Annotated in this window: 100 protein-coding genes, 6 pseudogenes and 1 riboswitch (2 of these 107 running past the window's edge); of the genes and pseudogenes, 68 read left to right on the plus strand and 38 right to left on the minus strand. The window is 73.2% G+C overall.

Annotated elements, in window-relative coordinates:
- A protein-coding gene (locus E7744_RS00815; RefSeq protein WP_137772477.1) for an L-lactate permease crosses the window boundary here: on the minus strand, nucleotides 1-930 show its 5' portion. It extends 741 nt beyond the left edge of the window; the window shows 930 of its 1,671 coding nt (coding positions 1-930); its start codon is at nucleotides 928-930; the stop codon falls past the left edge of the window.
- A gap of 276 nt (nucleotides 931-1,206) precedes the next feature.
- Here E7744_RS00815 and E7744_RS00820 point away from each other — a divergent pair, with 276 nt between their 5' ends.
- From E7744_RS00820 to E7744_RS00835, 4 genes are all read left to right on the plus strand, one after another.
- On the plus strand, nucleotides 1,207-2,106 hold the full coding sequence (locus tag E7744_RS00820; protein ID WP_137772478.1) for a (Fe-S)-binding protein: 900 nt from the start codon (nucleotides 1,207-1,209) through the stop codon (nucleotides 2,104-2,106).
- Nucleotides 2,103-3,836, plus strand: a complete 1,734-nt coding sequence (locus E7744_RS00825; protein WP_137772479.1) for a lactate utilization protein B — start codon at nucleotides 2,103-2,105, stop codon at nucleotides 3,834-3,836. The genes E7744_RS00820 and E7744_RS00825 overlap by 4 nt, the downstream gene beginning before the upstream one ends.
- Nucleotides 3,833-4,474, plus strand: a complete 642-nt coding sequence (locus E7744_RS00830) for an LUD domain-containing protein (protein ID WP_137772480.1) — start codon at nucleotides 3,833-3,835, stop codon at nucleotides 4,472-4,474. The genes E7744_RS00825 and E7744_RS00830 overlap by 4 nt, the downstream gene beginning before the upstream one ends.
- 184 nt (nucleotides 4,475-4,658) lie before the next feature.
- The gene (locus E7744_RS00835) at nucleotides 4,659-8,111 is read left to right on the plus strand and encodes a pyruvate carboxylase (protein ID WP_137774761.1); all 3,453 of its coding nucleotides are present in this window, start codon (nucleotides 4,659-4,661) and stop codon (nucleotides 8,109-8,111) included.
- Between the two features lie 63 nt (nucleotides 8,112-8,174).
- Here E7744_RS00835 and E7744_RS00840 read toward each other — a convergent pair whose 3' ends face one another.
- Nucleotides 8,175-9,425 carry an IS256 family transposase gene (locus E7744_RS00840; protein WP_137774762.1) on the minus strand — a complete coding sequence of 417 codons (1,251 nt, stop codon included), beginning with the start codon at nucleotides 9,423-9,425 and terminating at the stop codon, nucleotides 8,175-8,177.
- A gap of 192 nt (nucleotides 9,426-9,617) precedes the next feature.
- A pseudogene (locus E7744_RS00845) lies at nucleotides 9,618-10,219 on the minus strand (recombinase family protein).
- A gap of 130 nt (nucleotides 10,220-10,349) precedes the next feature.
- On the opposite strand from E7744_RS00845, the gene E7744_RS00850 reads away from it, so the two are divergent.
- The 3 genes from E7744_RS00850 (at nucleotide 10,350) to E7744_RS00860 (ending at nucleotide 12,118) form a co-directional block, all read left to right on the plus strand.
- On the plus strand, nucleotides 10,350-10,862 hold the full coding sequence (locus E7744_RS00850; RefSeq protein ID WP_137772481.1) for a GNAT family N-acetyltransferase: 513 nt from the start codon (nucleotides 10,350-10,352) through the stop codon (nucleotides 10,860-10,862).
- On the plus strand, nucleotides 10,859-11,308 hold the full coding sequence (locus E7744_RS00855) for a hypothetical protein (RefSeq protein WP_137772482.1): 450 nt from the start codon (nucleotides 10,859-10,861) through the stop codon (nucleotides 11,306-11,308). Before E7744_RS00850 ends, E7744_RS00855 begins: the two co-directional genes overlap by 4 nt.
- Before the next feature lie 195 nt (nucleotides 11,309-11,503).
- Nucleotides 11,504-12,118, plus strand: a complete 615-nt coding sequence (locus tag E7744_RS00860) for a recombinase family protein (RefSeq protein WP_210417136.1) — start codon at nucleotides 11,504-11,506, stop codon at nucleotides 12,116-12,118.
- Between the two features lie 342 nt (nucleotides 12,119-12,460).
- On the opposite strand, the pseudogene E7744_RS00870 reads toward E7744_RS00860, so the two are convergent.
- Nucleotides 12,461-12,613: pseudogene (locus tag E7744_RS00870) on the minus strand (ribbon-helix-helix protein, CopG family); the annotation flags it as partial.
- Between the two features lie 309 nt (nucleotides 12,614-12,922).
- Between E7744_RS00870 and E7744_RS00875 the strand changes: the two are divergent.
- The 3 genes from E7744_RS00875 (at nucleotide 12,923) to E7744_RS00885 (ending at nucleotide 15,464) form a co-directional block, all read left to right on the plus strand.
- Entirely contained in the window at nucleotides 12,923-13,117 is a 195-nt protein-coding gene (locus E7744_RS00875; protein WP_137772483.1) for a hypothetical protein, read from the plus strand.
- A 217-nt stretch (nucleotides 13,118-13,334) separates the two neighbouring features.
- Nucleotides 13,335-13,961, plus strand: coding sequence for a phosphodiesterase (locus tag E7744_RS00880; RefSeq protein ID WP_137772484.1), 627 nt, complete (start codon nucleotides 13,335-13,337; stop codon nucleotides 13,959-13,961).
- 258 nt (nucleotides 13,962-14,219) lie between these two features.
- Nucleotides 14,220-15,464, plus strand: a complete 1,245-nt coding sequence (locus E7744_RS00885; protein ID WP_246858489.1) for an MBL fold metallo-hydrolase — start codon at nucleotides 14,220-14,222, stop codon at nucleotides 15,462-15,464.
- A gap of 78 nt (nucleotides 15,465-15,542) precedes the next feature.
- Here E7744_RS00885 and E7744_RS00890 read toward each other — a convergent pair whose 3' ends face one another.
- A complete protein-coding gene (locus E7744_RS00890) occupies nucleotides 15,543-16,418 on the minus strand; it encodes an SDR family oxidoreductase (protein WP_137772485.1) in 876 nt (291 codons plus the stop codon).
- A gap of 326 nt (nucleotides 16,419-16,744) precedes the next feature.
- Here E7744_RS00890 and E7744_RS00895 point away from each other — a divergent pair, with 326 nt between their 5' ends.
- The 3 genes from E7744_RS00895 to E7744_RS00905 all read left to right on the plus strand — a co-directional run bounded on the left by E7744_RS00895 (nucleotide 16,745) and on the right by E7744_RS00905 (nucleotide 18,767).
- On the plus strand, nucleotides 16,745-17,350 hold the full coding sequence (locus E7744_RS00895) for a DUF6448 family protein (RefSeq protein ID WP_137772486.1): 606 nt from the start codon (nucleotides 16,745-16,747) through the stop codon (nucleotides 17,348-17,350).
- 9 nt (nucleotides 17,351-17,359) lie between these two features.
- Nucleotides 17,360-17,854: a signal peptidase I gene (gene lepB, locus E7744_RS00900; RefSeq protein ID WP_137772487.1), complete on the plus strand. Its 495-nt coding sequence runs from the start codon at nucleotides 17,360-17,362 to the stop codon at nucleotides 17,852-17,854.
- A gap of 70 nt (nucleotides 17,855-17,924) precedes the next feature.
- On the plus strand, nucleotides 17,925-18,767 hold the full coding sequence (locus E7744_RS00905) for a hypothetical protein (protein ID WP_137772488.1): 843 nt from the start codon (nucleotides 17,925-17,927) through the stop codon (nucleotides 18,765-18,767).
- 105 nt (nucleotides 18,768-18,872) lie between these two features.
- On the opposite strand, the gene E7744_RS00910 is transcribed toward E7744_RS00905, so the two are convergent.
- From E7744_RS00910 to E7744_RS00920, 3 genes are all read right to left on the minus strand, one after another.
- The gene (locus E7744_RS00910) at nucleotides 18,873-19,145 is read right to left on the minus strand and encodes a DUF1540 domain-containing protein (RefSeq protein ID WP_137774765.1); all 273 of its coding nucleotides are present in this window, start codon (nucleotides 19,143-19,145) and stop codon (nucleotides 18,873-18,875) included.
- A 252-nt stretch (nucleotides 19,146-19,397) separates the two neighbouring features.
- On the minus strand, nucleotides 19,398-20,120 hold the full coding sequence (locus E7744_RS00915; protein ID WP_137772489.1) for an HNH endonuclease family protein: 723 nt from the start codon (nucleotides 20,118-20,120) through the stop codon (nucleotides 19,398-19,400).
- A gap of 179 nt (nucleotides 20,121-20,299) precedes the next feature.
- The gene (locus E7744_RS00920) at nucleotides 20,300-21,691 is read right to left on the minus strand and encodes a short-chain fatty acid transporter (RefSeq protein WP_168199707.1); all 1,392 of its coding nucleotides are present in this window, start codon (nucleotides 21,689-21,691) and stop codon (nucleotides 20,300-20,302) included.
- 235 nt (nucleotides 21,692-21,926) lie between these two features.
- Between E7744_RS00920 and E7744_RS15685 the strand changes: the two genes are divergently transcribed.
- Together E7744_RS15685 and E7744_RS00930 are read left to right on the plus strand one after the other, a co-directional pair.
- Nucleotides 21,927-22,361 (plus strand): SRPBCC family protein, encoded by a 435-nt coding sequence (locus E7744_RS15685; RefSeq protein ID WP_168199708.1) that lies wholly within the window; start codon nucleotides 21,927-21,929, stop codon nucleotides 22,359-22,361.
- Between the two features lie 214 nt (nucleotides 22,362-22,575).
- On the plus strand, nucleotides 22,576-23,871 hold the full coding sequence (locus E7744_RS00930; protein WP_137772492.1) for an adenylosuccinate synthase: 1,296 nt from the start codon (nucleotides 22,576-22,578) through the stop codon (nucleotides 23,869-23,871).
- Here the strand turns inward: E7744_RS00930 and E7744_RS00935 are convergent.
- Nucleotides 23,858-25,585, minus strand: a complete 1,728-nt coding sequence (locus E7744_RS00935) for an FAD-dependent monooxygenase (RefSeq protein ID WP_246858490.1) — start codon at nucleotides 25,583-25,585, stop codon at nucleotides 23,858-23,860. The genes E7744_RS00930 and E7744_RS00935 overlap by 14 nt on opposite strands.
- Before the next feature lie 223 nt (nucleotides 25,586-25,808).
- Between E7744_RS00935 and E7744_RS00940 the strand changes: the two genes are divergently transcribed.
- The 3 genes from E7744_RS00940 to E7744_RS00950 all read left to right on the plus strand — a co-directional run bounded on the left by E7744_RS00940 (nucleotide 25,809) and on the right by E7744_RS00950 (nucleotide 27,845).
- Complete coding sequence (locus E7744_RS00940; RefSeq protein ID WP_168199709.1) at nucleotides 25,809-26,201, plus strand: SRPBCC family protein; 393 nt, start codon at nucleotides 25,809-25,811, stop codon at nucleotides 26,199-26,201.
- Between the two features lie 34 nt (nucleotides 26,202-26,235).
- Nucleotides 26,236-27,024 (plus strand): carbon-nitrogen hydrolase family protein, encoded by a 789-nt coding sequence (locus tag E7744_RS00945; protein ID WP_137772494.1) that lies wholly within the window; start codon nucleotides 26,236-26,238, stop codon nucleotides 27,022-27,024.
- A gap of 563 nt (nucleotides 27,025-27,587) precedes the next feature.
- Nucleotides 27,588-27,845, plus strand: a complete 258-nt coding sequence (locus tag E7744_RS00950) for a hypothetical protein (protein WP_137772495.1) — start codon at nucleotides 27,588-27,590, stop codon at nucleotides 27,843-27,845.
- A 24-nt stretch (nucleotides 27,846-27,869) separates the two neighbouring features.
- Here E7744_RS00950 and E7744_RS00955 read toward each other — a convergent pair whose 3' ends face one another.
- Nucleotides 27,870-29,501: a RecQ family ATP-dependent DNA helicase gene (locus E7744_RS00955; protein WP_137772496.1), complete on the minus strand. Its 1,632-nt coding sequence runs from the start codon at nucleotides 29,499-29,501 to the stop codon at nucleotides 27,870-27,872.
- 119 nt (nucleotides 29,502-29,620) lie between these two features.
- Here E7744_RS00955 and E7744_RS00960 point away from each other — a divergent pair, with 119 nt between their 5' ends.
- Nucleotides 29,621-30,166: a hypothetical protein gene (locus E7744_RS00960; RefSeq protein ID WP_137772497.1), complete on the plus strand. Its 546-nt coding sequence runs from the start codon at nucleotides 29,621-29,623 to the stop codon at nucleotides 30,164-30,166.
- A 124-nt stretch (nucleotides 30,167-30,290) separates the two neighbouring features.
- Here E7744_RS00960 and E7744_RS00965 read toward each other — a convergent pair whose 3' ends face one another.
- Both E7744_RS00965 and E7744_RS00970 read right to left on the minus strand, forming a co-directional pair.
- Nucleotides 30,291-30,806 (minus strand): CoA-binding protein, encoded by a 516-nt coding sequence (locus E7744_RS00965; RefSeq protein ID WP_137772498.1) that lies wholly within the window; start codon nucleotides 30,804-30,806, stop codon nucleotides 30,291-30,293.
- Nucleotides 30,803-32,233, minus strand: coding sequence for an O-acetylhomoserine aminocarboxypropyltransferase/cysteine synthase family protein (locus E7744_RS00970; protein ID WP_246858491.1), 1,431 nt, complete (start codon nucleotides 32,231-32,233; stop codon nucleotides 30,803-30,805). The genes E7744_RS00965 and E7744_RS00970 overlap by 4 nt, the downstream gene beginning before the upstream one ends.
- Nucleotides 32,234-32,384: 151 nt before the next feature.
- Here E7744_RS00970 and E7744_RS00975 point away from each other — a divergent pair, with 151 nt between their 5' ends.
- Entirely contained in the window at nucleotides 32,385-32,918 is a 534-nt protein-coding gene (locus tag E7744_RS00975) for a metallophosphoesterase (RefSeq protein WP_137772499.1), read from the plus strand.
- 158 nt (nucleotides 32,919-33,076) lie between these two features.
- On the opposite strand, the gene E7744_RS00980 is transcribed toward E7744_RS00975, so the two are convergent.
- Nucleotides 33,077-34,540 carry a YdiU family protein gene (locus E7744_RS00980; protein ID WP_137772500.1) on the minus strand — a complete coding sequence of 488 codons (1,464 nt, stop codon included), beginning with the start codon at nucleotides 34,538-34,540 and terminating at the stop codon, nucleotides 33,077-33,079.
- 352 nt (nucleotides 34,541-34,892) lie between these two features.
- Between E7744_RS00980 and E7744_RS00985 the strand changes: the two genes are divergently transcribed.
- On the plus strand, nucleotides 34,893-35,288 hold the full coding sequence (locus E7744_RS00985; RefSeq protein WP_246858492.1) for a hypothetical protein: 396 nt from the start codon (nucleotides 34,893-34,895) through the stop codon (nucleotides 35,286-35,288).
- A 124-nt stretch (nucleotides 35,289-35,412) separates the two neighbouring features.
- On the plus strand, nucleotides 35,413-35,760 hold the full coding sequence (locus E7744_RS00990) for a hypothetical protein (RefSeq protein WP_137772501.1): 348 nt from the start codon (nucleotides 35,413-35,415) through the stop codon (nucleotides 35,758-35,760).
- A 132-nt stretch (nucleotides 35,761-35,892) separates the two neighbouring features.
- On the opposite strand, the gene E7744_RS00995 is transcribed toward E7744_RS00990, so the two are convergent.
- From E7744_RS00995 to E7744_RS01015, 5 genes are all read right to left on the minus strand, one after another.
- On the minus strand, nucleotides 35,893-36,636 hold the full coding sequence (locus E7744_RS00995; RefSeq protein WP_137772502.1) for an MBL fold metallo-hydrolase: 744 nt from the start codon (nucleotides 36,634-36,636) through the stop codon (nucleotides 35,893-35,895).
- A gap of 324 nt (nucleotides 36,637-36,960) precedes the next feature.
- Nucleotides 36,961-39,189 (minus strand): catalase, encoded by a 2,229-nt coding sequence (locus tag E7744_RS01000; protein WP_137772503.1) that lies wholly within the window; start codon nucleotides 39,187-39,189, stop codon nucleotides 36,961-36,963.
- Nucleotides 39,190-39,365: 176 nt separating this feature from the next.
- Complete coding sequence (locus tag E7744_RS01005; protein WP_137772504.1) at nucleotides 39,366-40,502, minus strand: M14 family zinc carboxypeptidase; 1,137 nt, start codon at nucleotides 40,500-40,502, stop codon at nucleotides 39,366-39,368.
- Between the two features lie 206 nt (nucleotides 40,503-40,708).
- On the minus strand, nucleotides 40,709-41,470 hold the full coding sequence (locus tag E7744_RS01010; RefSeq protein WP_137772505.1) for an SDR family oxidoreductase: 762 nt from the start codon (nucleotides 41,468-41,470) through the stop codon (nucleotides 40,709-40,711).
- A 170-nt stretch (nucleotides 41,471-41,640) separates the two neighbouring features.
- Entirely contained in the window at nucleotides 41,641-43,581 is a 1,941-nt protein-coding gene (locus tag E7744_RS01015; protein WP_137772506.1) for an ABC transporter ATP-binding protein, read from the minus strand.
- Nucleotides 43,582-43,677: 96 nt separating this feature from the next.
- Here E7744_RS01015 and E7744_RS15895 point away from each other — a divergent pair, with 96 nt between their 5' ends.
- The 5 genes from E7744_RS15895 to E7744_RS01045 all read left to right on the plus strand — a co-directional run bounded on the left by E7744_RS15895 (nucleotide 43,678) and on the right by E7744_RS01045 (nucleotide 49,654).
- Nucleotides 43,678-44,364 carry a MarR family winged helix-turn-helix transcriptional regulator gene (locus E7744_RS15895; protein ID WP_246858493.1) on the plus strand — a complete coding sequence of 229 codons (687 nt, stop codon included), beginning with the start codon at nucleotides 43,678-43,680 and terminating at the stop codon, nucleotides 44,362-44,364.
- Nucleotides 44,365-44,629: 265 nt separating this feature from the next.
- Nucleotides 44,630-45,079, plus strand: coding sequence for a thioredoxin (gene trxA, locus E7744_RS01030; protein ID WP_137772507.1), 450 nt, complete (start codon nucleotides 44,630-44,632; stop codon nucleotides 45,077-45,079).
- A 130-nt stretch (nucleotides 45,080-45,209) separates the two neighbouring features.
- On the plus strand, nucleotides 45,210-45,707 hold the full coding sequence (locus tag E7744_RS01035; protein ID WP_137772508.1) for an Lrp/AsnC family transcriptional regulator: 498 nt from the start codon (nucleotides 45,210-45,212) through the stop codon (nucleotides 45,705-45,707).
- A 153-nt stretch (nucleotides 45,708-45,860) separates the two neighbouring features.
- Entirely contained in the window at nucleotides 45,861-47,684 is a 1,824-nt protein-coding gene (locus tag E7744_RS01040; RefSeq protein WP_137772509.1) for a thiamine pyrophosphate-binding protein, read from the plus strand.
- Nucleotides 47,685-47,983: 299 nt separating this feature from the next.
- The gene (locus tag E7744_RS01045) at nucleotides 47,984-49,654 is read left to right on the plus strand and encodes a sigma 54-interacting transcriptional regulator (protein ID WP_137772510.1); all 1,671 of its coding nucleotides are present in this window, start codon (nucleotides 47,984-47,986) and stop codon (nucleotides 49,652-49,654) included.
- On the opposite strand, the gene E7744_RS01050 is transcribed toward E7744_RS01045, so the two are convergent.
- The 8 genes from E7744_RS01050 to E7744_RS01085 form a co-directional block, all read right to left on the minus strand.
- Nucleotides 49,540-50,277: a hypothetical protein gene (locus E7744_RS01050; RefSeq protein WP_137772511.1), complete on the minus strand. Its 738-nt coding sequence runs from the start codon at nucleotides 50,275-50,277 to the stop codon at nucleotides 49,540-49,542. The genes E7744_RS01045 and E7744_RS01050 overlap by 115 nt on opposite strands.
- Before the next feature lie 10 nt (nucleotides 50,278-50,287).
- The gene (locus tag E7744_RS01055; protein WP_137772512.1) at nucleotides 50,288-51,064 is read right to left on the minus strand and encodes an amidohydrolase family protein; all 777 of its coding nucleotides are present in this window, start codon (nucleotides 51,062-51,064) and stop codon (nucleotides 50,288-50,290) included.
- Nucleotides 51,061-51,861, minus strand: a complete 801-nt coding sequence (locus E7744_RS01060; protein WP_138424628.1) for a hypothetical protein — start codon at nucleotides 51,859-51,861, stop codon at nucleotides 51,061-51,063. The genes E7744_RS01055 and E7744_RS01060 overlap by 4 nt, the downstream gene beginning before the upstream one ends.
- Before the next feature lie 268 nt (nucleotides 51,862-52,129).
- The gene (locus E7744_RS01065) at nucleotides 52,130-53,665 is read right to left on the minus strand and encodes a hypothetical protein (RefSeq protein ID WP_137772514.1); all 1,536 of its coding nucleotides are present in this window, start codon (nucleotides 53,663-53,665) and stop codon (nucleotides 52,130-52,132) included.
- Complete coding sequence (locus E7744_RS01070) at nucleotides 53,655-54,992, minus strand: hypothetical protein (protein ID WP_210417137.1); 1,338 nt, start codon at nucleotides 54,990-54,992, stop codon at nucleotides 53,655-53,657. The genes E7744_RS01065 and E7744_RS01070 overlap by 11 nt, the downstream gene beginning before the upstream one ends.
- A gap of 36 nt (nucleotides 54,993-55,028) precedes the next feature.
- Nucleotides 55,029-55,799 (minus strand): hypothetical protein, encoded by a 771-nt coding sequence (locus tag E7744_RS01075; RefSeq protein WP_137772515.1) that lies wholly within the window; start codon nucleotides 55,797-55,799, stop codon nucleotides 55,029-55,031.
- Nucleotides 55,800-55,948: 149 nt separating this feature from the next.
- Nucleotides 55,949-56,668, minus strand: coding sequence for a hypothetical protein (locus E7744_RS01080; protein WP_137772516.1), 720 nt, complete (start codon nucleotides 56,666-56,668; stop codon nucleotides 55,949-55,951).
- Between the two features lie 237 nt (nucleotides 56,669-56,905).
- A complete protein-coding gene (locus E7744_RS01085) occupies nucleotides 56,906-58,192 on the minus strand; it encodes a hypothetical protein (RefSeq protein WP_137772517.1) in 1,287 nt (428 codons plus the stop codon).
- A 114-nt stretch (nucleotides 58,193-58,306) separates the two neighbouring features.
- Here E7744_RS01085 and E7744_RS16040 point away from each other — a divergent pair, with 114 nt between their 5' ends.
- A complete protein-coding gene (locus E7744_RS16040) occupies nucleotides 58,307-58,930 on the plus strand; it encodes a helix-turn-helix domain-containing protein (protein WP_168199710.1) in 624 nt (207 codons plus the stop codon).
- Complete coding sequence (locus E7744_RS01095; RefSeq protein ID WP_137772519.1) at nucleotides 58,927-60,630, plus strand: MDR family MFS transporter; 1,704 nt, start codon at nucleotides 58,927-58,929, stop codon at nucleotides 60,628-60,630. The genes E7744_RS16040 and E7744_RS01095 overlap by 4 nt, the downstream gene beginning before the upstream one ends.
- Here E7744_RS01095 and E7744_RS01100 read toward each other — a convergent pair.
- The 6 genes and pseudogenes from E7744_RS01100 to E7744_RS01120 form a co-directional block, all read right to left on the minus strand.
- Nucleotides 60,582-61,943: a D-serine ammonia-lyase gene (locus E7744_RS01100; protein ID WP_137772520.1), complete on the minus strand. Its 1,362-nt coding sequence runs from the start codon at nucleotides 61,941-61,943 to the stop codon at nucleotides 60,582-60,584. The genes E7744_RS01095 and E7744_RS01100 overlap by 49 nt on opposite strands.
- A gap of 10 nt (nucleotides 61,944-61,953) precedes the next feature.
- Complete coding sequence (locus tag E7744_RS01105; protein WP_168199711.1) at nucleotides 61,954-62,502, minus strand: septum formation family protein; 549 nt, start codon at nucleotides 62,500-62,502, stop codon at nucleotides 61,954-61,956.
- 119 nt (nucleotides 62,503-62,621) lie between these two features.
- On the minus strand, nucleotides 62,622-63,689 hold the full coding sequence (locus E7744_RS01110; protein ID WP_137772522.1) for an FAD-dependent oxidoreductase: 1,068 nt from the start codon (nucleotides 63,687-63,689) through the stop codon (nucleotides 62,622-62,624).
- 127 nt (nucleotides 63,690-63,816) lie between these two features.
- Entirely contained in the window at nucleotides 63,817-64,695 is an 879-nt protein-coding gene (locus E7744_RS01115) for a serine hydrolase (RefSeq protein ID WP_246858494.1), read from the minus strand.
- Nucleotides 64,632-64,952 (minus strand): annotated as a pseudogene (locus E7744_RS16045) (serine hydrolase); the annotation flags it as partial. The gene E7744_RS01115 and the pseudogene E7744_RS16045, both read right to left, overlap by 64 nt.
- 169 nt (nucleotides 64,953-65,121) lie before the next feature.
- Nucleotides 65,122-66,348, minus strand: coding sequence for an MFS transporter (locus tag E7744_RS01120; RefSeq protein ID WP_246858495.1), 1,227 nt, complete (start codon nucleotides 66,346-66,348; stop codon nucleotides 65,122-65,124).
- Between the two features lie 286 nt (nucleotides 66,349-66,634).
- On the opposite strand from E7744_RS01120, the gene E7744_RS01125 reads away from it, so the two are divergent.
- Nucleotides 66,635-67,228 (plus strand): aldo/keto reductase, encoded by a 594-nt coding sequence (locus tag E7744_RS01125; protein WP_371415363.1) that lies wholly within the window; start codon nucleotides 66,635-66,637, stop codon nucleotides 67,226-67,228.
- A gap of 23 nt (nucleotides 67,229-67,251) precedes the next feature.
- Nucleotides 67,252-67,479, plus strand: a complete 228-nt coding sequence (locus E7744_RS16545) for an aldo/keto reductase (protein WP_371415364.1) — start codon at nucleotides 67,252-67,254, stop codon at nucleotides 67,477-67,479.
- Nucleotides 67,480-67,621: 142 nt separating this feature from the next.
- Here E7744_RS16545 and E7744_RS01130 read toward each other — a convergent pair whose 3' ends face one another.
- Nucleotides 67,622-69,148 (minus strand): aldehyde dehydrogenase family protein, encoded by a 1,527-nt coding sequence (locus E7744_RS01130; RefSeq protein ID WP_137772525.1) that lies wholly within the window; start codon nucleotides 69,146-69,148, stop codon nucleotides 67,622-67,624.
- Nucleotides 69,149-69,520: 372 nt separating this feature from the next.
- Here E7744_RS01130 and E7744_RS01135 point away from each other — a divergent pair, with 372 nt between their 5' ends.
- The 14 genes and pseudogenes from E7744_RS01135 to E7744_RS01200 all read left to right on the plus strand — a co-directional run bounded on the left by E7744_RS01135 (nucleotide 69,521) and on the right by E7744_RS01200 (nucleotide 84,548).
- Nucleotides 69,521-70,384 (plus strand): transketolase, encoded by an 864-nt coding sequence (locus E7744_RS01135; RefSeq protein WP_137772526.1) that lies wholly within the window; start codon nucleotides 69,521-69,523, stop codon nucleotides 70,382-70,384.
- Nucleotide 70,385: 1 nt separating this feature from the next.
- Complete coding sequence (locus E7744_RS01140) at nucleotides 70,386-71,378, plus strand: transketolase family protein (RefSeq protein WP_137772527.1); 993 nt, start codon at nucleotides 70,386-70,388, stop codon at nucleotides 71,376-71,378.
- Nucleotides 71,375-72,376: pseudogene (locus tag E7744_RS16550) on the plus strand (zinc-binding dehydrogenase); the annotation flags it as partial. The gene E7744_RS01140 and the pseudogene E7744_RS16550, both read left to right, overlap by 4 nt.
- A 142-nt stretch (nucleotides 72,377-72,518) precedes the next feature.
- Complete coding sequence (locus E7744_RS01150) at nucleotides 72,519-74,066, plus strand: sugar ABC transporter ATP-binding protein (RefSeq protein ID WP_137772528.1); 1,548 nt, start codon at nucleotides 72,519-72,521, stop codon at nucleotides 74,064-74,066.
- 1 nt (nucleotide 74,067) lies between these two features.
- A complete protein-coding gene (locus E7744_RS01155) occupies nucleotides 74,068-75,051 on the plus strand; it encodes an ABC transporter permease (RefSeq protein ID WP_137772529.1) in 984 nt (327 codons plus the stop codon).
- A 161-nt stretch (nucleotides 75,052-75,212) separates the two neighbouring features.
- Entirely contained in the window at nucleotides 75,213-76,208 is a 996-nt protein-coding gene (locus E7744_RS01160; RefSeq protein WP_137772530.1) for a sugar ABC transporter substrate-binding protein, read from the plus strand.
- An 81-nt stretch (nucleotides 76,209-76,289) separates the two neighbouring features.
- A complete protein-coding gene (locus E7744_RS01165) occupies nucleotides 76,290-76,907 on the plus strand; it encodes an SDR family NAD(P)-dependent oxidoreductase (protein WP_138424629.1) in 618 nt (205 codons plus the stop codon).
- Nucleotides 76,904-77,131, plus strand: a complete 228-nt coding sequence (locus tag E7744_RS15690) for an SDR family oxidoreductase (protein ID WP_168202339.1) — start codon at nucleotides 76,904-76,906, stop codon at nucleotides 77,129-77,131. Before E7744_RS01165 ends, E7744_RS15690 begins: the two co-directional genes overlap by 4 nt.
- Nucleotides 77,132-77,188: 57 nt before the next feature.
- Entirely contained in the window at nucleotides 77,189-77,968 is a 780-nt protein-coding gene (locus tag E7744_RS01175) for an SDR family NAD(P)-dependent oxidoreductase (protein WP_137772532.1), read from the plus strand.
- 1 nt (nucleotide 77,969) lies between these two features.
- Complete coding sequence (locus E7744_RS01180) at nucleotides 77,970-78,902, plus strand: sugar phosphate isomerase/epimerase (RefSeq protein ID WP_137772533.1); 933 nt, start codon at nucleotides 77,970-77,972, stop codon at nucleotides 78,900-78,902.
- Between the two features lie 22 nt (nucleotides 78,903-78,924).
- On the plus strand, nucleotides 78,925-79,608 hold the full coding sequence (locus E7744_RS01185; RefSeq protein ID WP_137772534.1) for an NUDIX domain-containing protein: 684 nt from the start codon (nucleotides 78,925-78,927) through the stop codon (nucleotides 79,606-79,608).
- A gap of 207 nt (nucleotides 79,609-79,815) precedes the next feature.
- Complete coding sequence (locus E7744_RS15695) at nucleotides 79,816-82,290, plus strand: amidohydrolase family protein (protein ID WP_168202340.1); 2,475 nt, start codon at nucleotides 79,816-79,818, stop codon at nucleotides 82,288-82,290.
- A gap of 257 nt (nucleotides 82,291-82,547) precedes the next feature.
- Nucleotides 82,548-83,819, plus strand: a complete 1,272-nt coding sequence (locus E7744_RS01195) for a pyridoxal phosphate-dependent aminotransferase (protein ID WP_137772537.1) — start codon at nucleotides 82,548-82,550, stop codon at nucleotides 83,817-83,819.
- A 60-nt stretch (nucleotides 83,820-83,879) separates the two neighbouring features.
- The gene (locus E7744_RS01200; RefSeq protein WP_246858497.1) at nucleotides 83,880-84,548 is read left to right on the plus strand and encodes an AAA family ATPase; all 669 of its coding nucleotides are present in this window, start codon (nucleotides 83,880-83,882) and stop codon (nucleotides 84,546-84,548) included.
- A gap of 125 nt (nucleotides 84,549-84,673) precedes the next feature.
- Here E7744_RS01200 and E7744_RS01205 read toward each other — a convergent pair whose 3' ends face one another.
- Nucleotides 84,674-84,937 (minus strand): GlsB/YeaQ/YmgE family stress response membrane protein, encoded by a 264-nt coding sequence (locus E7744_RS01205; RefSeq protein WP_137772538.1) that lies wholly within the window; start codon nucleotides 84,935-84,937, stop codon nucleotides 84,674-84,676.
- Nucleotides 84,938-85,099: 162 nt separating this feature from the next.
- On the opposite strand from E7744_RS01205, the gene E7744_RS01210 reads away from it, so the two are divergent.
- The 6 genes from E7744_RS01210 to E7744_RS01235 all read left to right on the plus strand — a co-directional run bounded on the left by E7744_RS01210 (nucleotide 85,100) and on the right by E7744_RS01235 (nucleotide 89,517).
- Entirely contained in the window at nucleotides 85,100-85,291 is a 192-nt protein-coding gene (locus tag E7744_RS01210) for a CsbD family protein (protein WP_137772539.1), read from the plus strand.
- Nucleotides 85,292-85,642: 351 nt separating this feature from the next.
- On the plus strand, nucleotides 85,643-86,173 hold the full coding sequence (locus E7744_RS01215; protein ID WP_138424631.1) for an alternate-type signal peptide domain-containing protein: 531 nt from the start codon (nucleotides 85,643-85,645) through the stop codon (nucleotides 86,171-86,173).
- A gap of 136 nt (nucleotides 86,174-86,309) precedes the next feature.
- Nucleotides 86,310-86,882 (plus strand): SipW-dependent-type signal peptide-containing protein, encoded by a 573-nt coding sequence (locus E7744_RS01220; RefSeq protein WP_137772541.1) that lies wholly within the window; start codon nucleotides 86,310-86,312, stop codon nucleotides 86,880-86,882.
- The gene (locus tag E7744_RS01225) at nucleotides 86,879-87,694 is read left to right on the plus strand and encodes a signal peptidase I (protein WP_137772542.1); all 816 of its coding nucleotides are present in this window, start codon (nucleotides 86,879-86,881) and stop codon (nucleotides 87,692-87,694) included. The genes E7744_RS01220 and E7744_RS01225 overlap by 4 nt, the downstream gene beginning before the upstream one ends.
- Nucleotides 87,695-87,728: 34 nt before the next feature.
- Complete coding sequence (locus tag E7744_RS01230; protein WP_137772543.1) at nucleotides 87,729-88,241, plus strand: hypothetical protein; 513 nt, start codon at nucleotides 87,729-87,731, stop codon at nucleotides 88,239-88,241.
- Nucleotides 88,242-88,338: 97 nt separating this feature from the next.
- Nucleotides 88,339-89,517, plus strand: a complete 1,179-nt coding sequence (locus tag E7744_RS01235) for a hypothetical protein (RefSeq protein ID WP_137772544.1) — start codon at nucleotides 88,339-88,341, stop codon at nucleotides 89,515-89,517.
- 106 nt (nucleotides 89,518-89,623) lie between these two features.
- Here the strand turns inward: E7744_RS01235 and E7744_RS01240 are convergent, their stop codons facing one another.
- Complete coding sequence (locus tag E7744_RS01240; RefSeq protein WP_137772545.1) at nucleotides 89,624-90,202, minus strand: DoxX family protein; 579 nt, start codon at nucleotides 90,200-90,202, stop codon at nucleotides 89,624-89,626.
- Nucleotides 90,203-90,434: 232 nt separating this feature from the next.
- On the opposite strand from E7744_RS01240, the gene E7744_RS15700 reads away from it, so the two are divergent.
- Entirely contained in the window at nucleotides 90,435-91,232 is a 798-nt protein-coding gene (locus tag E7744_RS15700; RefSeq protein WP_168199712.1) for a hypothetical protein, read from the plus strand.
- Between the two features lie 31 nt (nucleotides 91,233-91,263).
- Here E7744_RS15700 and E7744_RS01250 read toward each other — a convergent pair whose 3' ends face one another.
- A complete protein-coding gene (locus E7744_RS01250; protein ID WP_137772546.1) occupies nucleotides 91,264-91,518 on the minus strand; it encodes a glutaredoxin family protein in 255 nt (84 codons plus the stop codon).
- 117 nt (nucleotides 91,519-91,635) lie between these two features.
- On the opposite strand from E7744_RS01250, the gene E7744_RS16375 reads away from it, so the two are divergent.
- Both E7744_RS16375 and nhaA read left to right on the plus strand, forming a co-directional pair.
- Complete coding sequence (locus E7744_RS16375; RefSeq protein ID WP_256376022.1) at nucleotides 91,636-91,767, plus strand: hypothetical protein; 132 nt, start codon at nucleotides 91,636-91,638, stop codon at nucleotides 91,765-91,767.
- 165 nt (nucleotides 91,768-91,932) lie between these two features.
- On the plus strand, nucleotides 91,933-93,273 hold the full coding sequence (gene nhaA / locus E7744_RS01255; RefSeq protein ID WP_137772547.1) for a Na+/H+ antiporter NhaA: 1,341 nt from the start codon (nucleotides 91,933-91,935) through the stop codon (nucleotides 93,271-93,273).
- A gap of 83 nt (nucleotides 93,274-93,356) precedes the next feature.
- Here the strand turns inward: nhaA and E7744_RS01260 are convergent, their stop codons facing one another.
- Nucleotides 93,357-93,788 (minus strand): hypothetical protein, encoded by a 432-nt coding sequence (locus tag E7744_RS01260; RefSeq protein ID WP_137772548.1) that lies wholly within the window; start codon nucleotides 93,786-93,788, stop codon nucleotides 93,357-93,359.
- A gap of 838 nt (nucleotides 93,789-94,626) precedes the next feature.
- Between E7744_RS01260 and E7744_RS01265 the strand changes: the two genes are divergently transcribed.
- Both E7744_RS01265 and E7744_RS01270 read left to right on the plus strand, forming a co-directional pair.
- Entirely contained in the window at nucleotides 94,627-97,740 is a 3,114-nt protein-coding gene (locus E7744_RS01265; RefSeq protein WP_137772549.1) for a DUF3427 domain-containing protein, read from the plus strand.
- A 122-nt stretch (nucleotides 97,741-97,862) separates the two neighbouring features.
- A complete protein-coding gene (locus E7744_RS01270; RefSeq protein WP_137772550.1) occupies nucleotides 97,863-98,528 on the plus strand; it encodes an NADPH-dependent F420 reductase in 666 nt (221 codons plus the stop codon).
- Between the two features lie 174 nt (nucleotides 98,529-98,702).
- On the opposite strand, the gene E7744_RS01275 is transcribed toward E7744_RS01270, so the two are convergent.
- Nucleotides 98,703-99,110, minus strand: a complete 408-nt coding sequence (locus E7744_RS01275; protein WP_137772551.1) for a hypothetical protein — start codon at nucleotides 99,108-99,110, stop codon at nucleotides 98,703-98,705.
- A 177-nt stretch (nucleotides 99,111-99,287) separates the two neighbouring features.
- Nucleotides 99,288-99,381, plus strand: a riboswitch (TPP riboswitch).
- On the opposite strand from E7744_RS01275, the gene E7744_RS01280 reads away from it, so the two are divergent.
- The 12 genes and pseudogenes from E7744_RS01280 to E7744_RS01335 all read left to right on the plus strand — a co-directional run.
- Nucleotides 99,372-101,252, plus strand: coding sequence for a bifunctional hydroxymethylpyrimidine kinase/phosphomethylpyrimidine kinase (locus tag E7744_RS01280; RefSeq protein ID WP_137772552.1), 1,881 nt, complete (start codon nucleotides 99,372-99,374; stop codon nucleotides 101,250-101,252). (Overlaps the previous riboswitch by 10 nt.)
- Nucleotides 101,249-102,649: an MFS transporter gene (locus E7744_RS01285; protein ID WP_210417138.1), complete on the plus strand. Its 1,401-nt coding sequence runs from the start codon at nucleotides 101,249-101,251 to the stop codon at nucleotides 102,647-102,649. Before E7744_RS01280 ends, E7744_RS01285 begins: the two co-directional genes overlap by 4 nt.
- Nucleotides 102,646-103,458, plus strand: a complete 813-nt coding sequence (thiM, locus tag E7744_RS01290; RefSeq protein WP_137772553.1) for a hydroxyethylthiazole kinase — start codon at nucleotides 102,646-102,648, stop codon at nucleotides 103,456-103,458. The genes E7744_RS01285 and thiM overlap by 4 nt, the downstream gene beginning before the upstream one ends.
- A gap of 56 nt (nucleotides 103,459-103,514) precedes the next feature.
- Nucleotides 103,515-104,198 carry a thiamine phosphate synthase gene (locus E7744_RS01295; protein ID WP_246858499.1) on the plus strand — a complete coding sequence of 228 codons (684 nt, stop codon included), beginning with the start codon at nucleotides 103,515-103,517 and terminating at the stop codon, nucleotides 104,196-104,198.
- Nucleotides 104,199-104,609: 411 nt separating this feature from the next.
- Nucleotides 104,610-105,563 carry an extracellular solute-binding protein gene (locus tag E7744_RS01300; RefSeq protein ID WP_246858500.1) on the plus strand — a complete coding sequence of 318 codons (954 nt, stop codon included), beginning with the start codon at nucleotides 104,610-104,612 and terminating at the stop codon, nucleotides 105,561-105,563.
- Between the two features lie 66 nt (nucleotides 105,564-105,629).
- Entirely contained in the window at nucleotides 105,630-106,715 is a 1,086-nt protein-coding gene (locus E7744_RS01305; RefSeq protein WP_137772555.1) for an ABC transporter ATP-binding protein, read from the plus strand.
- A complete protein-coding gene (locus tag E7744_RS01310) occupies nucleotides 106,712-108,574 on the plus strand; it encodes an iron ABC transporter permease (protein WP_137772556.1) in 1,863 nt (620 codons plus the stop codon). The genes E7744_RS01305 and E7744_RS01310 overlap by 4 nt, the downstream gene beginning before the upstream one ends.
- Entirely contained in the window at nucleotides 108,574-109,446 is an 873-nt protein-coding gene (locus tag E7744_RS01315) for a glycerophosphodiester phosphodiesterase family protein (protein ID WP_137772557.1), read from the plus strand. Before E7744_RS01310 ends, E7744_RS01315 begins: the two co-directional genes overlap by 1 nt.
- Nucleotides 109,443-110,486 carry a LacI family DNA-binding transcriptional regulator gene (locus E7744_RS01320; RefSeq protein WP_168199713.1) on the plus strand — a complete coding sequence of 348 codons (1,044 nt, stop codon included), beginning with the start codon at nucleotides 109,443-109,445 and terminating at the stop codon, nucleotides 110,484-110,486. The genes E7744_RS01315 and E7744_RS01320 overlap by 4 nt, the downstream gene beginning before the upstream one ends.
- Nucleotides 110,487-110,518: 32 nt before the next feature.
- Nucleotides 110,519-111,420 (plus strand): annotated as a pseudogene (locus E7744_RS01325) (phosphodiesterase).
- A 49-nt stretch (nucleotides 111,421-111,469) separates the two neighbouring features.
- Nucleotides 111,470-112,933, plus strand: a complete 1,464-nt coding sequence (locus tag E7744_RS01330; RefSeq protein ID WP_168199714.1) for a glycerophosphodiester phosphodiesterase family protein — start codon at nucleotides 111,470-111,472, stop codon at nucleotides 112,931-112,933.
- 346 nt (nucleotides 112,934-113,279) lie between these two features.
- Nucleotides 113,280-113,583, plus strand: a pseudogene (locus tag E7744_RS01335) (CaiB/BaiF CoA transferase family protein); it runs 838 nt beyond the window's last position.

Below are 113,583 nucleotides of genomic sequence, written 5' to 3' on the forward strand. Positions count from 1 at the left end.
GACCACGAGGATATAGGGCAGCACCGCCATCCAGATGCGCGCCGGCGTCAGGGACTCCGGGGAGGCCGGTTTGGCCACGCCCAGGCGGTCGCGCACCGCGTCGGCGCCCTTGGGCTTCCAGAACCGCAGGAATATTACGGCGGCGGCCAGCCCGGCCAGCGAGGCGACGACGTCGGTGAGCTCGTAGGAGAAGTAGGTGGCGCTCCACCACTGGGCGACGGCGAAGGTGGCGCCGATGACCAGGGCGGCCGGCCAGGCCTCGCGCAGCCCCCGGAAGCCATCGATGATCAGCAGCAGGAAGGAGGGAACCAGCAGGGCCAGGAACGGGGCCTGGTGTCCGACGACCGCGCCGATGTCGGCCGGGTCCAGGTTGGTCAGCACGCCGGCGGTCGTGATGGGGATGCCGATGGCGCCGAAGGCCACGGGGGCGGTGTTGGCGATGAGCACCACGGTGGCCGTCTTCAACGGCTTCAACCCCAGGGCCAGGATCATGGTGGCCGTGATGGCAACCGGGGCGCCGAAGCCGGCCAGGGCCTCCAGCAGGCCGCCGAAACAGAACGCGATGAGGATGGCCTGGATGCGCAGGTCCCCGCCGCCGATGGTGTCGAAGAGGGTCCGCATGTCCTCGAACCGTCCGCTGAGCACCGTCACCTGGTAGAACCACAGCGCCAGGACCACGATCCACACGATCGGGAACAGTCCGAACACGGCCCCCTGCGTGACCGAGAGCAGGGCCAGGTCCCCGGGCATGTGGAAGCCCACCACGGCCACGGCGAGGGCGACCAGCAAAGCGACCACGCCACAGATGTACGCCCGGGCCTTCACCACCAACAGCATGACGAAGAACGTGATCAGAGGCAGGGAGCCGACGAGGGCAGAGAGCGCCACGCTCCCGGCTACGGCGTCGGGCATCGCGATGAATGTGCTCACGCGGATCTCCTGGATGGGGCGGTCGGGAACCGGCAACGCCGGTCAGATGTGGACTGACCACAGTGGTCAGGCCACAGACGATATATGAGGTGAGTCACACACGTCAACCGCCCTCCAATTTCTCTCCCGCGGTAGGCCCGCCCCTCCCCCGCGCGTCTCACCGGAACGGAAGGCTGCCCCGACGCGGCCGATTGTGTGGCGGCCATCACTCGCTTATAGTGGTCTGACCACAGGGGCTCGATCGGTCCCAGTCCCTCTTTTGCCGATGGAGGTCGCATGAGAATCGCCTTGTTCGCCACGTGCATCGTGGACGCGATGTACCCGCGGGTCGCTCTGGCGACCGTGCGGGTCCTGGAGCGGCTCGGCCACGAGGTGGTGTTCCCGCCCGGGCAGGGGTGCTGTTCGCAGATGCACGTCAACAGCGGCTACCTACAGGACGCGCTGCCGGTGGTGCGCAACCACGTGAAGGCCTTCAGTGCCGCGGACTACGACGTCGCGGTGGCGCCCTCGGGGTCCTGTGTGGCCTCCCTGGGGCACCAGCAACCGATGGTCGCCCGGGCCGGCGGGGACGAGGACCTGGCTCGACGGGCCGAGGCGGTGGCCGGGACCACTTATGAGCTCTCCCAATTGCTGGTGGACGTGCTCGGGGTGTCCGATGCCGCCGAGCAGCTGGGGTCGTGGTTCCCACACACGGTGACGTATCACCCGTCCTGCCATGGGATGCGGTTGCTGCGCCTGGGTGACCGGCAGAAGGACCTGGTGCGCTCCGTGGCCGGGGTGGAGTTCACCGAGCTGCCCGACGCCGAGGAGTGTTGCGGGTTCGGCGGCACGTTCTCGTTCAAGAACCCGGACGTGTCCGCGGCGATGGCCGAGGAGAAAATCGGCAACATCACCGCCACCGGCGCCCAGGTCTGCACCGGTGGGGACGCCTCCTGCCTGATGCACCTGGGCGGGGCGATCTCCCGCACCGGCGCGGGGGTGGCCACCGTGCACTTCGCCGAGATCCTGGCCTCCACCCGGCAGAACCCGCTGGAGGTGACCGGGCCGGTGGAGCTGTCCATCCCCGGCCCGACCGGACGACGCCACCGGACCCAAGCCGCCGCCGGTTCGGCCGCCGGTTCGGCCAGTAGTGATGCCCCCGCGGCCGTGGCCGCCGATTCAGGAGAGAGCCGATGAGCCGCACCGCCCTCGGGATGCCCGCCGTCCGCCCCGTGCACGGGCAGGGGAACCTGCACGCCGAGACCGCCTTCCCGGCCGCGGCCCGGACCGAGATGGGCAACACCCAGATGCGGGCCAACATCCGCCACGCCACCCACACGATCCGCGGCAAGCGCGCCAACGTGGTCAACGAGCTCCCGGACTGGCAGGCGCTGCGCTCGGCCGGCTCGGCCCTCAAGGAGTCGGTGATGGCGAACCTGCCCGAGCTGTTGGAGCAGTTCGAGGCCAACGTCACCGCCCGCGGCGGCACCGTGCACTGGGCCCGGGACGCCGCCGAGGCCAACCGGATCATCACGAACCTGGTCCAGGCCACCGGCAGCACCGAGGCCATCAAGATCAAGTCCATGGCCACCGCGGAGATCGACCTGGAACGCCACCTGGCCGAACATGGGATCACCGCCACCGAGACCGACCTGGCCGAACTGATCGTCCAGCTGGGTCACGACCGCTCCTCGCACATCCTGGTCCCGGCCATCCACAAGAACCGCCACGAGATCCGCGAGATCTTCCTGCGGGAGATGACCGAGACCGACGAGACCCTCACCTCCGAGCCGCGCGACCTGGCCGAGGCCGCCCGCGCCCACCTGCGCGAGAAGTTCCTCTCCACCAAGGTCGCGATCTCCGGGGCGAACTTCGGGGTCGCCGAGACCGGCACGCTGACCGTGGTGGAGTCCGAGGGCAACGGGCGGATGTGCCTGACCCTGCCCGAGACGCTGATCACCGTGATGGGCATCGAGAAACTCGTCCCCACCTTCGCCGACCTGGAGGTCTACCTGCAGTTGCTGCCGCGGTCCTCCACGGGTGAGCGGATGAACCCCTACACCTCGATGTGGACTGGGGTCACCCCCGGGGACGGGCCCCAGGACGTGCACGTGGTGCTGCTGGACAACGGCCGCTCCGCGGTGCTCTCGGACCCGGCCGGCCGCTCGGCGTTGCACTGCATCCGCTGCTCGGCCTGCCTGAACGTGTGCCCGGTCTACGAACAGGCCGGCGGACACGCCTACGGCTCGACCTACCCCGGCCCGATCGGGGCGATCCTCTCGCCCCAGCTGACCGGGATCACCTCGGCGGAGAACGCCTCCCTGCCGTACGCCTCCACCCTATGCGGGGCCTGCTACGACGTGTGCCCGGTGAAGATCGACATCCCCGAGATCCTCGTGCACCTGCGCGACGAGGACGTGCGCACCAAGCACGGCCAGCGCCCCGCCGCCGACGCGGTCCCCACCGAAGACGGCGCCACCGCCGCCCTTCAGACTCCGGCCGGCCCCCAAGCCACCGCCGAGAACACCGGCGGTGGCCGCAGCACCGGATCGGCATCGGGACCGGCCTCGGGCCGGGTGCGCCGATTGTTCCAGCGGCTGCCGCACCCGCCGTCCGAGATGGACCTGATGATGAAGGGCGCCTCGATGGTGATGTCCTCCGGACGGCGCATGGCCCTGGCCGAGCGGGCCCTGCCCCTGGGCCGGGCCGTGGCCGGCCACGACCGACGCATCAGCTGGCTGCCCGGCATGGCCGGTGGCTGGACCGACGTCCGCGACATCCCGGCACCGCCCCGTGAGTCCTTCCGCAACTGGTGGGCCCAACACGCCGACGAAACGCAAGACCGGGTGCGCGCGGACGGGACGGCGCCCAACGCCGACCCAGCCCAACCCACCGACCCGCACCAGTTAAAGGAGGGCGACCGATGAGCACCGACGCCAAGACCGAGATCCTGGCCCGCATCCGCGGCGCCCTGGCCGACCAGCCCACCGCCCCGACGGTGGAACGCGCCTACCGCACGGTGTCCGACCGGCCCGCCGGGGACGTCCTGGAGATGCTCGAGGACCGGCTCGTCGACTACAAGGCCACGGTCCACCACGAGAACGTGGAAACCCTACCGGCACGCATCACCGAGCTGCTGGGCTCATCCGCCCGGTACGTGGTCCCCGCTGGCCTGGACCCATCCTGGCTGCCGGCCGACACCGACACCCTCCAGATGATCCGGGAGTCCACGGATGAACACGGACGGGTGCTCGGGGTCCGGGAACTCAATGCCGTGGACGCCGTGGTCACCTCCTCCACCGTGTCCTGCGCCGAGACCGGCACGATCTTCCTCACCGCCCGCCCCGACGAGGGACGCCGGGCCATCAGCCTGGTCCCGGACCACCACATCTGCGTGGTTCCGGCCGCATCGGTGGTGGAACTGATCCCCGAGGCCCTGGTCCGGGTCGAGCCCACCGCGCCGATCACCATGATCTCCGGGCCCTCGGCCACCTCGGACATCGAGCTCGAACGCGTCGAGGGCGTCCACGGCCCACGCCGGCTCGACGTCATCCTGCTCGGCTAATACCCCCACCCCGAGGCCTGCCGGCCGTCGGGACCTGCCGGCCAGTGGCCTGCCCGCGGTGGGGCCGATCACCGCGGCGGGGCCTCACCGCGCCCCGAGACCGGGTGGTGCCCGGTCCTCTTGTACCTTTCGACAGCTCCGTGCGCCTTCCGGGTGCTCACGGCAGCGGAACGGAGTGATGTTCGTGTTCCAGAAGATCCTTGTGGCCAATCGCGGCGAGATCGCCATCCGGGCGTTCCGGGCGGCCGTCGAGCTGGGGGCCCAGACCGTGGCGGTCTTCCCCTATGAGGACCGCAACTCCCTGCACCGGCAGAAAGCCGACGAGGCCTACCAGATCGGTGAACGGGGCCACCCGGTCCGGGCCTACCTGGACGTGGAGGAGATCCTCCGGATCGCCATCGAAGCCGGGTGTGATGCGATCTACCCGGGCTACGGTTTCCTGTCCGAGAACCCGGAGTTGGCCCGGGCGGCCGCGGCGGCGGGCATCACCTTCGTCGGCCCGGCGGCGGAGATCCTGGAACTGGCCGGCAACAAGGTGCAGGCGCTGCGGGCCGCCAAGCGGGCCGGGATCCCGACCCTGGATTCCTCGGAGCCGTCCTCGGACGTGGAGTACCTGCTGGGCGAGGCCGAGCGGATCGGGTTCCCGGTCTTCGTCAAGGCGGTAGCCGGCGGCGGCGGCCGGGGCATGCGCCGGGTGGAGACCGCCCGGGAACTGCCCGAAGCCCTGGCCGCGGCGATGCGCGAGGCCGACACGGCCTTCGGGGACCGGACCATGTTCGTGGAGCAGGCAGTGTTGCGCCCGCGGCACATCGAGGTCCAGGTCCTGGCCGATGCCACCGGCGAGGTAGTGCACCTGTTCGAACGGGACTGTTCGGTGCAGCGCCGGCACCAGAAGGTCGTGGAGATCGCCCCGGCCCCGAACCTGGATGAGGAGATCCGTCAGGCCCTGCACACCGACGCGGTGCGCTTCGCCCGTGAGCTGGGCTACGTCAACGCCGGCACGGTCGAGTTCCTCGTGGACACCGCCGGGGACCGTGCCGGTCAGCACGTGTTCATCGAGATGAACCCCCGGATCCAGGTGGAGCACACGGTCACCGAGGAGATCACCGACGTCGACCTCGTGGCCTCCCAGCTGCGCATCGCCGCGGGCCAGACCTTGGATGAGCTCGGGATCCGGCAGGAGGACCTGCGGATCCGGGGCGCGGCGATGCAGTGCCGGATCACCACCGAGGACCCGGCCAACGGGTTCCGCCCCGATGTGGGTCGGATCTCCGCCTACCGTTCGGCCGGCGGGGCCGGGGTGCGCCTGGACAGCGGCACCGTGTACGCGGGCGCGCAGATCTCCCCGCACTTCGACTCGATGCTGGTCAAGCTCATCTGCCGCGGCCGGGACTACGCCACCGCCGTGCGCCGGGCCCGGCGCGCCCTGGCCGAGTTCCGCATCCGGGGGGTGGCCACCAACATCCAGTTCCTCCAGGCAGTGCTGGCCGACCCACAGTTCCTGGCCGGGGACGTGGCCACCGACTTCATCGAGTCCCGCCCCGAGCTGCTCCAGGCCCGGGTCTCCGCCGACCGGGCCACCAAGGCCCTGACCTGGCTGGCCGAAGCCACGGTTAACCAGCCCCACGGCCCTCGGGTCGAGGGCATCGACCCGCGCACGAAGCTGCCCCATTACCCCGGGGACAAACAGGACGAGCCGATGCGCTCCCCCTTCGACGGGCCCTCCGGGCACACTCCGCCGACGGGGTGGCGCCAGGTCCTCCAGGACACCGGTCCCGTCGGTTTCGCCCGGGCGTTGCGTGCACAGCAGGCGGTGGCCGTGACCTCCACGACGTTCCGGGATGCCCACCAGTCCCTGCTGGCCACCCGGGTGCGCACCCGGGACCTGCTGGCCGCCGCCCCGGCCTACGCCCACACCCTGCCCCAGCTGCTCTCGGTCGAGGCCTGGGGCGGGGCGACCTACGACGTCGCGCTGCGGTTCCTGGGTGAGGACCCTTGGGACCGGCTGGCGCGCCTGCGCGAGGCGATGCCGAACATCCCCATCCAGATGCTGCTGCGCGGGCGCAACACGGTCGGCTACACCCCGTACCCGACCGCAGTGACCGACGCCTTCGTCACCGAGGCCGCCTCGACCGGGGTGGACATCTTCCGCATCTTCGACGCCCTCAACGACGTCGAGCAGATGCGCCCGGCGATCGAGGCGGTCCGGGCGACCGGTACCGCGGTGGCCGAAGTGGCCCTGTGCTACACCGGCGACCTCAACAACCCCGCCGAAGACCTCTACACCCTCGACTACTACCTGGACCTGGCCGAGCAGTGCGTCCAGGCCGGCGCCCATATCCTGGCGATCAAGGACATGGCCGGACTGCTGCGCCCGGCCGCGGCCACGAAGCTCGTCACCGCCCTGCGCGCACGGTTCGAGCTGCCCGTGCATCTGCACACCCACGACACCGCCGGTGGGCAGCTGGCCACCGTGATGGCCGCCGTGAATGCCGGGGTCGACGCGGTCGATGTCGCCGACGCCTCCATGGCCGGCACTACCTCCCAGGTCTCAGCCTCGGCCCTGGTTGCCGCCTTGGAACACACCGAGAGGGACACCGGGATCCCGCTGGACGCCGTCGCCGCCCTGGAACCCTATTGGGAGGTCATCCGCCGGATGTACGCCCCGTTCGAGTCCGGCCTGTCCGCCCCCACCGGGCGGGTCTACCGGCACGAGATCCCCGGCGGACAGCTATCCAACCTGCGCCAGCAAGCCATCGCCCTGGGCCTGGGCGAACGGTTCGAGGCCATCGAGGACATGTACACCGCCGCCAACGTCATGCTCGGCCGGCTCGTGAAGGTCACCCCGTCCTCCAAGGTCGTCGGCGACCTGGCCCTGCAACTGGTGGGCATGGGCGTGGACCCGGCCCAGTTCGAGGCCGACCCGCAGAGCTTCGACATCCCCGATTCGGTCATCGCCTTCCTCGCCGGGGAACTGGGCACCCCGCCAGGGGGCTGGCCCGAACCCTTCCGTTCCAAGGCGCTCCAGGGCCGCAACGTCAAGGTGGGCGTGACGGAGCTGTCCGCCGAGGACACCGGGGCACTGGCCGCCGACTCAACGACCCGGCGGGCCACCCTGAACCGGTTACTTTTCCCCGGCCCGACCCGGGACTTCGAGACCGGCCAGGCCAAGTACGGAGACCTGTCCGTGCTGCACACCCGGGACTTCCTCTATGGCCTCACCACGGAACACGAACACGTGATCTCCCTGGGCACCGGCGTGCGCCTGCTGGTGAAATTGCAGGCGGTCTCCGAGGCCGATGAGAAGGGCATGCGCACCGTGATGCTCACCCTCAACGGCCAGCCGCGCACCATCGACGTGCGAGACACCCACGCGGCTTCCATCGTGCCCGAGACCGAGAAAGCTGACCCCACCGCCCCCGGCCACGTTGCCGCACCCTTCGCCGGTGCCGTCACCGTCACCGTCACCGAGGGTGACACCATCGAGGCCGGAACCCAGGTCGCCACCATTGAGGCCATGAAGATGGAAGCCGCGATCACCGCACCCATCGCCGGCACCGTGCAACGCGTCGCCCTCACCGGCGTCACCCAAGTCACCGGTGGAGACCTCCTGCTCGTGCTGCGCACGACCGACTAACAGGCCTCTCCCCGATGGGGCGGGACTGTCCGATAAAGGGTGTGTGGGGTCCGGCGGTTTTCATCAGTGAGTGGTTCTCTCGAACCGTCCGGCGAAGGTGATCGCGAAGGCGTTGAGCGCCGGCTTCCACCTCATCACCCAGCGTGCCCTCCCGCCGCCGGTGGGATCAAGGGACCGGGTGACGAGATACAGACACTTCAGGGCGGCTGCCTCGTTCGGGAAGTGGCCCCGGGCGCGGACCGCCCGGCGGTAGCGGGCGTTGATCGACTCGATCGCGTTGGTCGTGCAGATCACCCGGCGGATCTCCACGTCGTACTCCAGGAACGGCACGAACTCCGCCCACGAGGACTCCCAGAGCTGCACGATCGCCGGATACCGCTGACCCCACTCGTCCCTGAACTCGGCGAAGCGGTCCTTCGCCGCTTGCTCGCTCGGGGCGGTGTAGACCGGCTTGAGGGCCTTGACGATCCCGTCGCGGTGCTGTCGGCCGGCGTAGCGGAAGCTGTTGCGGATCAGATGCACGATGCACTGCTGGACCACCGTCCGCTCCCAGGTGGTCGTGATCGCCTCCGGCAGGCCCTTGAGCCCATCGCACACGGCGATGAGCACATCCTCCACGCCCCGGTTCTTCAGTTCGGAGAAGACCTGCAGCCAGAACCGGGCGCCCTCGGCGCCGTCACCGGCCCAGATCCCGAGGATGTCGCGTTCTCCATTGGTGGTGACGCCCATGACCACGTAGAACGGGGTGTTGCGCACCTGACCGTCCCGGACCTTGACCACAATGGCGTCGACGAAGATCACCGGGTAGAGCGAGTCCAGCGGCCGGGCGGACCACTCCGCGAGTTCCCCGGCGACCTTCTCGGTGATCCTGGAGATGGTGTCCTTGGAGACGGTGGCTCCGTAGACCTCCTCGAAGTGCGCGGCGATCTCCCCGGTCGTCAAACCCCGAGCCGAGAGGGACAGCACGATCTGGTCGATCCCGTCCAGGCGCCGTTTGCGCTTGGGCACGATCACCGGCTCGAAGGACCCCTCCCGATCCCGCGGCACCTCGATCTGCACGGGGCCGATCTCGGTCAACACCGTCTTCGATCTCGTGCCGTTGCGCATATTCTCCGCGATCGGCACCTCACCATGCTCGTGGCCGAGGTGCTCAGTCAGCTCCGCCTCGAGCGCCGTTTCCAGCACGTTCTTCGTCAGCTGGTTGAGCAGCCCGCCGGGGCCGACCAGGCTCACGCCTTGCTCCTTGGCCTGGGCGAGCAGTTGTTCGGCGAGTTGTTTCTGATCGATGATCTCTCCGGTCACGGGATCGATCATCGCCTCTGTTGCCTCGGTCGTGTCAGTCACGGCCGTCTCCTTTCGGATCAGGCCGGACCCTCACACACCGTTTTTCTTACAGTCCCGATGGGGCGCCCGTGACTGTCTGAGCGACGGATGAGAGTGGGGCACCGCTGCAGCGCGCTCCGCCAAAAGTGCTCAACCCCGCCTTCCCCGAGCACCGCAGGGTGGTCAGCGGCGTTGGGCCAGCACCTTCTGTCCGGCTTCGCGCAGTTCCCCGGTGGGTAAGACGTGGCGGTAGAGGGTCTGGCGGGTGATGCCGAACTCCTTGCATAGGGCCCCGACGTTGGTGTCCTTGTTCCCCATGGAGGCCATGGCCAGGCGGATCTTGGCCGGGGTCATCTTGTGGGGCCGGCCGCCTTTGCGTCCCCGGGCGCGGGCCGAGGCCAGGCCGGCCTTGGTGCGTTCGGAGATCAGCTCGCGTTCGAACTCGGCCAGGGCGGCGAAGATCCCGAAGACCAGCTTGCCCGAGGCGGTGGTGGTGTCGATGGCCGCGCCCTGCCCGTGAGGACCTTCAGGCCCACGCCCCGCTCGGTGAGGTCGTGCACGATGTTGACCAGGTGGCGCAGGTCCCGGCCGAGCCGGTCCAGCTTCCACACCAGCAGGGTGTCCCCGTCCCGCAGGGCCTTGAGGCAGGCGGCCAGGTGGGGGCGGTCGTCGGTCTTGCCGGAGGCCTTGTCCTCGTAGAGGGCCTTGGACTTCACGCCGGCGGCGAGTAGAGCGTCGCGTTGCAGGTCGGTGGTCTGGGACCCGTCGGCCTTGGACACCCGCATGTACCCGACGATGTCGCTTTCAGAAGTCGACGTCACTGATGTCAGAAGTGGTCTTCACTGATCGGCCAGGGAACGTCGACACTGCGCCGTAAGGGGATCCCTTTCCGGGTGAGTCTTGTTGAATGGGGGAATGGATGTTCGCCCCTGCACCGACGCGGACCTGAGCGTGTTGTGCTCGCGCTGGGAGACGCCCGGTGGCGTCCACGAGGCGCACCATGCCCGCCAGCGGGCCGGCCAGGCCACCTACCTGGTCGCATGGCAGGACCAGGAGCCACTGGGCTCCGGGGTACTGCAGTGGGGTGGGTGCATCGGGTCCAACGCCCGGACTGCGTACCCCGGGGCGGTGGAACTCAATCACCTGCAGGTCCGTGGCCAGTACCGCGGACAAGGCGTGGGCAGTGCCCTGATCGCCGCCGCCGAGGACAGCGCATCGCAAGCCGGCCGGTACCAGGTGGCGGTGGGAGTCGCCGAGGACAACCCGGACGCGGAGCGCCTGTACCGCCGCCTGGGCTACCGCCCCACCGGGATCATTGATGTCAGCGAGTACGACTGGATCACCCCCGAGGGAATGCTCCGGCATGAGACCGAACGCGATCACCTGCTGGTCAAGGACCTCAACCCCACCATGGAACGAGCCCGGTGATGCTCGTCATCGAACGCGTCGTCGAGCTGCTGACGGACCACTCGGTGGTCGAGGCCGACCCTGACATCCAAGAGCGCGACTACTGGCTGGTCTATCTCGAGTACCGGCACATCACCGCCACCCTAATCTTCAACGGCCACTACTCCACCGACGACCGCATTCAGCCCGGACGAGAGCCAGGATCGGTCCAGGAGGGTCCCGGCCTTTGGTACGTCCCGGACGGCACCCCGGTGGAGATCGCCTCGTTCCTGACCGGTTGGATGATCGGCCGAGCCGAGGCGCCCTCGCAGCCGTCTCCGGCAGCGGAGCTTTCGGGATCGACACCAGGGCAACCTGAGCCTCGCGGCAGTGGGAACGTTCCCCGCCCTAGCGAGTGGTTCTCCCCGTCGGCATTCTTTGAAGGCCAGCACCGGGCCCGGCTGGACCCGGACGAGTGGACCGGATGAACACCGGTGCTCGCACCGCCAGGCCCTCCTGATGCACACAACTGGACAGTCTCACGCGGGGATCCTCTAAAGGGTTGGTTATTGGGCCTTGCAGAGTCGCTTACGGAAGGCGCTTGGTGAGAGGGTCGAGCGCTGCTCGATGCTCGAGCCCAGCCACTCCGGGCTTGGCCGAGTCAACCTTTTAGGAGGTGCGCCATGAGCGCACTGCTTATCGGCTACGCCCGTTGCTCCACCGACCAGCAAGACCTGACCGCTCAACGAGATGCTCTGTTCGGCTTGGGCGTCGAACGAGATCGAGTCTATGTCGACCACGGCCTGACTGGTACGAACCGGGATCGACCCGGGCTGCGCGAGGCGCTGGCCGCCGGCCGGGCCGGTGACACGCTGGTGGTGACCAAGCTCGATCGCCTGGCCAGGTCTGTGCCGGATGCCCGGGCGATCGCCGACGAGCTGACGGCCCGGCAGATCAGCCTGTCGCTGGGTGGGTCGGTCTATGACCCCACGGACGCCATCGGACGATTGCTGTTCAATGTCCTGGCCATGGTCGCCGAGTTCGAGTCTGACCTGATCCGGCTGCGCACCCGCGAGGGGATGAAGGTCGCCCGAGCCAAGGGCCGGCTGCGGGGCAAGCAGCCCAAGCTCAACCGTCGCCAGGAAGCCCATCTGGTCTCGCTGGTGCACAGCGGCCAGTACAGCATCCTCGAGGTCGCCGAACTCTTCGGTGTCGGCCGATCCACGGTCTACCGCGCCATCGAACGCCAACGCACCGCGGCCGAGGCCGGGCTGGCGGCATCAACACCCCGACGGTGAGACCTTAGTGGCGCCGGCAGTCCAGCGGCCCGCATCTACACTGGGCGCCGGCGCCACGCCACCGGCGCCCAGCGGCCGCTTCGCGACAAGGAACCCGGCGGGGATCAAGGAAGTAGGTCCCAGTATTGGCGTCTGGCGGGCATGGCATGGATCACCATCTGTTCGCCACTGTCGAAGACCAGCACAACGGTCTCAAGAATCGAGCGCGGGTATCGAAGCCAAGCCGTAACTCACGATGCGGCCAGTCGTCTTCTTCAAGGGGTTCGATCCCCTGGCACCAGTCGGCAGCCTGGATCGCGTCCTCGGGAACCACTCCGTGCTTGAGTGCGCTGGCGTGGACCTTCACGCTGCGAAGTCAGTCAGGGCGCGGCGGATCGCCTCGGAGCGTGACAGGTGCTCTCGCTCGGCTACTTCATCCAGTGCCGCAATCTCCTCCGCGGTGAGGCGCACGGCAACAACCTGCATCGACTCTGCAGTAGGGGAAGCACTCCGACCTCTGGCACGAGCGGGCGCCGAGCCACCAAATCTGTTGTGGCTGGGAATCCCCAACAGACAGTCTCCGCGTCCGGCGCGAAGGATGCCGCTTCGGTGCATGCAGTGGCCTGGGGAGATACGCGGCGGTCCTTCGTCCGAGCTGCGTGGCGGCACGGGCTGTCCAGCGATTAACGTCGCGCTGGGCGTCGACGTACCCTGTCGGGCCCCGGGTGGGGGGCTGAACCGTTGAGGAGGGCCGGCATGGACCACGACGACCTGGACCAGCGTCAACGCGTGGGAAGACTCCACGTCATCCAAGGACTCCTTCGGGTGCTTGAGGACCCGCATCGGTTCCTCGACGTCATGCTCTCCGCCACCGACGAGGCGGCCGCCCTGCACGCCCTGCAGGAACGGTTCGACCTGGACGAGGAGCAGGGGCGGGTGGCCATCAACATGCAGTTCCGCTCGATGACCGACCGGACGCGTCGGCTGATCCGCGAGGAGGCCCACCTGCTGCGCGACTGAAGGGAGGAGGAGCCCTCGCCGGACCGGGCCCAGCGTCTCCGCTAGTCTGGCGCCCAGTGGCCCGGACACGTCCACGCCCGCCAGGCACACCAAGCCACCCTGCCCGGCCACCCCAGCCTCCGAGGAGGAAGCCATCGAGAGCGCGCGCGCTGCCGGCGTCGCCCTGGGCGGCGCCGCCGGACTGGTCCTGGCCGCCGGCCTCGGGGCGCTCGCCGCCGTGCGCCGGAACCGCCCCGTCCACACCGTGGGCACGGTCGTCCCCGGCACGCTCGTCATCGACGCCCCGGGCGGCACCGGCTCGCCGCTGCTGGACGCGGCGGGGGAGCGGCCCCTGGTCGCCCGGCTCTCCCGGGCCGCCTCCTGGCCCGTGCACCTGCCGGACGTCATCGGGGTGGCGTTGCGCATCCCCGCGGCCGGGCCCGACGGCGGCCCGGCCGACCTGCTCTTCGCCTCCACGGGCACCGGGCGGCTCACGCGGTACGTCCTCCGCTTCCACCTCTCGGCGACGGCGGGACCGCTGACCACCATGTTCCCCCTGCTCGGGGCGGGCGGGCACCTCGTCTTCCGCCTGGACCCGGAGGGTCCGGGCCGCTACCGGTTCTCGTGCTCGCGGAACTCGGGCCCCTGGCGGGGCCTGGGCCGGGTGGTCCTGGACGTGCCGGCCCCGGAGCGTCCGCCCCACCGGGCCCGGGGCGCGGAGGCCGCGGCGGGTCCCGACGACGCCGGGCTGCGCTTCCGGCCGGTCGCCCAGCCGCCGGCCGGCCTCACCGTGCCGGTGTGGCTGCGTGCGGCCCGCGCCCCGGCCTACGGCCTCGCCCGCCGTGTCGGGCGGGAGCGAGCGTAGGCGGGACCGCCCGGACCGTCGGCCCGCGGGTGGTTCCCCGGACGCGGCCGTCCACCCCGCGCGTCGGGCGTCTCCCTCGGTTTTTCGCCCGGTCTCCCTCGCGGGTCCCGCCCTCCTTCTGACCTGGATCCATTCGCCGCAGCGGAACAATCGACCCCGATCATGTATGAGTAACAGCGGGAATGCTCCGCGGCGCGGAGGCCCCGCCGGGAATACTGGATGGTCGTTCATCCAACCCCCTGCTGTAGAGGTGTCTCCATGCCCGATCCCCGTCTCCCCGCCGACTCCTCGAGGGGAGTCTCCCGCCGCCGGGCCCTCGGCCTGGCCTCCGCGCTCGGTCTCGCCCCGCTGGCCACCGCGTGCGCCCCGGCCGACGCCGACGCGCCGGCCGGCAACGCGGCCGACCGCCCGGCCAACGGCGCGGCCTCCGGCGCGCCGTCCGCCTCCCCGGCCCGCGGTCGCGCCCCGCTGACCACGGACGCCAAGAACCGCCTCGTGCTGCTGGGCACCAGCGGCGGCCCGCCGTGGTGGAACGACTCCGACCGGGAGGGCGTGGCCTCGGCGATCGTGGTGGGGGACAAGTACTACCTCGTGGACGCCGGTGACGGCGTGGGCAAGCAGATCAAGAAGGCCAAGCTGGGCACGTGGGACAAGGACATGCGGGGCCCGCTGGACGCCCTGGTCGCCGTGTTCCTGACGCACCTGCACTCGGACCACATCTCCGACCTGTACAACCTGGTCGGCACCGGCCTGCAGAACGGCGTGGCCATCCCGGACCGGGTCCTGCAGATCTTCGGCCCGGGTGACCGCGGCGCGCTGCCCGTCAACTACAAGGGCGAGGGCATCCCCGCCGACCAGGTGGTGAACCCGAAGAGCCCCACGCCGGGCACCCGGGAGACGATCGAGGCGATGATCAAGACCTTCGCTACCGACTTCAACGACCGCATCGTCGACTCGGGCTACCCGCCGCCGCGGGACTTCTTCGTGGGCCGGGACATCGAGCTGCCGGCCAACCTGGTCGACGACCCCAACGGGGACCCGCACCCCACGATGCGCCCGATCGACGTGTTCGAGGACGACCGCGTCAAGGTCACCGCCACGCTCGTCCAGCACGCCCCGGTCTTCCCGGCGTTCGGGTTCCGCTTCGACACGGACAGCGGCTCGGTCACCTTCTCCGGGGACACCGGCCCCAGCGAGAACCTCGTGGAGCTGGCCAAGGGCTCGGACATCCTGGTGCACGAGGCGATCGCCGCCGAGTGGGTCGCCCAGCGCCACCCGGAGCCGCGGGACGCCGCCGCGGAGGCGGAGTACCAGCACCTGATCGGGGCGCACACCACGATCCAGGACATCGGCTCGATCGCCGAGCAGGCCGGGGTGAAGAAGCTCGTCCTGAACCACCTGGTGCCGGGCAACTGGCCGGTCGAGGAGTGGAAGAAGGCCGGCACCGGCTTCTCCGGCGAGCTGGTCATCGGCGAGGACCTGGACTCCATCGCCATCGGCTGAGCCGGCCGGCGGCCGTCGTCGGGCACCTCCGCATCGAGGGCCCGACGGCGGCCGCCACCGCGCCGCTCCCGGCGCACCCTAGGCGGTCGGGGCCGGGGTGGCACCCTCCCCGGCTGCTCCCGCGCCGCCGACGCTGAGCCGCTGAAAGTACTCGTTCACCCGCGGATCGGCCCAGCTCCACGCGTCCTCGCCGCGCAGGACCACGTCGCTGCCGCCGTCGCAGTAGATGGTCTGCCCCGCGCAGTGCGTGTTCTGCGGCGAGGTGAGCCAGATGAGCAGGGCGGCGATCGACTCCGCGGGCTGGTGGTAGTTCAGCGGCATCGGCACCACTGCGTCCAGGAAGGCCACGGACTCCGGGGTGGCCAGCAGGTCGGCCGTCATCGGCGTGCGGACGATGCCCGGCGCCACCGCGTTGAGCGGGATCCCCGCCCCCGCCCACTCGGGCGTCACGGACCGGGCGCGCACCCACCGCGAGAGCGCCCTCTTGCTCGAGGCGTAGATGAGGTTGCCCAGCTGCGGGTCGGCCGCCAGCTGTTCCGCGATCCCCAGGGCCTCCTCCTCGGTGGAGGAGAGGAGCGCCTCCACGAGGTGGGGCGCGTTGGGCTGCAGGGAGGACATCGAGGACACGACGGCGGCGCGCGGCGCCTCGGACCGCGCGAGGGTCGGCCGGAGGGCCTCGAGGAACTCGGTGACCCCGTAGAAGTTGACGGCGGCGGTCAGCGCCTGCGGCGCGGCGATGCCGGCGGAGGCGATCACCGCGTCCACGCGGCCGCCGGCGGCGTCCAGCGCGGCCTCGGCCGCCGCGCGGCGGCCGTCGGGGGTGGACAGGTCCCCCGTGACGTCGGAGTTCCGCAGGTCCACGCCGACGACCGTGTCACCGCCCTCGCGCAGCAGGGCGGCGGTGGCGGCGCCGATGCCGGATCCGGCCCCGGTGATGACGTAGGTGCGTGGCATGGCCGTCCTCTCAGTCGGTGTGACCTCACCCTATGCGCGCGAGCCTTCCCGGGGGAGGGGTGGGGAAGGGGTGCGGTGGGGCTGTCTCCAGGGCGGGATGGGGACAGGCCGGAGTGAGGACAGGTCGGGGTGGGGACTGGATCGGGCGGGAGGACAGGACCGTGGGTGCCGGGCGGGCCGGGGAGTCTGGACGGGGCCCGCTCCCTCGGGCTGGACTGGCCTGGAGCGGTCCGGAGGCGTGACCCGCCGCGTCCCGCGACGGCGGCGCCCCGGCCGGCCGCGGCGAGGCCTCGCTCCGCGGCCCACCCCTCCCGAAGGAGATCGGCATGACCCCCGTCCTCGTCACCCTCGTGTTCGCGGCGACGCTCGCCCTCGTCCTGCTGCGCCCGCTGCGCGCCAGCGCCCACTGCGACACCATGGACGGTCCCACCGCGCGGGACGGCATGCAGGCGCTGGAGACGGGGAACCTCGCCCTGGCCCTGCGCTGGGTGGGCCCGGAGGGCGAGACGGAACTGCGGGAGGTCTTCGCCTCCGCGCGGGCCGCCCGGGGCCTCGGCGAGGCCGCACGGCAGGTCGCCGACCGCTGGTTCGTGGAGAACCTCGTGCGCGTGCACCGCGCCGGTGAGGGCGCCCCCTACACGGGCCTCCAGCCCTCGGGGACGCCGGTGGACGAGTGGGTCACCGCCGCGGACGCGGCCCTCGCCTCCGGTGACCTCTCGCCGCTGGAGGAGCTGGTGCCGGCCGAGCGGTGGGACGAGCTGGAGCGCCGGTTCGCCGCGGTGCGCGAGCGCCAGGACCACGACCCCACCGACCTCGACGCGGGGCGGGCGTACGTGGAGGCCTACGTCGGGTTCGTCCACTACGCCGGGGGCGAGGAGCACGACCACGGCGGGGACCACGCCCACGGCCACGCCGGCGGGCACCACCACTGAGGGGCCGCGGTGCAGCCGCTGCCCGCACTCGCCGCCGTGGCGGGCCTGGCCCTGCTGGTGGGCTGGGCGGTCCGCCGGTGGCTCGTGGTGCTGGCCGAGGTCGAGGCGGACTCGATGGTCCCCACGCTGCGCCCCGGCCGTCGGGTGCTCGTGCGACGCCACGGTGTGGCCCGCCGCCTCCGCCGGGGCGATGTCGTCGTCGCTCACTCGGCCGAGCTCGGCCGCCCGGTCGTCAAGCGCGTCATCGGGCTGCCGGGGGAGCGGGTGGAGGTCGCGGCGGGGGGCCGCGTCGTCGTCGAGGGGCACGCCCTCGAGGAGCCGTACGTCCTCCACCGGGGCGGACCCGGCCGCTCCCTCCGCGTGCCCGCCGGTCACGTCATGTTGCTCGGGGACAACAGGGCCCGGTCGAGCGACGCGCGCACCTGGCGGAATCCGTTCGTCCCGGTCAGCGCGATCCTCGGGCGGGTGGGTGTTCCGCCTCGCGGGGCTCACGGGGCGTCATAAGCACACGGCCCCGTTGCGTAATCGACTGAGGTATGCCTTACTGGAATGCGAACGTCCTGAGAGGATCCCCATGCATTCCATGCCGCACACCGCCCTGGCCCTCGCCCCGGGCGACCCGGTCCTGCGCTCCGCCCACGCCCGCTCGCTCACCCGGCGCATGCTGGCCGGCGAGGGCTCGGTGGAACTGACGGCCTACCGCGCCGGCGAGACGCTCTCGTCCGCGGTCCACGGCGTCTCCCGCTCCGGGCAGCTGGTGGTCGCGGACGTGCCCAACCTCTTCCACTCCCTCGGCGCGTTCCACACCCCCGAGGACATCGAGGTGCGCATGGACGTCCTGCGGGACTCCGCGGACCACGCCCTCGGCCTGCGCCTCGCCTCGGTGCACCTGCTCGGCACCCTGCGCTGGTGCCGGGACACCCAGGAGGTCGCCGCGCTGGGGCTCACGGGCCGCGTGGCGGGCCTGGTCCAGGATGTCGGACCCCGCGTGCGGGTGGGGGTCATCACCACCGACCGGGTGCTGCTGCACGACTGCGCGGGCGTCACCGCCCACGAGGCCGACATCGTCGCCGAGGCGGCGATCCCGGCGCCCTCGACCGACGCCCTGGCCGAGGCGGTCCTGGCCGCCCCCGCGGAGGTGCTCGCCGGCGTCGCCGATGCCGTGCTGGACGGAGTGCTCCCCGGCTGGGCCGAGGACCTCGGCGTGCCCGACTCCGCGGACCTCACGGTCGACCCGGCGCACTGCGTGGACGTGGACCACGGGTGCGTGACCCTGGCCCGCTTCGCCGGGGAGCGCGGCTGGATCGTCCAGGTGCCGCTGCCGGCGCCCGCGGGCGCCGTGCGCGACGGTGCCGGCGCGTGGGACCGCCTCCTCGAGGAGCTGGCCGCCCGCCGCGTGGCCGCCCTGGAGGCCTGAGCCCAAGGCCTCGCCGACCTCGAGACCCACAGCACGAAGGCCCCTCCCGGGTGGATCCCGGGGCGGGGCCTTCGTGCTGTGGGCCGTCCGGGGGACGGCGGCCGGTCAGGAGACCGTGTAGGTGGCGCAGTTGGCGGTGTCGGTGACCTCGATGCCCTCGGCGGTGCACACCAGGTCGGAGTTGTAGGAGCACTCCATCCGGTGGCAGGCGCCGACGCTGCTGGCCTCGCCGGTCATGGGGCGGCGGGCGTCCAGCTGGACGAAGGTGCCGCAGGTCGGCTGGGCCTCGGCGCCGGCGATCGTGATCGCCAGGGCGTTGCAGCCGTCGTGGTTGAAGGAACAGGAGGTGGCGGCGCAGGAGCGCACGGCGGTGGTCATGGTGCTCATCCTTGTCAGTCCGTGCCCGAGCCTTCGTGCTCCGGCAATGAATCAAGAATATTCCGGCTCAGGAAATGCGCAAGTAAGCCGACCCTTAAGGTAGGCATAAATACGTCAAATCGGTATGACCAAACTCCTCAAAGTGATTTGTGTCCGAAGGGTCCGGCGGGTCTGTCAGTGCCCTCTGAGGTCGGCGCCGGACACGCCGCCGGCCCGGTCCGCCGTCGGGACCGGGCCGGTGTGGGGCTCCTCTCAGCGCCGGACGACGGTGAGGGTCACGTTCGGGCAGCCCGCGGCGAGCCGCGTCAGCGCGGCCTTCTCGGTGCTGTCCACGGTGAGGCCCCACCGCTTCTTCACGGCCACCCACTCGCCCACGTAGGCGCACCGGTTCCGCGGCGGGAGCCACTGCTCCGGGCCGCGGGCCCCCTTCGAGGAGTTCAGCGCGGAGGTCTGGGCGCTCAGCGTGCGGCGGTCGCCGAGGTCGTTGTAGAAGGCGACGCGGCGGGCCTTGGTCCACTTCCGGGCCCCGGAGCCCCAGGCCTCGTGCACGGGGACGAGGTGGTCGATCTGCACGGTGGAGGCGCTGGTGTGGGTCCTGCCGTCCCAACTGGTCACCCACCTGCCACCCCGGACGGTGCACTTGCGGGAGGTCGTGTAGGTGGCCCGGGCCCTCGTCTCCTGCAGCAGGACCTCGGCGCGGGTGTTCTGGCAGTCGCGGTCGGCGTCGATCCAGTCGCCGAACTGGCGGTCGCGGTCGTAGCCGGAGTTCGACTCGGCGGCCACCGGTAGTGACTTCACCGCGGTGCGCAGCGGGGCGCTGTAGGTGGTGGCCGCCTCGGCGGGGGTCACCCCGAGCAGGACGAACCCGGCGGCGAGCACGCCGGCGACGGCGGCCCGCAGGGTGCGGCGGCCGAGGGGCAGGCCTCGGCGGCGGCCGGCGGAGGGCAGGGCAGGGGAGGGCAGGGCAGTGGCCATGAGGTGCTCCAGGGGGATCAGGATGCGAGGCGCCCGGTGGGTGCCAGGACAGTATGCCCGCTCCCTCGTTTCCTGTCACGACCTGCGACGATGCCGTTCCCTGGAGGGGCCGCGCTCCCGTGGCCCCTCCTGTTGCCCCCCGCGGCCCCTCCGTCGTCCTCCCGTGCCGCCCACGTCGGTCAGAGCGAGACGAGCACCAGGGTCGCGGCGAACACGAGGCCGGAGGCCAGCAGCACCATGGTCGTGTAGCCGAGGATGTCCCGCATCTTCAGCCCCGCGATCGCCAGCAGCGGGATGGCCCAGAAGGGCTGCACCATGTTCGTCCACTGGTCGCCGTAGGACACGGCCATGATCGTGATCGCGGGATCCACGCCGAGCTCGGCGCCCGCCTGCAGCATGATGGGTCCCTGCACGGCGAACTGCCCGCCGCCCGAGGGGACGAAGAAGTTCACCAGGCCGGCGGACAGCAGGGCGAGGACGCCGAAGGTCACCGGGTTCGAGATCGCCACGAAGGCGTCGGAGAAGACCTGGATGAGCCCGGATCCGGTCATGATGCCGAGGATGCCCGCGTACAGGGGGAACTGCAGCAGGATCTCGCCCACGTTGGACGCCGCCTCCTTGGTGAGGTGGATCAGCTCGAAGGGATTGCGCACCAGCAGCAGGATCAGGGCCAGGAAGGACCAGTTCACGGTGTCCAGGGTCAGCGTGCCGCCCCGGGCGAAGTGCAGCACCAGGTAGGCGACGAGCATGAGCCCCAGCAGCAGCGTCGGCAGGCGGCTGGCGTCGAGGCGGTCGGCCGGGGTGACGACCTCCTCCTGTCCGGTGTCGTCGTCCCGGTCGCGCGCGTCCACCTCCAGCTCCACCACCCGGTCCCCGCCGCGCGGTGCCACGAGGAACAGGGCCAGGCCCACGACGACGATGGTGGCCACCGCCGCCAGCATGTTCCAGGAGGAGAAGGTGGTCTCGGTGATCGGCACGGTCTGGCCGCCCAGGGACTCGGTCAGGAAGGAGCCTTCCGTGGCGGCCGTCAGCGGTCCCGAGCCCGAGTAGCCCATGTGCCACACCACGAAGCCGGCGAAACCGGAGGCGACCAGCATGGGGAAGTGCAGGGCCAGGCCGCGCTCGCGGCCCTGGGCGGCGACCTCCTTGGCCAGCAGGGCGCCGACCACCAGGCCCAGCCCCCACGTGATGAGGCTGGCGACGGCGGCCACGACGAAGACGAACACGTAGGCCGCGAGGGGCGTGCGGGGCACCCCGCCCAGGAAGGCGAGCAGGCGGCGCACCGGACCGGTGTTCGCCAGGATGTGCCCCAGCAGCAGGATCAGGGCCATCTGGGTGATGAAGTCCAGCAGTCCGGCCAGGCCCTCTCCCCAGGCCACCACGAGGTCGGCCGGGCCCGTCCCCGTCAGCAGCAGGGCCAGCAGGGCCACCACGAACGTCAGGATGATGGAGAAGACCAGGGAGGAGGGGATGAACCGCTCCACCGCGTTGTTCACGGGACGCATGGCCCGGGACAGGGGTGTTCCCTCCGGGCGGGGGCGCGTCTCGGTGCTTCCGGGCGTGCTGGACATGGTGCGGTCTCCTGGTCTCCCACCGCGGAGCGGTGTCCCTCTGACTGGAATGTGCCCCGTGGCCGGGCACGATGTGACGCGCGCCGGACCGGGGGTGACATGCCTCACGGTAGGCAGGGGCGTGACGGGCGTCAATGTGACAGGCCTCACCGGCGGGCGCCGGGGTGCCGCCCGCGCCCCGGCGTCCCGCCTCCCCACCCTTCCGCCCCCGGGCGTGCGGCGTCAGGATGCAGTCATGGAGACGCTCACCGCACTCGAGGACGAGATCGTCGTCCACCTGCCCCCCGGGCGGGTGTGGGACCTGCTCACGGACTGGGCGGCGGCCCCCGCCTGGATGCCGGGCGTGGAGGAGATGCACGTCAACGGTCCCGTCGGCCCCGGGCAGGAGCTCACCTACACCTCCGGTGGCCACGAGCGGCAGTACACCCTGTCCACCTTCGAGCCCGGCCACGGCCTGACGATGGTCTCCGGGGCGGACGACGCGGACCTGCGCGTGGAGTACGGCTACCTGCTCACCCCGGACGCCGGGACCACCACGGTCCAGTTGCGGGTGGCCATCCGGTCCGCCGCCGACCTGCACGAGGAGGCCCTCGGGCTGGCCACCGCGCTCGCCGACGCGGAGGCCGGGCAGCTCGAGGCCCTGCGCAACTACGCGGAGAAGGCTCCCTGAGCCCCGGTGCCCCGTACCGTGACGGTGCGGGGCCGCCGTCGGGAACCCGGTCCGGACCGGCTGGTAAACTCCGGATGTAAGGCCCTCAGGTGAGATACCGCACGGTGGAGTCCCGGGATCGACCCCGCGGACGCCTCACCGGGGGCGTTTTCCATGTCGAGGGCCGGGTGCGCGGAGCAGCCGCGCGGCCGGTCTGCTCAGGAGTGATGCACTCATGCCAGCAATCGCGATCGTCGGCGCCCAGTGGGGCGACGAGGGCAAGGGCAAGGCCACCGACCTGCTCGGCGGCCGGGTCGACTACGTGGTCAAGCCCAACGGCGGCAACAACGCCGGGCACACCGTGGTGGTCGGCGGCGAGAAGTTCGAGCTCAAGCTCCTTCCCGCCGGCATCCTGTCCCCGAATGCCGTGCCGGTGATCGGCAACGGCGTGGTCGTCAACCTGGAGGCCCTGTTCGAGGAGATCGACGGCCTGGAGGCCCGCGGCCAGCGCTGCGACCACCTGCGCATCTCCGCCAACGCCCACCTGGTGGCCCCGTACCACCAGACGATGGACAAGGTCACCGAGCGGTTCCTGGGCAAGCGGGCCATCGGCACCACCGGTCGCGGCATCGGCCCCACCTACATGGACAAGGTCGGTCGCCTGGGCATCCGCGTCCAGGACGTCTTCGACGAGTCGATCCTGCGCCAGAAGGTCGAGGGCGCGCTGCGCCAGAAGAACGAGCTGCTGGTCAAGCTCTACAACCGCCGCGCGATCACGGTGGACGAGATCGCCGAGTACTTCCTGTCCTTCGCCGAGCGCCTGCGCCCCATGGTCGTGGACTCCACGATCCTGCTCAACGACGCCCTGGACGACGGCAAGGTGGTCCTCATGGAGGGCGGCCAGGCCACCTACCTGGACGTGGACCACGGCACCTACCCGTTCGTGACCAGCTCCAACCCGACGGCGGGCGGCGCCTCCGTGGGCGCGGGCATCGGCCCCACCCGCTTCACCCGCACGATCGGGATCATCAAGGCCTACACCACCCGCGTGGGCGCCGGGCCGTTCCCCACCGAGCTGTTCGACGAGGACGGCATGGGCACCCGCCTGCGCACCGTGGGCGGGGAGTTCGGCGTGAACACCGGCCGGCCGCGCCGCACCGGCTGGTACGACGCCGTCATGGCGCGCCACGCCACCCGGATCAACGGCTTCACCGACTACTTCCTCACCAAGCTGGACGTGCTCACGGGCATCGAGCAGATCCCGGTGTGCGTGGCCTATGACGTGGACGGGGTGCGGCACGACGAGATGCCGATGACCCAGACCGAGTTCCACCACGCCACGCCCGTCTTCGAGTACTTCGAGGGCTGGACCGAGGACATCTCCGGGGCGCGCACCCTGGACGACCTGCCGGCCAACGCGCGCGACTACGTCCTGGCCCTGGAGAAGATGTCCGGCACCCGGATCTCCGCGGTCGGCGTGGGCCCGGGCCGCGACGAGGTCGTCCAGGTCCGCGACCTCATCGAGGACTGAGCCGCAGCTCCGCGACGAACCCGTCCGGGCGCACCAGCACGGCCGTCCCGTCCGGCAGCCGCGCCTCGGGCGCCGCGCGGAAGGCGAACACCGGCAGGCCCGACGCCGGCCCGTCCGGTCCCGCGCCCGGTTCCGGACCGGCGCCCGCCGCCACGGCGAGCGCCGGCACCGCCGGGCGGCGGCTCCCCGTCCGGTGGTCCACCGCCAGGTCCCGGTGCTCCTCCGCCAGCGCGAGCGCGAGCGGGAGCGCGGCCGGGCCGTAGGCGTGGACCTGCCACCGCGGCAGGCACAGGGCCTCGTGGTTGTCCCCGCGGCCGTCGCCGCCGGGCACCGGACCCTCGTGGCCGGCGTCGGGAACCCACGGCAGGCGCCGGCCCACCACGCGCCCGCGCGGCTGCCCGGGCGGGCGGCGCGGGCCCGGACCCATCCAGTAGTGGATGCGCGTCTGGGACAGGTAGCCGAACAGCCGCCCGCCGGCGGGGGAGCGGGGCACCAGCCGCAGGACCACGGGCAGCACCACCGGCACCACCGCCGAGCGCACCACCCTGGCGAACGGGCGCAGGGAGGTCACGGCGGCGAAGACCCGGTCGGTCGAGCGCACGAGGGTCAGCGCCACCGGCCGGCGCTCGGCCTCGTAGCGCTCCAGCCGCGACTCGTCGGCCCGCCCGGCGAGCACGTCCGCGAGCGCGCACACGAGGTCCTGGGCGTCCTGCAGCCCCGTGTTCATGCCCTGCGCGCCCACCGGGGAGTGGATGTGCGCGGCGTCCCCGGCGAGGAACACCGCACCCGTCCGGAACGCCGCGGCCACCCGGTGGTGGACGCGGTAACGGCTGAACCAGGAGACGCCCGCGTAGGTGACGCTGAACCGCTCGGCCAGCGCCGCCCGCGCCCGTGCCTCCAGCCGGACGGCGCCGTCGTCGGGCGCGGCCTCCCCGCCCTCCGCCCCGGCGAGGTCCTCGGCACGCAGGATGCCCAGCAGCCTCGACCGGCGGCCGCCCCGCTCGTCGCGGCCCATCGGGAACGCCAGCATGAAGTGCTCCCCGGAGAACCGGATCTCGATCCCGTCGCCGAGGCCCTCCACCCCCGTCGCGTCGAGCACGTAGAACTCGTAGGGGCTCGTGCTGCCCTCGAACGGCGTGCCCAGCGCGTGCCGGACGGGGGAGGAGGCGCCGTCGGCGGCGATCACGTACCGGGCGCGCACCGTCACCGGACCGGTGGGGGAGTCGAGCCCGACGGCGGGCCGGCCCTCCGGCGTCGTGCCCAGGGACCGGAAGGCGTGGCGCCAGGCGACCGGGCGCCCGACGGCGGCCAGGTGCTCGGCGAGGATCCGCTCGTTGGCGCTCTGCTCGAGGACGTGCAGCCCGGGGAAGGGCGTCAGTCCGTGTCCGATCCGGTCCAGGTGCACGGTGCCCAGCCGGTGCCGGCCCACCCCGGGGCTGACATTGCGGGCCAGCACGGCTTCCCGCTCGACGGCCTCCGCGAGGCCCAGTTGCCGGTACACCTCCAGCGAGCGGGACTGCAGCCCCAGGGCACGGGACTCGCGCGTGGGGCCGGCCTTGGCGTCCACCACGACGGCGCGCAGGCCCAGCCGGGCGCACCACGCCCCGGCCATCAGGCCGGTGGGTCCGGCGCCGACCACGAGCACGTCCGTGGACACCACCCGCGGGGCCCGCGCGGAGGGGGTGGCCCCGGGCGCCGGGGGTGGGCCCGGCACGGAGCCCGGCGCAGGGGTGAGGGGCGCCGGACGCGGAGGCGGGACGGGGGCGGGTCGGGGCGACGGCGAGGGGGACGGGCGGCTTGACGGGCCGACCGGGGGGCCGCTGGCTGGCATGCCCTCAGGGTAGGACGCCCGCGCGCGCCGCTCCATGGGCCGCGGGCTCCTTGACCGGGGCCTGCGCGGCTTCCCCGGGGTCCGTGCCGGCTGGCACGATGGCCGCATGCACCGCCGCGTCGAGGTCCACGGGTCCGCGCCCCTGCCGGAGGCCTGGGACCGGTACGAGCGGTACGACGCCTGGCCCGGGTGGGCGCCGCACATCCGCCGGGTGGAGGCGGACGGCCCCCGGATCCGTCCCGGCGCGCGTGGCACCGTGCACGGGTACGGGGGGCTGCGCCTGCCCTTCCGCATCGACGCCGTGGACGCGACGGCCCGCACGTGGTCCTGGACGGTGTGGGCGCTGGGCCGACCGCTGCGGCTGCGCCACGACCTGGTGGCCGCGGACGGCGGGACGCGGGCCGGCGTCGACCTCGAGGGCCCGGCCCTGCTGGTGGCGCCCTACGCGCCCTTCACCCGCTGGCCGCTGCACCGTCTGGTCCGACGGGCCGGGGGCTAGGCTGGACCCACGGACCATTCGAGGAGGACGGACCATGAGGATCAGCGTCGGCCAGTTCCGCCCCACCGGCGTGGCGGCGGAGAACGTGGCCACGATCGAGCGCATGGCGGAGCGGGCCAAGGACGACGGCGCCGAGCTCGTCCTCTTCCCCGAGGAGTCCATGTTCACCGTCCGGCACGTCCAGGGACCGCTCGCCGCGGCCGTCGACGCCGGCTGGTCCAGCTTCGTGCGCGACCTCACCCGGATCGCGGCGGACCTCGAGATCGCCGTCGTGGCGGGCGGCTACGAGCCCTCGGGCACCGACCGGCCGTACAACACCCTCGTGGCGATCGACGCGACGGGGCGGATCGTGGACACGTACCGCAAGATGCACCTCTACGACGCCTTCCGCTACCGGGAGTCCGAGCGGATCACCCCGGGGGAACGGGACCTGTCCATCGCCGAGCTGGGCGGGCTGCGCTTCGGCATGATGACCTGCTACGACCTGCGCTTCCCCGAGGTGTCCCGCGCCCTGGCCGTGGCGGGGGCGGACGTGCTGCTGGTGCCCGCCGCCTGGTTCAAGGGCGACCACAAGATCGAGCACTGGCAGACCCTGCTGAAGGCGCGCGCCGTGGAGAACACCGTGTGGGTGGTGGCCGCCGGGACCCGCAGCGACAACACGATCGGCCACTCGGCGATCGTGGACCCGCTGGCGATCCCCGTGGCCTACCTCGGCGAGGAGGGCGAGGCGATCGCGACGGCGGAGGTCACCCGGGAGCGGATCGACGAGGTCCGCGAGTTCCTCCCCGTGCTCGCCAACCGCCGCACCGACATCCTGGGCTGAGGACGGCGCGGGCCTCACAGCAACCTCCCAGCTGCTGCCCATTCCCTTCCCACACCGCATTCCTATGCTGGAGTCACCTCATCAAGGTGCGAGTGATGACAGAGGGCCCCGGGCCCGGCACGATGCGTTCCCCTCACGCAGCCGGACTACCCGGGGCCCTGCCATGCCCGGAGCCGCCCCCGTCTCCGCTGGGCTCCCCTCGGGCCGCTCCAGGACTGCCAGCCAGCTCACAGTCTGCGCCCGGCCTCCGCACAACCACGGCCCCTAGTCTGGTGGAACCTCATCAAGGTGCGAGTGATGAAGGTGCGAGTGATGACAGGGGCCCCGGGCCCGGCATGCGATTCCCCTCCGCAGCCGGTCGCCCGGGGCCCTGCTGGTGCCCCCGGTCGTTTGGATCGGCCCGGACCCCGGGGCCACGGCCTCCGGGGTCCGGGCCCGCACGTGAACCCCGCGCGTCCCCGGCATGTTCCCGGCCTGCTGCACCCGGCCCGCCGACTGCGTAGGGTGGGCAGGGTCCACCCCGGTGGACGCCATCCGCAGGCCACGAACCCCAGGAGGACACCATGCGCTTCAGGAACATCGTCGACCAGGCGAAGTCCTACCTCAACAGCCCCCAGGGCCGGCAGACCCTGGACGGCATCGCCCGGGCAGCCCGGCAGCGGGGGAGCCGGCCGCGCGGCACCACCCCCGGCACCACACCCGGCGGTACCACCGGCCGGGCCTCGGGCGTGGACCGCGCGCTGGGGATGGCCGAGCGCTTCCTGCGCAACCGCGGGGGCCGCGGCGGGCGGCCGGGCGGCGGCGTCCCGCCGCGCTACTGACCGCTCCCGGGCGACCCCTCCGGATCAGGCGCGGCGCAGCAGGCCCTGTTCCTCGATCGCCTCGCGGGACAGGGTCCGGTAGCCCTGCTCCTCGAAGAGGACGGTGAGCCGGTCGTCCTCCACGCTCATGACGGTGCCGGGTCCCCACTCGCGGTGCTCCACGGCGCTCTGCAGGGGGAACTCGGCGTCGTCGTGGGTGAGGTCCTCGGCGGTGCCGGCGTCGCACGCGTCGCAGTTCCCGCAGGGGTCCGCCAGCTCCTCGCCGAAGTAGCCCAGCAGGTACTGGCGGCGGCAGCCGTCCGTCTCCGCATAGCCGCGCATCATCTCGATCCGGGTCTCGTCGATCCGCTCCATCCGCTCGGCGGTCTCCTCGGCCAGGCGGACCGCCTCCTCCGGGGTGGTGCCGGCCGCGGCGAGGGCCAGGCCCCGGCGGGAGGCGCCCACCACGCCCGCGGCCTGGAGCAGGTTCACGGTGCCGGTGACGCGGCGGGCGCTGACGTCCAGGGCCTCCTTGAGCCGGGTCAGCCGCACGGGCCCGGAGGCCTCCTGCAGGAGGCGCACCACGGAGACCACCACGTCCGCGTCGGCGTGGCGGGCGCCGAAGAACCGGCGCAGGCCGAGGTCCTCGCTGCGGTAGTGCAGCACCACCTGCGCGGGCTCGCCGTCGCGGCCGGCGCGGCCCGCCTCCTGGTAGTAGGTGTCCAGCGAGTCCGGGATGTCGGCGTGCACCACGAAGCGCACGTCCGCCTTGTCGATCCCCATGCCGAAGGCGCTCGTGGCGACCACCACGTCGAGCGCGCCCTCGAGGAACCCCTCCAGCACCTGCTCGCGGTCCGCCGCCCGGCGCCCGGCGTGGTACGGCTGCGCCGTCATCCCGCGCTCCTGCAGGGCCTGGGCGTACTCCTCGGCCTCCCGGCGCGTGGCGGTGTAGAGCAGGCCCGGTCGGGGCAGCCCGCCCACCTGGTCCAGCACGGCCCGGCGCTTCTGCTCGGCCTCGTGGTGGCGCTCGACGGCGAGGTGCAGGTTCGGGCGGTCGAAGCCCAGGGCGAGGACCAGGGGGTCCCGCAGGCCCAGCCCCTCGACGATCTCCCGGCGCACCGGCGTGGAGGCGGTCGCGGTCAGCGCGATGACGGCCGGGGAGCCGATGCGCTGGCGGGCCGCGCCGAGGCGCAGGTAGTCGGGCCGGAAGTCGTGGCCCCACGCGGAGACGCAGTGTGCCTCGTCCACCACGAGGAACGCAGGCCGCAGCGCGCGGACGCGCGCCAGGACGTCGTCCTTGGCCAGCTGCTCCGGGGTGAGGAACAGGAACGTGGCCTCTCCCTCCTCGACGGCGCGCCAGGCGGCCTCCTGCTCCCGCTGGCGGATCGAGGAGTTGACCGCCACGGCGTGCGTCCGGGCCCGGTCGGCGAGTTCGTTGAGCCCGTCCCGCTGGTCGGCCTGCAGGGCGATGAGCGGGGAGACGACCACGGACGGTCCCTCGGCGAGCAGCCCGGCGAGCTGGTAGATGGCCGACTTCCCGTAGCCGGTGGGCATCACCGCGAGCACGTCCCGGCCGGCCACCGCCGCCTCCACGGCCTCGGCCTGGCTCGGGCGCAGCTCCTCCCAGCCGAAGACGTCGTGGGCGAGCGCGTGGACGTCCTGCGGGGTCTGCGTCATGGCGCCACTCTACGCACCGGCCGGGCGACGGCAGGGCACCGGCCCTTTACGCGGCCCGGCGCAACCGGAAGGGTGGGGGGTTCAGAGTTGAACGGGAACACTGGAAGGCAGGAACACCCATGGCCGGAAACCTCCTGGCACGATCCATCCACGACCTCACCGCCGCCGCGTGGTTCGGCGGCTCCCTCATGGGGGCCGTGGGACTGAACGGGGCCACCGCCGAGGCCAAGGACCCCACCGAGCGAACCCGGCTGTCCAGCCTCGGCTGGAAGAGGTGGGCGCCCGTGCAGACGGCGGCCTTCGCCGCGCACCTGGGCACGTGGGCCCCTATCCTGTGGGAGAACAAGGGCCGCTACGCCGCCCAGGAGGGCGTCATGCGCTACACGTGGCTCAAGGCCGGCGTGACCCTCGCCGGCGCCGCCGTGACCCTGTACTCCGGCGTGCTCGGGAAGAAGGTGGACGAGCTCTCCCACCAGGGGGCGCAGGGGGCCACCGAGCCCACGCCCACGGCCTCGCCGGAGCTGAAGTCGGCCCAGGACCAGTTGCGCATGCTGCAGTGGACCATCCCGGCCTTCGCCGGGACGGTGATCGTCCTGGGCGCCCTGCACGGCGAGATGCAGCGGCCCCAGAACGTCAAGAAGGGGCTGCTGAACCTGGGCCACTGACCTCAGGGGCACGCACCGAACGCGAGGAGGCGGGGCCCGTCCGGGCCCCGCCTCCTCGTTCGTGCTCCTGCCGGCTCCGGACCAGTCGGTCCGGATGCTGCCGGTCCGTCCGGACTCGCCGGTCCTAGCGGTCCAGCTCCTGGCGCTTCGAGGAGATGACCCCCGTGTTGAAGCCGGCCAGGTTCAGCCCGCCGTGGAACCGGGCGTGCTCGATCTTCACGCACCGGTCCATGACGATGTCCATGCCGTAGGACTCCGCCAGATGGGCGGCGTCCTCGTTCCAGATGCCCAGCTGCAGCCACACGGCCTTCGCGCCGGCCTCGTGGGCCTCCTCGATGATGCCGGGGGCGTCCGAGGCCTTGCGGAACACCTCCACGAGGTCCGGGACCTCGGGCAGGTCTGCCAGCGAGGCGTACACCGGGTGGCCGAGGATCTGCTTGCCCTGCTCGGCCAGGATCGGGTTGACGAAGTACACCCGGAACGTGGTCGAGGACAGCAGGTAGGTGGCCACGAAGTAGGACGCGCGCGCGGGCTTGTCCGAGGCGCCGACGATGGCGATGGACCCCGTCCGGCGCAGCAGCGCGAGCCGGTCGGGGGCCGAGGGGCCGGTCCAGGTGCGGTCGGGCAGTGCGGTGCTCATGCGGAGGCCTCCTGGGATGCGTCCTGGGTTGCGGTGCCGACGGCGGCCGGGGCGTTCCCGCTCGGGTCACCCGTGGCGGGGGCCGGGACGGAGTCCGGGACCGGCGCCTCGTCCGCGGCGGCCGCCGGGGCCGACGTCGGGCCGTTCACGGCCGCCTCGAGGGCCTGGTCCAGGTCCCACAGGATGTCCTCGACGTCCTCGATGCCGACCGAGATGCGGATCAGGTCCTCGGGGATGCCGCCGGCCACGAGCTGCTCGGCCGTGAGCTGCTGGTGGGTGGTGGAGGCGGGGTGCAGGACCAGGGTCTTGGCGTCGCCGATGTTGGCCAGGTGGCTGGCCAGCTGCAGGTTCGCGATGAACTCGGCACCGGCCTCCCGGCCACCCTTGACGCCGAAGCTGAACACGGAGCCCACGCCCAGCGGCAGCAGCTGCCTGCCGCGCTCGTGGTGCGGGTGGGACGGGAGCCCGGCGTAGTTGACCCAGCTGACGCGCTCGTCCGCCTCGAGCCACTCGGCCACGCGCTGGGCGTTGGCCAGGTGGGCGTCCATGCGCTGGGCGAGGGTCTCCACGCCGATCATGAGCTGGAACGCGGACTGCGGGGACAGCGAGGGGCCGAAGTCGCGCAGCTGCTCCGAGCGCAGCTTCGTCAGGAAGCCGTACTCGCCGAAGTTGCCCCACCAGGACACGTCCCCGTAGGACGGCACCGGCTCGGTCATCGCCGGGAACTTGCCGTTGTCCCAGGGGAACAGCCCGGACTCCACGACCACGCCGCCCAGGGTGGTGCCGTGGCCGCCGAGGAACTTCGTGGCGGAGTGGATGATGATGTCCGCGCCGTGCTCGAACGGGCGGATGAGGTACGGCGGGGTGAGCGTGGAGTCGACCACGAGCGGCACGCCGGCCTCGTGGGCCACGCGGGCCAGGCCCGGCAGGTCCACGATGTCCCCGGACGGGTTGGCGACGACCTCGGTGTAGACGGCCTTGGTGTTCGGCCGGATGGCCGCGGCGAAGTCCTCGGCCTCCATCGAGTTCACGAAGGTGGTCTCGATCCCGAAGCGGCGCAGCGAGACGTCCAGCTGGGTGATGGTGCCGCCGTAGAGCTTGGAGGAGGCCACGATGTGGTCCCCGGCCTGGGCGAGCGCCGCGAAGGTGACGAACTCGGCGGCCATGCCGGACGCCGTCGCCACCGCGCCGATGCCGCCCTCGAGCGAGGCGATCCGCTCCTCGAACGCGGCGACCGTGGGGTTGCCGATGCGGGAGTAGATGTTGCCGTACTTCTGCAGCGCGAAGAGGTTGGCGGCGTCCTGCGCGGACTCGAACACGTAGGAGGTGGTCTGGTGGATCGGCACGGCGCGGGAGCCGTGGACGGCGTCGGGGACGGCACCGGCGTGCAGGGCGCGGGTGCGGAAGCCGAACTGGTGTTCTGCCACGAGGGTCCTTCCAGCAGGGGAGGGGTCCGGCGGCGCGGGCGCGCGCCGGATCCGTTTCGTCTCATTGTTCCCGACCTCGGCCCCCTCCGGGCAACTGGGGGTAGAAAGATGACCCGGCGGGCCCGGGACGCAGGCCCGCTAGCCTTGCCGCATGCCCTCCGACCCGGTCCGCCTCCTGCTCCTGGCCGACACGCACGTCCCGCGCCGGGCCCGCGCGCTCCCGGCACAGGTGTGGGACGCGGTGGAGGCGGCCGACGTCGTGTTCCATGCCGGGGACTGGCAGGTGCCGGAGCTGCTGGACGAGCTGGAGGCCCGTGCCCGGCGGCTGGTGGGCGTGTGGGGCAACAACGACGGCCCGGAGCTGCGCGAACGCCTGCCGGAGACGGCGCGGGTGGAGATCGGCGGCGTGCGCCTCGCCATGACCCACGAGACGGGCGCTGCCAAGGGCCGGGAGCGGCGGATGGCCGCGGCGTTCCCGGACGCGGACGTGCTGGTGTTCGGCCACAGCCACATCCCGTGGGACACCGTGGCGGGGCCGGACACCGCGAACCCGGGGCTGCGCCTGCTCAACCCGGGCTCGCCCACGGACCGCCGCCGCCAGCCCGAGTGCACCCTGATGACGGCGCTCGTGCGGGACGGGGTCCTGGCCGAGGTGCGGCTGGTCCCGGTGGACCGCACGCCCTGACCCGCACCCCCTGACCGCACCCCCTGACCGGCCTCCCGCCGGCCCGCGCTCCCGGTCCTGCCGGGGAATCGAGCGGTCGAATCCGCCCCGGAAACGCCCTTGATCCGCCCTGATCCGGGGCGCTTTCGACCTCCAGTTGCCGGGAGGGAGGGGCGGGGTCAGGTGCCGCAGAAGGTGCGGTAGCGGCCGAAGTCCTCGGGCGGGCCCTCGGCGTACCGCTCCAACCCGGGCCGTTCCGCGTAGGGCCGGGTGACGGCGTCGAGCAGGCGCTCGAGGGGCCCGACGTCGTCCGCCTGGGCCGCCGCGAGCGCCTCCTCCACCAGGTGGTTGCGCGGGATGTACACCGGGTTGGTCGCGTCCATCACCGCCGGATCGGGGCCCAGCGCCAGCCAGCGCGCGAGCCAGTCGTCGAACGTGGGCCGGTCGGTCACCACGGCCCGGGCCGGGCCGGCGTCCCCGGCCGCCGCCCGGCCGAGCCGGCGGAACAGGCCCGTGTGGTCGAGGTGCTCGCGGTGCATCAGGGTGACCAGCTCGTCGGCGAGCGGCCCCACCGTCTCGGCCGGCACGTCCCCGGCCAGCCCGAGCTTGCGGCGGATGCCGTCCGTGTAGGCGGTGCCGAAGGCCCGGGCGAACCCCTCGACGGCCTCCGTGGCCAGGGCGACCGCCTCGTTGGGGTCCTCGTGCAGCACCGGCAGCAGCGCCTCGGCCAGGCGCGCGAGGTCCCACTGGGCGATCGCCGGCTGGTGGCCGTAGGCGTAGCGGCCGGAGGTGTCGATGGAGCTGAACACGGCGGCGCGGTCGAAGCCGTCCACGAAGGCGCACGGCCCGTAGTCGATGGTCTCGCCGGACAGCGTCATGTTGTCCGTGTTCATCACGCCGTGCACGAAGCCCACGAGCAGCCACTGGGCCACCAGCCGGGCCTGCGCCGCGACGACGGAGCGCAGCAGCGCCAGGGGCGGGTTGGCGTCCGCGGCCGCCTCCGGGTGGTGGCGGGCGATCGCGTGCTCCACGAGCCGGGGCAGGACGTCCTCCTGCGGCAGGGCCCGGGCGTACTGCACGGTGCCCACCCGCAGGTGGCTGGCGGCCACCCGCACCAGCAGGGCCCCCGGCAGCGGGCCCTCCTCGCGGTAGACGGTGCGGCCCGTGGCCACGACGGCCAGGGAGCGGGTGGTGGGGATGCCGAGGGCGTGCATCGCCTCGCTCACGAGGAACTCGCGCAGCATGGGTCCGACGGCGGCCCAGCCGTCGCCGCCGCGGGAGAACGGCGTGGGGCCGGAGCCCTTGAGGTGCACGTCCTGCAGGGTCCCGTCCGCGGCGGCGACCTCGCCCAGCAGCAGGGCCCGCCCGTCGCCGAGCCGGGGGACCGGCACGCCGAACTGGTGCCCGGCGTAGGCCTGCGCCACCGGGGCGGCACCCTCCGGCACGAGCCGGCCGGTGAGGAACTCGACGCCGTCCGGCGTGCGCAGCCACGCGGGGTCCAGGCCCAGCTCGCGGGCCAGCGGCTCGTTGAGCACCAGCAGCCGCGGCTCCGGGCACTCGGCGGCCTGCCAGGGGATGCCCAGTTCCGGCAGCTCGGTGGCGAAGCGCGACTGCAGGGCGACGGCGGTGTCCGGAGGGGTCATGCGGCCAGCGTAGCGAGGGGGTCAAGGTCGCCGGTCCGGAGGTGGTCCGACGATCCCGCTCGGTCCTGTCCGGCATCGCCCGCCGTCGCCGCCCGGTCCAGTTCCGCTTGGCCCGTCGGGTGACCGCACGGGGTTCCGGGGCGGAACCGGAGCGGTGCCCGTCGAGGGGCGGCGACGGCGGACCCTCCCCGTGGCGGCGCAGCGGTCCCTACGCTGGGCCCGGCAGGGTGCCGACGCGCCGCCCCGGCGGCGGCGAGGATTCTCGGCGGCGAGGCCGGCGCGGGGATCCTCGCGCGGGCATGCGGGCAGGCCGACACGTGAACGGACGGACAGGCGGACGGGAGCGGGAGCGATGGGACGGCACATCATGCACCGGCGGGGCGCAGGACGGCGGCTGGAGGAGCTGGCCGCGGCGCAGGGCCTGTACCTGTTGGTCACGGGCACCTGGCCGCTGGTCCACTACCGCAGCTTCGAGGCGGTCACCGGGCCCAAGGTGGACCGGTGGCTCGTGCAGACCGTGGCCGGGCTGACGGCCACCATCGGCTGGACGATGCTCCGCTCCCGCGGGACCGCCCCGGGGCGGGCCGCCGCCCGCCGGCTCGGGGTCGGCTCGGCCCTGGCCTTCGGGGCGGTCGACGCCGTCTACGGCGGCAGCGGCAGCATCCGCCGGGTGTACCTCGCGGACGCCGCCGTCGAGGCCGGGTGGCTGGCGGCCTGGGCCCTCCGCTCGGCGGCCGCCCGCCGGTAACGTCCCCGTCGCAGCGCGTCACGTCCCTTGACAGTCTCCGCCGTCCCATGGACCATGACGGGAACCCGTCGGCAGGTGCGCTGCGATCTGGCGGGTGCATGCCCTGGGGGAAGGAACCAGCTCAATGACGAGCACATTCACTGCCTGTTTCGGCGATGCCGAATACGTGGCGGACCTGCAGGACCCGACGCGTCGGGGCCTGACCGGACTGGACGGACCCTGCGGGTGGTTCAGCGACATCATCATCGGCGAGGGCTCCCTCGTGGACGTGGACGGGTGCGTCGTGGACGCCGGGTCCGTGCACTACACCGTGCCGGTCCCCGTCTCCGAGGACTGGGAGCCGGACGTCTACACGGACGCCCTGCGCCGCGCCGGCTGGGAGCCGATCGACCCGCTGCCGACCCGGCCGGTGCGCCAGTTCCCGGTCCGGTCGATCGACGACCTCGGCCGCACGGACCGCCTCGTCGGCTGAACCGGCCGGATGGTCCGGGCTGCGGCGCCCACCGCGCAAGGGCGGTGACAGGACGGCCTTCAGGGCGGTGATGTCATGGCCGGGGCGAGCGACCGGCCAGCCCGGTTTGGTCGGACGGCCCGGGCCGCCCGATCAGGCGCGCCCGTGCCGGCGCGCCTCGGCGACCGCCGCGACCGCGCCCCGGTCCCACGGGCGGCCGTGGCCCGTGAGCACCATCCCGGCGCCCGTCTCGGCCAGCGCGTCCAGGCTGGCCAGGGCGAGGGTGCTGTCCGCCGTGGCCGCCCCCGCGACGATCCGCGGGCCCGTACGGCCCGTGTAGGGGTCCAGCGTCACGAGGGCGTCGCCGCTGAGCAGGACGTCCCGCTCCGGCAGGTGCAGGGCGCAGTGGCCCTCCGTGTGCCCGGGGCTGGCCACGACGCGCGGACGGCCGGGGACCGGGACCGTGGCGCCGGGCTCGAGGGGCTCGGTCGCCTGCACGCCCCTCACGGCGAACGCCCCGGCCGCGAGCATCGAGCCCAGCACGGGCACCGCCCGCGGGTGCTGGATCGGGTAGACGGCCCGGGGGTTCTCGTGGGCGTACCGGTACGGGTGGGCGGCCAGCCGGTACTCCAGCCGGTGCGCGTACACGGGGATGCCCAGCGTCCGCACCAGCCGGCGGGCCACGCCCACGTGGTCGAAGTGGGCGTGGGTCAGCACGAGGGCCTTGAGGTCCCGCGGCGTGCGGCCGAGCGTCCGGATCGCCTCGCCCAGTTCCCGCCAGACGGCGGGCAGGCCGGCGTCGACGAGGGTGAGGCCGTCGTCGTCCTCGAGCAGGTAGCAGTTGACGTGCGCGTGCTCGATCAGGTGGACGCCCGGGGCGACGTTCTGGGTGAACATGGTTCCTCCTGCAACGGTTCGGCGTGTGGTCCGGGACGGGGACGTCCCGGGTCCGGGTGTCCGCCCACCGTAGGCAGGCGGGCCACCCCGAGGGGAAGGGGCCGGGCACGAGCAGGGCCCCGGGTGATCCGGCTGCGTGAGGGGAACGCATCTGCCGGGCCCGGGGCCCCCTGTCATCACTCGCACCTTGATGAGGTGGCTCCAGCCTAGGGAGCGCGGGTGGGAACCCGCCCCATGTCGGCTGGGAGCATTCTGGGATCGTTCAGCCCCGCGGCCCCGGCCGGTTCGGCGCTCGCGGGCGCCGGGGGCCGCGGCCGCCGGCGCTCACCCGAATCGGCCCGTGGTGGGGAACCGCTCCCAGGCGCGGTGGGCCTTCAGCAGGGGCAGGAGTTGCTGCACCACGTCCTTGCCGCCCTTCCCGGTGAGCACCCCGGCGCTGTCCTCGACGCCGAGCGTCTCCAGGACCTCCCGGCCCGCGCCGACGGCGGCGATGGCCTTGGCCTGGCGCCATGCCTCCTGCACCAGCAGGGCCACGCGCGGGTCGATGCCCGAGGGCCCGGCCGCCGCGGCCTTGGCGTCCAGCCCGTGGGCGGCGTCCGGGGCCGGCGGCGTGGCCGAGGCGAGGATGAGCGCGTCGAACTCGATGGACCGGGCCGTCAGGTAGGTCCGCTGCGCCATGAGGTCCTGGCCCAGCAGCCGCTCGGCGGCCGGGCCGCCGGAGGGGGCGACGATGAGCGGGACCATGCCGGCGTCCTCCACGGCGGACACGGCCTCGGCCACGGTCCCCGTGTCCACCTCCGGGCCCACCACGATGCCGACCTGGCGGCCGTCCACCGGCCACTCCCCGCCCACCTGGGACAGCGCCGGGGACGGCTCGACTTCGGGCAGGGCACCGTCCGGCTCGGGCGCCGGCAGGCCCAGGCCCTCGGCGACCACCTCGGCGAGCGTGGTGTCGATGTTCGCCAGCGCCCGCAGCTGCCGCTCCCGGATGACCTGCTCGTAGCACTTGCCGAGCTCGAAGGTGTACGCCTGCGCGACGTGCTCCTTCTCCACCGGGCTCAGCGACTGGAAGAACAGCCGCGCCTGGCTGAAGTGGTCGTCGAAGGAGGCGGGCAGCGCCCGCTCCTTCACCCCGGCGGGCACCGGGGCGGGGTGGTCGATGAACGGCCGGTCGCCGTCGGGCGTCTCGAAGGGGTTGCCGCCGTCCAGGGTGTTGGGCCGGTAGGGGGCCACGCCCCGGTGCACCGCGGTCTGGTGCATGCCGTCCCGCAGCATGTCGTTGACGGCCGCGTGCGGTCGGTTGATCGGCAGCTGGGTCCAGTTCGGCCCGCCCAGGCGGGAGAGCTGGGTGTCCAGGTAGGAGAACAGCCGGCCCTGCAGCAGGGGATCGTTGGTGACGTCGATGCCGGGGACGAGGTTGTTGGGGTTGAACGCGACCTGCTCGGTCTCGGCGAAGTAGTTCGAGGGGTTCCGGTTTAGCGTCATCTTGCCGATCGGCTCCACCGGGACGAGCTCCTCCGGCACGATCTTGGTGGGGTCCAGCAGGTCGATGCCCGCGAACGTCTGGTCCTCGGTGTCCTCGAAGACCTGCACGCCCAGTTCCCACTCGGGGAAGGCGCCGGCCTCGATCGCGTCGGCCAGGTCCCGGCGGTGGAAGTCCGGGTCCGCGCCGCTGATGAGCTGGGCCTCCTCCCACGTCACCGAGTGCACGCCGAGCTTGGGCTTCCAGTGGAACTTCACCAGGACCGTGGAGTCGTCCGGGGCGATGAGCCGGAAGGTGTGGACGCCGAAGCCCTCCATCATCCGGTAGGACCGCGGGATGCCGCGGTCGGCCATGAACCAGATGGTGTGGTGCTGGGACTCGGTGTGCAGCGAGGCGAAGTCCCAGAAGGTGTCGTGCGCGGACTGGGCCTGCGGGATCTCCCGGTCCGGGTGCGGCTTCACGGCGTGGACCACGTCCGGGAACTTGATGGCGTCCTGGATGAAGAACACCGGGATGTTGTTGCCCACCAGGTCCCACGTGCCCTCGTCCGTGTAGAACTTGGTGGCGAAGCCGCGGGTGTCCCGGGCCAGGTCCGTGGACCCGCGGGAGCCGACCACGGTGGAGAACCGGACGAAGACGTCCGTCTGCTTCCCCTTCTCGAACACCCCGGCCCGGCAGATGCGCGAGGCCGTCCCGTAGCCCTCGAAGACGCCGTGGGCGCCCGCACCGCGGGCGTGCACCACGCGCTCGGGGATGCGCTCGTGGTCGAAGTGGCTGATCTTCTCGCGGAAGTGGTGGTCCTGCAGCAGGATGGCCCCGCGGGGACCCGCCTTGAGCGAGTGGTCCGTGTCCCGCAGCCGCGCCCCGTGCGCGGTGGTGAGGAACTCCCCGCCCTGGCCCATGGCCTCCTGCGGCGCCCCCGTCTCCTGCCCCGTGGGCGAGACCGTGGCCGGACCCGTCTGGTCCGGCGCCGGCGGCGGCGGGCCCGCCGGGGTGGTGGGCTCCTCGAGGGTGGGCTCCCCGCTGCCCGGGGACCCGGGGATCTTCGGCTGGTGCTTGCGGTCCGTCATGGTTCCTCGCCTTTCGCCTGGGATCTCGAAGGCCCACCGTAAGCACGACCGCCCGGGGTTTGGCCAGTCCGTGATGCCGGGGGCCGGCGGGTGGTGGGGTGGAACGGGCGCCGTCCCGCCCCACCGCGCGTCGGATCAGCCCGCGGCGACTCCCGGTCGGCCCGCGGCCACCCGGATCACTCGGCCGGCCAGCCCGCCCAGGACTGCGGGGTCAGCGTCTCCCAGAAGGAGGTGTCCGCGGTATCGACCGAGCCGTCCGCGATCGCCCGGGCCGTGGCCTCGAGCGTGGTGACGGTCTGCCGGATGAGGTAGCCGTTGGACTTCTGGCCCAGCACGGAGCCCTCGTTCTCGTGGTCGGCCATGCCGCGCATCTCGAACAGCAGGGTGGAGATGCCGTACTCCACCGCGATCCCGTTGCGCCCGATGTCCTCGTTGGTGCCGCCCACGTACCTGCCCAGGTGGCCCCAGCCGGTCGGCTCGATCGCGCCGTACACGACCGAGCCCAGGCGCTGCGATCCCTCGAGCACGTCCGCGTCCACGTTCGGGGTGGTCGGGTAGAGGATGGAGCCGGACACGAGCTCTCCGTCGGCCTGCGAGCGGCTGCCCTGGTGGTGCAGGTCGATCATGTAGTCGATGTCGTAGGCCTGCAGCACGTTCTCGTGCAGCGCGCGCGTCTCCGGTTCGACCTTCGTGACGTGGTCCCGGTTCAGGTCCACCTCGTTCGCGTTGTACCGGGTGAGGTGGCGCTCGCCCGAGGCGATGTAGTCGTCCAGGGGGAAGTCCACGTCCCCCATGGCGCCGTCCGCGTTGAGCATCGGCAGCACGAGGATGTTGACGTCCTCCAGGACGCCGCCCATCTTCCCGGTACCGAGGGACCTGATGAAGGACAGCGCGCCCTCGGTGGTCAGCTGCTCGTTGCCGTGCTGCTGGGTGAGGTACAGGATCGTCGGGTTCTCCGGGTCGGAGAGGTACTTCACGAGGTGGATGTCCCGGCCCTTGACGGTCTGGCCGATCACCTCCAGCTCCATGGCCTCCTGCCGCGCGTCCTGCGTCTGCAGCTCGGCCACGAGCTCGTCGTAGGTGGTGAGGATCGAGGTGTTGACGGTCTCGTGGCCCCCGTAGTTGGGGCCCTCCCCGACGGCGAGGGCCGGCTGGGCGGCCAGGCCGGAGCCGAGGGCCAGCCCGGCGGTGAGCACGACGGCGGCCAGCCGGCCGGTGCGCCGGCGCCCCGGGTGCGGGGCTGCGGCGGGCGAGGCCTCGGGTGCTGCGGGGGAGGTGGTGCGGTGCGGTGCGGAGTGTGACGGGCGGGTCATGGGGTCCTCTCGAGACGGGCCCGGGCCAGGTCCTGGCCGGGCCGCGGTGGAATGGAACCACCACGAGGACGGGGCGCACCGCGCTTCCGGGGGCGTGACGCGGATCACGTCAGTCAACCGGCTGCCCCGCCCTCCGTCAAGGCATGGCCGGGCTGCCCGCGCGCGACCTCCGGGGCCCGTCCGGACTCGTCAGGGGGCGGATGCCGTCACTGGGCCGCCTTCGAGTCGCCGTCGATGCTGAACTGCTGGCCGGAGATGGTGCGGGCGGCCGGGCCGGCGAGGAAGACGGCCAGGGCGGCGATGTCCGCCGGGGCCGTGAAGGACTTGATCGCCTGGTTGTCCAGGGCGGCCTGGCGCTCCTGCTCCACGGTGCGCCCCGAGACGGCGGCGCGGCCCTCGAAGACCCGGTCCAGGCGCGGGCCCTCGACCCCGCCGGGATGGATGGAGTTCACGGTGATGCCGTGCGGGCCGAGTTCGAGGGACAGGGTCTTGGTGAAGCCGACCAGTCCCCACTTGGTGGTGGCGTACGCGATCCGGTTCGGGTAGCCGACGCGGCCGGCCAGCGAGGACATGACCAGGATGGTGCCGCGACCGTTCTCCTTCAGCAGCGGCACGGCCTTGCGGACCACCTCGAAGGACCCGGTGAGGTTGACGGTGACCACGGCGTTCCAGGCCTCCGGGTCGTACTCCTCGACCGGGGCGGTGGGCCCGGCGATGCCGGCGTTGGACACCAGGACGTCCAGCCCGCCGAGGTGTTCGCGGACGTCTGCCATCATGGCGTCCACGTCCGCGGCCCTGCTGACGTCTCCCACGGAGGCGGACAGGGACGGGTTCTCCGCCAGTGCGGCCCGCACGGCCTCGGGATCGACGTCCGCGATGTGGACGCGGTCGCCGGTGGCGGCGAAGGCCTTCGCGATGGCCAGGCCGATGCCGGAGGCGCCGGCGGTGACGAGCACTCGCTGGGACATGGGTTCTCCTCGTGCACTGCGGAGGACGGGCCCGGGGCGCCAGGTCCACTGGGGAGAGGGCCCGTCAGGAGGTCCTCACGGTTCGGTTGGTCCCCCAGTCCTACGCCGCCCCGGCGCCGCCGTCGAGTCCAGGGGCGAGGGTTCCGCCCTGCGGAACCCGCCCCGGCCCCTCACGCCGGCAGGGCCGCGGGCTCGCCCCGGGCCGTGAGCGCGCTGAACGGCCCGCCCGCGACCGCGAGCTCGGCCGGGGTTCCGCGCTCGACGATCCGGCCGCCGTCGAGCACCACCACCTGGTCCGCCCGCGTGACGGTGGACAGGCGGTGGGCGATCATCAGCGTGGTCCGCCCCACGGCCAGCCGGTCCAGGGCCGCCTGCACGCGCGCCTCCGTGGTGTTGTCCAGGGCGGAGGTCGCCTCGTCCAGCACGAGCACCGGGGGGTTGCGCAGCAGGGTCCGCGCGATCGCGAGCCGCTGCTGCTCCCCGCCGGAGAAGCGGTGGCCGCGGGCGCCGACGAGGGTGTCGAGCCCCTCGGGCAGGGCGGCGATCGCCTCGGCGAGCGAGGCGGCGCCGAGCACCTCCCACAGCCGGTCGTCGGTGGCCTGCGGGTCGGCCAGCAGCAGGTTCTCCCGCACCGAGGCGTGCACCAGGTACGTCTCCTGGGACACCACCCCGACGATCCGGGAGAGGTCCGCCGGGGCGATCTGGCGGACGTCCACGCCGTCGATCGTCACCCGTCCGCCGGCGGGGTCGTGGAGCCGGGGGAGCAGGGCGGCGAGGGTGGACTTGCCGGAGCCGGTGGGCCCGACGACGGCCGTCGTCGACCCGGCCGGCAGCACCAGGTCCACGCGGTCCAGGACCGGGCGGGAGGCGGGCTGCGCGCCGGGTGCGGGGTCCGCCCCGGGGCGGGCGCCGTCGTCGTAGGCGAAGCAGACCTGCTCGAGGCGGACCTCGCCGCGCACGCCCGCCGGGTCCAGCGCCACCGGCGCGTCCGGCGGGGCGACCTCGGGGACCAGGTCCAGGTACTCGAAGATGCGGGAGAAGAAGGCCAGGGCGGTCACCCACTGCACGCCGATGTTCAGCAGCCCCATGACGGGACGGAACACCTGGCCCTGCAGGGCGGTGAACGCCACGAGCGTGCCGATGGTCATGCCCTCGGAGGTGGCCGGCAGCCCCGCCGCCAGGTAGATCACCGCGGGGATGGCGGCGAAGACGACCTGCATGGTGGCCATCCGCCACCGGCCGGCCAGCTGGGAGCGCAGCTCCAGGGCGATGAGGGACTCGGAGCGGGCGGTGAAGCGCTCGGCGTCCCGCGCGGTGGTGCCCAGGGTCTTGGCCAGGCGCACGCCGGACACGCTCAGCCCCTCCTCGACCTGCGTGTGCAGCGCGGCCAGGGCCTGCTGGCGCTCGTCCGGGACCCGGCGGCGGATCATCGCCACGCGCCGGGAGAGCCAGATGGCCGGGGGCAGCACCACGAGGGAGATGAGGGACAGCTGCGGGGACAGGGCCACCATGGCGACCGCGGTGCCCACGGTGGTGGTCACGTTCGTCGCCACGCCCGTGGCCGTGGAGGTGACCACGGACTGCATGCCCGCGATGTCGTTGGTCAGGCGCGACTGGACCTCCCCGCCGCGGGTGCGCGTGAAGAAGGACAGCGACTGCCCCTGCAGGTGCGTGAACAGCCGCACGCGCAGGGCGTGCATGACCCGCTGGCCCATCCGCGTGGCCAGCCACGTCTGCACCACGCCGATCACCGCGGTCAGCGCCGCGACGACCACCATGGCCGCGGTGAGCCGGGCCAGCAGCGGGAGGTCGCCGTGGGGCAGCGCGTCGTCGATCACCCCGCGCACCAGGAAGGGCTGGGCGAGGGTGATGAGGGAGGAGGCGGTGATCAGCAGGACCACGACGGCGAGGGTCGCCCGGTGCGGGGCGAAGAGGGCCGCGATCCGGCGCAGGGAGACGGGGTGGCGCTGCAGCTGGGCACGGTCGGCGGGGTCGAGGCGGGCGGGGCCGCGGCCGGGGCGGCCGGGAGCGGGGCCGGTGGCGGGATCGGCGGGACTGCCGGCGGGGGTGCCGGGCAGGGGAGCGGTGGCGTGCGGGGCGAGGGACGGCATGGGCAGGTGCTCCTTCGTGAGGGCCTCCTGGGGTGGGGATAAAGGGAGGTTACCTCACTAAGAGGTAACCGTTCAAGAAGTCGGTACGATGGAGCCATGCCTTCACCCGCGGAGCCTCCCGGCGCCACGCCCGACCTCGGCGACCTCATGCACGTCGCCTTCCGCCGCCTGCGTCACCGCTGGAGCGAGCAGCTGGCCCCCTTCGACCTGAGCCCGTACCAGTTCCGCGCCCTCCAGGCGATCGGCGGGGGTGCGCACCGCCATGCGGAGGTCCTGCGCGGGCGCTCCGGTTCGGCGCCGGCGGTCGGGGGTGACGGGCCCGCGCTGGATCCCGACGGCGGCGCCTCGGCAGCGGTGGCGCGTTCCGGACCTGGGGCGGAGCGGGGAACCGCGCCGGCCCCGGGGGAGGGAGCCGAACCGGCCCCGGGGGAGGGAGCCGAACCGGCCTCGGGCCAGGGAACCACGCCGGAAGCGGGGGCGTGTGCGGGGACGGTCTCCGAGGGGCTGCGACTGAAGGACCTCGCCGAGCGGCTGCGCATCGCCCCGCGCTCGGCCACGGAGGTCGTGGACCAGCTGCAGGCCAAGGGGCTCGTGGAGCGCCGTCCCGACCCGGCCGACCGCCGCGCCACCCGCATCGTGCTGACGGACCGGGGCGCGGAGGTGCGCTCGCAGGTGCGGGAGGAGCGACGGCGGCAGGCCGGTGACTACTTCTCCGTGCTCTCGGAACCGGACCGGGCCGAGCTCGCCCGGCTGCTCGGCGAACTGGTGCGCGGACGCCCGTAGGTGCGGCCGACCGCTGCGCTCGCCATTCCGTCGCGCTTCGCCCGTCGCAGCCCGTCCGTCATGACCCGGGAGACTCGTCATGTGCGGTCCCGGAGGTGACGAGTCTCCTGGGCCATGACATCCGGGTGCGGGGGCGGTGCGTCGTGGTCGGGAAGGTCGGAGCGCGAGGGCGGGGCGCCGCCGTCGGGAAATACCCCCGGGGGAATATCTCGGGGGCCCGGGTCGCTGTACCCGCCAGAATCGCCCTCGATCCGGAAGGACTCCCATGGCCACCGTAGACCTCACCGTCGACTCCTTCGGCACCACCGTCGCCGAGAACGACACCGTCCTCGTCGACTTCTGGGCCGCCTGGTGCGGGCCCTGCCGCCAGTTCGCCCCCGTGTTCGATGCCGCCTCGGAGAAGCACCCCGACGTCGTGTTCGCCAAGGTGGACACCGAGGCCGAGCAGCAGCTGGCCGCGATGGCCGGCATCACCTCCATCCCCACCCTGATGGCCTTCCGCGGCGGCGTCCTGGTGTTCTCCCAGGCCGGTGCCCTGCCCGGATCCGCCCTGGACCAGCTGCTGGACCAGGTCAAGGGCCTGGACATCGCGGAGGTGCGCCGGCTCGCCGAGGAGCAGGCCGCCCAGCAGGGCGGCCACCAGCACGACGAGCCCTCCGCCGAGGAGGCCGTCGAGTCCGCCGCGGAGCAGCTGAACTCCCTGCACGGGCGCTGATCCGCCCCCCCTCGTCTCCTCCCTGCACCTGGCGGTCGATTCCGCCCCGTCCGGCCCCGGAAGCGGGTCACGACCGGGGCGGAATCGACCGCCAGGCGCATTCGGGGGGGGGCGGTGCGAGGATGGGGGCATGCGCCCCGATGACCTCGACGCCCGGCTCATCCAGTTGCTGACGGACTCCCCGCAGCTGCCGGTGCTCGAGTGCGCCCGGCGGCTCGGGGTGGCCCGCGGCACGGTCACGAGCCGGCTGGCCCGGCTGCACGCCGAGGGGGTCATCTCCGCGATCGTGCCCCAGGTGGACCCGGCCGGCTTCGGCTACGACCTCGTGGCGTTCTGCTCCGTGGACATCAACCAGCACGTGGGGCACGAGCCCGTCACCGAGGCCATCCTCGAGGCCATCCCCGAGGTCACCGACCTCTACACGGTCACGGGGGACCACGACCTCCACCTGCGCGTGGTGGCCCGCAACGGCTCCGACCTGCAGGACGTGCTGGACCGGATCTCGCAGGTCCCCGGGGTCGCCCGGACCTCGTCCTCCCTCGCCCTGCGCACGCACGAGCAGGGGCGCACCCTGCCGCTGCTCCACGCGGTCGCGCGCGACGGCCGGCAGCCTGGCGGGCCTGCCTGACCTCGACTGGCCAGAATGCTCGGTCACTGGACCTCGGCCCCGGACAGATTGCACAGACTGGACACTGATCGGCGCGACGATTGCACAGTGCCCGGATCGTGGCCACACTCGCTCTCGAGAGCCCTGACGACCCGAGACCCGAGGAGCGCCGCCATGACCGCCGTCGCCGACACCCCCGTCACCACCGCCGAGTCCGTCCCGGCCGCGCCCCGCGTGCCCACCGTGCCCCAGGCCGTGGCGCAGGTGGTCCGCGAGCACGCCACGTGCCTGTTCGGCCTGATGGGCAACGGCAACGCGCACCTGGTCAGCGAGCTGACCTCCACCGGTTTCCCGTACGTCACCGTCCGGCACGAGGCGGGGGCCGTCGCCGCCGCGGACGCCGCCTTCCGCGCGTCGGGCCGGATCGCCACCGCCACCGTCACCTACGGCGCCGGCTTCACCAACACCCTCACCGCCCTGTCCGAGGCCGCCCTGGCGCGTGTCCCGCTCGTGCTCATCGTCGGCGACGCCCCCACCACGGGCCCGCGCTTCTTCGACGTCGACCAGGTCGGCATGGCCGCCGCGGCCGGCGTCGAGACCGTCCGCCTCGACGACCGCGATCCCGCCGCCCAGGTGCGCGACGCCTACGCCCGCGCCGCCGCGGGGTCCCGCCCGATCGTCGTCGCCATCCCCTACGACCTGGTCGAGGCGCCCGTGCGGGCCGGCTCCGTTCCGGGGGCGGCCGAGGCACCGGTCCCGACGCCGGCCGCGGACCCCGCGGGCGGGCCCGCCACCCGGCCGGGGAGCCTGGCCGCCGCCCTGCCTGCCGCCGTGTCCGCTCCCACGGAGGCCGACCTCGAGGCCTTCCGGGCCGCGCTGCGCGGCGCCGAGCGGCCGCTGGTCGTCGCGGGCCGCGGCGTCGTGGACTCCCCGGGCGCCCCGGCGGCGCTGCGCCGGCTGGCCGACGCGCACGGGGCGTTCCTCGCCACTTCGGTGATGGCCCGGAACGTGGCCGGGCCCGCAGGCGACCTCGGCATCGCGGGCGGCTTCGCCCGGGTCGAGCGGGCGGCGATCATGCGGCAGGCGGACGTGGTGCTCGTCGTCGGCGCCGGCATGAACCCGTTCCAGATGCGCTACGGCACGCTGTTCGCCCCGGAGGCCACCGTGCTCCAGGTGGACGCCCGCGCCGCCGCCCGCCACGGGCGCACCGACCACTTCCTCCTCGCCGATGCCGGCGCCGCCCTGGACGCCCTGGCCGCCGGCCTGGGTGCCACCCCGGCGCAGAACGGCCGTCCCGACGGCGGCTGGCGCGCCCGCCGGCCCATCCCCGCGGCCCCGGCGGTGGAGCCGGTGAAGGCCGACGGCTCCCCGCAGGACGGGCTGGCCGAGGACGGCCGGCTCGACCCGCGGACCATGGCGCTGGCACTCGAGGAGATCCTGCCCGCCGAGCGGACCTTCGTGCAGGACGGCGGGCACTTCATCGGCTGGATCCCGCTGACGTGCTCGGTGCCGGACCCGCGCTCGCACCTGTTCGTCGGGACGGCCTTCCAGTCGATCGGGCTCGGCTTCCCCTCGGCGGTGGGCGCCGCGGTGGCCCGGCCCGAGCGCACCACGGTGCTCGTGACCGGCGACGGCGGCGGGCTGATGGCACTGGCCGACTTCGAGTCCTTCGTGCGCCAGGCCGCCTCCGGCGTGGTGGTCGTGTTCAACGACGCCGCCTACGGCGCCGAGATCCACCAGTACGCCGCCCGCGGGCTGGACGACCGGGCGATGCTCATCCCCGAGGTCGACTTCGCCGCGCTCGGCCGGGCGTTCGGGGCCGAGGGCATGCGGGCCCGCAGCCTGGCGGACCTGGACGCGCTGCGCGACTGGGTGGCCCGGGGCTCGCGCGGCGTGTTCGTCCTGGACCTGCCCATCTCCCAGCACGTGGTCGCGGAGTACATGGCCGAGTCGATGGCCGGCGCCCGGCCGGCCCCGCGGCCGCTGCCGGTGGACTGAGGCCCCTGCTGGTGGACTGAGGCCCCGGCACCGACTCCCTTCACCCACCCCGCGCATCCAGCGGTCGAAAGCGCCCCGGAAAGGCCCTGTTCGGACCTGTTCTCGGTGCACTTTCGACCGCCAGATGGGGGTTCGGAGGCCTTGACGGGGTCCCGGGCCGCTCCGACACTGTGACTCAATTGCTGGCGACGGTACCTGGGGATGGGTCCGCGGCCCCGGGGCGGGATGGCGACCGGGGCGTGCCCTGTCGGCTCGGCTACGCCCATGCCAGTGCGCGATCCCCGAGCATAGGGCGGGACATGGAATGGGCGGTGGACCTCGGGCGTCGGGAGTGGACCCGGCAACTGCTCGATGAGTGCCGCCGGTCCGGCATCGACCTGGCGCCCGTGGACCATCCCGACCCCTCGGACGTGGGGATCGTGCTGGCCGAGGCCTGGTCCGCCGACCTGGCCCGCGTCCTGGAGGAGGCGGCGGGGCTCCGCTGCCGCGTGATGGTCGTGGGCGGTGCGGACCGCGGGGTGGATCCGTGGCCGGTCCTGGCCGCGGGGGCGGCCGAGTGCCTGCCGTGGTCCGGGGACCCCGACCCGGTCTGCGCCTGGGTCCGGCGCGAGCGGGAGGTGGCCGGCCTCCTGGGCTCGCCCGCCGTGCGACGGCACGTGCTCGGGACGAGCCGGGCGCTGACCGAGGCCCTGCGGGACCTCGTGGTGGCCTCCCGGTACGGGCGGGCGCCGATCCTCATCCAGGGCGAGACCGGGACGGGTAAGGAACTGGCCGCCCGGGTGGCGCACGCGGTGGGGACCGCCCGCGGCTCCCTCGTGGTGGTGGACTGCAGCACGATCACGCCGACGCTGCTGGGCAGCGAGCTCTTCGGCCACGAGAAGGGCGCCTACACGGGGGCGGTGAGCGTGCGGACCGGGGCGTGCGCCGCGGCCGACGGCGGCACCCTGTTCCTCGACGAGATCGGCGAGCTGCCGCCGGAGGTGCAGCCGGACCTGCTGCGGGTGGTCCAGGAGGGCACCTACAAGCGGGTGGGCGGGGACCGGTGGCTGCACAGCGACTTCCGCCTGGTCTGCGCGACCAACCGGCGACTGGACGTGGAGGTCCGCCAGGGCCGGTTCCGCGCGGACCTGTACCACCGCATCGCGGCGATCACCGTGACGCTGCCGCCGTTGCGGGACCGGATGGAGGATGCCGTGGCCCTGTTCCTCCGCTTCTGCGCCGAGGCCCTCGGCCGCGAGGACCAGCGGCTCGACCCCGCCGTCGAGCGGCTGCTGCTGGAGCGGGACTACCCGGGGAACCTGCGGGACCTGCGCCAGCTGGCCCACCGGGTGGCCGCGCGGCACGTGGGCCGCGGGCCCATCACCCCCGGCGACCTGCCGCCGGCGGACCGCCCGGTGCCGGGCCTCGTGGTGGGGTGGCCCGGGCTGCCCGACGTCGCCGGGGATCCCGGGGCCGCGCAGGCCCCGGCCCGCCCGGGGGCCGGTGACGCGGAGCGGGGATCGCCGGCGGCCGGGGTGCCGGGACCGGAGGCGCCCGGGGAGCTCCAGACCGCTCCGGCAGGACCTCCGGCACCCGGCCTCGCCGCCGGGTGCGTGGACGGCCACGACCCGGTCCGCGCCGCGGTGGCGTGGGCCCTCGACCGCGGGCTGGGGCTGCAGGACATCAAGGCGCTCGCCGGCACCGTGGCGCTCGACGAGGCGGTCGAGCGCAGCGAGGGCAACCTGCGCACCGCCGCGTCCCTGCTCGGCGTCTCGGTGCGGGCGGTGCAGCAGCGGCGCGCGGTGCGCTCCGCGGCGGGCGACCGTGCGGCCGCGCCCGGCGGAGACGGCCGGGCACCGGGTGCCGACGCCGGCCCTCAGGGTTCCGGAGTCGGACCGCCGGCCGGCCCCCGCGCCGGTGCGCTGGCCGGTCCGCTGGCGGACCCGCCCACGAGCCCGCCCGACAGCTCGCCGGCCAGTTCCCGCCAGTAGGGATCCCCCGTCGCGGCGGTGAGTTCGTCATAGAACCTCGCCGTCTCCCACTGGACGTCGGCCCGGCTCGCCGGGGCCCTCAGCGTCGCGATCCCCAGCGACCTCCGGAACAGCGCCCGGATGGGGTCCTCCACGGCGAGGCCGAAGGCGTCCGGCCGGGCCGGCGTCGGGAACGGCATGGAGGAGGGCAGGGACCGGGGCAGGCGCAGGGCCGGCAGCACGGCCCGGTACTCGGTGAGGGCGGCCAGGCCGGGCGGGGGACCGGCCGCCGCGAGGGCGCGGCGGGTGGTGACGTGCGGGGGAAGCAGCCGGCCGCGGTCGATCCGGTGCGCCACGACCTGGAGCACGGTGCCGCCGGACCGCGGGCCGCCGGGCGGCGACAGGGGGCGGTAGGTCAGCAGCCAGGCCGAGCCCACGCGCCGCGGCGTCGGGACGCGCATCCGGAACAGGTACTCGCGCAACTGGTACAGCCCCTTGCGGATCTGGTCGTCCTTGTGGGGCTTGATCTCGGCGATGCCCGTCCTCGACACCCGGCCCAGGCGTCCGAGGGCCTCCCGGAAGCGGGTGCTCCACTCGGCCTCCAGCGCGGTCTCGGGCGGGTCGTCCCACGGTGGCACGGTCATGGCTTCTCCTTCACGGTGTTCGGGTCCACGATGTTCGGGTCGACGGTGTTCGGGCGGGGCGGGTGAGCCGCAGGACGTTCTCCCGCAGCACCCGGGCACGGTCGGCGGGGTCGAGGCGCAGGGCGCGGACCGTGGCGAGCGCGGGCGCGGGATGCAGGAAGGGGCCATCGCTGCCGAACAGGACCTTGTGGGCGCCGGCGCGGCAGACGGCCTCCTGCAGCAGGTCGAAGTAGCGCACGCCCGAGGTGTCCGTGAAGACGTTGGCCCGGCGGACCAGCACGTCCACGAGCCGGGACTGGGCCCTCACGTCATCGGCGAACGAGGACAGGTGCGGGGCGATCCACGCCACGTCCGGGTGGCGGTCGGCGAGGCGGACCACGAGCCGGACGTCCCCGGCCGGGTCGAAGAGCACCGGCATCCGGTGCCGGCGGGCGGCCTCGCCGACCTCGTCCGTGGCGGGGCCGTCCGACCAGTGCACCTTGAGGCCGCACGCGCCGCGCCGGTGTGCCGCGGCGACGACGTCCTCGACCCGGCCGCGGTCCGCGACCGCGTTGACGAAGGCGTACCAGAGCCACCGGTCCGGCTCCCTCCGGGCGACGCGGGCCACCAGCCGGTTGGCCTCCCCGTAGTCCCCGACCGGGGCCGCCATCAGCACGGCGCGCCGGACCCCGGCGGCGGTGGCGCGCCGCCGCCAGCACCGCAGGTCCTCGAGGGCGTCCCCCGAGCCGAGCGGGACCGTGCCGAACCCCAGGTGCACGTGGGAGTCGATGACGCCCGGGACCATCACGCCGCCCGCCGTCCCACCGCGGCGCGCCGCAGCGAGTGGACCAGGCCCTCGACCTCCGCGGCGCGGTGGTCGGCGCGGACGACGACGGCCAGCAGGTATCCCGGGCGGCAGCGCGGCACCTGGATGAGGGCCCGGAACCCGTCCCGCGCCAGGGCGGCGAGGATCCCGTGGGCCTCGGCCGCCGTGTCGAGCCGGGAGGCCACGATCGGGAACGGCGGCCCCTGGGGCTCCAGGCCGGCGTCCCGGAACCCGTCCCGCAGGCGCAGCGTCAGCCGGTACAGCCGCCGTCGGCGCAGGTCCAGCTCGGGGGCGCGGGCCAGGGAGTCCAGCCCCGCCGTGAGGTCCGCCTGCGAGGGCGGGCTCGAGTGCGTTCGGTGGCCGCCGCGGCGGGCGACCTCGGCGATCGTGCCACGGTCCCCGGTGATCACCGTGACCGGCGTGCCGTGGGCCTTGGCCAGCGAGGCCAGCCACACGACGCCGTCGTGCCCCAGGCCGAGCCGGCGCACCGTCCCGGTGCCGTCCCCGAAGGGGCCGGTCCCGGGGCGCCGGGCGCCCAGGACCCCGAAGGCCAGGGAGTCGTCGACGAGGACCCGGCCGCCGGTGCCCGCGGCCAGGGCCACGAGCCGGCCCAGCGGCGCCGGCCGGCCGCAGCCCTGGCACCAGCCGTCGGTGACGAGCCAGGACCCGGCCGGCACGCGGGGCGGGGGCCGGTGGTGCGGGAACACGTGGACGGGGACGCCGCGGGCCCGCGCCACCAGGCAGGCCCAACGGGCGAGGGGATACGCGGCGTCGTCCACCCAGAGGGTGCCCCCGGGCCGGGGAACACGGCCAGGACGTCCATCAGCCCGTGCAGCGCCGACCGCTCCGCCAGTCCCGCCTCGGCCCCCTGCCGCCGGGCGACGGTGGTGGCGAGGCGGACGGCGGTGGCAGACTCCCCCAGCACGGCGGGCACGCCCGTGGTGAGGTGGGACCACGGGGAGAGCCCCTCGCTGGGGTGGTGTTCCCCGAGGAACAGCGCCGGGGTGAAGTCGGCCCCGCGGGCCGAGGCGCCCATGGCCGGACGGCCTAGACCAGTTGCCGGGCGAGCCGGCGCGAGATCAGCGTGGAGGGCATCGTGGTGTCCACGCGCTGGGCCAGGTCCACCCCGGTCACCGCCCGGTAGGCGTGGATGTACCGCTGGACCGAGTTGCGGAAGTGCATCGCCCAGTTCTCGGCGTCCGCGCCCCTCATCCCGGCGGCGTTCCAGTCCCCGTGGCGCACGGACAGCACCAGCCGCTCCCCGTGGAAGGCGAGGTCGTAGAAGTGCGTGACACTGGCGTCCGACCAGCCGAAGAGCTGCTTCATGGTGTCCACGCGGTCCATCCACGGCTCCTCGTAGGGGACCATGGTCGGCCCGCCGAGGAACTGGCGCATCTCCGGCTGGGCCAGGGTCCACTGCACGTCGATGGTCTCGATCCGCGCCGTCAGCGGGAGGTCGGCGAACTGGTTGTTGGCGCCCCGGGCCAGGACGAGGTGGAGTTCGCGCAGGCTGTTGAGCAGCGGGAACGCGTCCGCCTGGACGGTCAGGTCGTCCCGTTCCCGGTAGTACTGCTGGGCCGAGTTCAGCAGGCCGTGGAAGGCCGGCAGGAACTGGGTCCTGCGCTCCACCGCGAGGTCCGGGGGCGGCACGGCCCGGCCGACGAGGTGCAGGCCGTACTCGTAGCCGTACTCGTTGTCCCGGCGCCGGACCGAGAGGCGTTCGCGCTCCGCCTCGGACAGCCCCCACAGCAGGCCCCGCAGGGGCAGCAGCGGGCTGACGGCGAAGCGGGCCAGCGGACCGGGCTCCCGGCCGACTCGCCGGTTCTGGAACCGGGCGATGATGTGGTTCAGGGACTGGAAGAGCATGGCCTCCTCGATCCAGTAGACGTAGATCAGCTCGACGAAGGGGACGCCGTCCAGGGGGTACTCCGTGTTCTCCACGGGGTCCGGGTAGGGGGCCGTCCTCTCCTGGGCGGCCTGGCGGCTGACGTAGGACAGGCGGGCCTCCGCGCGGTTGGCCCCCAGTGACCGGTCCGTGACGAACTCCGTGGCGATCCGGTGCAGGTGCCGGTACGTGGGCGTCCCGTAGGCGGGGTTGTCCGGCCCGCCGAGGGCGTTGCGCGGCCGGACGGGGCCGAGGGCGCCGCGGGGGCCCTGGACCTGGTCGTACCGGGCGTCCTCGAAGGCCTCCGCGAAGTTGCGGAAGCGCAGGTCGTCCGTGACGTCGTCGATGAACTCCCACAGCCGCCGCTGGGCGCTGTCGGCGCCGGCGCTCGGCACGAGGGCCACGTTCGTGATGTCCGGGTCGGCCAGGTGGACCTCGAAGGTCTCCAGCTCGGTCCAGTTGCCGCGGCCGGCCGTGCGGAACTGCACCGTGTGGTCACCGGGGGTCTCGAGGTCGACGTTCCTCTTGATGCCCCGGGCGGGGGTGAGGCGGGCGTTCTGCTCGTCGAGGACGGCGTCGCCGTTCGGGTCGAGGACCTGGAAGTCGAAGTTGCCGGCTCCCTCGTTGTCGAGGGCGAACTCGATCCTGATCGTCTGTCCGACGACGGCGGGGTGGCGGGCGTCGTGGTTATAGCGCATGGCGGGCTCCTATCGGGTCGTGGTGCCGTGGGCCCGGGAGGGACCGCGGCGGCAGGGGTGGATGGTGGGGGAACGGTCTCCGGAGGCTGCTCCGGACGGCCCACGCCGTCAGGACGGCCGAGAGCTGGTCGCTCTCCGCGTGGGGCGTGATGAGGCCGGCAGCCTTGGCCTGCCCCACCACGGCGAACACGAGGGACGGGGGCTGGCGGGCCATGACGGCCAGGTCCTGGCGCCAGGCGGCGTGCAGGCGCAGCAGCTGCTCGGGCTGCCGCTGGGCCGTCGGCCAGAAGGTGCGCAGTTCCCGGCCGCCGGTGCCCCGGGACCGGTGCCGCAGGAGCACCCGGACCAGGTCCCCGATGCGCTCCTCGCAGCCCGCGATCCAGTCGCGGTGCTCCGCGGGCAGTCCGCGCAACGGGTACATGGACCGCCAGGTCGCGGCGAGCCGGGCCCACTGCGGATGGGGGTAGAGGGCCTGGCCGATCGCCGCGCTGATGAGCACGCGCAGGTACGGCATGGGGTGCGGATCGGTGCCGGTGGGCCGGAACACGAAGTACCGGGGGAGGCTGACCACCGCCAGCAGCCCCACGGTCGAGGTGATCCCGACCATGCCCACGGACCACAGGTCGGCCACGATCTCGCTGATCCACAGGGACCACGTGTCCCAGTGGCCGTCCGGCTCGCGCGCCGCCCACCGGTCCAGCTCGGCCTTGAGGGAGGGCACCAGGTCGTACAGGGCCGCGCCCTGGTGCCCCACCTCGTGGATGAGCGAGGAGGCCAGGCCGCTGCCGATCATCCGCTCGCGGGGCAGCCGGATGATGCCCACCGGGTTCGGCTGGCCGCCCGGCAGCCGGGTCTTGGCCCGCCGGATGGCCGCCCCGGCCCCGCGGGCCAGGTACACGACCATGTGGGGGTCGCCCGGCGGCCGTGCCCGCACGGACAGGGCGTCCTGCGCGAGGATGTCCAGCCCGGCCAGCCACACCCCGGTGGAGTGCTCGCTGCGCTGGGTGACCACCTCCGTGAACAGGTCGAACTGGGCCAGGACCACGTTGAACTGCAGCCGCAGCATGACGAACCGCTTCTGCTGCTCGGCCGGTGGGGCGGTCCGGCCCTCCGCGTGCAGCCACTCGATGAACTCGCCGAGCCGGCGGCGCAGGTCATTGCGGCCCAGGTGCAGGAACCGCTCGATCTGCCACTGGGCGGCCGGCGGCAGGGCCGCGGCCAGCACCATGGTCTCGTGCATGACGAAGGGCCGGATGGTGTCCAGTCGCACGAGCAGGCTGTGCGCCTCGCCCTCGATCAGGTCGAAGCCGGCAGAGCGGTCGGCCACGTCCTCCACCTCCTCCCTCGGCGCGTGCTCGCGGTCCTAGAGGCCCAGGAGGATGACCCGGTTGCCGCGGCGCACCCACCGGCCCTCCGTCCGGCCCCCGTCGTCCCCGTCGCCGCGGTCGTCGTACCGGTCGTAGTACCGGACGGCCCGGACGGGGGCTCCCCAGGTCCGCCCGGGTCCGCCGTAGGACTGGCGGCCGTAGCCGGACCGGGGGCGGCCGGGACGGGCGGGACGGAGCAGCGCGGGGGCGTACGTCCGTGCCGCGCTGCGGGTGGCGGCCCGGACGGCGGCGGCCGGGGGCACGGAGCGCGGGGTGCGCGCGGCGTTGCGGTAGGCGGCCCGGGCGAAGCGGATGTAGCGGCGGGCTGCCTCCTCCTCCGCCTCGGCCTCGTCCATCATCTCGGCCTCCTCGGCCTCGAGGAGGTTCCCGGCCATGGCGCCGAGCTTGCCGCCGATCGCGGTGCCGATGCCCGGCGCCACGAACGATCCCAGCGCGCTGCCGACCACGGGCAGGGCGGTCTTCGCCACGGTCTTCAGGGCGCCGCCGACCATCCTGCCGATGGGGGACTTGATGAACTTCCCGGCGCCGCGGACCACGCTGCGCGCGAGCTTGCCGAGGAACTGGTCGAGCTCCTCCTCGGAACTCACGGACAGCAGCTCCAGGGCGAGTTCGGACTCCACCTCGGGGTCGATCTCGTCCTCGAGGTCCTGTCCCTCGAGGTCGGCGGACTCGAAGGCGTAGCCCTCGTCCTCTCCCTCGGAGGACCACTCGTAGTCGGTCTCGGATTCGCCAGCGTAGATGCTCATGATCAGACTCCTTGCCTGGGGTGCCCGGTGGGCTGCGTGGATGGTGGATGGACGGGAACGGGACGGGCGCCGGAGACGGGCGGGAGGGGCCGGTGCCGGGCCGGGGGCGGTCCGGCGGCGGGGGTGTCGGGGAGGGGACGGAGGGCCGGTCACCCCGCGCCGAGGATGACGATGTTCCGGCCGCGGCGGACCCACCGACCGCTCGCGGCGCGGGCGGCCCCCGGCGTCCGGGGCGCGTCGAGGCGGGGCAGGACCTGGCGGGCCGAGGCGAGGGCGGCGTTCCGGGCCGCGATCATGGGGGGCGTGGTCGTCGGCGTCGCGGCGGCCCGACGGGCGGTCGAGCGGGCGAAGTCCACGAAGGTGCGGGCCGTCTGCAGCTCGCGGTCCTCCGGGGTGAGCCCCTCCAGGTCCAGGCCCGTCTCGAACTTCGTGCCGATCCACGAGCCGACCTTCCGGCCGACGTCCCCTCCGGCCCCCGGGGCCACGTAGTTGCCGATGGCCTGGCCGAGCTGGGGCAGCGCCCGGCGGGCCGCCGACTTCAGGACGTCCCCGACGGCGCGGCCGGCGGAGGAGTTCACGAACGCCTTGCCCGCGGACACGGCACTCTTGACGAGGTTGCCGAGGAACTGGTCCAGCTCCGCCTCGTCGGAGACGGCGAGCAGCTCCGCGGCCAGGGCCATGTCGCTGGTCCCGCGGGTCACCTCGCCCCACAGCTCGCCGGCGTCGAGCTCGTCGGTCTCGGACTCGCCGGCCGGGGAGCCGTAGGCGGCCGCCGGAGACTGCTCGTAGGTGCCGTACTCGTCGGCGACCTCTCCCCACGTGCCGCCCTCGGACTCGTCCTCGAAGAGGGCCCGGTCGATGTCGTGCATGGTTCTTCCTTCCGGGTACGGGCGGATCCGGTTGGTCCACCTCAGCGGAGGTCCGCTTACCCCCTCCACTGCACAATCCGTGCCACGCCCTCCGGGGATGCCGGCGGCGCGGGATCGCGCGGATCCCCGCCCGCGACGGGCGGTGCGGGGGCCTCCTGCCGGCGGACGGGGCGAAGCGGCCTTCGCGCGGGCCGCGAACCGGGCTTCGGGGGCGACGGGGGCGACGGCGCCGGGGCGTCAGCGCAGCGACGCGCGGTACTTGGCGACGGTGCGCCGGGCGACGGGGAAGCCCCGGTGCCCCAGCTCCCCGCTCAGCAGGGCGTCGGTCCGGTGGCCGCCGGCCTCCCGGAGCAGCCGGGCGAGGGCGGCCCGGGCGGCCACCGAGGTGCCGAAGAGGAGGGCCAGGGGCTCCACGCGGCCCTCCGGCACCCGCATCCACTTGTCCTTGACGGCCCGGCTCACGGTGGAGGGGTGCATGCCGAGCTCGTGGGCCAGGGCCGTCCGGGTCAGCGGTCGGTGCCGGTCGGCCCCGGCCTCCAGGAATCCCCGCTGGAAGCCGACCGCGGCGCGGGCGACCCGCTCCAGCACGCTGGCCCGCGCGTCGATCTGCGCCAGCAGCCGGCGGGCCCGGTCCTCGTGGCCGCGCAGCCAGGCGCGCGCCTCCGCCGAGGCGGCCACGGCGGCGGGGACGGGGGCGATCGCCAGTCCGAACCACGCGCTGGCGGGGACCTCGACGTCGAGCCCGCCGTCCGCGGCCCGGTACACGAAGACGTCCGCCGGGACCCGGGCCGGCGGCTCGGCCTCGTCCCAGCGGACGGCCGGGCGGAGCCGGCGGCGCACCACCTCGAAGGCCTGGGCCGCCTGCGCCGGGGTGATCCCCAGCCGACGCGCGGCGCCGGCCGGGTCGTCGTCGGCGACCTCGGGCAGGCAGGAGGCCACGACGTCGGCGGTCCAGGCGGGCGCCGAGCCCGCGGCGACGAGCGCGGCGGCCTGCTCCGCGAGCAGCGTGGTGACGTCCGGGGCGCCGAGTCCCGGCGGCCCGGCGGCCCGGACGGCGCGCAGGGCCTCGGCGACCCGGCCCGGCTCCAGGCCGTGGAGCCGGGCGATCTCCCGGACGGGGGCGTCCAGCAGCCCGCGCTCGGTGAGGTGGCCCAGGACCACGGTGAGCTCGGCGCCGTGGCCGGGGCGCACCTCGAGGCGCGCCTGGGCCTCCAGGGTGCGGAACTGGTCGGTGCCGGCGTCGGTGTCCTCGTGCAGTTCCCGACCGTGGGCGAGGTGCCGGCACCGCCGGCACGGTCCGCCGGCAGTGTGCCGGCCGCACCCCGGGCACGGCGCCCCGTCCGCCCGCTCGAGCACGGGGCTGTCCTGCAGGGCCCGTTCGGTGAGCTCCACGAGGCCGGCCTGCGTGGTGGTCAGCAGGCCGAGGGCCTGGACGAGGCCGGGCACGGCCCGGTGCTCGGTCCTCAGCGCCTGCTGCAGGGAGGGGCCGGGGGCCGCCGTGGGACCCGGGACGCCGGTGGGCATGGCTCAGGGTAGGCGGGACGGCGGACGATGGTCAGCGTCCGGAGGGCGGGCGAGGCGGAGTCCGCCATCCGTCGTGCAGTTGTGCACAAAGTGCAGTCGTGCAATAATTTCGGGATGCCCCCTTCGGACGACCTCTCCCTGCGCGAGCGCAAGAAGCTCGAGACCTGGGCCCTCATCCACGACGCGGCCGCCGAACTGGCCCTGGACGAGGACACCACGTGCGTCACGGTGGAGGCGATCGCCAGCGAGGCCGGCGTCTCCCAGCGCACCTTCTTCAACTACTTCCCCACCAAGGAGGACGCCATCCTCGGCGTCCGGGCGCCTGCGGCCCCCGAGCTGCCGGAGGGCTTCCTCGACGGTGGGGACCTGCTGCGCCGCACCACCGAGCTGCTGCTGGACGTGAGCCGCAGCGGCTACGCGGACCGGGACGTGGAGCGGCGGGGCCGGCTGTTCGCCAAGTACCCGAACCTGCTCGTCCGCCGCCGCGAGCTGTCCCTGCAGTGCGAGGACCTCGTCCAGCAGGCGCTCGCCGAGGCCATGGCGGTGCACCCCGAGTGGTCGCGCGGCCTGCACGGCCACGGCGTGGAGGACACCGCCCGCATGCTGACCACCGCGGCCGGGGTCCCCCTGCGCTACGCGGTCATGGCCCAGGGCCCCCTGCCCAGCGGCCAGCTCGAGCCGGAGACCGTCCGGGACGCGATCGAGTTGTTCCAGGACCTCTACGGGAAGTTGTCATGACGACCGAGCAGACCCGCGCCCAGGCCTCCGCACCCACCGCCTCCACCACCCCCGCAGCGGCCGCGCCCGCGCGGCCCGCCCACGGCATCGTGCCCCTGTTCATCGGCCTGATGCTCTCCATGCTGCTGGCCGCCCTGAACCAGACGGTTCTCTCCACGGCGCTGCCCACGATCGTCGGCGAGCTCAACGGCGTGAGCCTCATGGTGTGGGTCATCACCGCCTACATCCTGGCCTCCACGATCATGATGCCGATCTACGGCAAGCTCGGCGACCAGATCGGCCGCAAGCCGCTGCTCATCGGCGCGATCCTGGTGTTCATGGCCGGCTCCGTGGTCGGCGCCCTGGCCCAGGACATGACAGCCCTCATCATCGCCCGCGTCATCCAGGGCCTCGGCGGCGGCGGACTGATCATCCTGTCCCAGGCCGCGATCGCGGACGTGGTCCCGGCCCGCCAGCGCGGGAAGTACATGGGCATCATGGGCGGCGTCTTCGCCCTGTCCTCGGTGGCCGGGCCGCTGCTCGGCGGCTGGTTCACGGAGGGACCGGGCTGGCGCTGGGCGTTCTGGATCAACCTGCCCCTCGGCGTCGTGGCCCTGGCCGCGGCCCTGCGCTTCCTGGACCTGCCCCGGCCCCCCGGCCGGCCGCGCCTGGACTGGGGCGGCATGGCCCTCGTGACCGTCGCGACCACCGCCCTGATCTTGGTCACCACGTGGGGCGGGCATTCCTACGCCTGGGGCGACCCCGTCATCCTGGGCCTGGCCGCGCTCGCCGTGGTGGCCGGCGTCGCGTTCGTGCTGGTCGAGCGCCGCGCCGCGGAGCCGATCCTGCCCCCGCACCTGTTCCACCGGCGCAACTTCAACCTGACCACCGCGGCGGGCCTGCTCACCGGTGTCGCGATGTTCGGAGTGCTCGGCTACATGCCCACCTACCTGCAGATGGCCTTCGGCGTGGACGCGACCGCCTCGGGCCTGCTGATGATCCCCATGATGGCGATGATCGTGGGCGCCTCGACGCTCTCCGGCCACTGGATCTCCCGGCACGGGCGCTACAAGGCGTACCCGATCGTCGGCAGCGTGATCGTGGCGGCGTCCATGGTGCTGCTGTCCTTCCTCGACCCGGCCCAGCCGGTGTGGGTGGCCAGCGGGATGCTCGCCCTGCTCGGGCTCGGCCTGGGCCTGTCCATGCAGGTGCTCGTGCTGGTGGTGCAGAACACCTTCCCGTCCGCACAGGTCGGCACGGCCACCGCGGCGAACAACTACTTCCGCCAGATCGGGGCCACGCTGGGCTCCTCGCTCGTGGGCAGCATCTTCGCCGCGCGGCTCTCGGCGCTGATCACCGAGCGGATGCCGGCGGCCGCCGCGGGGGCCGCCGGGAACCACGAGTCCCTGACGCCGGCCGCCGTCGCGCAGCTGCCGGGACCGGTGCGGGAGCTGGTGGTCCACGCCTACTCGGACGCGCTCACGCCGATCTTCCTGTGGGTCACGCCCCTGGCCGTGCTGGCCGCGGTGCTGCTGCTGTTCGTGCGCGAGCACCCGCTGGCCACCACGATCGAGCGGGACATCGCCCCGGAGCCGCTGGCCACCGGGAGCCTGTCCATCGTGGCCCCGGCGGGCCCCGGCGGGGACGAGGACGGGCCGGCCCGGCCCGCCCCTCAGCGCCAGGAAAGGGACGCCAGCGCGGAGCGGCCGGCCTCGAGGTAGCCCCGCATCTCCTCCGGCGGCACCATGCTGCCGCCGGTGGACCAGACGACGTGGTTGGCCCCCTCCAGCGCGGCCTCCGAGAGCCCGACGGCGGCGCGGAAGTCCTCCGCGCCCGTCACCGTCCAGGGCCCCGGCAGCCCCGCGGTGGCCGAGGGCTCCACGGGCCAGGACTGGGTGCGGTGGACGACCTCGACGAGTCCCCGCATGCGGTCGTCGGACACGGTGAGGTAGCCGGCCACCAGGTCCTGGACGAGCTCCCCGACCACCTGGGAGGGCCGGCCCACGGCCAGCCCGTCCGCCACCGTCCGCCCGTCCAGGCCGATGTCCTGCACGCTGATCGCCCCGTGCAGCCCGGTGCGCACGCCGAGGGACATGGCGGGTGCCGCCGTGGGCTCGGCGAAGACGCAGTGCACGTGGTCGCCGAAGGCCAGCTTCAGCCCGTACGCCACTCCACCCGGTCCGCCGCCCACGCCGCAGGGCAGGTGCACGATGAGCGGGTGCTCCGCGTCCACGGGGACGTCGAGGGCGGCCAGCTGGCCGGCCAGCCGCCGGCCGGCCACGGCGTAGCCGGAGAACAGGGCCAGCGAGGACTCGTCGTCCACGAAGTGCACGCTGGGGTCCGCCTCGGCGGCCCGGCGCCCGGCGTCCACCGCGGCGGAGAAGTCGCCGGGGTGTTCGACCACCTCGACCCCGCGTGAGCGCAGCAGGTCCTTCTTCCACGCCCGGGCGTCCACGGACATGTGCACGGTGGTGCGGAAGCCCAGCTCCGAGGCGACGATGCCGATGGACAGGCCCAGGTTGCCCGTGGACCCGACGGCGATGCCGTGCTCGGCGAAGACCGCCCGGGCCTGCGGGCTGTCGGCGGCCACCCCGGCCTCCGCGGCCACCCGCTCGGCCACCTCGAGGACCTCGTGGATCCCGCCGCGGGCCTTGATGGACCCGCTCACGGGCAGGGCGTCGTCGCGCTTGACCCACAGCCGGCCCGGCAGCCGCCGGCCGGTCAGCCGGTCCAGCTCCGCCTGCAGTGCGGGCGCCCGCAGGAGCGGGGACTCGAGGATGCCGTCCGTGGGCGCCGAGGCCGGGAAGTGCTCGAGGAACCACGGGGCGAACCGGCGGAACCGGGCGCGCGCCTCCTCCACCCGGTCCGCCACCTGCGGCGAGCGGCCCAGGACGTCCGCGGCCGGCGTCGGGGTCCCGCGGAACCAGGCGGACTCCCGGCCCGCCGCGAGGCGGGCGACCACGGGGTCGCGGAGCAGGTCGTCGAGCGCCCGGGGGGCGCTGCCGGCGGCGGTGCCGTTCGGGGGAGTGTCCATGGCTTTCAGGCTACGGGCCCCAGGCGGCGCGGGCCGGCTCCCCGGAGGACCCCGCCCCGAGGACGGCGTCGCCGGTCGAGGGGCTGCCCGTCCACCGGCGGCCCTCGGCGTCGTAGAGCACGCAGTGGACCGCGCGGTCGCCGTCGAGCCAGGACCCCTGGGTGGGACGGAACGTGTACACGTCCCACGCGGAGTGCTCCCAGGACTCCCCGACGTAGTCCTCGAAGACCTGCCCGTAGCAGGCGTCCTCCGTGCCGAGCCAGGCCTCGTCCTCGGGGTCCGCGGGGAACCGCACCACGTCCTCGGAGAGGGTGAGCACGTGCAGCAGCTCGTTGTCGTGCTCGTCCGCGCAGTCCGCGGTGGCCACCGCGAGGACCTCCTCGTCCTCGCTGCCGGTGGGCTCCTGGAAGCAGTCGCCCACGGACAGGTCCACGACGGCGGTCCGGCCCGGGTCGAGGCCCATGCCCAGGCCGCGCGCGGCGTCGTCCACGGCGTCGGGGACGCCGGAGCAGCCGGTGAGCAGGAGCGCGCCGGCGCCCAGGACCGCGGCGGCGCGCACGGCGCCGGGGACGGTGGAGGAGCGGGCACGGAGGCCGCCGGGGTGGCCGCCGGAACGGGCGGGTAAGAGGGGGAGCGGCCCACGCCGCGACGAGGTCATGGCAGGAGCATAGGCGCAGGTCAGCTGCGGAGAGTGACCAGCGACCCGAGCCCGCGCACCGCCGCGTCGCGCAGCGCCGGGTTCCGGGTCCGGTTGCTCACCCGGGCCATGAGCGCCGAGGCCCGCACGATCCGCTGGGTGGGCCGGCGCCGGGCGCGGTCGTAGCGGCGCAGTCCCTCGGCCACGGTGGGCGCGGCGACGAGCGACTCCGCCAGCACCAGTCCGTCCGTGAGCGCCTCCCCGCCGCCGCGGCCCAGGTGCGGCAGCATCGCGTGGGCGGCATCCCCCACGAGCACGGTGTTCGCCGCGACGTAGGAGGGCAGCGGCTGCGACCACTTCAGGCGGCGCCGGTCGATCGTCGCCGGCGTGAGGACCGCCAGCACGCGCTGCACGTCCTCGTGCCAGCCGGCGAACTCGCGGCGCAGCACGGCCAGCGGGTCCTTCGCGCGCGAGCCGGCGCGCTCGAGCGGCATGCACGCGTACCAGTTGGTGCCACCGCCGGGGAACGGGGTGGTGCCGAACAGCAGCTCCGTGCCCCACGTCTCGGCCGCCTCCCGGCACGGCACCGGCACCACGCCGCGGAAGGCGACCAGGCCGGCGTCGGAGACGCGGGCCCCGGGGAACGCGGCATCGCGTACGGCGCTGTGGATCCCGTCCGCGCCCACGACGACGTCGGCCGGCGGAGCGGGCGCGTCCGGTCCCACGGGCGCGGAGAACCGCACGGTGCCCTCCGGCAGCCCGGCGAGCAGGGCCTCGAGCAGCGCCATCCGCGGGACGAGGTGCAGCTGCCCGCCGCGGCCGCGCCCGGAGACCTCGGCCAGCACGGTGCCGTCCGGGCGCAGGATCCTCCCGCCGGAGACCGCGGCATCCGGTGCGTCGCCGCCCAGCACGGTGCCCTCGAGGCGCTCGGCGACGCCGAGTTCGCGCAGGGCGCGCCACGCGCCGGGCCAGACACCCAGCTGCGTGCCCGCCGTGGACAGTCGCGGCTCGCGCTCGTGGACGGTGACCTGCCAGCCGGCGCGGTGCAGGGCGGTGGCGGCGGACAGGCCGGCGATGCCGGCGCCGACGATCGTGGCGGTGCCTCTCATGCGGCCATTGTCGCAGCCGGGGCGGCAGGGGACAGGGGCTGCGGGACGCCGGTCCTCGCGACCGGCCCGGCCGCCGTCGCGCCGGCGGGTCCCGGCCGGATCGAGCGCCGGCCCGGCCGCCGTCGGCTCACGCGGCGCGCTCGGTGACGTCCGCGAAGACGGCCCACATCCGCTCGTCGATCTCCACCTGGCTGAGGAAGACGACGATCGTGCCGTCGGGGTCGATGAGGAACGTGGTGCCCTGCCCGCCGGACCAGCCGAGCCGCCCGGCGTGTGCCCCGCCGGTCTGGACGGACAGCCCGTAGCCCCAGCCCGTGTCCTCCCAGAAGCCGGGGAAGAAGCTCTCCTCGGTCTTCGCGCCCGGAGCCACCTGGTCGCGGGTCATCTCGGCGACCAGCGCGGGGTCCAGGACCCGGCGGCCCTCGTGGCGGCCGCCGGAGGCGATCATCCGGGCGAACCGCAGGAAGTCCTCGGCCGTGGAGACGACCTCGCCGTGGGCGACGTCGAACGGCGGCTCGCCGGCATGGAAGCCACCGCCGAGCGGCTCGGTCTCCCGCAGCGTGCCGTCCACGCGGCGGTAGGCCGCGGGCAACCGGTCCGTCTTCGCCTCCGGCACCCAGTAGCCGGTGTCCGGCATGCCGAGCGGCGCGAACAGCACGCGCTCGAGGTGGTCCTGCAGGCGCTGCCCGGACCAGCGCTGCAGCAGGATGCCGAGCAGGCTGAAGCTGGTGTGGTACCGGAAGCCCTCCCCGGGCTGGTGGGCCAGCGGCAGGGTGGCCAGGCGCCGCAGCCACTCGTCCGCCCCGAGGGTGAGCGGTTCCGGGCCGGCCGCGACCCCAGCGCGGCGGTCTCCCGGGCCAGCGGCGAGTCCACGATCTCCATGCCGTAGCCCGAGCCGTTGACGAGCAGGTCCCGGACGGTGATGGGCCGGGCCGCGGGGACGACGTCGTCCAGCGCGGCCCCCGGGGCCCGGAGCACCGGGCGCCCGGCGAGCTCCGGCACCCACCGCTCCACCGGGTCGTCCAGGGACAGGGCGCCGTCCTGGACCCCGAGCAGGGCGGCGGCGGCGGTGATCGGCTTGGTCATGGACTGGATGCGGATGATGGCGTCCGGGCGCAGGGCCGGGCCGTCCAGGGCCATGACGCCGGCGCACGCGACCTCCGCCCCGTCCCAGCCGCCGGTACGGCTGCGGACGAGGATGCCCCCGGGGATCGTGCCGGCGTCCACATGGCGCCGCACCAGCGATGCGAGGTCCTCGGTCATGTCCGTCCTCCGTCGTCCGGGCGGGGTCCGCCCGTCGCCGTCCGGCCGGTCCGTCCGGCGACCCCGCGGCCCACGGTAGGCCCGGCGCCCGTCCGGCCGGAAGGCATGGTGTCGCCCCACCTCGGCGGCGCGGCGGAGGCGCGGCGCCCCCGGCCCGCCGCCGGCGCCCTCAGCCGCGCAGGTGTGCCCGCCGCCCCACCACGGTGGCGACCACGAGGGCCGCGGCCACCGCGGCGGTGACGCCGAACAGCCCGGCCCAGCGGCCGGCGTCGGCGAAGGGACCGGCGGCCACGGTGCCGACCGCGCTGCCGGCGAACAGGGAGGCGGCGAACAGGGCGACGGCGGTGCCGCGCAGGGCGGGCAGGACCTCCGTGGCCCACGTCTGCAGCGAGGTGTGCAGCAGCGCCCACGTCCAGCCGAGCAGCAGGGCGGCGGCCACCACGGTGCCCACCGAGACGTGGATCGCCACGGCGGCGTACCCGGCCACCAGCCCCGCCCCACCGAGCGCCATGATCGCCGGCCGGGACAGGCGCCGGGACAGCGGGCGGACGAGCCGGCTCGCGGCGAGCGTGGCGACGCCGTAGGTGGCCACGGCGAGCCCGGCCGTGGTGGCGTCCAGCCCCTGGTCCTGCAGGGCGGGGGCGAGCAGGGTGAGGATGCCGAGCACCACGGCGCCCTCCACGAAGACGAGCACCATGACGAGCAGCATCCAGCGGTCGGACAGGGCGGCGGTGATCGCCCGCCACAGCCGGGTGGGCGCGGGTCGCTCCGGCTCGGGGCGGCCGCGCAGGGACCACAGGCACAGCAGCGCCAGGGCGGGCGGGATGGCGAACATGACCCGCCAGCCGGCGGTCTCTCCCACGGCACCCGCGGCCGCGGTGGCCAGCGCCGTGCCGACCGCGATCGCCGCCATGTTGTCCGCCAGGGCCGCCTGCCGGTGCGGCCCCGGGACGGTGTCCCCGATGTACGTGATGGCCGTGGGGATGATCCCGCCGAAGAACGCACCGGTCAGCGCGCGGGCGACGACGAGCACCGCGAGGCTCGGGGCCAGCGCCGAGGCGACGCCGGTGAGCACCGCGCCGAGCAGCGCCACGCGCATGAGCCGCAGCCGGCCGAACCGGTCGGACAGCGTGCCCCACAGCGGCTGGGTGAACCCGTACGCCAGGAAGTACGCGCCCGCCACGGCGAGCGCCTGGGCGAGCGTCGCGCCGAGGTCCGCCGCGAGCACCACCAACAGCGGGGAGACGGCGAAGCGGTCCACGCTGGAGGTCAGGGAGGCCAGCGCGACGCCGGCCGGCGGCCGGGCGGGGCGGGCGCCGGGGGCGAGGGGGCCGGCGTCGGGGCCGGCGGGGCCCTCCGGACGGCGCGGGGAAGGGGGCTCGGGCGGGGGAGTCACGACCACCCAAGCTACGCGATCGCCCGCCCGGCGGCCCCGCGCCTCCGGCCCGTGGCGCCCGGGACCCGCGCCTCCGGCTCCCACGGTGGGCCCACCCACCCAGGGTCACGTACGCGACCGACGTGGCCTCGCGCGGCGTGTCGCCACGCTCGTCGTGTACGTGACGGGTGATGAGGGGCGGCGCTGGGGGCGTCGACGGCCACTGTCGGTGCGGGACCGGGCCGTGCTGGACTGGGCCGCGCGCCCATTCCCCACCGCTCCCCATCCCGCGCAGGCAGGAGTCCCCATGCAGACCGTCACCCTGAACACCGGAGCGCAGATGCCCATCCTCGGCTTCGGCGTCTACCAGATCCCCGCCGAGGACACGGAGCGGGCGGTCTCCACGGCCCTGGAGGCCGGCTACCGCCTGCTGGACACGGCCGCGGCGTACGGCAACGAGGAGGCGGTGGGGCGGGCCATCGCCGCCAGCGGCATCTCCCGCGAGGAGCTGTTCGTCACCACCAAGCTGTGGATCCAGGACTCGGGGGAGCAGCACACCGTGGATGCCTTCGAGCGGTCGCTGCAGCGCCTCGGGCTCGAGTACGTGGACCTGTACCTGATCCACCAGCCCTACGGCGACTACTACAGCGAGTGGCGCGCCATGCAGGAGCTGCACCGGCAGGGGCGCGCCCGCGCGATCGGCGTCTCGAACTTCCACCCGGACCGGCTCGTGGACCTCATCCTCCACAACGAGGTCACCCCGGCGGTCAACCAGGTCGAGGTGAACCCCTTCCACCAGCGCGTCGAGGACCAGCGGATCATGCGGGAGCGCGGGGTGCAGACCATGTCCTGGGGCCCTTCGCCGAGGGCCGGAACGGCCTGTTCACGCATCCCGAGCTGAGCGCCATCGCGGAGGCCCACGGCGTGTCCGTGGCGCAGGTGGTCCTGCGCTGGCTGGTCCAGCGCGAGGTGGTGGCGATCCCCAAGTCGGTGACGCCCGAGCGGATCGTCCAGAACCTCGACGTCTTCGGCTTCGCCCTCGCGGAGGACGAGATGGACCGCATCGCCGCCCTGGACACCGGGGCCTCGGCCTTCTTCGACCACCGCGACCCGCGGATGACGGCCCGCCTGGGCACCTCGCGCGTGGACTGAGGTCCGCGCGGCGTGTCCCGACGCGGAGCGGGCGCGTGACTGGGGGTGGCTCGGGGGCGGTGCGCTCCCGGGTCGCATTCCGTGGATGCCGGCGCTCGGCATCCGGGGAATGCGACCCGGAAGCATCGGGGTCTGCGGCGACTCAGCCCACCGGGGCGCTGCCCTCGCCCGCGGGGGCGGGGCCGCCCTTGAGGATGCCCAGGGCGTGCGGCTCCTGGAACTCGCGCAGGCCGATCGTGCCCATCTCGCGGCCGATGCCGGACTGCTTCACGCCGCCGAACGGGGCGCGCTGGTCCAGCAGCACCGGGCCGTGGGTGTTGTGGAAGACGTAGCCGGCCTGCAGTCGGGCGCCGACCTCGCGGGCGGTGTCCTCGTTCGAGGTCCACACGGAGTTGCACAGCCCGTACTGGGTGTCGTTGACCATCCGGATGCCCTCCTCCACGTCCTCGAAGGTGATGATCGGGATGGTGGGCCCGAACTGCTCCTCCGTGACCACGCGCAGGGAGGGGTCCGGGTCCAGGACGATCGAGGGGCGCATGAAGTACCCCTCGGACCACTCGCCGCCCGGCAGCTCGCCGAACTCCCGGACCTCGGCGCCGGCGTCCCGGGCCTCCTGCACCAGGTCCTGCACGAACTGCAGCTGGGCCTTCTGGTGGAAGGGGCCCATGGTGGTGGACGGGTCCGTGGCCGGGCCCAGCTTGACCTGCTCCAGGCGCTTGGTCAGCTCGGCGACGAGCTCGTCCTTCTTGGAGGAGTGCACGTAGATCCGCTTGGCGTTCATGCACACCTGGCCGGTGGTGCCGTAGATGCCCATGAACAGCAGGTCCAGGCCCTGCTGGTCGAACTCGGCGTCCGGCAGGATGAGCACCCCGTCGTTGCCGCCCAGCTCGAGGGTGACCGCGGTGAGGGACTCGGCGGCCATGGCCATGATGCGCTTGCCGCCGCGCACGGAGCCGGTGAAGCAGACCTTGGCCACGTCCGGGTTGGACACGAGGGCCTCGCCGATCTCGGCGTCCTCGCCGGTGACCACGTTGAGCACGCCGGCCGGCAGGCGCTCGGCCAGGCGCTGCACGGCACGGGTGGTGGCCAGCGGGCAGGACGGCGGCGGCTTGACCACCACGGTGTTCCCGGCGACCAGCGCGTACGGCAGGGAGGCCCCGAGGATGGCGATGGGCCAGTTGAACGGGACGATGATGGTCACCACGCCCATCGGCTGGTGGGAGACGACCACCTCGGTGGGCGGACCGGGGAGGGTCTCGACGGCGTCCACCTCCTCCGCCAGCCCGCAGGCCAGCTCGGTGCGCTGGACCAGGCCGATGAGGTCGAACGTGGACTCGCCGATCACCTTGCCGTTCTCGGCGGACAGGATGGCGGCCTCGCGCTCGGAGTCCTCCATGATGGCGCCGGCGGCCTCGGTCAGCCGCGCCGCGCGCTCGGCGCCGGTCAGGGCCGCCCACTCCGGGAAGGCGGCCCTGGCGGCGGCCACGGCCTCGAGGGCCTGCTCGCGCGTGGCGGCGGAGGCCTCGCCGACCACCTCGGACGGCCTGGCGGGGTTGGTGATGGTCAGCGTCCGCTCCGTGGAGTGCTCCCGGCCGCCGTAGTACAGCGGGGTGCGGACCGGTCCCTCGCCCTGGGCGGCGGAGGGGGCGGTCGTGCTGGTGTCGGTCATGATGCCTCTTTCGGGGTGTGAATAGGCGGGGAGAGGTCGAGAAAGCGATTCACGCTCGAGAAGAACTGGATTCCTGCATGAGACGGCGCGTCAGCGGGCGGACCGGCGCGCATGTGAGGCGAATCACTCTCTCGATAGTGAACCAAGGGTGGCCGGGGTCGTCAAGGGACTGGGCGCCGAGGGGCGCTCCCGCACCCCACGCCCCCGCGGATTTCTGCGCGAAAACGCAGGTCAACAGCCGGTCGGGCGAGTTAGCGCAAAAATGATGCAATTTCCCCTTGCCGTCGTCCCGGTCGCGCCCTAGGCTCTCCGGTGACATATCTCACATCTCAGCAAAGTGGCTGGGATCTCGAGGAATCCCTGGGGGATCACATGGCAGCAACCATCACGCGGCCGGAGACGTCTGTCTCCGAGCTCGAGGAAAAGGCCTATGAATTGCGGGAGAAACTGCTTCTCCTGTGCGGTGAATACGATGGAGCGGTGCACATCGGGGGTGACCTCTCCTCCGCGGACCTCCTCACCGTGCTGTTCCAGTACGGCATGCACGTGGACCCGCAGGACCTGCGCAACCCCGAGCGGGACCGGTTCGTCCTGAGCAAGGGCCACGCCGCGGTCTGCATGTACATCACCATGGCCATCCGCGGCTTCTTCGACTACGAGGAGATCGTCCGCACCTACGGGCGCCTGGACTCCGCCTACGGCATGCACCCGTGCAAGGTCCAGCTGCCCGGCGTGGAGGTCTCCACCGGCTCCCTCGGCCACGGCCTGCCCCTGGCCACGGGGATGGCGCTGCACGGCCGGCGCCAGGGCATGCAGCACCGCGTCTTCACGCTGATGGGGGACGGCGAGACCGGCGAGGGCTCCGTGTGGGAGGCCGCCCTGGCCGCCCACAGCAACGGCCTGGGCAACCTCGTGGCGGTCATCGACCGCAACCGGCAGCTGATGACGAGCTTCTCCGAGGAGCGGGTGAAGCTCGAGCCGTACCCGGACAAGTGGCGGGCCTTCGGCTGGAACGTGGTCGAGGTGGACGGGCACGACATGGGCGCGCTGGTGGAGGCCGTCGACGGCCTGCCCGCCCCGGACTCGGACACCCCCACGGTGCTCATCGCGGACACCGTCAAGGGCAAGGGCGTGGACTTCATGGAGCGGAACCTGGCGTGGCACGCCGGCTCGCTCAACGACAAGGACCTCCAGCGGGCCCTGGCCTCGCTGGCCGACGGACGGAAGGTGGCCTGACATGGCGACCAGCACGGACCAGATCACCTCCTTCACCTTCGGGGACCTGCTGTCCTCGCGCACGGTGATCGGGCAGACCCTCAAGGAGCTCGGCGAGGACCGGGACGACCTGTGGGTCCTCACCCCGGACATCGGCGCCACCCTGGTGGAGTTCCGGGACGCCTTCCCGGACCGCTTCGTGGACGTGGGCCTGTCCGAGCAGGCGTGCGTGGGCATCGCCGCCGGGCTGGCCGCGGAGGGCAACGTCCCCGTGGTCTCGGGCATGCTGCCGTTCCTGAGCATGCGCGCCCTCGAGCAGGTCCGCTCGGACATCTGCTACCCGAACCTGCCGGTCAAGATCGTCGGCACCCACGGCGGGCTGGTCGGCAACGGCGGCTCCACGCACTACGCGGTGGAGGACCTGGGCCTGATGACCTCCCTGGTCAACATGACCGTCACCTCGATCGGCGACCCGCTCATGGTCGGGGAGGTCCTGCGCCAGTCCATGGACATGACCGGCCCGCTCTACATCCGCCTGGCCGTCGGCAAGAAGGACCGGGTAGTCTACGAGCCCGGCAGCGTGGAGGTGCGGATCGGCCGGGGCATCACCGCCCGCGAGGGCGGGGACCTGACCCTGCTGGCCCACGGCGAGACGGTCGCCCAGGCGCTGCAGGCCGCCGAGGTGCTGGCCGCGGACCACGGCCTCGACGCCCGGGTGATCGACATGTTCACCCTCAAGCCGATCGACGAGGAGCTCATCCTGCGCTGCGCCGAGGAGACGGGGCGGTTCGTGGTGGTCGAGGACCACTTGGCCTACGGCGGTCTCGCCTCCCGCGTCTCGGACGTCCTCGTGGACCACGGCGTGCGGCTCGGGGGCTTCCGCCGGCTCGGCATCCCGCAGGTGTTCGCCGGCTTCGGCGAGGACACGGAGCTGCGGGACAAGCACGGCTACGGCCTGGCGGCCACCGTGGACGCGGCCCTCGAGGTCGCCGGCCTGAAGGGGGCCTCGGCATGAGCGCGGCGTCCGGGACGGACACCGCCACCGCCACCGCGCCGGCCGCCGGGCCGGGGGCGCCGGCGGCGCCCGGCGTGGAGACCGTCGCGGTCACGCGGATCGGCAGCCTGCGGGATCCCGACGCCGGCCGGCGCGGGGAGATCGGCGTCGTCACCCTCCCGGCGGACGAACTGGGCCCGGAGGACGTGCGCATCACCGTCGCCTATGCGGCGATCTGCGGCTCGGACCCGCACCTGGCCGAGGGGTTCTTCGGCACCGACGTGCCGATCGGCCTGGGCCACGAGGTCTCCGGCATCGTGGCCGAGCTCGGCCCCGGCGTGCGCCGCACCGACCTGGCCGTGGGGGACCGCGTCTCCGGCAACTTCGTCCGGTTCTGCGGCACCTGCCCGCCCTGCCAGGACGGCCGCCAGCAGTTCTGCGAGCACCTGGGCGAGTACAACCGGCCGGGCATGGCCCGCTCCGTGGTCTGGCACGAGTCCCAGGTGTACCGGCTGCCGGAGGGCGTGTCCCTGCTCGAGGGCTGCCTGCTGGAGCCCACCTCGGTGGCCGTGCGCATCGCGGACAAGACCCGGGTGCGTCCCGGGGACCGGGTGGCCGTCTGCGGCGGCGGGCCCATCGGGCAGCTGGTCCTGCAGCTGATGCACCGCCACGGGGCCACCGCGCTGACCATGATCGAGCCCATCGCCGAGCGCCGCGAGCTGGCCGGGCGCTTCGGCGCCCGGCACGTGGTGGACCCGACCACCGAGTCCCTCGCCGAGCGCACCCGGGAGATCACCGCGGGCGCGGGCTTCGACGTCGTGGTGGACGCCTCCGGCTCCCGGCACGCCGTGGCGGGCCTGCTGGACATCGCCGCCCCCGGCGGCACCGTGGTCTACGGGGCCATGTACCCCGAGGACTACGAGCTGCCGCTGAACCTCTCGGACCACCTCTACCGCCGCGAGCTGACCCTGACCGGGGTGTTCCTGTCCCCGTACACGTTCCCCCGGGCCGTGCGGCTGCTCGAGGAACTGGACCTGGAGCCGTTCCTGCAGGCCGTGTTCGACCTCGAGCAGGCCCCGAGGCCTTCGCCGCCCACGTCAGCGGCGAGCACCCCAAGGTGGTCATCCGCTGCAACCGGCTCGACGACGAGGGGCGCCGGCCATGAGCACCGCCGCCACCACCGCGGCGACCGGCGCGGCAGGCGCCGGCGAGCGCACCGGGGGACCCGCGCTGCGGGCCGAGGGCATCTCCAAGCACTTCGACGGCGTCGCGGCGCTGACGGAGGCCCGGCTGGAGGTCCGCCCCGGGGAGATCCACGCCCTGCTGGGGGAGAACGGGGCCGGGAAGTCGACCCTCATCAAGGTCCTCACCGGCGTGCACCGTCCCGACGCCGGCACGATCACCTCGGCCGGGGAGCCCGTCCAGTTCTCCGGGGTGCGGGACGCGCACCGGGCCGGGGTCGTGGCCCTGTACCAGGAGCTCTCGATCGTGCCGACCATCAGCGTGGCCGAGAACATCCTGCTGGGGGAGACCACCCCCACCACGGCCGGCGTGGTCCGGTGGTCCGAGGTCCGGCGCCGGGCCCAGCGGCAGCTGGACCGGCTCAACCAGCGCATCCCGGTGCGCCGGCTGGCCGGGCGGCTCTCGCCCGTGCAGCAGACCATGGTGGCGGTGGCCCGCGCGCTCGCGGCGGACGCCCGGGTGCTCATCCTCGACGAGCCCACGGCGTCCCTGACGGACACCGAGATCACGGACCTGTTCGCGGTGCTGCGCGGGCTGCGCGCCGAGGGCGTGGGCATCGTCTACGTCTCCCACCGGCTCGAGGAGGTCTTCGAGCTGTGCGACCGGGTGACGATCATGCGCAACGGCTCGACCATCACCACCCGGGACGTCGCGGACATCACGATCGACGAGGTCATCTCCACCATGGTCGGCCGCGCGCAGGGCGAGCTGTTCCCGGCGCGGGGCACGGCCACGGACCGGGCCGTCGTGGAGGTGGCCGGGCTCACCGGCCGGCGCGTGCGGGACGTGTCCCTCACGGCGCACGCCGGGGAGGTCCTCGGCATCGGCGGCCTTGCCGGCTCCGGGCGCAGCGAGCTGCTGCGGCTGCTCGCGGGCGCCCAGAGGACCACCGGGGGCACCGTCACGGTCTCCGGCCGGCAGCTGCCGGGCCGGGCCGACGTCGGCGCCGTCCTGGAGGCGGGCATGGTCCTGGTCCCCGAGGAGCGCCGGAGCCAGGGCGTGTCCCTGGCGGCCTCCATCCAAGACAACATCGCCCTGGCCAACCTGGGCGAGGTCAGCTCCGCCGGCTGGGTGTCCTCCCGCCGCGTGGCCGAGTTGGCCCGGCGCGGGATGGAGGAGCTGCGCATCAAGGCCCGCGGGCCCCGCCAGCACGTGGGCCTGCTCTCGGGCGGCAACCAGCAGAAGGTCGTCCTGGCCAAGATGCTCGCCCGCAAGCCCCGGGTCCTGCTGCTGGACGAGCCGACCCGCGGGATCGACGTGGGCACCAAGGCCGAGATCTACCGGCTCATCCGGCACCTGGCCGCCCAGGGCACCACCATCATCGCGGTCAGCTCGGAACTGCCCGAGCTGATCGGGCTGTCCGACCGGATCCTCATCCTGCACGAGGGCCGCGTCTCCGGCGAGGTGCCCGCGGAGGGCGCCGACGAGGAACTGCTCCTGACCTACTGCTACGGAAGGAAGGCCTGACATGGCCACCACCGAGACCGCCCCCGCGGCCGTCCTGCCCGAGCGCCGCCCGCCGCTGGTCCAGTTCGTCTGGCAGGGCGGGACGGTGATCGCCCTCGTGGCGCTCATCGCCGTCTTCGGCGCGCTGAGCCCCGCGGGCTTCCTGTCCCTGGGCAACCTGACGAACATCCTGGCCCAGGTGGCGATCCTGACGATCATCGCCGCCGCCCAGACCATGGTCATGGTCACCGGCCACTTCGACCTGTCCGTGGGCACCACCGCCACGCTGTCCGGGGCCAGCGCCTCGGCGCTGATGCTCGCGGGGCTGCCCGTGCCGGTGGCCATCCTGCTCGGGCTGGGCGTGGGCCTGGCGGTCGGCATGGTCAACGGCTTCCTCGTGGCCTACCTGAACATCTCGGCGATCGTGGCCACCCTGGCCACGCTGACCACCGTGGGCGGTCTCGCCTTCATCGTCACGGACGGCACCACGCTGTACGGCATGCCGGCCTCCTTCTTCTGGATCGGCCAGGCCCGGCCGCTGGGGCTGCCGCTGCCGGTGGTCTTCGCGGTGATCGTGGCCGCGCTGGTCTGGGTGGTGCTGCGCTACACCACGGTCGGCCGGCGCTGGTACGCCGTGGGCGGCAACGCCGAGGTCGCCCGGCTCTCCGGGGTCAGCGTGCGCCGCAACGTCTTCTGGGCCTTCGCCCTGGCCGGGGTGACCTCCGGCCTCGGCGGCATCGTCCTCGTCAGCCGGCTCTCCAGCGCGAGCGCCACGAGCGCCAACGACTACATGATGCTCGCCGTGGCCGCCGTGTTCCTCGGCATGACCCTCTCCGGCTCCGGCCAGGCCAACCTCGGCGGGACGCTCGTGGGCGTCGGCATCATCGGCGTCCTGCAGAACGGCCTGAACATCGTGGGCGTCAACACCTACGTGCAGCAGGTGCTCACCGGCGTCATCATCGTCGCCGCGGTGCTGCTGTCCTCCGTGAAGTCACGGCAGGCCTAGGCCGCCCAGGCCGACCGGCGGGCCAGCCGGCCCGCCGACCGGGCCCGCCGCCGTCGGGCCCGGGGGTCCGCACCCCCGCGGTCCCCGCCCCCGCACGCCCCACAGCCCCTACCCCAACCTCCGCTGCCGCCGCTGGCGGCACCACCCCCAGGGAGAACACCATGCGTACTCGACTCACCCTCACCACCGGTCTCGCCGTGGCCGGACTGCTGACCCTCTCCGCCTGCGGCGGGGACGCGGGCGGCGGCACCGGCAGCGGCGGGGCGGCCGGCGACGACGGCACCTTCAAGGTCGCCGCCTTCACCGCCGGCTACGGCACCCCGGGCGGCAAGCTGACCCTGGACAAGTTCGTGGAGGAGGGCAAGGCCAAGGGCTGGGACGTGACCCTGTACACGAGCGACTTCGACTACGACAAGATCAACTCGGACATGCAGTCCGCCATCACCCAGGGCACGGACGTCATCCTGGCCGGCTTCCCCGACCCGCGGCAGATCGCCCCCCTCGTCACCGCCGCCGAGGGCGCGGACATCCCGATCTTCTCGATCGACGGCGGCGTGGAGCCCAACGACGCCTTCGTGGAGGACGTGACCTTCGACCAGGAGCAGCTCGCCGACCTCACCGTCGGGGCCCTGGAGGAGGCCATGGGCGGGCTCGAGGGCAAGGACGTGATGGTCATCGGCCACGACCCGCACATCGGCATCATGACCCGCAGCAACCTGGCCATGGACAAGCTCCAGGAGGCCGGGGCCAACATCACCGGCGGCGACATGAAGCAGGTCCTGAACCCCGGCACCTCCCAGGAGGAGGCGCTGAAGTTCGTCACCGACTACCTGCAGGCCAATCCGGACGGGCTGGACGGGGTCTGGGTCGGCTGGGACCACGCCGCCCTGGGCGCCGCGCAGGCCATCACCGAGGCCGGCAAGGAGGACACCTACGTCACCGGCGTGGACGCCCTCGGCGTGGCCGTCGAGGAGATCAAGAAGGGCGGGCCGTTCTACGCCTCCGTCCACCAGGACTGGTTCTCCGTGGTGGACGTGGTGGTCGAGGACATCGAGGAGTACCGCGCCGACGGCACCCTGCCGGAGGACAACTTCGTGACGGTCGAGGGCGAGCTGATCGACCGCTCCAACGCCGCGGACTTCACCCCGTCCATGTGAGCCCCGGGGCGGGGCCGGCGCCTCCGCGCGGGCCCCGCCGGCCACGCCACCGGCACCACCCACCCACCAGAGAGGGACAGCATGACCACCACCGACCAGACCGACCGCCGCACGGGCACCGACCGGATCCTCGAGCTGTTCTCGATGCGGGAGGACATCGTCGTGGTCACCGGCGCCTCCAGCGGGATCGGCCAGGCCGCCGCCGAGGTCTACGCGGACGCCGGCGCCACCGTGGTGGTGCTCGGCCGCGACCGCGCCCGCCTGGACGAGGTCCGGGACGCGATCACGGCCGCCGGCGGCACCGCCCACGCCTACGCCGCGGACCTGTCCGTGCCGGGCACGGCCGGGGATGTCCTCGAGCGGATCACGGCCGAGGTGGGCCGGCCCACCGTGGTGGTGGCCAACGCCGGGATCGCCGGCGGCGGCAGCTACCGCACCGAGGACGGGGCCATCGGCCGCTACACGGACGAGGAGTGGTCCCGGGTGGTGGCCACCAACCTCAACGGCACGTTCGAGACCGTCCGCGCGGCCGCCCGCGTGCTGCCGGACCACGGCCGGATCCTGGTGACCTCCTCCACCGCCGGGCTGCGGACGGACCCCATGGTGTCCTACGCCTACGGCGCCACGAAGGCCGGCATCGTCAACCTCACCCGCCAGCTCGCGCTCGAGCTGGCCCCCGCGGCATCCGCGTCAACGTGATCGCCCCCGGCCCGTTCAAGGGCACCCGGATCGGCGGGGACGCCGAGCTGGACGAGGCCGGGGAGCGGATGTGGGAGGAGACCATCCCGCTGGGCCGGATGGGCACCATGGCCGAGATCCGGGCGCCCATGCTCTTCCTCGTGGCCCCCGGCAACTCCTTCGTCACCGGCGCCGTGCTCGCCGTGGACGGCGGGGCGCTGGCCCTGTCCCACACCATGTTCTGACCTGCCCACCTTCCCCTCACCTCCCTCAGCTCCCCCCCTCACCCCCCAAGGAGAACCATGACCACCCTGGCCGACAAGGTCCTGCTCATCACCGGCGGCGCGAGCGGCATCGGGCGGGCCACCGTGCGCCGCTGCGCCGAGAAGGGCGCCAAGGTCGTCGTCGCCGACCTCGACCTCGACGGCGCCCAGCGGGTGGCGGACGAGGTCACCGCCGCCGGCGGCCACGCCCGGGCCGTGGCCGTGGACGTGTCCGACTTCGCCGCCGTCGAGCAGGCCGTGCGGTCCGCGGTGGAGGAGTTCGGCCGGCTGGACGGGATCTTCAACAACGCCGGCATCGCCGGCGGGCGGCCCCTGCTGGACCACGAACCGGAGCGGGACTACCACCCGATGATCCGGATCGACCAGGACGGGGTCTACCACGGCATCCTCGCCGCGGCCCGCCAGTTCGTGGCCCAGGGCGGCGGCGGGGTCATCGTCAACACGTCCTCCATCTACGGAGAGCAGGCCGCCGAGCTGGCCTTCAGCTACAGCGCCGCCAAGGCCGCCGTCATCTCCTTCACCCGCTCGGCCGCCTACGAGCTGGCCGAGCACGGCACCCGCGTGCTGGCCATCACCCCCGGGCGGGCCAACACGGCGATCATCCAGCAGTTCCCCCAGGACCTGCGGGACCTGTTCGCCTCGGAGCAGCTGCGCAACACCATGACGGAGCCGGTGGAGATCGCCAACGTGGTGGCCTTCCTGTTCTCGGAGGACTCCAACGCCATGAACGGCACCGTGGTGCACGTGGACGACGGCTACTCCGTGTTCAAGCACCGCTTCGACCTTCCGGAGTTCTGAGGTGCGCGCGACGACGACGGCCCCGGCCACGGCGTCCGTGGCGGCGCCCGGCCGTCCCGCGCTCGCGGTGGACCTGGCCTGCCAGGGCGCGGCGTTCACCACGGACCCGTTCGGCGAGGACTTCGCCCGGTGCCTGCCGGTGCTGCGGGACGCCGGCTACCGGCGCGTGGTGCTGGGACCGCTGGACCCGTCCAGCCGCGGCGTCGCGGACCTGGCCCGGCGCATCGGCGACGCCGGGCTGGCCCCCATCGCCATGGCCGTCCAGTCCCCGGAGGCGAACGTCGCCTCGCCCGAGCCGCACGTCCGCCGTCGGGGGCACGACCGGCTGCGCCGGTTCGTGGACCTGGCCGGGCGGCTGGGCGCGGACCAGCTCAACGGGGTGCCCTACGGGGTCCACGGGGACGTGTCCGCCCGTCCGGACGAGCGCACGCTGGCCAACACGGCCCAGCTCGTGGGGGACGTGGCGGACGAGGCCGCCGCGGCGGGCATCATGATGACCTTCGAGGTGGTCAACCGCTACGAGACCTCGGTGGTGAACACCGCCGCGGAGGCCGTGCGGTTCGTGGAGCTCTCGGGCTCGCGGAACCTGCGGATCCACCTGGACACCTTCCACATGGCCGTCGAGGAGGCGGACCTCGTGGGGGCGGTCGCGCACGCGCTGCCGTACCTGGGCTACCTGGAGTTCGGGCAGTCCTCGCGCGGGCTGCTCTCCACCGGCAGCCTGGACCTGCCCCGCGTGCTGGCCGAGGTGCGGGCGCTGGGCTACACCGGCCGCTACGGGGTGGAGGGCTTCAGCCGGCCCCTGATGCAGGAGCCCGTGGCGGACGCGCTGCGGATCTGGGCCACCACGTTCGCGACCGGGGAGGAGTTCGTCCATGATGCCGCTGTTCTCTTCGCCGCCGACCCCGCCCCTCCCGGACCCCGCGGCGGCTGAGGCGCTGGCTAGATTGGGGGACATGTCCCCCGAGCGTGATGACCTCCTGGCCTACCCCCGCCCCTCGGTGGCGGCCGACGTGGTGCTGCTGACCGTGGCCGAGGGCCGGCTCCACGTGGTGCTGCGCCGCCGCGACCAGGGCTCCCACGCGGGGGAGTGGATGCTGCCCGGGACCATGCTCCGCGAGCGCGAGCGCCTGGGCGACGCCGTGCTGCGGTGCCTCGAGACCCGCATGCACGTCCGGGGCCGGTCCCCGCGCCAGCTGCACGTCTTCGACGACCCCGAGCGGGACGAGCGCGGCTGGGTCCTCACCGTCACCCACCTGGACGTGGTGCCGCTGTCCGCGCTGGATCTCGCCCTCGAGCACGGGCACGGCCAGCTGCGGCCGGTGGACGAGGTGCACGGGCTGCCGTTCAGCCACGACGAGATCATCGCCTGGGCCGTGCGGATGGTCCGCTGGGAGTACGAGCAGGCCCCGGACCCGTGGTGCCTGCTGGACGACGAGTTCACCATGACGCAGCTGCGCCAGGTGCACGACGCCGTCGCCGGGGCCCCGCACCAGAAGGACACCTTCCGCCGCGCGATGGAGCCCCAGCTCGAGGCCCTCGACGTGCGGGCCATGCCGCCCGGCTCCGGCCTCGGCCGGCCCGCCCGGGTCTACCGACGCCGGCCGGACGGCTACCAGCCCGTGCTCATCATGGCCTGAGCGGCCTACGGTGGCCGGACCCCGGCCGCCCCGGCTGCCCCGTCCCGTCCCGTCCCGCCGTCCGCCGCCGTCCACCCGTCCCCCGCCCCCGGGGTCACGTACACGACGGAGGGTGCTCGGCGCGGCGAGTCCCGACGTCGGCCGTGTACGTGACCCTCCCCCCTCCCGTCCCCGAGCCGCGGCTCCCATCCCGTGAAGGAGATCCCCATGAAGATCCAGGCCCTCGTCGTCGAGCAGAAGGACGCCCCGTTCGTCCCCGAGGAGCTCGAACTGGAACAGCCCGGCCCCGGCGAGGCGCTCGTGCGGGTGGTCGCCTCCGGCGTGTGCCACACGGACGCCATCACGCAGGCCGGGGACATGCCGCTGCCGCTGCCGGGCGTGCTCGGCCACGAGGGCTCGGGCGTGGTGGAGGCCGTCGGCGACGGCGTCACGAACGTCGCGGTGGGCGACCACGTCATCATGGGCTGGCCCTACTGCGGGCAGTGCCGCAACTGCCGCCGCGGCGAGCACCGGTACTGCGAGCTGCTCGGCCCGGCCGTGGCGAGCGGGCGGCGGTTCATCGGCCCGGCCGCCGGGACCTCGGCCTACACCCGGGCCGACGGCTCCACGCTCTCGGGCCACTTCTTCGGCCAATCCTCCTTCGCCACCCACTCCCTGGCCAACGCCAACGCCCTCGTCCCGGTGGACCCGGACGTGCCGCTCGAGCTCGTCGGCGTGCTGGCCTGCGGCATCACCACCGGCGCCGGCGCGGTGCTGAACACGGCCCGGCCGGAGCCCGGCGAGTCGCTGGTGGTCTACGGGGCGGGCGCGGTCGGCCTGGCCGCCGTCATGGCCGCCCGCAACACCCCCGCCACCACGATCATCGCGATCGACCTGCACGACAACCGCCTGGAGCTCGCCACGCGCTTCGGCGCCACCCACGTCATCAACTCCTCCCGGGAGGACGCCCTCGAGCGCATCCGGGAGGTCTGCGGCGGCCCGGCCGACTACGCGATCGACTGCACGGGCGTGGTCCCCGTGATCGAGGAGGCCGCCGAGGCGGTGGGCATGCTCGGCACGCTCATCCTGATCGGCGGCGCCCCCGCCGCGGCGCGGTTCAGCCTGGACCACATGCGCACCCTGTGGGGCAAGCGCGTGGTGGGCACCCTCGGCGGCTCGGGCACCTCGCAGGACCTCATCCCCGCGCTGATCCGGCTGTACCAGCAGGGCCGGTTCCCCTTCGACGAGCTCGTGCGGTACTACGGCTTCGACCAGGTGGACCAGGCCTTCGCCGACTCGCACTCGGGGAGACCATCAAGCCCGTGCTGCGCATCGCCGAGGCGTAGGGAGAGGCGCCGGGAAGGACGCCCCCTGCCGCCGGCACGGGAGTCACGTGCACGACGGACGTCGCCTGCCGCGGCGTGTCCCGACGGGGAACGGGATCGTGACGGGGGAGGGGGTCCGCACCTTGTGGCGGGACCACCGCCGCCCCATCCTGTTCCCGTGTACGCGATCCGCGCCCGGCATGCCTTCGACGGCACGCGGTTCCTCCCCGGCGGGGCCACCGTGGTGGTGGACGCCGGCCGGATCGCCGCCGTCGACGGCCCGCGCACCCAGCCGCCCGCCGGCGTCGAGGTCCTCGAGCACCCCGGCACCCTGCTGCCCGGGCTGGTCGACTGCCATGCCCACCTGGTCGCGGACGGCACCGTCGGCGGGCTGGAGCGGGCCGGGGCGATGACCGGCGAGGAGCTCGACGCCGTCATCCTCGACTCCCTCCGCGCGCAGGTCCGGGCCGGGGTGACGACCGTGCGCGACCTCGGGGACCGGGACTTCCGCACGCTGGGGCACCGGGACCACCCGGGTCTGCCCCGCGTAGTGGCGGCGGGGCCTCCGCTCACGGTGCCGGGCGGCCACTGCCACTACCTCGGCGGCGCCGTGGAGGGGGACCTGCGCGTGGCGGTGGACGGGCACGCCGATCGCGGGGTGGACCTCGTCAAGGTCATGGCCTCGGGCGGGTTCGCGACCCCCGGGACGGACATGCTGGGGGCGCAGTTCACGCCGGCCGACCTGGTCGCGGTCGTCGAGCGGGCGCACGAGCGCGGACTGCCCGTCGTGGCCCACGCCCACTCGCTGCTCGGCATCCGGTACGCGCTGGAGGCCGGCGTGGACGGCATCGAGCACTTCACCGGCCTCTCGCCCGAGGGCGTGCGGCTCGACGACGCCCTGCTGGACGAGGCCGCGCGCCGGGGGACCGCCGTGGACCTGACGATGGGCAACGACCGGGCGCTCCAGGCCCTCATCGGGCAGCCGCCCCCGCCGCTCGCGGCGCTGCTGACCCGCCTCGGCCTCACCTCCTACGAGGAGTTCTACGCCGAGCGCGTGGCCCTGCTCGGCCGCCTCCGCCGGCACGGGGTGACCGTGGTCAGCGGGGTGGACTCCGGCATCGCGCCCCCGAAGCGGCACGGCAACGTGTGGCGCACCGTGGGGGAGATGGTCGAGGCCGGCTTCCCCGTGGACGAGGCGCTGGCGGCGGCGACGTCGGCCGCGGCCCGGGCGTGCGGGCTCGGCGGCGAGACCGGGCGGCTGGCGGCGGGCCTCGCCGCCGACCTCCTGCTCGTCGACGGCGACCTCGCCCGGGACGTCACCCCGCTCGGATCGCCGCGGGCGGTCCACGTCCGCGGCGTGCCCGGCGTCCCCGGCTAGGGCGCCGGGGCGGGGAAGGCTGAGTGTTCCGGCGCGGCGGGAGTCACGTGCACGACGGGCGTCGGCCCCCGCGGCGTGTCTCGACGTGGAGCGCGATCGTCACGGGGGGTGCCGGGGTCGGCGGGGCGCGCCCGCTCGTTCCCGGGTCGCATTCCGTGGATGCCGGGGTCCGGCACCCACGGAATGCGACCCGGGAGGGGGAGGTGACTGGTCCTGGCGCTCAGCGCACCCGTGGATCAGTTCGTTAGGCTCCATCCATGCCCGAGAACGTCGCATCCCGCACCGCCCCCGCCCGCCGGCCGCTGGGGCCGTCGTCGCGCTCGCAGGTGCCGGACTTCGAGGTGATGACGATCCTCGGCCGGGTGAGCGAGCTGCGCGCCGCCGGGCACGACGTCGTGAGCCTGTGCGCCGGGGAGCCCGGCGGGGGCGCGCCGGCCCTCGTCAACGCGCGCGCGGCGGAGATCCACGCCTCGGGGCGGGCGCTGAACTACACCCCGAGCCTGGGCATCGCGGAGCTGCGGGAGGCGATCGCCGGGCACTACCGGCGCTGGTACGGCCTGGACGTGGACCCGGCGCGGGTCGCGGTGACCACGGGGTCCTCGGGCGCGTTCATGGCCGGCTTCCTCGCCGCGTTCAACGCGGGGGACCGGGTGGCGATGGCCCGCCCCGGCTACGCCGCCTACCGCAACATCCTCACCGCGCTCGGCTGCCACGTGGTGGAGATCGACGCCGGCCCCGCCGTGCGCTACCAGCCCACCCCCGCGCTGCTCGAGGAGGCGGAGGCCGCCCACGGGCCCCTGGCCGGGCTGGTCCTGGCCTCGCCGAACAACCCGACCGGCACCATGGCCACGCGCGCCGAGGTCCGGGCACTCGCCGAGTGGTGCCACGAGCACGAGGTGCGGCTGGTCTCGGACGAGATCTACCACGGCATCACCTACGCGGACACGGCCTCCGCGCCGGTCGAGCAGGGCGAGGAGGACGAGCCCGGCGACGAGCGCGGCGTGTGCGCGTGGGAGTACTCCACCGAGGCCATGGTCATCAGCTCGTTCTCCAAGTACTGGGGCATGCCCGGCTGGCGCATCGGCTGGATGCTCATGCCCGAGGACCTGGCGCCGGCGATCGGCGGGCTGTCCGGCTCGGTGTCCCTGTGCCCGCCGGCCGCGGCGCAGTACGCGGCGGTGGAGGCGTTCGCGGACGAGTCCTACGCCGCGTGCGACGAGCAGGTGGCCGGCTTCGCCCGCGCCCGCGCCCTGCTGCTGGAGAACCAGGAGCGGCTGGGCTGGACGGACGCCGCCCCCGCGGACGGCGCGTTCTACTTCTACGCCACGCCGGGGGAGCGGATGCTGGCGAGGTACGGCACCTCGACGGCGTACTGCGAGGCCCTGCTCGAGCAGGCCCACGTGGCCCTCACCCCCGGCACCGATTTCGACACGGCGCACGGCGACCGGTACATCCGGCTGTCCTTCGCCGCCGGGTACGACGCCGTCCGCGAGGCGATCGAGCGCATCGTCGCCTTCCAGCGGGGCTGAGTCCCGGCCGGGGCGCGGCCTCGCAGGGCCCTCCCAGCCAGCGCCCGTAGGCTCCGGGACATGCCACCCCTGCGACCCCCGGAGTCCCCTGTGGCGTACCCGCCCCAGCTCGCCGGGCGCGGTCCTGCCGCCACGGCCCGTCCCGCCCGCCGGCCGCGGGTCCTGGTGCTGCTGGGCATCGACGGCGCGGGCAAGACGACGGCGGCCAGGACCCTCGTGGCTGCGGAACGGGCCGCCGGCCGCCGGGCCACCGTGGTGCGCAACCGCTCCGGCCGCCGGTGGATGACCCGGACCGCGCACCGCCTCGGCCGCGACCTGCCCCCGGCGTGGGCGGACCCGGTGGAGACGGTGGTGCGCACGCTCAACGTGCTGGCCGCGCACGCGCGGGCCGGCGTCGGTGGGGGACTGGTGGTGATGGACCGGCACGTGGCGTGCCAGCTCGTGCTCCGCGTGGTGCGCGGCCTGCCGCCGGGCCGCCTGCTGCCGTGGCTCTCGGACCGCCTGCTGCGCGGGGCCGCCGTCGTGGTCCTGGACCTGCCCGCCGAGGCCGCGCACGCGCGGATCCTGGCCCGCGGCGAGGACGAGGAGTCCTTGGGGTTCCTGCGGGCCTCCCGCGCCGCCTACCTGGAGCTGGCGGAACGCCGGGGCTGGGCCGTGGTCGACGCCGGCGGGACGCCCCGGTCGGTCGGCGCCCGGCTGCGCCGGGTGGCGGAGGCCGGCGCGCGTTGAGAGGCGGGCGCTCGGGGCCTCCGGCTGCGGTGGCCTCCGCCCCGGCCGCGCGGAACGCGACCGGCCGGCCCGCCGCGGGATGGTCCGCGACGGGCCGGCCGGCGTCGTGCCTCTCCGTCAGCCCGTCAGCGCGAGCCGACGCGCTTGCGCCCGGCGAGGCCCTCGGCCACGCCGATCAGCAACACCGAGGCGATGACGGCCACGATGAAGCCCACCACGTTGAGCTCGAAGATGTCCCCCGTGCCCAGCAGGTTCGCGACCACGCCCCCGATCACCGAGCCGGCCAGCCCCAGCAGCAGGGTGGCCAGCAGGCCCAGGTTCTGGCGTCCGGGCTTGATGAGCCGGGCCAGCGCTCCGATGATGAGTCCCGCGATGATGAATCCGATCATGCTGAGTCCTTCCTCTCGTAGGCCTCCCGACTCTAGTACCCGATGACCTGCGGTGACGCGCCGCGCCGCGTTCGCCGTCAGGGAACCCCGCCGGCGGGGGTTCCCCTGCGCGGCACCGACTCCTAGGGTGGCATCACCTGTTACCGAGAGAAGGGAGTGCCCATGGGACTCGGAGACAAGATCGGCAATGCTTCGGACAAGGCCGTCGGTGCCGCCAAGGAGAAGGTCGGCGACGCCACGGACAACCGCGACCTGCAGGCTGAAGGCCAGGCGCAGAACACGTCCGGTCACGTCAAGCAGGCGGGCGAGGATGTCAAGGACGCGGCCAAGGACGTCACGGACGGCCTGAAGTAGCCGACACCCCCCATACCGACGAGACGCGGCCCCGGATCCCCTCAGGGATCCGGGGCCGCGGTGCGTCCGCCCCCAACCGCGTCCTGAGAAGGGACGATTCGCCTGGCGCCCGGGGACAGTCCTGCTCAAATCTTGAAAGAACCTTGGGAGGAATCTGCCGGATACCTTGAGGTCCACCCCCTGGGATGGGGTCATCAGGGAGGCAGTGGCACGGCACACATCCCATCGCCGCGCCGCTTCCCACCCTGGTCTCCGGTTCAGTGCTGTCCTCCCCGGCAGCTCGTCCGACCGGTGCACCGTCTCACCGGGCCGCCATTCCCCCGGCGGCCCCCACCTGAAGGGGTTCCATCCATGAAGAGCATGACCAAGGGCGCCATCGTCACCGGGCTGGGGGTGGCCCTGCTGCTCGGCGGCGGCGGCACCCTCGCCGTCTGGAACGACGCCGCCGAGTCCCACGCCGGCAACGTCGTCTCCGGCAACCTGGACCTGCGCGCCGACCGCGGCGTCTGGACCAAGGACGGCCAGGCCGTCGACATCGCCACCCACCGCGTGGTGCCGGGCGAGACCCTGACCTACACGCAGCAGCTGACGCCGATCCTGGTCGGCGAGGGCCTGAAGGCCACCCTGGCGCTCGGCGGGGCCGACGGGGTGCTCGCCCACTCCGCGGGCAACGTCACGGTCACCCAGCCGGTGCTGACCCTCGACGGGGAGGTGCTCTCCAACGACGAGGTGCTCACCGCCGCGGACTCCGGCAAGACCGTGACCGCGTCCACGAGCTTCGCGTTCAGCGTGGACACCCCCGGCCGCGAGGACGTCAACCGGACGTGGAACTTCTCCTCGATCGGCTACGTGCTGACGCAGAAGGCGCCCACGGCCGGCTGATCCCCGGCGCCGGCCGCACCGGTTGCGGCCGGCGCCGATCCCACCGGCGTCACGGACGCCCTCCCCGATCCCCCACCCACACGTCCTGCCCGCAAGGTTCCACCCGCTCCACCCCCTCAGCCCCCGAAAGGCCACCATGCGCATCACCTCCACGCTGCGGGCCGCCGCCCTGCTCGGGCTGGCGGTGCTGGCGGGCCTGCTCGGCGTGGGCGGCACATGGGCGCTGTGGAACGACACCGCCGCCTCGGACGCCGGCGCCGTCCAGGCCGCCGACTTCCGGGTGGAGCTCAACGGCAGCCTCCTGACGGCGGACGGCGCCACCGTGTCCGCCACCCCGGAGGACCCGGGCGCCGCGCTCACCCCGGACACCCCGGTCTACGCCACCGTCACGGTCGCCAACGGGCTCGACGCCGGCACCCCCACCGCGCTCCAGGCCACCCTGGGTGCCCCCACGGTCTCGCGGGCCTCGGTGCCGGCCCTGGGCACGGCGCTCACCGTGGGCGCCGCGGTGGCCCCCGCCTCCGGCGGCTGCGCCGCCGCGACCTACACGCAAGACGGCGCCTCGGCCCCCGTCGCCCAGGGAGCGTCCACCCGGTTCTGCCTGCGGATGACCCTGCCGCCGGACGCCTCCCCGGCCCTGTCCGGGGCCACCGCCACCGTCACCGTCCCGGTGACCGCCACCCAGCTGCCGAGAGGGACCCGCCCATGAGCCCGCACGCCCCCCGCCGCGTCCCGGCCTGGCTGCACTGGGCCGGCCAGGGCCTGTCCCTCGTCGCCCTGTGCCTGGCCGTGCTGGCCGCCCTCGTCCTGGTCGTGGTCCCCGTGGCCACCGGCTCGCAGACCTACTCCGTGCTGACCTCCTCGATGGCCCCGCACTACGCGCCGGGCACCTTCATCGTGGTCCGGCCGCAGGAGTTCCGCTCCCTGCAGGTGGGGGACGTGATCACCTACCAGCTGGCCTCCGGCAAGCCCGACGTCGTCACCCACCGGATCGTCAGCGTCACCGCCGACCAGGCCGGCGAGCGGATGCTGGTCACCCAGGGGGACAACAACGCCCTGGCCGACGCCGAGCCCGTCCGCGAGGTCCAGGTGCGCGGCGCGCTGCTCTACGCGGTGCCCTACGTCGGCTTCGTGGCCAACACCCTCGGCCAGGCCAAGCGCGCCCCCGTGGTCACGGTCCTCGCCTTCGGCCTGATCGGCCTCGGCATGGCCTCCATGGTGCGCGGACTGGTCCGCGACCGGCGCGAGGCCCTCGCGCGGCGGGCGGGCGAGGAGGCCGCGCCCGAGGTGGTCATGGGCTCCGTCGCGGACCTACCCGCCCACCCCGAGTGGTCCGACGAGGTGGTCGACGCCGGCCCGGTCACCGAGCCGATTCCGCTCACCGTGCCCACCGCCGAGCCCGCCGTGCCCGGGGCGAGAGCCGCCGGCCGTCCCGGTCCGCGCGCCGCGCGCGGGGCGCCCGCATCGGGTGACTCGTCCGCGACCACCCGCCCCGAGACCCGTACCCCCGCCCATGCCTGAGCGTCCGCACCACCGCCGTTCCCCGGGAGACCCGATGCCCACCCCCACCGTCGCCGGCGTCCCGCCGCGCACCTGGCGCGCCGCCGTCGTCCTCTTCCTGGCAGTCCTGCTCGGCGGGACGGGGCTCTCCGGCGCCCACGCGCTCTGGTCGGCGCGGGGCGCCGTGACCGCCACCGTGGCCACGGGGACGTGGGCGCCCGCGCGGGAGCCCGGCTGGGCGTGGCAGCCCCCGGTCGCCGCGGTGATCCCGGAGGCCCCGGCGCACCGCGAGCTCATCATCGACTGGGCGCCCCCGGCCGACGCCGGGACCTCGGTCTCGTACGCGACCTCGCTGACGCCGCAGGGCACCGGGCGCATCGTGGAGGGGCCGCTGCCGGTCGAGGGGGACTCCTCGGCCGTCCGGTACCGCGTGCACCACAACTTCCTGCCGGACACGTTCGTCCTCACCCTCACCGCCACCGTGGACGGCGTGCCGTCCGCGCCGGTCACCCTGCTCGTCCGCATCGAGGAGACGGGGGCTCCCGTCATCACTTCCGCGACCCCCTGATTGACGCGGGGGCTTGCACCTGTTAGCAGAGTCTCGCTAACTTCGTTAACTCAGGGCAGGGGCACCGCTGCCATATGCATCGACGTAGGGAGACATCATGGCTGCTGCACAGAACACCGCCGCCGAGGGCAAGGACGAGCGCAAGGACCAGCCCGCCACTCCGGGCCAGGGCGCGCAGGACAAGGGCACCGCCCAGGACAAGGGCGCCGGCCAGGCCACGGGCGACGCCCAGGCCGCGGCCAACGCCGCCGCGAACAAGGCCGCCGTGGAGCAGGCCAAGGCGAAGCAGGCCGCCGAGCAGGCCAAGGCCGCGGACGGGGAGAAGGCCAAGGAGGCCCAGGCGAAGGCCAACGAGGCGGCGAACAAGGCCGCCGTGGAGCAGGCCAAGGCGAGGCAGGCCGCCGAGCAGGCCAAGGCCACCTCCGGCACGGCCAGCGCCGGCAACGCCAAGGCGACGGCGTCCGGCACCTCCACGCCCGCCGCGTCCGCGCCGGCGAAGCAGGCCCCCGCCGCGAAGGCCTCCACGGCCAAGACCCCGGCCGGCAAGACCACGACCGCCAAGACCGCCACCGGCAAGACCACCGCCGGCAAGGCGTCCGCGCCCAAGACCACGGCCGGCAGGACCACCACCGCCAAGACCACCACCGCCAAGACGACCGCGGCCAAGGGCGCTGCCCCGAAGACCGCAGCCGCCGCGGTGTCGAGCACTCCGGCCTCGAGCGCCGCGAAGGCCCCGGCTCCCGCCGCCGCGAAGGCGCCGGCCGCCGGCGCGAACCGCACCAGCGCCACGCAGGCGATGCTCGCCGGCACCGCGCCGACCGGTGCCACGCAGGAGAAGGCCGCGGCCGCCGTCGAGCAGGACCACGCCGCCAACGCCCGGGCCACCACCGAGGCGAAGGCCCAGGCCGGCCAGGCCGCTCGCGAGGCCACCGCGCAGGCCGGGGCCTCCGCGCAGCGCGCCGCCGGCGCCGCGCAGGGTGCCGAGGCGCCCTCGGAGCGGATCACCGGCATGGTGCACGAGGCCGCCCAGCGCCTGGACGAGAACGCGGAGCGGCTCCGGGACCTCGGCTCCTCGGTGGTGGAGGTCTCCAAGGCCAGCGGTCGCGAGGCCGTGGACACCTACCAGGCCGCCGCCAAGAGCCTCTTCGGCATGCAGCGCCAGCTGTTCGGCGCCACGCGGATGCCGTGGGTCCAGGGGGCCGCCGCCACCCAGATCCAGCTCGCGGAGGACATCACCGACGCCTGGGCCAAGGCCGCCCGCGCGCTGCTGAAGTGAGCTGCTGAACCGAGCCGACCGTCGCCCCGCGGCGGCCGGAGGAACGCCAGGGCCCTCCCGAGATCACTCGGGAGGGCCCTGGCGTTCGTGCTGCCGGGACGGCGGCTCAGGCCGGGTCGGTCGAGCCCTCCTCGACCGGGGTGACCGCGGCCTCGGGGGTGCCATCCGCGGCGAGGGCCTGGCGGCGGCGGTAGACCTGGACGCCGATGGCCACCGGGATGGTGGCCAGGGCGACGGCGCGCATCCAGGGGCGGTCCAGGACGTGGCCGGTGGCCGCGTCCAGGGAGGCCCGGCCGGCGCCACCCACCGCGAAGGCGGTGGCGGCGAGCCCGAGCACGGCCGGGTACTCGAGGCCGCCCTCGGTGGCGAAGAAGCCGTTGGGGGCGTGCACCGAGGCGGCGACGCCCATGGTGGTCGCGGCCGCGGCGCCGGCGGCCGGCGTCGCGAGGCCGAGGGCCAGGGCCAGGCCGGCACCGGCCTCGCCGACACCGGCGAGCACGGCGCTCTCCTTGCCCGGGCGGAAGCCCATGGCGTGCATGCCCTGGCTGGTGCCCTCGATGCCGCCGCCGCCGAACCAGCCGAACAGCTTCTGCGTGCCGTGGGCGATCAGCACGCCGCCGAGCCCGACGCGGAACAGGGTGCGGGCGGCGGTGGTCGCGTTGGGAGTGGGGTTCTCGTACGTCATGGGATCCTCCGGGGTGGCGTGGGGGTGGGTTCCGAGCGTCATCCTACGGCCCGCCGCTGACATGGGCGGACGGGGGTGACGCGGAGTGACCGGAGGGGACGGGCGGGGCGGATGAGGCGATCGCGCTCGGGCATACTGGCGTCCATGACCTCGACCTGCGCGTCCCCGGCAGCACCGAACCGACGATCGTGTGCGGTGCTGACCGGCGAAGCCCCCGGGAAAGGCTGACCCGGTGGCCCCTCGACGACCGGTGTTCAGGGAGGGCGCCTGGCGCGACCTGGAACCGACGCAGAAGGGCCTGGTGCTCGGCGTCCTGGCCGGCGCGCTGGTCGCCCTGGTGACGTGGCGGCTGTCCTGGCTCGCCCTCGGGGTCCTCCTCGGGGCCGGGATCGGCTACTTGGTCGAGCGTCGGCGGCGCACAGGGCGCCGGACCGGCCGCCACGGACGGGACGGATCGCCCATGGGCCGCTCGCGCCACCCGCACCACCGGCCGGAGGAATCACCCGCGGACCGGGCGGAACGGCTGGGCTGGGCCGCCACCTACCACGCCACCCGGATGCTGGAGGGCAGGACGGACCGGGCCGGGGCCGTGGGGCAGGTCCGCGACACCGTGCCGGGGTTCGATCCCGGCCGCTACGAGGCCGAGGTCGACGCCGCCCTGGCCCGGATCCAGGAGTACCGCGTGGGCGTGCGGGCCCGCCGGGCCGAGCGGGTGGCCCAGGCGCGCGAGCTGGACGTGCTCAACGCGGTGTTCGCCCTGCACTACTTCAATCGCCGGTACTCGCGGCACCCCGGGCAGTACGGGCTGGGGCCGATCGACCTCGCGGAGGCGCTGGGGGACCTCGCCCCGCGCGGGCAGCTGGCCGAGGCGGTGGCCCGCTGCGACGCCCTGATCGAGGAGGGCATCCGCACGGGCACCGGCCACGGGGACGTCCACGCGGACATGGCCCACCTGCGCCGTGAGCATCCCGGGTTCAACGACCGGGCCCTGGGCGATGCCCTGGACTGGGGCTGGTACTACGGGCGCTGACGATGCCCGCGGTGCAGGCCGCGCACGGGCCTCAGGCCGGGTGGCGCAGCGCGGAGGCCACGCGGCGGATCTCGTCCGGCCGGAAGCCGGACCAGTGGTCGTCCGCGGCGACCACCACGACGGGCGCCTCGGTGTAGCCCAGTTGGTGCCGGACGTAGCGCTGGGCGGCGGGGGAGTGGCGGACGTCGATCTCCTCGAAGCGCAGCCCGGCCGAGGCCAGGGCGGTCTTCGTGAGCCGGCACTGCATGCACCCGGGCCCGGTGGTGTAGACGGTGATGGTGGTCATCGGTGCGCTCCTTCGCTCCGTAGACCACTGGCTTACCAGCCGCGGCGGACACGATTGCGACGGCCGGATCGACCGGAACCGGCGGCGCCCGCGGACCGGTTGCTAGGGTGGAATGCGATGCAGACCACCCCCGAGTACCCGCCGGCGTTCGCGCCCAAGCGCTGGGTGCTGCCTCCGCACTCGGGGACGAACGGCCACATCACCTCCTGGGGCGCCATGCTCTCCGGGCTCCCGCCCGCCCGCGCCTAGACCGGCCCCGGCCGCCGTCGCCCCCCGCTCCGCCCCCGTCTGCCGGACGCCACCCCGCTCACCCGGGCCGCCCGGCCCCGGGGTCCCGCAGCGCGGTGCCGCGCGGCGCGCCAGCGCCGGTCCGCCGCCCGCACCGACCACCGGCAGATCCACCCCGAGGTACCCATGACCGAGAACCCCATCCCCACCCGTCCCCCCGAGACCGTCCCCTCGCGGGGCAGCTACGGCGAGGCCCTGCGCATCGGCGAGATCCTGCGCAAGGAGACCGTCGGCGGCGCCCTGCTGGTGATCGCCGCCGCCCTGGCGATCCTGTGGGCCAACAGCCCGTGGTCCCAGGCCTACTTCGACCTGCGCGAGATCACCGTCGGCTACGAGCCCTGGCACCTCGAGCTGTCCCTGGGCGGCTGGGCCGCCGACGGCCTGCTCGCCGTGTTCTTCTTCCTCGTCGGCCTCGAGCTCAAGCGCGAGTTCGTGGCCGGGGACCTGCGCAACCCGCGCCAGGCCCTGATCCCGGTGGCGGCGGCCTTCGGCGGCGTGCTGGTGCCGGCGCTGATCTTCGTGGCCGTCAACGCGAGCAACCCCACCGCGGTGCACGGCTGGGCCATCCCCACCGCCACGGACATCGCGTTCGCCGTGGCCGTGCTGGCCGTGATCGGCTCCCACCTGCCCAGCGCGCTGCGGCTGTTCCTGCTGACGCTGGCCGTGGTGGACGACCTGATCGCCATCCTCATCATCGCGGTGTTCTACACCGAGGAGGTGCACTTCACCCCGCTGCTGTGGGCGCTGCTGCCACTGGCGGCCTACGCCTTCCTGTCCCACCGCTTCAGCCGGTTCTTCGGCGTGCGCAAGTGGCCGGCCTGGGTGATCCTGCTGCCGATCGGCGCCGTGGTGTGGGCGCTCGTGCACGCCTCCGGCATCCACGCCACCGTGGCCGGCGTGGTGCTCGGCTTCATGATCCCCGTCTTCCGCAAGGCCTCCCACGGCGGCACCACCGCCGGACCCGGGCTGTCCGAGGTCCTGGAGCACCGCCTGCGCCCGCTGTCCGCCGGCGTGGCGGTGCCGGTCTTCGCGTTCTTCTCGGCCGGCGTCGCGCTCGGCGGCTGGGAGGGCTTCACCGGCGCGCTGAGCGACCCGGTGGCCCTGGGCATCCTGGGCGGCCTGGTGCTCGGCAAGCCGATCGGCATCCTGTCCACCACGTTCGTGCTGAGCCGGTTCACCGGGGCGCGGCTGGACCCCTCGCTGCGCTGGATCGACCTGACCGGCATGGGCCTGCTGGCCGGCATCGGGTTCACGGTGTCCCTGCTGGTGACCGAGCTGAGCTTCCCGGCCGGGGACCCGCACACCGAGCACGCCAAGGTGGCCGTCATGACGGCGTCCGTGGTGGCGGCGCTGCTGGCCTCGACGATCCTCGTGGCGCGCAACAAGAAGTACAAGGCGATCGAGGCGGCCGAGAGCGTGGACGCGGACGCGGACGGCGTCCCGGACGTGTACCAGCAGCGCGGCTGAGCGCGCGGCCGGCGGGGGCCGGCGGGGGCCGGCGGGGGCCGGCTGCGGCCGGTGGCGGAGGACGACGGCGGGGCGTCCGGGACTCAGTGGTCCCGGGCGTCCCGCTGCGTCTCGGGGTGGCGCTGGTCGATCACCCGCGGGCTGCCGGGGTGGGCGTCCGGGTGGGTGGACCTGCCGTCCACGAGGTCGGCCAGCTTCCCGGCGGCCTCGGCCAGGGCGCGCAGCCCGCGGCCGGCCTCCTCGCGGCCGCGCTCGGTGACCTGGCGGACCGCCCGGTCCCGCTCGCCGCGGCCGCCGGTGGTGCGGTTCATGAAGTCGTTGATCCGGTCCGTGGCCTGGGTGGCCGTGTGGCGCAGCTGCTCCCAGGCCTCGGCCGTGTTGGACCGGGCCGTGACCCCCGACGTCGGCCCGCCGGCCTTGCGGCGCACCGAGACGGGCTCGGGGGCCGGGTCCTCCATGTCAGCGGGGCGGTCGGCCCGGTGGGCGGGGTCCTGGTGCAGCGGCTCCTGGGTCATGGTGGTGAGTGTAGGGGGCTGGGTTTGGTGGGACCAGAGGATTGGCACCTTTGAGGTACCGAGGGAGCTGTGTGTCCGCCCGGCCAGTCTTGCTGTCGAAAGCAGCACGGTGGTTTTCGACGATACGGGAATGCGCCCCCTGCTGTTCAAACTATGAGCAGCCGTCAGAAAAGAATCAATGTTCTCACCAGAGTTCTGGTCGCGACTGAAAGAAAATCACCATCGAAGGTCTTGCCTCAACCGCGCGATGGTAGCGAATGAACTGTGGTGGAGCTTTCCTGAGGACTTGAAAGCCCGGTAACTCCGGAGGTGGGGAAATTCTTCTGGCTTAGACCTGAGGTGCCGCGCAATAATAATCCCAAGTCCGCCGCTCCTTTGCCGGAGATGGCGGCTGTGGACTGAAGAGAGGCAGGCTTGGAATGAACTGTGTCAGATGTTTCAGTCAGAACGTGAATGTCGAGCTGCTGCAGTCGGGTGGACGCACTAGGAAGCACGGAACGGGATTCGGCGGAAAAATGAACAACGCTGCCCGCGGGTGACCGCATTGAGTAGCTTTGGCATCTCGAATCTTGTGTGGAAGAAGTCCGAGGGGACTGAGCGAATGAAGTACAAGACCTCTAAAACTGCCATATGTCAGAACTGCGGGCACAGTTGGAGTGTTCGATAGTGCTCCTTTGAATGGTTGAGGACAACTGCCGTGTTTGCGTGACGCGTCAAACATGGGAGTGCTCACTTCAGAAGGCCGGATCGAATCTAGGTAGGGGCGGGCATAGGCCGATTATCCGCGCGCGGAAAAGTCGCGCTATCGAGCAAGAATGGAGGTGGGGATCTGTCACATATCCCTGTTGGAATCTATGAGTCGTTATTGACGGAGCAACTTGCCAATCGACTCTCCGTAGCGCATGATGTTCGACCTCAGACGTCCAGAGTGGCCAGCGGAGAAGAACCGACGCAGCTTGCCACTCACCTCTCGACAGTCATTCGCCATGCGCTCGAATCTCAAGACGGTCCCACCAAGCGCATCGAGCTCGCCCAGCGCGTCATTGCTGCGCTGGGAGACGACTATCAGCGAGAAACACCCCACCTGGCGAATGGACTGGAAGCGCTCACGGAGGTCCGCGGACTTCATGAGCCTTCGACTGCGCCATTCCAACGTCCGGAGTCACCGCTCTCGGCCGCAGCCCTTCTGACCAACTCTTCTCACGAACCTAGCTTGGGTGCGGAACTCCGCGCAGAGCTTGAGACGGCTGACCGAGTGGACCTACTTTGCGCCTTCGTGAAGTGGCACGGCCTGCGAGTCCTGGAAGAGCAACTCTCGGAGCTCAAGCGCCGACAGGTGCCGTTTCGCGTCATCACGACCACTTATGTGGGAGCCACGGAGCGACGGGCCCTGGACCGCATCGTGCGCGACTTCGGGGGCGAGGTGCGTATCAGCTACGAGACCGCATCGACGCGACTCCACGCCAAGGCCTGGATGTTCCACCGGAACAGTGGCTTCAGCACCGCCTACGTGGGCTCATCGAATCTCTCCAAGACCGCCCTGCTCGACGGGCTGGAATGGAATGTCCGTCTTTCTGCGGTAGCCACGCCAGAGCTCATGCGGAAATTCGAGGCGACCTTCGAAAGTTATTGGGCCGACCCAGCTTTTGAATCGTACGATCCGGACACTGACGCTGACCGGCTGGACCGTGAACTCCTCAATGGGTCCTTCAGCAGCGAGGGCCGGGACGTTGACCTCTCCGGTCTAGACGTCCGGCCGTATCCGCACCAAGCGCTCATCTTGGAGGACCTGGAAGCAGAGCGAACGGTCCATGGTCGTCACCGAAACCTCGTCGTGGCAGCTACGGGAACCGGAAAGACGGTGATAGCGGGGCTCGATTATCGGAACCTCGTCGCGGCGCACCACCGAGACTTGCGTCTGCTGTTCGTGGCGCACCGCAAAGAGATCCTTGAGCAGGCGAGGCGCGCCTATCGGAACATCTTGGCGGATGGGACCTTCGGAGAACTGCTGGTCGATGGGCAGCGTCCCCAACGGTGGAATCACGTCTTCGCCAGCGTTCAGTCTCTCAACGCGCAAGGTCTGGAACGCATCGCTCCGCATCACTTCGATGTGGCGGTCATCGACGAATTCCATCACGCCGAAGCGATGACCTATCGACGCATTCTCGACCACGTCCAGCCGATCGAGTTGCTGGGACTGACCGCGACGCCAGAGCGTGCCGACGGCGTCAACGTGAAGTCGTTTTTCGATAACCGCGTTGCCTCAGAGCTGCGGCTATGGGACGCGTTGGATACGGACATTCTCGTCCCGTTCCACTACTTCGGGATCGCGGACAATGTCGATGTTTCCACCATCTCCTGGCGATCCGGCAAATACGACACGAGCGAGCTAGAGGACCTCTACACCGGCAATGAAGCCCGAGCGAGATTGATCGTGCGCCAGGTGGTGGATAAGGCGTCGTCCGTGGACGATCTCAAGGCCCTGGGGTTCTGTGTGTCGGTTCGACACGCGCAGTACATGGCCGGGCGCTTCAACCTCGCCAATATTCCGTCTGCGGTGGTCACCGGAGACACCTCGAGCCTCGATCGCAGCGCGACCCTCCAGGCGCTGCGGCAGGGAACGATCAAGTGCGTCTTCACCGTCGACGTGTTCAACGAGGGCTTGGACATTCCTCAGATCAACACGGTCCTGTTCCTCCGTCCCACGCAGAGCGCCACGATCTTCCTCCAGCAGTTGGGTCGAGGCCTCCGCCGCTCACACGGCAAGGATGTACTGACCGTCCTGGACTTTATCGGGATGCAGCGCCAGGAGTTTCGCTTCGATCAGAAGCTTCGAGCGCTTACGGGCTCCGGGAGGAAGCGTCTAATAAACGACATCGAGAACGACTTTCCGTTTCTTCCCGCTGGCTCCCAGATCGTCCTGGATGCTGTGGCCAAGGACGTAGTCATCCGCAATGTGAAGGGCCAGATCGCGATGACCGCGAATCAGTTGGCTCAGGACATCCGGGAACACGCCAACGGCAAATCGATATGGGAGTACAGGCTGGCCGAATACCTCGAGGATGCCGGCCGAAGCCTGTCCGACATCTATCGGGCGGGGAAGAACGGCCGGTCATGGACGACGCTCAAGATGCGGGCGGATCGCGTCGAACCGAGTCAGGCGCTGCCACAGGCCGAGCTGAGTCAACTTCTTCGCGCCTCTTCGCTGTTACACGTCGACGACCAGGAGCGTGCGCACACCTACCTGCGGCTTCTCACCGAGGACATGCGGGTCGCTGATCTCAGCGACCGCGAGCAGGTCTTCGCCCAAATGCTGTACTTCACCGCGATCTATCAGAAGGGTCGTTTTGCCTCGCTCGATCAGGCCTTCACATGGGTCCGTAGCCAGACGCAGTTCGTGGCGGAGGTGAAGGAGATTTTCGACCACACTCTGTCGGCCACCAGAACCAATCCCTCCGAGACGACTCTGGCAGCCGCCACACCGCTTCTGACACATGCTCACTATCGACGCGAGGAGATCCTCCCAGCGCTGGGCATTCGCACCTTCGAGAAATCTCCGGACACCGTTCACGTGGCCGGAGTGGCGTGGTCAGAATCGCTGGCAACCGACGCGCTGTTGATCAACCTCAAGAAGTCCGAGCGGGACTTCTCACCGACGACCATGTATCGCGACTACGCCATGAGCCGCGACCGGTTCCACTGGGAGAGCCAGAACGCCACCACTCCCACGTCAACAACGGGGCGGCGGTATGCCACCAAGACGTCCAATGGCACCAACACGCTGCTATTTGTGCGTGAGGCGCCGGACAACGACATCGGCACCGCGCCATTCGTCTGCCTCGGCACGGCAGAGCTGGAATCGTGGAAGGGCGAACGCCCGATGCAGATCACGTGGCGGCTGCATCGCGAGATGCCGGTCGAGGTCTACCGGACGGCCAGCGCGGTCGCCTGACTGGGAGCGTTCCCGTAAGCGGGGGCGCGGTAGGGACGAGTTGGGGAGAGGCCCGGAACAAACCCCCACGCGTCGGCGTTACGTGAACCCGAGAGTTTTCCACCGCGCCCCCGAGGAGCCCCGTGACCTCACCCGTGATCCCGCCCCGCACCATCGGCGTCCTGGGCGCCGGCCGCGTCGGGACGGCCGTGGCCCGGCAGTCGCTCTGGGCCGGGTACGAGGTCTCGATCGCCACCGCCAAGCCGGCCGCGGAGCTCGCGATGATCGCGGACATCATCACCCCCGGCGCCCGCGCCGTGGAGGCGGCGGAGGCCGCGGCAGCGGACCTCGTCGTCCTCGCCGTGCCGATGCACCGGTTCCACACCCTGGACGCCGAGGCCCTGGCCGGGCGCACCGTCGTGGACACCATGAACTACTGGGCGCCCGTCGACGGGCGGATCGCGGCCCTCGAGGCCGACCCGCGCTCCACCTCCGAGGTGGTGCAGGACTTCCTCGCCGCCTCCCGCGTGGTGAAGACGCTGAATCACTTGGGCTACCGGGACCTCGAGGCCCTCGCCCGCCCCGCGGACCACCCGGACCGGCGCGCGCTGGCCCTGGCCGGCGACGACGCGACGGCCCGGGCCGCCGTCGGGGTGTTCCTGGACCGCCTCGGCTACGACCCCGTGGACGCCGGGCCGCTCGCGGCCGGCCGCGCGTTCGAGCCGGACACCACTATCTTCGCCACCTCGCACCCGGCCGACCGGATGCGGGCGCTGCTCCGCGAGACCTGTGCCGTCGCCGTCACCTGACCCTCGGCACCCTTGACGCCCGGCGCCGCTGACACGCGGCACACCTGACGAGCGCGCCCCCAGGGCCCGCCGGCCGCACCGCCCAGCCCGCGCAGCGGCCCGCAGGCACCCGCACCACACGACGAGCCCGCCCGCACCCCACGGTGCGGGCGGGCTCGGCGGTTCCGGCAGGACCTACGCGTCCTCGGTCGCCGGCGGCTTCGGGGCGATGTCCTCCGTGGTGATCGGCATGGACTCCCACGCGGTGGACAGGTCCGTGCCCTTGAGCGCCCGGCGCTCGCCCTCCTCCAGGTCGTCCAGGCGCAGCGCGCGCCAGAACCCGCGGTGGTGCTCGCAGGACAGCAGCGCGGTGAGCATGCCCCGGACCGGCGCGCGGTCGCGGTGGGCGGTGGCCTGGATGTACCGGTGGCCGGTCTGCTCGGCCCGCCAGGCCACGATCTCCGGCCGGCCCAGCACCAGGACCCAGGCGATCAACTCGGAGGGACCGTCCACGGTGGCCGTCAGGTCACCGACGACGTCCAGCTCGCGGCTCAGGCGCATCAGCACGGTGAGCTCGCGGGCATCCTCGGGTGGGTACAACATCGTTCCTCCTTTGCCAGCATGCGTCGTCGCACCCCACGTGTTCCATTGGCGATACCTGTGATTTTCGGCAGCGCCGTCGGGTTGTCAAGGGTCCTCCGGCGGCCTCGTCCCGCCGCCGCTGGGTGACCCGCGACCGTCACGAACGAGCGCGTCACACGGCAGGTGGGCCTACACTTGGCCGCGGACACGGGGTGCGCCACAGGGCGCTGAGATCACACCCGTGGAACCTGATCTAGCTCGTACTAGCGAAGGGATGTCCGCGTGACTTCACTTTCCCCTACCCTCGCGCGCCCCGTTCCCCGGGTGCTCTCCATCGCCGGCACCGATCCGTCCGGCGGCGCCGGCACGGCCGCAGACCTGAAGTCCATCGCCGCGGCCGGTGGCTACGGGATGAGCGTGGTCACCGCGCTCGTCGCCCAGAACACCCACGGCGTGCGGGACCTCCACGTCCCGCCCACCGCCTTCCTGCGCGCCCAGTTGGACGCCGTGGGCGAGGACGTGGCCCTGGACGCGGTGAAGACCGGCATGCTCGGCACCGCCGCGATCATCGCCACGGTGGCCGACTGGCTGGACGCGAACCCGGCGCCCGTGCTCGTGGTGGACCCCGTCATGGTGGCCACGAGCGGGGACCGCCTGCTGGAACCCGAGGCCGAGCAGGCCATGATCGCCTTCTGCCGCCGCGCCACCGTGGTCACCCCCAACATCGACGAGCTCGCCGTGCTCACCGGCGCCCCGCGCGCTGCCACCGAGGACGAGGCCCTCGACCAGGCCGCCCGCTGGGCCGGGGAGACCGGGGTGGCCGTGGCCGTCAAGACCGGGCACCTGGACGGCCGCCGGGTCACCAACACGTGGGTGGGCCCGGACGGCACGCGGATCCCCGTGCCCTCCACCCGCGTGGACACCACGAGCACGCACGGCACCGGCTGCTCGCTGTCCTCCGCCCTGGCCACCCGGCTCGGCCGCGGGGACACCCCGGCCGCCGCGCTGGCCTGGGCCACCGACTGGCTGCACGAGGCCATCGTCCACGGCGCGGCGCTGGGCGTCGGCTCCGGGCACGGGCCCGTGGACCACGGCCACCGTTCCCGCCGGCTCCAGGCCGCCGGGTCCGCCGCCCCCTGGCTGGCGCCCGACGCCGTCCCCCACCTCCTCGAGGCCCCGTCCGACCTGGGTGCCCCGCGGGGCACGGAGGCCGTGCCGGGTACCGAGCCGGGAGGGCCGATCGACCCGGGCGCCGCGCGAGAACGGGGCGCGGCGCCCGCGGACTCCTCGGGTTCCGGGACGTCCTGGGCGGGACCCGGCGCCGCGTCGGCCATGACCCCGGCGTCGGCGACGACCAACGCGGGGGCGCCGGCCGCCGTCGCCCCCGCGGGGGAGTGGACCGCGTCGTTGTGGGCCGCCAGCGCGGACACCACCGCGGCGATCGGTGCGTCCGGCTTCGTCCGGGCGCTCGTGGACGGCAGCCTGTCCGGTCACGCCTTCGACTTCTACCTGGCCCAGGACGCGCTGTACCTCAACGGCTACTCCCGCGCCCTGGCCGCGCTCGCCGCCCGGTGCACCGCGCCGGACGCGCAGGTGTACTGGTCGCAGGCGGCCACCAGCTGTCTCACCGTGGAGGCCGAGCTGCACCGCGGCTGGCTCGGTGACGCCCCCGAGCCCGCCGCCAGCCCGGTGACCCGCGCCTACACGGACTTCCTGCTGGCCACCGCGCTCGGCGAGGACCGGGCCGTGGCCGCCGCCGCCGTGCTGCCGTGCTTCTGGCTCTACGCCCAGGTCGGCGCGGCCCTGCCCGCCGTCCCGGCGGACCACCCGTACGCCACCTGGCTGGACACCTACCGCGACCCCGGGTTCGTCACCGCCACGCAGGCCGCCCTGGCCCACGTGGAGGCCGAGCTCGCCGCCGCCTCCCCGGCCGTGCGGGCCCAGGCGGCCCGCGCGTACCTGGTCGCATGCCGGCACGAGCTGGAGTTCTTCGAGCAGGCCCTGCGCATCGAGCCGGGGGAGCTGCCTGGCCGGTCCGCGGCCACCCGGCCGTCCGCAGGGCCCGCCGCCGAGGCGGCGTCGGACCCGGGGTCCGGTCCGGGAGACGGTCCCGAGCAGGACGCCCACGTCCGCTCCGCCGAGCTCGCCGGGAGCGCCCGGTGAGCGCCGGGAGCACGGCGCCGGCCGCCGTCGGGACCGCCACCGCGACCCAGGCCCCGGCCGAGACCCTGCCGCCGGCGGGCCGCGCCGCCCTGCGCGCCGGGGTGGTGGGCAACTGGATCGACAACATCCACATGTTCCTGCCGCTGACCGCTCTCGCCCCGGCGATGCTCGTGCTGGCCGGACCGGCCGCCGCCGCGTCCACGGGGGCGCTCATCGTCATCGCGATGCTGTTCGGCCGGCCGGTGGGCGGCATCGTCTTCGGTCGCATCGCCGACCGGCTCGGGCGCACGCGCACCACGCGCATCGCGATCGGCGGCACCGCGGCGTGCGCGCTCGCCATCGCCGCGATCCCCACGCACGAGGTGCTCGGGGCCGGGACCATCGCGCTGATCCTGGCGCTGCGGTTCCTGTGCGGGATCTTCGTGGCGGGGGAGTACTCGGCGGCCATCCCGCTGGCCATGGAGTGGTCCGCCCCGCGCCGCCGCGGGCTGGTGAGCGGACTGATCCTGTCCATGGCCCCGTGGGCGCAGGCCACCATCGCGTTCTCCGTGGCCGGGCTGCTCGTGCTGCTCGGCCCGGACGCCTACGCCGCGTGGGGCTGGCGGCTGCTGTTCGTGCTCGGCGCGCTGCTGTCCCTCGGCATGCTCGTCTACTACCGCCGGCAGGTCACCGACGCCCCCGTGTTCCACCGCCGGGCCCGCGCGGCCGCCGCCGCGCCGGCCGCGCCGCGGGCCGGGGTGCGGGACGTGCTCCTCGGCCGCTGGGCGCCGGCGTTCTGGCAGGTGTTCGTCCTGATGACCGGCCTGTGGCTGCTGACCTACAGCACGGTCCTGCTGCTCACCGCGCGCCTGGCCAGCGACACCGGCCTGCCCGCCACCGGGGTCCCGGTGGTCATGGGCATCGCCTCGGTGGCCCAGGCCGTCGTCATGGCCGTGGCCGGGCACCTGTCCACGCGCACCGGCCGGCGCCGCCTGTTCGTGCTGTGGGGGCTGGCCGCCGCCCTGGCCGGGCCGCTCGTGTGGTGGGGCGCCGTCACCTCCACCTCCCTGGCCGCGGCCGCCGTGTGCGCCGCCGTGCTGCAGGTCATCACGGTCTCCGCCTACGGCCCCGTCTCGGCCTACCTCTCCGAGCGGTTCCCCACGGAGGTCCGCTCCACCGGCTACGGCATGGGCTACAGCCTGTCCCTCGTGCTGCCCGCGCTCTACCCGTTCTACCTGCCGGCCGTGGAGGCGGTGCTCGGCCGGCACGGCTCGGTCATGGCGCTCGTGGGCCTCGGCGGGGCGCTCGTGGTGCTCGGCGCCGCCCTCGGCCCGCGCCTGGCGCCCCGGCAGATCGCCGCGGACATCGACGCCGTCGCCGCCGGCATGGTGCCCGGCGCGGGCGGGGACGGCCGATGAGGCCGGGACCGGCCGGCATCGGGACCGCCGGGGCCTCCGTGACGGACCTGGACCTGGCGCGCGTGGCGGACGTGGTGGCCGCCGTGCGCGCCGCCGGCCCGCTGGTGCACTGCATCACCGCGACCGTGTCCATGGGCATCGTCGCGGACGGGCTGCTGGCCGCCGGCGCCCGGCCGATGATGACCGAGACCCTCGCCGAGGCCCCCACCGTGACCACGGCGGCCGAGGCCTTGTCCGTCAACCTCGGCACGCTCAGCATGGATGCCATGGACGGCATCCCCGCCACCGTGGCCGCCGCCGTGCGGGACGGCCGCCCGTGGGTGCTCGACCCCACCGCGATCGGCCGGGCCCCCGTGCGCACCCCGCTGGCCCGGGAGCTGCTGGGCTCGCGCCCGGCGGTCGTGCGCGGCAACGCCTCCGAGGTGCTGGCCCTCGTCGGCGCGGGGACCGGCGGCCGCGGCGCGGACTCGGTGGCCACCCCGGAGAGCGCCGAGGACGCCGCCGCGCGGGTCGCGCGGGCCACCGGCGGGGCCGTCGCCGTCTCCGGCGCGGTGGACCTGGTGCTCGACGCCGGCCGCCAGGCGCGCGTGGCGCGCGGCACCGCGCTGCTCACCCGGGTGACCGGCACCGGCTGCCTGCTCGGCGCCCTCACCGCGGCGTGCACCGCGGTGGAGACCGACCCGTTCCGGGCCGCGCTCGCCGCGACCACGTGGCTGGACCTGGCCGGGGAGCGCGCCGCCGGGCGGGCCGCGGGGCCGGGGTCCTTCCGCCTGCACCTGCTGGACGCGCTCGACGAGGTGGGACGATGACCGGGATGACGGGGACGGCCGGGCTTGGGGCAGCAGCCGGACATCCCGGCCCGCGGGTGACGAGGCCGGGCCGGCACGGCGCTCCGGGCGGGGCCGGCCACGGCCCCCTGGACCTGCGCTGCTACCTGATCACCTCGGGGACCGGTCGGCACACCGTGAACGTGGCGGCCGCCGCGGCGGCCGCCGGGGCCGGCGTCGTGCAGGTCCGGGCCAAGGACGCCACCGCCGCCGGGCTTCTCGAGCTGACCCTCGCCGTCGCCGAGGCCGTCCACGAGGCCCGGCACGCCACCCGGGTGCTGGTGGACGACCGGGCGGACGTCGCCTTCGCCGCGCGCCGGCGCGGCGCCGAGGTCCACGGGGTCCACCTGGGCCAGTCCGACCTGCCCGTGGCCGACGCCCGGGCGATGCTCGGCCCGGCCGCGATCATCGGCCTGACCACCGGCACGGCCGAGCTCGTCCGGGGCGCGGAGGCGCAGCGCGAGCTGCTGGACTACATCGGCGCCGGGCCGTTCCGCCCGACCCCCACCAAGGACTCCGGCCGCGAGCCGCTCGGCGTGGACGGCTACCCGCCGCTGGTCGCCGCGACCTCCCTGCCGATCGTGGCCATCGGCAGCGTCGAGCCGGCGGACGTGCCGGCGTTGGCGGGGACCGGGGTGGCCGGCGTCGCGCTCGTGCGCGGGATCATGGACGCGCCGGACCCCGGCGCCGTGGTGCACGAGGTGCTCGCCGGCTTCCGCTGACGCTTCCCCTTGGTGGGGCCGGATGCCGGCCATGCCGGAGGTGAGCCCGGCGCGCCGGATCGGGAATGCCACCGCGGGGCAGCGGTGGGAGAGCGCTCTCGCGCATCATCGGATCTCTTGACCTGATGTTTACCCCTCATTCAGCGCGGAACTGAAGGTAGTTCATGCGACAAGCCGACTCTTGGATGAGGGGAGAGCGCTCTCCCCTCCATTCGTTCCACCGGTCCGTCCTGGTCCCAGGACGCCGAGTCCCCGCCGTCACTCCCACGAAAGAGGCCCGCCGTGCGCCACCCCCTCCGTGTCCTCGCCGCCACCGCGGCAGTATCCCTCCTCCTGACCGGTTGCGGTGCGTCCGGCGCCCAGTCCGGGGACAAGGCGTCCGCCGGTGGGTCCGCCGCCTCCGGCGAACCGTTGGTCGTCTACACCAACTCCAACGCGGACGGCCGGGCCGAGTGGCTGACCGAGAAGGCCGCCGAGGCCGGGATCCCCGTGGAGATCGTCGGCCAGGGCGGCGGGGACACCACCAACAAGATCCTCGCCGAGGCCGGCAACCCCGTGGCGGACGTGGTCTTCGGGCTGAACCACATGTACTTCTCCCAGCTGGTGCAGGCCGGAACGATCGAGCCCTACACCCCCGAGTGGTCCGATGAGGTGGCCCCGGAGCTGGGCGATCCGTCCGGGGAGGGCAATTTCTGGCCCATCGTCCAGCAGGGCATCGTCCTGGCCTACGACCGCGAGGCCTACACCCCCGAGGAGGCCCCCCAGGACTGGACGGACCTCTGGAGCGAGGAGCGCTTCCACGAGCGCTACGAGTCCGTGACCGGCCTCGGCGGTGCCACCACGCAGCTGGTGTTCGCCGGCATCCTGGACCGGTACCAGGACCCCAGCGGTGAGCTGGGGGTGTCCGCCGAGGGCTGGAAGCAGATCGAGGCCTACTTCGAGCACGGCAACCCGTCCGTGCCGGACACGGACCTGTACCTGCGCATGGCCGAGGACGAGGTGGACATGGGCCAGATGTGGACCTCCGGCATCCCCTCCCGTGAGGAGGAGTACGGCGTCGACACGGAGATCGTCCAGCCCGAGGTGGGCGTCCCGTTCGCCGTGGAGCAGGTCGCGCTCGTCAAGGGCACTGACCAGGCCGAGCGGGCCCAAGAGTTCATCGACTGGTTCGGCAGTGCCGAGACGCAGGCGGCGTGGTCCGCCGAGTTCGACTCGATGCCCGCCAACGAGGGCGCCATCGCCGAGGCCGATCCGGAGATCGTGGAGTTCCACGAGTCCCTCGACCAGCAGGACATCGACTGGGACTTCGTCTCCGAGAACGTCACCGCCTGGATCGAGAAGGTCGAGCTCGAGTACGTCCAGTGACCGGCGGGGGCGGGGGTGCCGACGGCTCCCCCGCCCCGGCCCCGATGTGCTCCTGAGGAGGACCACATGATCCGCTTCGATGATGTCGAGGTGCGCTACGGCGACACCGTGGCCATCCCGCGCCTGGACCTCGAGGTCCGCGAGGGAGAGTTCTTCACCCTGCTCGGCCCGTCCGGCTGCGGCAAGACGACCGCGCTGCGCACCCTCGCAGGCTTCGTCCACCCCTCGGCGGGCCGGGTGTTCGTGGACGGCCGGGACGTCACCCGGTTGCCGAGCGACAAGCGCGAAGTCGGCATGGTGTTCCAGAACTACGCGCTCTTCCCGTCCATGAGCGTGCGGGAGAACATCGCCTTCGGGCTCAAGGTCCGCCGGGAGTCCCGCGCGGAGCGGGAGCGGCTGGTGGCGGACATCGCCCGCCGGGTGGACCTCGCCGAGGCCCACCTGGACCGGAACGTGGCCGAGCTCTCCGGCGGCCAGCAGCAGCGCGTGGCGATCGCCCGGGCGCTGGTGCTGCAGCCCAAGATCCTCCTCCTGGACGAGCCACTGTCCAACCTGGACGCCAAGCTGCGCCAGCAACTGCGCCACCAGCTCAAGGAACTCCAGGCCGAGGTGGGCATCACCACCGTGTACGTCACGCACGACCAGGACGAGGCCCTGACGATGTCGGACCGCATCGCCGTCTTCAACGCCGGGCGCGTGGAGCAGGTCGGGACCCCGCAGGAGGTCTACGACCGCTCCGCCACCGAGTTCGTCTGCACCTTCCTCGGGGACGCCTCGCGGCTCACCCCCGCCCTCCTCACCGCCCTCGACGCCCGGCACCCGGGGCTCGATCCCCGCCGGACCGCCTACGCCCGGCTCGAGAAGGTCGCCCTGGTGGCGCCGGGCAGCAGCGCCCCGGCCGGGACCTGCACCGTCGAGGGCGTCGTGTCCTCGGCCAGCTACCACGGCCTGCACACCACCTACGCGGTCGAGTCCCACGGGGCGCTCGTGCGGGTGCTGTTCCGGGAGGACGGCCGGCCGCGCCCGGCGGTGGGGGAGCGCGTCACCCTGGCCGTGGATCCCTCCCACGTCCTGCAGTACGGGGACGACGACAGCGCTTCCGATGCCGTCCCGGACCCGGCGACGGTGGCTGCCCCGGCGGTGGGGGCATGACGTCCACGCCGGTGCGCCGGATGCTCCGCTCGCCGTTCGTGCTCATCACCGTCGCGGTCCTGACGTGGTTCATCGTGGCGTTCCTGGTCTGGCCGAACGCGAACCTGCTCGTCGAGACCTTCTTCCCGGACGGGCAGTACTCGAACCGCGCCGTGGAGAAGCTGCTGTCCTCGGAACGGGCCATGCGGTCTCTGGCCAACAGCTTCCTGCTCGCCGTCGCGCTGTCGGTGACCACGAACGTCGTCGGGGTCTTCATCGTCCTGGTGACCCAGTACTTCCGCATCCGCGGGGCGCGCATCCTCTGGTGCGGCTACGCCACCACCTTCATCTACGGAGGCATCGTCCTCGCGGCCGGGTACAAGTTCATCTACGGGGAGGACGGCATCGTCACCGGGCTGCTGCTGTGGCTCGTCCCCGGCCTGGACCCAGGATGGTTCACCGGGTTCTGGGCGGTGCTGTTCACCATGACGTTCGCCACGACCACCAACCACATGCTGTTCCTCTCGTCCTCCCTGGTCGCGGTGGACCACCAGACGATCGAGGCGGCACGCAACATGGGAGCCGGGAACTGGACCATCCTGCGCCGGATCGTGCTGCCCATGCTCCGGCCCATGCTCTTCGCCGTGACCATCCTGTCCTTCCTCACCGGGCTCGGGGCGTTGTCCGCACCGCAGGTCCTCGGCGGACGTGAGTTCCAGACCATCGCGCCCATGATCCTCACGTTCGCCGGGTCTCCCACCTCCCGGGACCTCGCCGCGCTACTGGCCATCGTGCTGGGCGTCGCCACGATCGTCATGCTCGTGGTCATGAGCCGGGTGGAGAGGGGCGGGACGTACTTCTCCCTGTCCAAGGTCAGCACGCGGATCCAGAAGCAGCCCATCATCCACCGTGGGGCCAACCTCACCGTCCACGTCATTGCGTACGCCCTCTTCGGGGTCTACGTGCTGCCGGTGGTGCTCATCGTGCTGTACTCCTTCGTGGACTCCACGACGATCCAGACGGCCGGACTGTCCCTGGACAAGATGACCCTGGACAACTACGTCCGGGTGCTCGGGGAGGGTTCCTCGCTGCGGCCCTTCGTGGTCTCCGTCGCCTACAGCGCCGCCGCGGCGGCGATCGCCGTGGGCGGGCTGCTGTTCGTCGCCCGGATCCTCAGCAAGTACCGCAACTGGCTGACCGCGGCCCTCGAGTACCTCCTGCACATCCCGTGGATCCTGCCCGCCGCCATGATCGCCCTGGGACTGATCATGAGCTACGACCATCCCAGCGCGCTCGTGGGCAACGTCGTGCTGACCGGCACCACCGTCATCCTGCTCATCGCCTTCGTCATCGTGAAGATCCCGTTCACGCTGCGCCTGCTCAAGGCGGCGTTCTCCTCGGTGAACTCCACCCTGGAGGAGGCGGCGACCCTGATGGGGGCCCGGAGCCTCTACACGTTCCGGCGCATCCTCCTCCCCGCGGTCCTGCCGCCGGCCGCCGCGGTGTTCGCGCTGAACTTCAACTCCCTGCTGGACGACTACGACACGGCGGTGTTCCTGGCCCACCCCCTGTTCCAGCCCCTGGGCCTGGTCATCAAGGCCAACACCGAGGGCTCGGTGAGCCTGGACGCGCGGGCCAACACGTTCGTCTACGCCGTGCTGCTCATGGTCATCACGGGCCTGACGATGTACCTGGTCTACGGCCGGGCCGCGCGCCGCCGGCCGCGCCGCTCCGCCGCCTCCGGGCCGCCGTCGGGCCTGCCGTCCGGGGCGCTGGACGGCGGTGCACCGGCGGCGTCCACGACCGGGACCGTGGGTGGCGTCCCGGCGGCGACCGCACCCGTCGGCGATGCCGGCGCGCACGGGACGGTGGTGCGGTGATGGTCGGACAGGCACGCTTCCGGGACGTCAACACCCGCCTGCGCCGGCGGATGGACGAGGTCGGCACCCTCATCGTCGTGCACCGGGGGACCGCGGTGGGCTCGGTGGCCGAGAACACCCCGGCGGCCGTGGCCGCGGCAGTGGCCTCCGGCGGTGACGTGGTGGAGATCGACGTCGTCCGCTCCACCGACGGGGAGTTCTTCGCCTTCCACGACGGCGAGGAGCCCCGGCTGCTCGGCACCGAGGCCGACTTGAGGACGCTCACCGCCGCCGAGATCCGGGTACAGCGCCACGTCCACGTGGACCGTCCCGGCCGGCCCAGCCGCGTTGCGGGGTTGCGAGGGCTGCTGACCGGCATGCCCCCCGGCACGCTGGTCAACCTCGACCGCTCCTGGGACTGGTGGGAGGCCCTGTTGCCGGAACTGGACCGACTGGGGATGGCAGGCCAGTTGCTGCTCAAGTGCCGCGCCGAGGACGGGGACCGGGTGGCGGTCCTCCGGGATCACGGGGTGAAGTACCCGTTCCTGCCCATCTGCACCACGGTCGACCAGGCCTTCGCCCACCTCGACGACCCGGACCTGAACACGGTGGGCGTCGAGCTGCTGACCCGGGACCCCGCCGGTCCCTTCCTGCAGGACGGTGTCGTCGCGGAACTGCACGCCCGCGGCGTCCTGGTCCTGGTGAACGCCGAGGTGCTCTCCACCGGCGTCGACCTGTTCGCGGGGTACGACGACGAGCGCTCGGTCCTGGGCGACCCCGGCGAGGGATGGGGGCCACTGTTCGACTTGGGCGTGGACGCGATCCAGACGGACTGGCCCTGGCTGCTGCGCGACTACCGCTCGTCCCGGCGGCGGGCGATGGTGGAGGCATGAGCGAGGCAGGCGGCCGGACCGGCCACGAGGTGCTGACCATGGACGACGTCGCCCGGGCCTCCGGGGTCTCCCGCGCATCGGTCTCCCGCGTGCTCCTGGGCCAGAAGAAGGTCTCCGAGGAGACCCGCCGCAAGGTGCTGGCCGCGGCCGAAGAGTTGGGCTACGTCCCCAACGTGCTGGCCTCCGGTCTGGCCTCGCGAGGGACCTCGACGCTCGGCCTGCTCCTGCGCGACGCCGCGAATCCTGCCTACGGACTGCTCTTCACCGAGCTGCAGAACGCCGCCCGGGCCGCTGGGCTGACCATCGTGTCCATGACGGTGACCACCGACGACCGCGGCAAGCGCCAGGTGGCCAGCCTGCACCGGCTCATGGGCATGCGCGTCGCCGGCCTGATCGTGGCGACGGGCGACGTGACCAGCGAGCAGCTCGAGCCCTTTCGGGCGAAGGTCCCCATCATGCGCGCGGGCCGCCCGGAGACCACGGACAGCATCCACGCGGTCTCCTACGACGAGGACCACGCCGGCCGGACCCTGGCCGCACACGTCGCGGCCTGCGGGCACCGCTCCGTGGCCGTGCTGGTCACCGCCGCGGAGCGGTCCTATCCCGAGTACGTCCGGGGTACCGCCATGGCCGCCGAGCTGGCCGCGCGGGGGGTGTCGATCGTGCCGGTGCCCGTCGTGGGGCCGACCGAGGGGACGGCCGAGGCCGTGGACCTCGTCCGCCGAGGAGCGGTGTCGGCCGTCATGTGCCCCTCGGACCTGCGCCAGCTGGAGCTCCTCCGTGGCCTGCGGGCCGCAGGACTCTCCGCCCCCGAGGACGTCTCCGTCAGCGGCTGCGACGGGATCCTCCCCGGAGCGGACCTCCTCGGGCTGACGACCTACCGCATCCCCGTGGAATCCCTGGCCGCCCGGACGGTGGCCCACATGGCCGGTCTCGTGGCCGCGCCCACCGGTGCCGTCGTCCAGGAACGGCTTCCGGGACGCCTCGTCCCGGGCCGCACGGTCGGCCCGCCGCCGCGATCCGCCGCCGGCACACCGTGAGCACCCCCACCTCCTACCCGAAAGCAGGCACCTTGCCCTTGCGTCCCTCGGAGCACCCGCGGCCCCGGCACTTCCTCGTCCACTTCTCGGACACGCACTTCATGGTCCCCGGGGCCCTCCTCGGCGGCGTCGCCGACGCCCGGGCTCACCTCTCGCGCCAGCTCGAGCAACTGGAGGCCACCGGAGTGCACCCCGAGGCGCTCCTCTTCACCGGGGACCTCGCCGACCGGGGCGAGCCGGAGGCCTACCGGAGCCTGCGCGCGGTCGTCGAGCCCGTGGCGGAACGACTGGGGGCAGAGGTGATCTGGGTGATGGGCAACCACGATGACCGCGGCACCCTGCGGACCGAGTTGCTGGGGGCACGCCCCACCGATGAGGCCCTTGACCATGTCGTCATGCTCGGCGGCCTGCGGGTCGTCGTCCTGGACAGCACCGTGCCGGGGTACCACCACGGCGAGCTGACCGCCGAACAGCTGCAGTGGCTGCGGGACACCCTCGCCACGCCGGCGCCGGAGGGCACCCTGCTGGCGCTGCACCACCCCCGGTGCCGTGCGTCCAGGACCTGGCAGTGACCGTCGAGCTCCGCCGACAGACCGAGCTGGCCGCGGTCCTGCGGGGCTCCGACGTCCGGGCCATCCTGGGCGGACACCTGCACTACTCGACCTCGGCCACCTTCGCCGGCATCCCCGTCTCGGTGTCCTCCGCCAGCTGCTACACCCAGGACCTGCTGACGCCGGGCCGCGGAACGCGAGGCCGTGACGGGGCGCAGAGCTTCAACCTGGTCCACGTCTACGACCACACCGTGATGCACTCCGTGGTGCCGATGAGCGACCACCCCACGGTGGGCCGCCATGTCGGCGCGGCCGAGACCGCCGAACTGCTCGAGGCCGCCGGTCTCGTCATCCCCGAGGCCCTTGCCTCATCCACCACCTAGGGCCCTGCCCCTCCATCACACCGTCAACCAACGATCCGGAGAAGAACCCATGGCCTTCCGTGCCCGCCGTCCTGTCACCACCCTGCTCGCTGCAGCCGTCGTCACCGCCGGTCTGGCAGCCCCGACCGCTGCTCTCGCCGCCCCGAGCTACCCGGACATCCCGGGGCAGGACCGGCCCAAGACCATTGAGCAGATCCAGGATGAACTGACGGACCTCGGCCCCGACGCTGAGCCGCTGATCGCCGCGCACCGCGCTCAGTGGCACGAATACCCGGAGAACTCCCTGCCCGCCATCGAGGAGGCCATCCAGGACGGAGCCGAGATCATCGAGCTGGACGTGGAACTCACCGCGGACGGCGTGCCCGTGCTGATGCACGACACCACGGTGGACCGCACCACCAAGGCCACCGGGGCCGTGGGCGACTACACGCTGGCCGAGATCAAGGACCTGCGCCTGCTGGACCACATGGGCCGGGACGACAACGCCGTTGAGACCCAGTACCAGATCCCCACGCTGGCCGAGGCCATGGAACTGGTGAAGGGCCGGGCCATGGTGAACATCGACAAGGGCTGGCCCGAGCGTGAGGAGGTCGCCGCCGTCCTGGAGCAGACCGGCACCGCCGACCATGCGCTGATCAAGGGCGCCCCGAGCGTCGACGCTGCGGTCGAGTTCATGACCGAGTATCCGGACATCGAGTACATCCACCTGGTCAACGACGACAACTGGCAGTCCGTCGGGGACTTCCCGGCCGAGCACCAGCCGATCGCCTACGAGGTCGTCTTCAACACCGACGACGATGCCCAGGCCGACCCGGCGTTCCTGGAAGACCTGGGCCGGAAGGGCCGGATCTGGGTCAACACCATGTGGGACAGCCTGGCCGCCGGCAACACCGACGAGGCCTCCATCCGCTCCGTCGAGGACCTCGGCTGGCAGAACCTCGTCGAGAACTACTCCGCCTCGATCCTGCAGACCGACACCATCGAGGCCATGGACTTCTGGCGCGACGGCGGCGACATGGCCCGCTACCAGCGACTGCCCGGGGTCAACACCGTGCGCATCGAGGCCGAGGACGTCACCGAAGGGGAACCTGGCGTCGACTTCTGGGACGTCGATGCCAACCGGTGCGCCGCGACCTCGCCCGGGTTGGCCTTCATAGACGTGTGCGACGGCTCGACCCTCAACCACACCCGGGGTGGGCTGGCGCTGGCGCACATCGAGGGCGGGGAGTTCCTCACCTACGAGTTCGAGATCGCGAAGCCGGGCAACTACGACGTCGTCACGCGCGCCGGAACCCAGTACGTGGACGGTGGCACCCTGGAGATGACCTGGGACGGTGAGGACACCATGACCCACACGGTCCCGCAGACCTCCCACCTGGGCGCGTTCTTCCGCAGCGAGGCCGGCACCCGCTGGTTCGACAAGGGCACCCACACCCTGAAGGTCGCCTTCCCGGAGGAGGCACGGCAGGACCTGAACCTCGACTACCTCCAGTTGGACTACGTCGGCCGTTGACGCACTGGGCGTCCGCCGCAGAATAGGGGGTGCTCACCGGCTTCCACTGACGGTCCCACCGGGCGGGGCCGGGTGCCGGCCGGTCGTGCTCCTCTGGTACGGGCCCTCGTGCCCCCGGCATTGGACGGATGGCACAAGGAGCCGCCTCCGCTTGGGCCATCGGTCCAAAGGCCGCGCCCCCGCCCACCCCTACCGTGGAGCCCAGCCCAGGACACCACGCCACGGAGGGAACGGTCGGATGACGACGTCGGAGACGGGACGCAGCGCGCGCACGGACACCCAGCGGCCCCTGGAGGGGGTGCTCGTCGCGGACTTCTCCCGCGTGCTCGCCGGCCCGCTGTGCACCATGACCCTCGCGGACCTCGGGGCCCGGGTCATCAAGGTGGAGCGGCCCGGGACCGGGGACGACACCCGCGGCTGGGGCCCGCCGTGGTCCGCCACGGGCGCCACCTACTTCGAGTCCGTGAACCGCAACAAGGAGTCGGTGTGCCTGGACCTCGCCGACCCGGAGGACCGGGCCCTGGCCCGGGAGCTCGCGCTGCGGGCGGACGTGCTCGTGGAGAACTTCAAGCCCGGGGGACTGGACCGGCTGGGCCTCGGCTACGCGGAGCTGGCCGCGGAGAACCCGGGGCTGGTCTACGCGTCCATCT

Origin of the sequence: Citricoccus sp. SGAir0253 (genome assembly GCF_005877055.1) — a bacterium.
Lineage (GTDB): Bacteria > Actinomycetota > Actinomycetes > Actinomycetales > Micrococcaceae > Citricoccus.

Coding starts and splice junctions, on each gene's coding strand:
- E7744_RS00820 (WP_137772478.1), top strand. CDS start 1,207: ATGAGAATCGCCTTGTTCGCCACGTGCATCGTGGACGCGATGTACCCG.
- E7744_RS00825 (WP_137772479.1), top strand. CDS start 2,103: ATGAGCCGCACCGCCCTCGGGATGCCCGCCGTCCGCCCCGTGCACGGG.
- E7744_RS00830 (WP_137772480.1), top strand. CDS start 3,833: ATGAGCACCGACGCCAAGACCGAGATCCTGGCCCGCATCCGCGGCGCC.
- E7744_RS00840 (WP_137774762.1), bottom strand. CDS start 9,425: ATGATCGATCCCGTGACCGGAGAGATCATCGATCAGAAACAACTCGCC.
- E7744_RS00850 (WP_137772481.1), top strand. CDS start 10,350: ATGGATGTTCGCCCCTGCACCGACGCGGACCTGAGCGTGTTGTGCTCG.
- E7744_RS00860 (WP_210417136.1), top strand. CDS start 11,504: ATGAGCGCACTGCTTATCGGCTACGCCCGTTGCTCCACCGACCAGCAA.
- E7744_RS00885 (WP_246858489.1), top strand. CDS start 14,220: ATGCCCGATCCCCGTCTCCCCGCCGACTCCTCGAGGGGAGTCTCCCGC.
- E7744_RS00890 (WP_137772485.1), bottom strand. CDS start 16,418: ATGCCACGCACCTACGTCATCACCGGGGCCGGATCCGGCATCGGCGCC.
- E7744_RS00895 (WP_137772486.1), top strand. CDS start 16,745: ATGACCCCCGTCCTCGTCACCCTCGTGTTCGCGGCGACGCTCGCCCTC.
- E7744_RS00905 (WP_137772488.1), top strand. CDS start 17,925: ATGCATTCCATGCCGCACACCGCCCTGGCCCTCGCCCCGGGCGACCCG.
- E7744_RS00910 (WP_137774765.1), bottom strand. CDS start 19,145: ATGACCACCGCCGTGCGCTCCTGCGCCGCCACCTCCTGTTCCTTCAAC.
- E7744_RS00915 (WP_137772489.1), bottom strand. CDS start 20,120: ATGGCCACTGCCCTGCCCTCCCCTGCCCTGCCCTCCGCCGGCCGCCGC.
- E7744_RS00920 (WP_168199707.1), bottom strand. CDS start 21,691: ATGTCCAGCACGCCCGGAAGCACCGAGACGCGCCCCCGCCCGGAGGGA.
- E7744_RS15685 (WP_168199708.1), top strand. CDS start 21,927: ATGGAGACGCTCACCGCACTCGAGGACGAGATCGTCGTCCACCTGCCC.
- E7744_RS00930 (WP_137772492.1), top strand. CDS start 22,576: ATGCCAGCAATCGCGATCGTCGGCGCCCAGTGGGGCGACGAGGGCAAG.
- E7744_RS00940 (WP_168199709.1), top strand. CDS start 25,809: ATGCACCGCCGCGTCGAGGTCCACGGGTCCGCGCCCCTGCCGGAGGCC.
- E7744_RS00945 (WP_137772494.1), top strand. CDS start 26,236: ATGAGGATCAGCGTCGGCCAGTTCCGCCCCACCGGCGTGGCGGCGGAG.
- E7744_RS00950 (WP_137772495.1), top strand. CDS start 27,588: ATGCGCTTCAGGAACATCGTCGACCAGGCGAAGTCCTACCTCAACAGC.
- E7744_RS00955 (WP_137772496.1), bottom strand. CDS start 29,501: ATGACGCAGACCCCGCAGGACGTCCACGCGCTCGCCCACGACGTCTTC.
- E7744_RS00960 (WP_137772497.1), top strand. CDS start 29,621: ATGGCCGGAAACCTCCTGGCACGATCCATCCACGACCTCACCGCCGCC.
- E7744_RS00965 (WP_137772498.1), bottom strand. CDS start 30,806: ATGAGCACCGCACTGCCCGACCGCACCTGGACCGGCCCCTCGGCCCCC.
- E7744_RS00975 (WP_137772499.1), top strand. CDS start 32,385: ATGCCCTCCGACCCGGTCCGCCTCCTGCTCCTGGCCGACACGCACGTC.
- E7744_RS00980 (WP_137772500.1), bottom strand. CDS start 34,540: ATGACCCCTCCGGACACCGCCGTCGCCCTGCAGTCGCGCTTCGCCACC.
- E7744_RS00985 (WP_246858492.1), top strand. CDS start 34,893: ATGGGACGGCACATCATGCACCGGCGGGGCGCAGGACGGCGGCTGGAG.
- E7744_RS00990 (WP_137772501.1), top strand. CDS start 35,413: ATGACGAGCACATTCACTGCCTGTTTCGGCGATGCCGAATACGTGGCG.
- E7744_RS00995 (WP_137772502.1), bottom strand. CDS start 36,636: ATGTTCACCCAGAACGTCGCCCCGGGCGTCCACCTGATCGAGCACGCG.
- E7744_RS01000 (WP_137772503.1), bottom strand. CDS start 39,189: ATGACGGACCGCAAGCACCAGCCGAAGATCCCCGGGTCCCCGGGCAGC.
- E7744_RS01005 (WP_137772504.1), bottom strand. CDS start 40,502: ATGACCCGCCCGTCACACTCCGCACCGCACCGCACCACCTCCCCCGCA.
- E7744_RS01010 (WP_137772505.1), bottom strand. CDS start 41,470: ATGTCCCAGCGAGTGCTCGTCACCGCCGGCGCCTCCGGCATCGGCCTG.
- E7744_RS01015 (WP_137772506.1), bottom strand. CDS start 43,581: ATGCCGTCCCTCGCCCCGCACGCCACCGCTCCCCTGCCCGGCACCCCC.
- E7744_RS15895 (WP_246858493.1), top strand. CDS start 43,678: ATGCCTTCACCCGCGGAGCCTCCCGGCGCCACGCCCGACCTCGGCGAC.
- trxA (WP_137772507.1), top strand. CDS start 44,630: ATGGCCACCGTAGACCTCACCGTCGACTCCTTCGGCACCACCGTCGCC.
- E7744_RS01035 (WP_137772508.1), top strand. CDS start 45,210: ATGCGCCCCGATGACCTCGACGCCCGGCTCATCCAGTTGCTGACGGAC.
- E7744_RS01040 (WP_137772509.1), top strand. CDS start 45,861: ATGACCGCCGTCGCCGACACCCCCGTCACCACCGCCGAGTCCGTCCCG.
- E7744_RS01045 (WP_137772510.1), top strand. CDS start 47,984: ATGGAATGGGCGGTGGACCTCGGGCGTCGGGAGTGGACCCGGCAACTG.
- E7744_RS01050 (WP_137772511.1), bottom strand. CDS start 50,277: ATGACCGTGCCACCGTGGGACGACCCGCCCGAGACCGCGCTGGAGGCC.
- E7744_RS01065 (WP_137772514.1), bottom strand. CDS start 53,665: ATGCGCTATAACCACGACGCCCGCCACCCCGCCGTCGTCGGACAGACG.
- E7744_RS01075 (WP_137772515.1), bottom strand. CDS start 55,799: ATGAGCATCTACGCTGGCGAATCCGAGACCGACTACGAGTGGTCCTCC.
- E7744_RS01080 (WP_137772516.1), bottom strand. CDS start 56,668: ATGCACGACATCGACCGGGCCCTCTTCGAGGACGAGTCCGAGGGCGGC.
- E7744_RS01085 (WP_137772517.1), bottom strand. CDS start 58,192: ATGCCCACCGGCGTCCCGGGTCCCACGGCGGCCCCCGGCCCCTCCCTG.
- E7744_RS16040 (WP_168199710.1), top strand. CDS start 58,307: ATGCCCCCTTCGGACGACCTCTCCCTGCGCGAGCGCAAGAAGCTCGAG.
- E7744_RS01095 (WP_137772519.1), top strand. CDS start 58,927: ATGACGACCGAGCAGACCCGCGCCCAGGCCTCCGCACCCACCGCCTCC.
- E7744_RS01100 (WP_137772520.1), bottom strand. CDS start 61,943: ATGGACACTCCCCCGAACGGCACCGCCGCCGGCAGCGCCCCCCGGGCG.
- E7744_RS01110 (WP_137772522.1), bottom strand. CDS start 63,689: ATGAGAGGCACCGCCACGATCGTCGGCGCCGGCATCGCCGGCCTGTCC.
- E7744_RS01125 (WP_371415363.1), top strand. CDS start 66,635: ATGCAGACCGTCACCCTGAACACCGGAGCGCAGATGCCCATCCTCGGC.
- E7744_RS01130 (WP_137772525.1), bottom strand. CDS start 69,148: ATGACCGACACCAGCACGACCGCCCCCTCCGCCGCCCAGGGCGAGGGA.
- E7744_RS01135 (WP_137772526.1), top strand. CDS start 69,521: ATGGCAGCAACCATCACGCGGCCGGAGACGTCTGTCTCCGAGCTCGAG.
- E7744_RS01140 (WP_137772527.1), top strand. CDS start 70,386: ATGGCGACCAGCACGGACCAGATCACCTCCTTCACCTTCGGGGACCTG.
- E7744_RS01150 (WP_137772528.1), top strand. CDS start 72,519: ATGAGCACCGCCGCCACCACCGCGGCGACCGGCGCGGCAGGCGCCGGC.
- E7744_RS01155 (WP_137772529.1), top strand. CDS start 74,068: ATGGCCACCACCGAGACCGCCCCCGCGGCCGTCCTGCCCGAGCGCCGC.
- E7744_RS01160 (WP_137772530.1), top strand. CDS start 75,213: ATGCGTACTCGACTCACCCTCACCACCGGTCTCGCCGTGGCCGGACTG.
- E7744_RS01165 (WP_138424629.1), top strand. CDS start 76,290: ATGACCACCACCGACCAGACCGACCGCCGCACGGGCACCGACCGGATC.
- E7744_RS01175 (WP_137772532.1), top strand. CDS start 77,189: ATGACCACCCTGGCCGACAAGGTCCTGCTCATCACCGGCGGCGCGAGC.
- E7744_RS01185 (WP_137772534.1), top strand. CDS start 78,925: ATGTCCCCCGAGCGTGATGACCTCCTGGCCTACCCCCGCCCCTCGGTG.
- E7744_RS15695 (WP_168202340.1), top strand. CDS start 79,816: ATGAAGATCCAGGCCCTCGTCGTCGAGCAGAAGGACGCCCCGTTCGTC.
- E7744_RS01195 (WP_137772537.1), top strand. CDS start 82,548: ATGCCCGAGAACGTCGCATCCCGCACCGCCCCCGCCCGCCGGCCGCTG.
- E7744_RS01200 (WP_246858497.1), top strand. CDS start 83,880: ATGCCACCCCTGCGACCCCCGGAGTCCCCTGTGGCGTACCCGCCCCAG.
- E7744_RS01205 (WP_137772538.1), bottom strand. CDS start 84,937: ATGATCGGATTCATCATCGCGGGACTCATCATCGGAGCGCTGGCCCGG.
- E7744_RS01210 (WP_137772539.1), top strand. CDS start 85,100: ATGGGACTCGGAGACAAGATCGGCAATGCTTCGGACAAGGCCGTCGGT.
- E7744_RS01215 (WP_138424631.1), top strand. CDS start 85,643: ATGAAGAGCATGACCAAGGGCGCCATCGTCACCGGGCTGGGGGTGGCC.
- E7744_RS01220 (WP_137772541.1), top strand. CDS start 86,310: ATGCGCATCACCTCCACGCTGCGGGCCGCCGCCCTGCTCGGGCTGGCG.
- E7744_RS01225 (WP_137772542.1), top strand. CDS start 86,879: ATGAGCCCGCACGCCCCCCGCCGCGTCCCGGCCTGGCTGCACTGGGCC.
- E7744_RS01230 (WP_137772543.1), top strand. CDS start 87,729: ATGCCCACCCCCACCGTCGCCGGCGTCCCGCCGCGCACCTGGCGCGCC.
- E7744_RS01235 (WP_137772544.1), top strand. CDS start 88,339: ATGGCTGCTGCACAGAACACCGCCGCCGAGGGCAAGGACGAGCGCAAG.
- E7744_RS01240 (WP_137772545.1), bottom strand. CDS start 90,202: ATGACGTACGAGAACCCCACTCCCAACGCGACCACCGCCGCCCGCACC.
- E7744_RS01250 (WP_137772546.1), bottom strand. CDS start 91,518: ATGACCACCATCACCGTCTACACCACCGGGCCCGGGTGCATGCAGTGC.
- E7744_RS16375 (WP_256376022.1), top strand. CDS start 91,636: ATGCAGACCACCCCCGAGTACCCGCCGGCGTTCGCGCCCAAGCGCTGG.
- nhaA (WP_137772547.1), top strand. CDS start 91,933: ATGACCGAGAACCCCATCCCCACCCGTCCCCCCGAGACCGTCCCCTCG.
- E7744_RS01260 (WP_137772548.1), bottom strand. CDS start 93,788: ATGACCCAGGAGCCGCTGCACCAGGACCCCGCCCACCGGGCCGACCGC.
- E7744_RS01275 (WP_137772551.1), bottom strand. CDS start 99,110: ATGTTGTACCCACCCGAGGATGCCCGCGAGCTCACCGTGCTGATGCGC.
- thiM (WP_137772553.1), top strand. CDS start 102,646: ATGAGGCCGGGACCGGCCGGCATCGGGACCGCCGGGGCCTCCGTGACG.
- E7744_RS01305 (WP_137772555.1), top strand. CDS start 105,630: ATGATCCGCTTCGATGATGTCGAGGTGCGCTACGGCGACACCGTGGCC.
- E7744_RS01310 (WP_137772556.1), top strand. CDS start 106,712: ATGACGTCCACGCCGGTGCGCCGGATGCTCCGCTCGCCGTTCGTGCTC.
- E7744_RS01315 (WP_137772557.1), top strand. CDS start 108,574: ATGGTCGGACAGGCACGCTTCCGGGACGTCAACACCCGCCTGCGCCGG.
- E7744_RS01320 (WP_168199713.1), top strand. CDS start 109,443: ATGAGCGAGGCAGGCGGCCGGACCGGCCACGAGGTGCTGACCATGGAC.
- E7744_RS01330 (WP_168199714.1), top strand. CDS start 111,470: ATGGCCTTCCGTGCCCGCCGTCCTGTCACCACCCTGCTCGCTGCAGCC.